Here is a 111,587-nt window from a genome sequence, read left to right as displayed (position 1 = left end):
GGCCCGGGGAGGAACACCTCCCCGGGCCCTCCGGGCTTCGCGGACGAAAGTGTCCGGCCGGTCGCGCCGCGGCGCGGTCCGGACGGGTGAGCGGCGATCCGGTCCGGCGCGTGGGGCGCCGGTCCCGGCCGCCGGATGTGATCACGTGTCAGAGCGCCCGCGGGGGCGCTCCCAGAGAGAGGGCAGTTCCATGAAGAGCAAGCTGGCCAAGGCCGCACTGACCGCCGCTGCCGCCCTGGCGCTCGCGGGTGCCGCCACCCCGGCCTTCGCCCACGTCGGTGTGGCCGGCGGCGGCGAGTTCGTCGCCTCGGCCGACCAGCCGTTCCTGGCCGGCGAGGGCTTCGGCATCGCCCACGCCGGGGACACCGCCGCCGGCGGCTTCGGCGGCGGCGCCGCGACCTCCACCGACCTGATCGGCGGCGGCGTGGGCTTCGCGCACGCCGGCGACGTGGGCATCTAGCGGGAACCCGGAAGGCCGGGCCGCTCCCGTGAGGGGAACGGCCCGGCCTTCCGTCGTGCGGTGCGTCCGCTACTTGAGCATCGCGGCGGCTTCGAGGGCCCAGTAGGTGAGGACCTGCTCGGCGCCCGCGCGGCGGATCGAGGTGAGCGTCTCCATGATCATCCGCTCCCGGTCGATCCAGCCGTTCGCGGCGGCCGCCTCGACCATCGCGTACTCGCCGGACACCTGGTACGCGGCGACCGGCACCGGGGAGGCGTCGGCGACCTGGCGCAGCACGTCCAGGTAGGCCATGGCGGGCTTGACCATCACCATGTCCGCGCCCTCGGCGAGGTCCTGCGCCAGCTCGCGCAGCGACTCCCGGGCGTTGGCCGGGTCCTGCTGGTAGGTCTTGCGGTCGCCCTTGAGCGAGGAGCCGACCGCCTCGCGGAACGGGCCGTAGAAGGCCGAGGCGTACTTGGCGGTGTAGGCGAGGATGCCCACGTCCTGGTGCCCGGCCTCGTCCAGCGCCCGCCGGATCACGGCGATCTGGCCGTCCATCATGCCGGACGGGCCGACCAGGTGGACGCCGGCGTCGGCCTGCACCCTGGCCATCTCGGCGTAGCGCTCCAGGGTGGCGTCGTTGTCGACGCTGCCGTCGGCGGCCAGCACGCCGCAGTGGCCGTGGTCGGTGTACTCGTCCAGGCAGAGGTCCGACATGACCACCAGGGAGTCGCCGACCTCGGAGACCACGTCCCGGATCGCCTGCTGGAGGATGCCGTCCGGGTTGGTGCCCTCGCTGCCGGTCGCGTCCTGCACCTCGGGGACGCCGAACAGCATCAGGCCGCCCAGGCCCGCCTCGGCCGCCTCGACCGCGGCCTTGCTCAGGGTGTCCCTGGAGTGCTGGACGACGCCGGGCATCGAGCTCACCGGGACGGGCTCGCTGACGCCCTCACGGACGAACAGCGGCAGGATCAGCTCCGCCGGGTGCAGCCGGGTCTCGGCCACCAGGCGGCGCATCGCCGGGCTCTGACGCAGCCGGCGGGGGCGTACGTACGGGAATTCAGCGGACACGGCTTCTCTCTCCGAACGGTTGTGCAGCACCGGGGGCGACGGTCGGCCGCCCCCGGCCGTGAGGGGTGTCAGCGGGCCTTGCGGCGCGAACCCGGACGACGCTCGCTGGGCCGGTAGACCGGCTCACCGGCGGCCGTCGCGGTGTCGCGGCGCTTGGCCCCGAAGTCTGCCAGCGCCTGGGCCAGCGCGGCCGCCGACGGCGCCGGGGCCATCACGTCGACCCGCAGGCCGTGCTCCTCGGCGGTCTTGGCGGTGGCCGGGCCGATGCAGGCGATGACCGTGACGTTGTGCGGCTTGCCCGCGATGCCGACCAGGTTCCTGACGGTCGAGGACGAGGTGAACAGCACCGCGTCGAAGCCGCCGCCCTTGATCGCCTCGCGGGTCTCGGCCGGCGGCGGCGAGGCGCGCACCGTCCGGTACGCCGTCACGTCGTCGACCTCCCAGCCGAGCTCGACCAGGCCGGCCACCAGGGTCTCGGTGGCGATGTCGGCGCGCGGCAGCAGCACCCGGTCGATCGGGTCGAAGACCGGGTCGTACGGCGGCCAGTCCTCCAGCAGACCGGCCGCGGACTGCTCGCCGGAGGGCACCAGGTCCGGCTTCACGCCGAAGTCCACCAGGGCCTGCGCGGTGGTCTCGCCGACCGCCGCGACCTTGATCCCGGCGAACGCCCGGGCGTCCAGGCCGTACTCCTCGAACTTCTCCCGGACGGCGCGCACCGCGTTCACCGAGGTGAACGCGATCCACTCGTACCGGCCGGTGACCAGGCCCTTGATGGCCCGCTCCATCTGCTGCGGGGTGCGCGGCGGCTCGACCGCGATGGTCGGCACCTCCTGCGGCACCGCGCCGTACGAGCGCAGCTGCTCGGACAGGCCGGTGGCCTGCTCCTTGGTGCGCGGCACGAGGACGTTCCAGCCGAACAGCGGCTTGGTCTCGAACCACGAGTGCGAGGCGCGGTGGGCGACCTGCTCGCCCACCACGGCTATCACCGAGGTGGCCGGATCGACCGGGGCGGAGACCGGCGAGGGCAGCACCCGGGCGGCCTTCAGGTCGGCCGCGATGCCGGACAGGGTCGAGGTGAAGGTCCGCTGCCGGGTGGTGGTGCCGGAGAGCGTGGCGCTCAGCGCCGAGTCCGGCTTGCGGCCGCCCGCGACCAGGGCGCCCGCGGTGGCGGGCAGCCGGCCCAGGGTGGTGCGGACCACCAGGGTGGTCTCCGCCCCGCCCAGGTCCACCGGGCTGCCGGCCAGCAGCGCCGCGCCGTCCACGAAGCGCACGTCGGTGCCGGCCCCGGCGCGCAGCGGGACGCCCGCGTACGCCGGGACGCCGACCGACTGGGCGACGCCGGGGATCACCTCGAACGGGATCCCGTCGCCGGCGCAGCTGAGCATCTCCTCGGCGGCGCAGCCGTCCAGGCCGGGGTCGCCGTCGACGGTGCGGACCACGTGCCTGCCGGAGCGGACCGCCTCGGCGACCAGCTTGGCCAGGTCGAAGTCGGTGCCCTCGGCGGCGGGGGCGTGCACCTGCACACCGGCCGGACAGTGGCTGCGCACGGCGGCGGCGGTCAGCGGGTCGGCGACCAGCACGTCGGCGGTGGACAGCACCTCGACCGCGCGCAGGGTCAGCAGCCCCGGGTCCCCGGGGCCCGCGCCCAGGAAGGTGCACCGTCCGGTGGCGGGCTGTCCCGCCGGGAACAGGGCGTCGGTGGCGGTGGTGGGGCTCATCGGGCTCGCTCCCCCATCAGGGCGGCCGCGCCCGCGGCGAGCAGCCGGTCGGCCAGCGCGCGGCCGAGGGCCACCGCCTGCCGCTCGGCGGTCTCGTCGAGGACGATCGGACCGTTGGCGGACATCTTCAGCAGCGCGGAGCCGTCGGGGTCGCCGACCACGCCGTCCAGCCGCAGTTCGTTCTCCCGGCCCCAGGTGGCCAGCGCGGCCACCGGCGCCGAGCAGCCGGCCTCCAGGGTGGCCAGCAGGGCGCGCTCGGCGGCCACGGCGACCCGGGTGGGGGCGTGGTCCAGGGCCGCGAGCACGGCGGTCAGGTCAGTGGCGGCGGAGGGGCACTCGATCGCGAGCGCGCCCTGGCCGGGGGCCGGGATCATCACCTCGGTGCCGAGGTGCTGGGATATCTCGGCGCTGCGGCCGAGCCGGTTCAGGCCGGCCGTGGCCAGCACCACCGCGTCCAGCTCGCCGCTGGTCACGAAGCCGATCCTGGTGTCCACGTTGCCGCGGATCGCGACGGTCTCCAGCTGGGCGCCGCGGGCGGTGGCCCAGGCGTTCAGCTGCGCCATCCGGCGGGGCGAGCCGGTGCCGATCCGGGCCGGGCGGCCGGCTCCGGCCAGCTTCTCCACCAGCTCGTCCAGGGTCAGGCCCTCGGCCGCGACCAGGGCGTCCCTGACGTCCTCGCGCTCCGGGACGGCGGCCAGCGCCAGGCCCTCGGGGGCGGCGGTGGGCAGGTCCTTGAGCGAGTGCACGGCGAAGTCGATCCGGCCCTCCAGCAGCGCGTCGCGCAGCGCGGAGACGAACACACCGGTGCCGCCGATCTGCGCCAGCGACTCCCGCGAGGTGTCGCCGTAGGTGGTGATCTCGACCAGCTCGACGGGGCGCCCGGTGACCCTGGTCACCTCGCGGGCCACCATGCCCGACTGCGCCATGGCGAGGGCGCTGCGCCGGGTGCCGAGCCGCAGGGCCGTGGTGGCCGCGGGCTGCTCCGTGATCGGTTGACCATTCATGAGGTGATCGTCCCGGTGGTACTCGTGGGATGGCTGACGGTTCATCTGACGCCCCCGGCCGAGGGCTGGGGCGCGCCGCCTACGGGCGTGCCCGACACGGCGTGCACGGCCGCCGGGTCGAGGTCGAACAGCTCGCGCAGCGCCTCCGCGTAGGAGGCGCCGCCGGGCTCGGCGGCCAGCTGCTTCACCCGGACGGTCGGGGCGTGCAGCAGCTTGTCGACGACACGGCGGACGGTCTGGGTGATCTCCGCGCGGGAGCGCTCGTCCAGGTCGGGCAGCCGGGAGTCCAGCCGGCCGAGCTCGGCGGCGACCACGCCGGAGGCCATCGAGCGCAGCGCGACCACGGTCGGCGCGATCCGGGCGGCCCGCTGGGCGGCGCCGAAGGCGGTCACCTCGTCGGAGACGATCCGGGTGACCTCGTCGACGTCGCCGACGCCGGGGCTGGCGGCGTGCGCGTGGGAGAGGCTCTCCAGGTCGACCAGCAGGGCGTCGGCCAGCTCGTGCACGGCGTGGTCGACGTCGCGCGGCATGGCCAGGTCGAGCAGGGCGAGCGGCTGCGCGCAGGTGCGGGCGGCGACGGCGGCGGCCACGTCCTCGGCCTTGATCACCACGCCGGACGCGCCGGTGCAGGAGATCACCAGGTCGACGTCGGCCAGCGCCTCCGGCACCTTGGCGAGGTCCAGGGTGCGGGCCACGTCCGGGCCGAGGATCTCGACCAGCCGCTCGGCGCGGGCCGGGGTCCGGTTGGCGATCAGCAGGTCGGTCACGCCGGAGCGGACCAGGGTGGCGGCGGCCAGCGAGCTCATCGATCCCGCGCCGACGACCAGCGCGCGCTTGCCGGCGATCTCGCCCGCGCCCGCCGCGACCTGCTCCAGGCCGAAGGTGACCAGCGACTGGCCGGCCTTGTCGATGCCGGTCTCGCTGTGGGCCCGCTTGCCGACCCGCAGCGCCTGCTGGAACAGCTCGTTCAGGCCGCGCCCCGCGGTGTGCTCCTCCTGGGCCTTGGCCAGGGCGTCGCGCAGCTGGCCGAGGATCTGGCCCTCGCCGACGACCATCGAGTCCAGGCCGCAGGCCACCGAGAAGAGGTGGTGGACGGCGCGGTCCTCGTAGTGGACGTACAGGTGGGAGGTCAGCTCCTCCAGGTCCACCCCGCTGTGGTGGGCCAGCAGCAGCGACAGCTCGGCGACGCCGGCGTGGAACTTGTCCACGTCGGCGTACAGCTCGATCCGGTTGCAGGTGTTCAGCAGCGCGGCCTCGGCGACGGTCGTGGTGGCGGCCGCGTCGTGCAGCAGCCGGGTCGGCACCTCACCGGTCAGCGCGGCGCGCTCCAGCACCCCGACCGGGGCCGTGCGATGGCTCAGCCCTACGACGAGAAGGCTCATGCCCGCCCCCCACAGCTCTCGGTGTTCATGCGGGCATCACCGCGGAGAGATCCCCGTCGCCGCCCGTGGCGGTCTTTCCCTTGGCCGGTTCGCCCTGGTCCTTGGCCGCCGACTCGACGGTGCCCCGGCCCTTGCCGGTGCCGCCCGCGGCGCGGCGCAGCTTGGCGGCGGCCGCCCGGACCGGACCGGGGGCGCGGTCCAGCACCGACTCGGCGCGGTCGTCCGGCTCCTCGCCGGCCTTGCGCTGCTCGTGGAAGGCGAGGATCTGCAGCTCGATGGAGAGGTCCACCTTGCGCACGTCCACGCCGTCCGGGACGGTCAGCACGGTCGGGGCGAAGTTCAGGATGCTGGTGACGCCGGCCTCCACCAGCCGGTCGCACACCTGCTGGGCGGCGCCGGGCGGGGTGGTGATCACACCGATGGAGACGTGCTGGCTCTCGACGATCGACTCCAGCTCGTCCATGTGGCGCACCGGCAGTCCGGCCGCGGTGGAACCGACCACGTTGGGGTCGGCGTCCAACAGGGCGGCGACCCGGAAACCGCGGGAGGCGAAGCCGCCGTAGTTGGCGAGCGCGTGGCCGAGGTTCCCGATGCCGACGATGACGACCGGCCAGTCCTGGGTCAGGCCGAGCTCGCGGGAGATCTGGTAGACGAGATACTCGACGTCGTAGCCGACGCCGCGGGTGCCGTAGGAGCCGAGGTAGGAGAAGTCCTTGCGCAGCTTGGCCGAGTTCACGCCGGCCGCGGCGGCCAGCTCCTCGGAGGAGACCGTCGGCACCGAGCGCTCGGAGAGCGCGGTGAGTGCCCGCAGATAGAGGGGCAGGCGGGCGACCGTCGCCTCCGGGATGCCCCGGGCACGCGAGGGTCGGCGCGCGGCGCCCTGGTCGGGCGTCTGCGAACTGCTCTGTGGTGATCGGCCGATTGCCACGGTGCTCCTGTGGGTGAAGCTGGGCTTTGGCAGCCAGGCTATGCGTTTGTGAACGTGTGCACAAAGATGGTGTCCGTTTTGTCCCCGCACAGTGATGCGCATCACGCCGTCGAACCCATAGCACCGGCCTGGGTCAGCACCACCTCCGGGGCTTGGCAGCCGGGCAGCCAGGGACCGTACGGCGCCTCCCTGCGGAGCAGCGGGACTCCGGTGCCCGCCGGGCGGGAACGGGCCCGGCCGAGCCGGGGCCAGGGCACCCCGGCGGCCTCGCGCAGCGGGCCGGTCCAGTCGTCCGGCGGGCAGGACGGGGCGTCCAGACAGTGCCGCAGCAGCTCGGCGGTCACCCGGGCGTCGCCCAGCGCGGTGTGCGCCGGGTACCAGCCGAGGCCCGCCGCCTCCGCGCAGGCCGCCAGGCCGTGACCGCGGGCCGCCGGCAGGTGGGCGCGGGCCAGCCGCATCGTGCACAGCAGCGGGACGGACGGCAGCGGGACCCCGATCCTGGCGAACTCGCGATCCAGGAACGCGTGGTCACAGCTGACGTGATGACCGACCAGCACCCGGCCCGCCAGCAGCTCCAGCAGCCGCGGGGCGATCTCGCGGAAGCGCGGGGCGCCCTCGACGTCGCGCTGGCGTATCCGGTGCACATGGGTCGGGCCGACCGGGCCCAGCGGGTCCAGCAGGGTGGCGAACTCCCCCTCGGGGCGGAGCCGCTCGTCGAGCAGCACCACCGCGACCTCGACCATCCGGTGCCGCCACGGACTGCGGCCGGTCGCCTCCACGTCCACCACCGCGAAGCCCCGGGCTCCGGGCGTCCCAGGGGTAGGGCCGGGAAGCATGGCGCACTCCTCGTGTGCTCAGCCCCCCATGGGCGCAAACGCGTTCGATCGTAAGCCGACCAACCCGTCCCGCCCCATGCCGGAACGGGGTGTCTTCGGCAACGATTCGGCGAACCGCCCCCGCCGATCGGCGGGGGGGTCGGTACACGGACGAACGCCCGCCCGGGCCCGGCCCGGCCCCCGCTCAGCCGCCGAGGGCGGTCCGCAGACGGCGCTCGTCGACCCGCCAGAAGTCGTGCTGGCGGCCGTCGATCAGGGTGACCGGGATCTGTTCCCAGTAGCGGCGGTACAGCTCCTCGTCCTGGGTGATGTCCTTCTCCTCGAAGGACGCCCCCAGCTCGCCCGCCACCCGGACGATCACCTCGCGGGCCTCGTCGCACAGGTGACAGCCGGGCTTGCCGACCAGGGTCACGGTCCGGTCCGCGGGCTTGGGGCTCTTACGTCGCAGCAGTGGGCTCACCGCCCCATTCTGCGCCACCCCGCCGCCCGCCCCCGGAGGGCCCGGCCCCTGTCCCGACCTGCGCTTCGGCTCTCGGCGGGGCCGGTGGAGCTGTTCACCTCGCGGGCACGGCTCCGTCACGGCCACCGCGCACCCGGCTGGCTATCCTCGATGACATGGCCGTGCTCAGAAGGCTCACCCAGGCAAGGCGTTCCAGCAGCGAGCGGAGCGCCCTGGCCGGCGAAGCCGCGGCCGAGGCGGCCGAGGCCGCGCTGCGCGCCGAGCCCGCGCCCGGCACCGCGGGACCGGGCTCCGCCGCGCCGGACGCGCCGGACGGGGCCAGGACGGGGAAGACCTCCAAGGCCCCGGACGGGGACCACACCCCCGACCCGGACGACCCCCGCGCCGCCGCCTTCTTCGACTGCGACAACACCATCCTGCGCGGCGCCGCGGTCTTCTACCTCGGAGTCGGCCTCTACCGCCGCGGCTTCCTCACCCGCCGCGACATCGCCCGCTTCGCCTGGCAGCAGACCTGGTTCCGGCTGCACGGCACCGAGGACCCGGACCACATCTCGGACGCCAAGCAGTCCGCCCTCGGCATCGTGGCGGGCAAGCGCACCGCCGACCTGGAGGCGATCTGCGAGGAGATCTTCGAGGACGTCGTGGCGGACAAGATCTGGCCCGGCACCCGCGCCCTGGTCCAGATGCACCTGGACGCCGGCCAGCGGGTCTGGCTGGTCACCGCCGCCCCGCTGGAGGTGGCCAGGATCATCGCCAGGCGGCTCGGCATGACCGGCGCGCTCGGCACCGTCGCCGAGGCCAGGGACGGCTGCTACACCGGCCGGCTGGTCGGCGACCTGCTGCACGGACCGGCCAAGGCCGCCGCCGTCCGCGCGCTGGCCCGGCGCGAACGCCTCGACCTCGACCGCTGCGCCGCCTACAGCGACTCGGCCAACGACATCCCGATGCTCTCGCTGGTCGGCCACCCGTACGTGGTGAACCCGGACGGCGCGCTGCGCCGCCACGCCCGGGCCCAGGGCTGGCGGGTGCGGGACTTCAGGACCGGACGCAAGGCGGCCCGGGTGGGGCTGCCGGCGGCGGCCGCGCTGGGGGTGCTGGCCGGCGCGGCGGCGGCCGGGGTGGCGCTGAACCGGCGGCGGCACCACGCCTGAGCGTCCCGCGCCGGAGCCTGCCCGCGGCCCGTGCGGAGACGTTCCGAGACGTTCGGGGCCCGTTCGGAGGCGTTCGGAGGCCGCCCCGGCGGGCTCGCCCCGGAGGGTGAGCGGGCGTCAACAAGGCCTCTGACCTGGCCCCTCGTACGGGCGAACTCCCTTTCGCCGCAGGACAGTCGGACCACCTGCACGAACCTGTCGCCGAGTGACTGGTTCTGATCGTTCGCCAGACCTGGAAAGTCGGGGGTTGCCGGGCCCCGAGGCTGGGAAACCGCCCCTCAGGCCGCCGAATTGGTCACCCAGGGCACCCGTTCGATCACGTTGAGCCGGATGAACGCCGACAGCACCGGTCAGTGTCAGCCGAATATGCACAACAAATGGATCCCAAACGACCACTTCGACCACACGGTGTAGCTGTCATTGCACAAAGCGTTATTCTCTCCTGGATGCACGTCACCACGCGTCCCGCTCGAACGGACGCTTCGGGGAGTGCTCTCCGCGCAGGCGGAGGTGATCCGTCCACAGTTCTGCCTCTGGGAGTCCCGTGTACCCACCCGTCCGGAACGACGCGCCTGCACCCTCCCGCCCGTCGTCCGTGCCCCTGCGCCCCCGCACCGGCCTCCGCGGCCGGCCCACCGCCGAGCGGCAGATCTCCACCGGCCTGGACCTGCTGCGCAGCCTGCTCCGCAGCCAGTTCGCCGACCCGCCCCGACTCGCGCTCGCCGGAGGAACGTTCGGCCACCCGCAGGGCCCCGGCACGGCACTGCGCACCACCGCAGCCGGCTCGACCGGCACCGGCTCGCGCGGCCGCTCGGGCAGCACCGGCGTCGGCCGGGGCCGCGCCAGGACCGCGCCCAGCCCCGGCTACGAGACCGAGCACAACCCGATCATGGAGCTGGTCGAGCGGGCCCAGGCCGGCGAGAGCGAGGCCTTCGGCCGGCTCTACGACCACTACGCGGACACCGTCTACCGCTACATCTACTACCGGGTCGGCAGCCGGGCCACCGCCGAGGACCTCACCAGCGAGACGTTCCTGCGCGCCCTGCGCCGGATCGGCACCTTCACCTGGCAGGGCCGGGACTTCGGCGCCTGGCTGGTCACCATCGCCCGCAACCTGGTCGCCGACCACTTCAAGTCCAGCCGCTTCCGGCTGGAGGTCACCACCGGCGAGATGCTCGACTCCAACGAGTGCGAGCGCAGCCCGGAGGAGTCGGTGCTGGAGTCGCTCTCCAACGCCGCCCTGCTGGACGCGGTGCGCCGGCTCAACCCGCAGCAGCAGGAGTGCGTCACCCTGCGCTTCCTGCAAGGGCTTTCGGTGGCCGAGACGGCCCGGATCATGGGCAAGAACGAGGGCGCCATCAAGACCCTCCAGTACCGCGCCGTACGCACCCTGGCCCGGCTGCTCCCGCCCGACGCGCGATGAGCGGGACCGTCGACGGCCCGTCCGCCATACGGCCCGGCGGGCCGTCACCGTCCACGCCGGGCCGACACGTCAGGGTGAACGGTCGGTCCGATGATCAGCCGCGCGTAACCGACCACCCGCACCGCTCGTTGGCCAGCATGCAAGCCCCCACCGGGCGTACGGTCAAGTCGAATTGCGGCCTATCACCCGATGGAGTGGCTTTGGCCAGCCAGGGCAACCGTCCGGCGGGCCGGGGTGTCGACAACGACGAAGGGAGGTGCGGCCCGTGACGGCAAACGTGCTGGAGCACCGGCGGGCGAAGGCCTTCGCCGAGGCGCTGGAGGCCCACCAGGCGGAGCAACGCGCTGCGGCCAACGCCGAATCGGACAACACCGCTGCCACCGGCACCGGTTCGGTCGCGATGGCCGGCCTGGTCGGTCTGACCGACGCGCTGGGTGGGCTGCCGGGGCCGGTGCTGGACCGGGAGGTCCGAACGGTCCAACGCGCCCAGCTGATGGCCGCGTTCGAGCAGGCCTTCGCCGGCGGGACGGGCGGGGCGGTCCCCCGCCAGCGCCGCCGGGCGATCCGGGCGGCGTCGCGCGGCCGCTGGAGCCGGCGGTTCGCGATCGGCGGGCTGGTCGCCGGGCTCGCCGTCGGCAGCCTGGCCGGCGCGGCCACGGCCAGCTCCAACGCCGTCCCCGGGGACACGCTGTACGGCCTGAAGCGCGGCCTGGAAGGGCTCAGGTTCGACCTCGCGGGCTCCGACTCCGAGCGCGGCGAACTGCTGCTCGACAGCGCGGCCACCCGGCTCGGCGAGGCCAAGACGCTGGTCGGCCGCACCGGCCCGGCCGGCGCGCTCAGCCCCGTCACCGTCGAGCAGGTCCGCCGCGCGCTGGACGACATGCACGCCGACGCCCTCAAGGGCCGCGACCTGCTGCGTTCGGTCTACCGCAGCAACGGCTCGCTCGACCCGATGCGGGCACTGGCCGGCTTCGCCCACGACGAGGACGGCCGCTGGAGCGAGTTGCAGGGCAGGCTGCCCGTCCAGCTCACCCAGCAGGCCGATCTGGTGAGCCGGCTCTTCGACGACATAAGCGAGGACGTCGCGCCCCTGCGCCTGGCCCTGCCACCCGCCACGAGCGGTGACTCGGCCGGCACCGGAGCGGGCGACGGCTCGGCCGCCCCGACCGGCGGTTCCCCGGCAGGCTCTCCGGCGGGCGGCTCCGGCAGCACCTCCGGCACCGGGCAGACCCCGGGTTCCGGCGCCTCCGGCAACCGCCCGGGCGCCACCGAGCACGCCCCGGCGGCCCCCGGCAGCGGAGCCTCCGGCACCGGCGGCAAGGGCGGCCTGCTGCCGGACACCCTGCCCAGCAGCGCCCCGGACACCGTCAACGGCCTGGTCGGCGGCCTCACCGACGGGCTCACCGGCACCAAGCCCTCGCCGAGCGCCGACGCGGCCCCGCCGCAGGTGCCGCAGCCGGCCACGCCCAGCGCGCCGAGCCCGTCCCAGCCGCAGGGCGTCGAGGTGCCCCCGCTGCTCCCGGACCTGCTGCCCGGGCTGCGCATCCTCGGCGGCTGAACGGAACGGGCCGGCCGGAACGGGCTGAACGGAACGGCCGGAGGGCCCGGCGGAGATCCACTCCGCCGGGCCCTCCGGCCGTTCGCGTACCGGGCTGCTCAGAAGAACACCGACCGCCGCTGCACCAGCAGCTGGTAGAGGGTGTGCTGGATGGTCTCGCGCACCTCGTCGGCCAGGTCGAAGACCAGCATCGGGTCGTCCGCCGCCTCCGCCGGGTACGCGTCGGTGGCGATCGGTTCGCCGAAGCGGATCGTCCACTTGGTCGGCAGCGGCAGCATCCCGAGCGGTCCCAGCCACGGGAAGGTCGGCGTGACCGGCACGTACGGCAGGCCCAGCAGCCGGGCCAGCGTCTTCACGTTGCCGATCATCGGATAGGTCTCCTCGGCCCCGACGATCGAGCAGGGCACGATCGGCACCCGCGCCCGCAGCGCCGAGGCGACGAAGCCGCCGCGGCCGAACCGCTGGAGCTTGTAGCGCTCGGAGAAGGGCTTGCCGATCCCCTTGAAGCCCTCCGGCCAGACCCCGACCACCTCGCCGCGCTCCAGCAGCGCCTGGGCGTCCTCGTTGCAGGCCAGCGTGTGACCGGCCTTGCGGGCCAGCTCGTTGATGCCGGGCAGCACGAAGACCAGGTCGGCGGCGAGCATCCGCAGGTGCCGCCGGGCCGGGTGGTGGTCGTGGATGGCCACCTGGGTCATCAGCGCGTCCAGCGGGATCGTCCCCGAGTGGTTGGCGACGATCAGCGCGCCGCCCTCCGCCGGGATGTGCTCCACGCCCTGGACGTCGATCCGGAAGTACTTCTCGGCCAGCGGGCGCAGCAGCGAGAGCAGCACCTCCTCGGTGAGCTCCCGGTCGAAGCCGAACTCGTCCACCTCGTAGTCGCCGGTCACCCGGCGGCGCAGGAAGGCCAGCCGCTCGGCGGCCCGGCCCTCCCAGCCCTTGCCGAACAGCCGGGTGGCGGCCGGGCCGAGCGGCCCGGACAGCACCCCGCCGACGGCCTCGGCGAGCCGGTCCGCCGGATTCGGCCCCTCCGGCGAGCTCCAGCTGGGCGCCGACTCGATCGGGATGACCTTGGCCTCGCCCGGCGCGTTCTCGGCTGCGGCACTCATCGCGGGTTCAGCTCCTCGGTCGGCGGTTCGGTACGGCGTCCGGCGCGGCGGCCGCTTCCGGGCCGAGCAGGGTGGTCAGCCGGTCGGTGACGGCGGCCAGCCGCTCGGGCGGCAGCAGGCCCGGGCCCCTGGCGGCGGCGAAGTCGGCGAAGGCCTCGGGGGTGCTGAAGGCCGGCCGGTAGCCGAAGGTGTCGCGCAGCCGCGCGGTGTCCACCACCCGGCCGTGGGTGAGCAGCCGCAGCTGCTCGGGCGAGACGTCCACCAGCCGGGTCTGCCTGGCCAGCACGGCCATCCAGCTGACCGCGGGCAGCAGCAGCGGCAGGGTCGGCCGGCCGAGCCGGCGGGCGCACTGGGAGAGCAGCAGGACGCCCTCCCCCGCCACGTTGAAGGTCCCGGTGTTGACGGTGCCGGGCGCGGGTTCGCCGGCGGCCCGGCAGAGCACCGCGACGGCGTCGTCCTCGTGGACGAACTGAAGCCGCGGGTCGTAGCCGAGGACGGTCGGCAGCACCGGCAGCGCGAAGTACTCGCTGAGCGGGGTGTCCGCGTCCGGGCCGACGATGTTGGCGAAGCGCAGCACCGTCACCGCGACGTCCGGGCGGCGGCGGGCGAAGCCGCGCACGTAGCCCTCGACCTCCGCCGCGTCCTTGGCGAAGCCGCCGCCGGGCGGGTCCTTGGGCTGCATCCGCTCGCTGAACACCGCCGGGTCGCGGGGCGCCGAGCCGTAGACGCCCGTGGTGGACTTCACCACCAGCCGGCGCACCCCGGGGGCCTTCTGGCAGGCGCCGAGCAGCTGCATGGTGCCGATCACGTTGGACTCCTTCACCGCGGAGCGGTTGGTGGAGCCCAGGCCGGTGGCGCTGACGCTGAGGTGCACCACGGTGTCCACCCCGTGCTCGGCGAGCACCCGGGAGAGCGCCGGGCGGCGCAGGTCGAGCTGGTGGAAGCGGTACGGGGCCGCCGGTCCCGCCGGCTCCTCGGGCGGCAGCCGGGGCGGCTGCACGTCCACGCCCACGACCAGGTCCACGCCCGGCCGGCGGCGCACCTCGGCGGCGAACCGGGCACCGAGATGGCGGGCCACGCCGGTGACGAGCACGACCACGCCCACGGTGCTGCACCCCATTCCCTCGGCCCGAGCGGCCTGCGTGCACCGTACCGCGCCGCCCCACCGGCCCGGGAGACGACACCGCCCGCCCAGGCCACGACGGGCTTGGGCGGGCGGTGGGAGCGCTGGGCGCGCCGAGCGCGGCCGGGGGCGCTTACTTCTTGTTGCGACGCTGCACGCGGGTGCGCTTCAGAAGCTTGCGGTGCTTCTTCTTGGCCATACGCTTGCGACGCTTCTTGATGACAGAGCCCACGGAACAACCCTCGCTCACTGAGACTCTCGCCCGTGTGAGACGGAGTCCATACGACTGACGTGAGGGCCTAGCCTACCTTCCGGTTGCCCGGGGCTGTAAATCGCGCCCCCGGCAACCGGGGAACACCCGGGAAATCAACGGCGAACGGGGGTGGCTCCGCAGTCGCGGAACCACCCCCGGCCGACCCGCCCCTACGCGCTTTCGAGCCGCACGTAGGACTCCTTGAGGTACTCGTGCACCGCCTGCTGGGGCACCCGGAAGGACCGTCCGACCCGGATGGCCGGCAGCTCTCCGCTGTGCACCAGGCGGTACACCGTCATCTTGGACACCCGCATGACCGCGGCGACCTCCGCCACGGTCAGGAAGACGACTTCCTGAAGGGGGCGCTCGACGGAACTCATGACCATCACCCGACCCTTACCCGTGTGCAAGGCACCGGCTTCCCCTCCGGTGACTCCACCGGCACACGTGTATCCCCAGAGTAGTTATGGGTGGTACCAGTGGGAAGAGGGGAAGGCCGGTCCTCGTACGGTGAGAGATAGGACTGTTGCAGTACGTAGCCGATCGGCGGATGGCACTGCCCGCCGTACGCACGGACCGCGCCGCCCCCGGCCGGGAGGGGCGGTATCAGGCCAGCAGCCCGTGCTGGGGGAACACCGCCCTGCGGGTGGCGAGGATGGCCTGATCGAGCCGGTCGGCCGGATCGTAGCCCGCGTCGAAGTCGCGCCAGGCGGGGCGGGCGCCGTCGGTCATCCGCAGCGGGGCGGGGCGGCGGGTGCGGCGGTAGACCTCGGCGCGCCAGGCCTCGGGGGTCTCGGTGACCGGGTCGACGGGCCTGGCGGCGGCGGTGGCGACCAGGTGGGTCCAGCAGCGCGGGACGACGTCCACCACGGCGTAGCCGCCTCCGCCGGTGGCCACCCAGCGGCCGCCGGTGTGCTGGTGGGCGAGGTCGTGCAGCGCCTCGGCGATCAGCCGCTGGGCGTCCACGGTGACGGCGAAGTGGGCGAGCGGGTCCTCCAGGTGGGTGTCGGCGCCGTGCTGGGTGACCAGGACCTGTGGCCGGAAGGCGTCGAGCAGTTCGGGCACCAGGGCGTGGAAGGCGCGCAGCCAGCCGGAGTCGCCGGTGCCCGCGGGCAGCGGCAGGTTGGCGGCGGAGCCGGGTGCGTCCTCGCCGCCGGTCTCGACCGGCCAGCCGGTCTGCGGGAAGAGCGTGGCGGGGTGCTCGTGCAGCGAGACGGTGAGCACCCGGGGGTCGTTCCAGAAGGCCGCCTGGACGCCGTCGCCGTGGTGGACGTCCACGTCGACGTAGGCGACCCGCTCGGCGCCGAGTTCCAGCAGCCGGGCGATGGCCAGCGCCGGGTCGTTGTAGACGCAGAAGCCGGAGGCCCTGCCCGGCATCGCGTGGTGCAGCCCGCCGGTGAAGTTGACGGCGTGCGGGGTCTCGCCGCGCCAGACCGCCTCGGCGGCGGCGACCGACTGGCCGGCGATCAGCGCGGAGGCCGAGTGGATCGCGGGGAAGGACCAGGTGTCGTCGGTGCCGAGTCCGTGCCGGGGGTCGGAGTGGTCGGGGTGGGCGGCGGCGTACCTGACCGCCTCGACGTACTCCCCGGTGTGCACCAGCCGGAGGGTGGACTCGCCGGCGGGCGGCGCGGAGCGGACGGTCACCCCGGGCCCGGTGTCCAGTCCGAGTGACTCGACCAGTCGCATGGTGAGGGCCAGCCGGGTCGGGTCCATCGGGTGGCCGGGCCCGAAGTCGTAGGCGGTGACGGCCTCGTCCCAGAAGAGGTGCAGGCCGCAGGGGGTGTCACGCTCGGCTTCGGGCATGGCCTCCACCGTAGCGGGTGACGGTGACCGCTCCGTTGCCAGGGCGCGCCGGGGCGGCGCGGGTGAGGCCCGGTGGACGCCAGGTGCGCATTGAAACTACGGAAGTTGTGGGGCAGCTGTGGAGGCGGGTGTTGAGGCGGTGCAGACAAAAGCCTTACGACTCCATATCCTCTCCGCCATGAAGCCATTCAGCGTGCAACGCCTTGGGGTAATTCTCGCTGCAATACTGGGTTTTGGCGTGTTCTTCGCCGCCCAGCCGGCCTCCGCCGCGGTCAGCGGCACCACCTTCGCCGTCGACAAGTCGACGGCCAAGGCGGGAGACCAGCTGACCCTGACGCTGTCCCTCACCAACGCCGAGAACAGCGCCATCTACTTCGCCTACGAGTCCGTCCAGCCGACCTGGCCGGCCAACACGCAGGCCGGAGCCTTCACGATCACCGCCTGCACCGGTGACACCTCCGACTGCGCGTTCACCGGGAACAGCGCCAACTTCCACTTCAACGCGCCGATCGCGCCGGGAGCGACCAAGAGCGTCACGCTCACCGTCAAGATCACCGACACCCCCGGGTGGGGCACCGCGCCGTACACCCTGAACTGGGCGCCGTACGTCTACTACGAGTTCGGCCAGGTGGGCGGCACCACCACGGCCAAGGACCAGAGCTGGACCTTCGGCGTGCCCCAGCTCCAGACCGTGATCAGCTGACCCCCGTCCCGTCGACCGCCCCCGCCGTCACCCGACGGCGGGGGCAAGGGCGTCACCCGACGGCGGGGGCCGGCGCCGGAACGGGTGCGGGTGCGGGGGCGAAGCGGTCGGCCAGCGGTAGGACGGCGAGCACCAGCAGCATCGGGGCGAGCAGCGCCCAGCGGTACGAGCTCGCGTCCGCGATCGCCCCGACCAGCGGCGAACCGACCAGGAAACCCACGTAGTTGAACAGGTTGAGCCGGGCCACCGCGGCGTCCGAGTCCGCCGGGAAGAGCCGGCCGCCGGCCGCGAACACCTGCGGGATGATCGCGCAGATGCCGAAGCCGAGCACGGTGAACCCGGCGATGCCCGCCCAGGCGGCGGGCGCGACCGCGGCCAGCCCGAAGCCGAGCGCGGCCAGCGCGGCACCCGCGCGGACCACCGGGACGGCGCCGAAGCGCTGCACCGCGCGGTCGCCGAGGGAACGGCCGAGCAGCATCGCGACCATGTAGCCGAGGTAGGAGAGCTTGGCGAGGTCCTCGCGGCTGCCCAGGCCGTCGGTGAGGTACTTGACGCTGTAGTTGGAGACCGAGGCGTCCGCGATGTACGCGAAGGCCATCGCCAGGCAGAGCGGCAGCAGCGGGCGCCAGGGGACGGGCCTCGCCGCGGCCTCGGCGGCCTCCCGGACGGCGTCGCCGAGTTCGGCCGGGCCGGCGGCGGGAGTCCCCGGAGCCGGAGGCCGGGGAAGGGTGCCGGCCAGCACCGCGAGCGGCGCGATCACCGCGGCGGTGGTGCCGAACAGCACCGGCAGCCCGAGGCCGTAGTGCGAGCCGAGGCCCGCCAGCGCCGCGCCGAGGATGCCGCCGAGGCTGAAGGCGGCATGGAAGCCGATCATGATCGAGCGGCCGTAGAGGTGCTGGAGCCCCACCCCGAGCATGTTCATACTGGCGTCCAGCGCGCCCACCAGCAGCCCGAACGCGCCGAGTGCCAGGGCGAGTTGCCACAGGGTGCCGCCGAGCCCGGCGGCCGCCAGGGCGAGGCAGACGGCGGGCTGGACCACCCGCAGCACGGCCCGCGCGCCGGTGCGCTTCACCAGCCGCTCGGAGGCGATCGAGCCGGCGCCGGCCAGGATCGGCACCGCGGCCAGGAAGACCGGCAGCAGGCCGTCACTCAGCCCGTACCGGTGCTGGATCTCCGGGATGCAGGTGACCAGCAGGGCGAAGGTGACGCCCTGGAGCAGGAAGCTGACGGCGAGCGCGGCCCGCCCGGCGCGCAGGCCGGGCGGTGCCGGGGACGAGAGGGACCGGACGGGCGGTGCGGCACTCAACGGACCTCCAGGCGACCTCACTACCGGCCGGTAGGCCGATGTTGGCGAGAGCGTAGGGGGTGCGCCGCGATTGCGGGAGGGGTCGCGCAGCGGTCATTTCCCGCCGGACGCCAGCTCCCTGGAGCGGTCCCTGGCCGCCTCCAGGGCGCCCAGCAGCGCGGCCCGCACCCCGTGGTTCTCCAGCTCGCGGATCGCCGCGATGGTGGTGCCGGCCGGGGAGGTGACCGCCTCGCGCAGCTTCACCGGGTGCTCGCCGGAGTCGCGCAGCATCACCGAGGCGCCGATCGCGGACTGCACGATCAGGTCGTGCGCCACCTGCCGGGGCAGGCCGAGCAGGATGCCGGCGTCGGTCATCGCCTCGACCAGGAAGTAGAAGTAGGCCGGGCCGGAGCCGGACAGCGCGGTGGCCGCGTCCTGCTGGGCCTCGGGCAGCCGCAGCGCCTTGCCGACCGAGCTGAAGATCTCCTCGGCGCGCACCAGGTGCTCCTCGCCGGCGTGCGAGCCGGCCGAGATCACGCTCATCCCCTCGTCCACCAGGACCGGGGTGTTGGGCATCACCCGGACCACCGGGGTGCCGGCCGCCAGCCGCTCCTCGAACCAGGCCGTCGGGACACCGGCCGCGGCCGAGATCACCAGCCGGTCCGGGCTGACGTGCGGGGCCAGCTCGTCCAGCAGGGTGCCCATGTCCTGCGGCTTGACCGCCAGGATCAGGGTGTCGGCGAGCTTGGCGGCCTCGGCGTTGGAGACGGTCACCACCCCGTAGCGGGCGGCGAGTTCGGCCGCGCGCTCCGGGCGGCGGGCGGTCACCAGGACGTCGGCCGGGTCCTTGCCGGCCCGCAGCAGACCGGAGAGCAGGGCCTCGCCGATCTTGCCGGTGCCCAGGAAGGCGATCTTCTGTCCGGGTGCTGCGCTGCTGCCCATGGTCCGCTCCTTGCCTCGGTACTGCGGCCATCCTCGCACCGCGCGACGGCGCCCGGAGGGACCGTCCGGTCCGTGGTCGCCCCGGGCCCGGCCGCCGTACCCCTGAGGTCGCCCAGGGTGAAATCTCGGGGGTTTCCCCTATGGCCTCCCGGCTCCGGCGGGCGCACCGTGGAGCCATGGCACACGACGAGATGTCCCGACGTGAGAACCGGCGACTCGCCGTCGCCTCGGCGACGGTGGGCCCGTGGCGGACGGCCACGGGGGTCGGCGCGGTGGTGGGGGCGACGGCCCTGGGGATCGAGGCGGTCTCCGGGGACTGGTCGCTGAGCATGCTGGCCTCACCGGCCGGCTGGGGCCTGTTCTTCTTCTTCCTGGTCGGCGCCGTCGGCGGCCGGCTGCGCGGCGACGGCACCGACCGGCGGCTGCGCCGCTGGGCGGACGAGCACCCGTGGCAGTCGGCGCTCCCGGCGGCCGGCGGACTGCTGGCGCTGAACACGCTGGCCCAGCTGTTCCTCGGCGACGAGGGCCTGTTCGGCGCCTTCTTCGTCTCACTGCTGCCGGCCGGCCTGCTGCTGGCGGTCGCCGGGGTGGTGGGATCGGTCAAGCGGGCCCGCGGCAAGGGATGAGCGCCGGCGGGGACGCGGTCGCGCGAAGACGGAACGCGGCCCGGAGCCCGGGTTCACCCCGCGGGGTGCCCTTGGCCGACGCGCTGTCACACCCCGTCGGCATACTGGCGCGATGCCGATAGCCGAAGATCCGCAGCCGCGCCCGGGCCGGGGCGACGAACCGGACGGGTCCGCCCCGTCCGGGGCGGGCGCGAAGGACCCGTTCGCCGGGCTCGTCCTGGACGAGGAGTTCGTCCGGGGTGCCGCCCACAAGGAGCAGGCCGGACGCACCCGCATGCTGGCCGCCCGGTGGAAGCACACCCCGCCGGTCGACCCGGGCGGGCGCCGCTCGGTCAACGACGGCCCGGCGAAGCCGAGGCGCTTCGGTCGCGGGCCGGGGCCACGGTCAGCCGGCCGCCAGGCCGGGCCGCGCCGCCGGGCGGCCTGGCGCACCCCGCTCTACGTCGCGCTGGCCGTCGCCGCGCTGCTCGCCGTCCTGAAGCTCACCGGCTGACCGCCGTCAGCGCTTGCGCTTGGCCCGGCCCGGCGCCTTGGTGTCGGGCCGGCGGCTGCGGCTCGCCTGGCGCTTCTCGTACTGGACGACGGCCCGCTCGTAGGCCGCCCGCCGGACCGCTTCGCCGGGGGCCTCGACCAGGCTGCGGACGAAGTAGGCGAGCAGCGAGCCGGCCCCGCCGATCAGCCAGACCGCGCCGAGCGACTTGTCCTCGGCCATCCAGCCGGTCAGCTGGTCCCTGCCCTCGGTGAGCGACTTCCAGGTGCGCCGGACCGCCATCATCGAGCAGACCGCGATGGCGGCGGTCAGCAGCCCGTTGAGGAAGGTGCCGTTGTCGGAGAGGGCGATGCCCTCGACGCCGAAGCGCAGCACCAGGATCACGGCGGCGGTCGCGGCCAGCGAGCCGACGGAGACGGCGACCCGGCGCGGCCAGTAGCCGCCGTCCCGGTTCAGCCAGCTGGTGCCGAACCAGCGGATCGGCTCCGGCTCGGGGGCGCCGTCGGGCTTGGGGGCGGGGATGGGGGGCTGATCGCTCACGTCGTCGATTATCACCCGGCCACCGCACGTGCCGGAGGAGCCGTCCCGCAGTCCGGGACGGCTCCTCCGTGGCGGTCCGGTCTCAGCCGAGCTTGCTCACGTCGCGGACGGCGCCCTTGTCGGCGGAGGTGGCCATCGCCGCGTAGGCCCGCAGGGCCTGGCTGACCTGGCGGTCGCGGCTCTTCGGCCGGTAGCCGCCCGCGGCCTCCAGGGCGCGGCGGCGCTCGGCCAGGACCTCGTCCGGGACCTCCAGGGAGATCCGGCGGCCGGGGATGTCGATGGCGATGGTGTCGCCGTCCTCGACCAGCGCGATGGTGCCGCCGGAGGCCGCCTCGGGGGACGCGTGCCCGATGGACAGGCCCGAGGTGCCGCCGGAGAAGCGGCCGTCGGTGACCAGCGCGCAGGCCTTGCCCAGGCCCCGGCCCTTGAGGAAGGACGTGGGGTAGAGCATCTCCTGCATGCCGGGGCCGCCCTTGGGGCCCTCGTAGCGGATGACGACGACGTCGCCCTCCTTGACCCGCTTGGCGAGGATCGCCTCGACCGCGTCCTCCTGGGACTCGACCACGACGGCCGGGCCGCTGAACGTCCAGATCGACTCGTCCACGCCCGCGGTCTTCACGATGCAGCCGTCCTCGGCGAGGTTGCCGTACAGCACGGCCAGGCCGCCCTCGACCGAGTAGGCGTGCTCGACGCTGCGGATGCAGCCGCCGGCCGCGTCGGTGTCCAGCGACTCCCAGCGCTCGGACTGCGAGAAGGCCTCGGCGGAGCGGACGCAGCCGGGGGCGGCGTGCCACAGCTCGACGGCCTCGGCGGAGGGCGAACCGCCGCGCACGTCCCAGGTCTTGAGCCACTCGGCGAGCGAGTCGGCGTGCACGGTGTGGACGTCCTCGTTGAGCAGCCCGCCCCGGTGCAGTTCGCCGAGGAGGGCCGGGATGCCGCCGGCCCGGTGCACGTCCTCCATGTAGTACGAGCCGTTGGGCGCGACCTTGGACAGGCAGGGCACCTTGCGGGAGATCGCGTCGATGGCCCGCTGGTCGAAGTCCAGCTCGGCCTCCTGGGCGGCGGCGAGCAGGTGCAGGATGGTGTTGGTCGAGCCGCCCATGGCGATGTCCAGGGCCATGGCGTTCTCGAAGGCGGCGCGGGTGGCGATCGCCCGGGGCAGGAGGGAGGCGTCGTCCTGGCCGTAGTGGCGGTTCGTGATCTCGACGACCGTGCGCCCGGCGTCCTCGTACAGGGCCCTGCGGGCGGTGTGGGTGGCGAGCACCGAGCCGTTGCCGGGCAGCGAGAGGCCGATCGCCTCGGTCAGGCAGTTCATCGAGTTGGCGGTGAACATGCCGGAGCACGAGCCGCAGGTGGGGCAGGCGTTCTCCTCGATGATCGCGATGTCCTCGTCGGAGACGTTCTCGTTGACCGCCTGGGAGATCGCGTCGACCAGGTCGAGCTTGCGCACGGTGCCGTCGACCAGGGTGGCCTTGCCGGCCTCCATCGGGCCGCCGGAGACGAAGACGGTCGGGATGTTCAGGCGCAGCGCGGCCATCAGCATGCCCGGGGTGATCTTGTCGCAGTTGGAGATGCAGATCAGGGCGTCGGCGCAGTGGGCGTTGACCATGTACTCGACCGAGTCGGCGATCAGGTCGCGCGAGGGCAGCGAGTAGAGCATGCCGGCGTGGCCCATCGCGATGCCGTCGTCCACCGCGATGGTGTTGAACTCGCGCGGGATGCCGCCCGCCTGCTTGATCGCCTCGGAGACGATCCGGCCGACCGGCTGGAGGTGGGTGTGGCCGGGGACGAACTCGGTGAAGGAGTTGGCGACCGCGATGATCGGCTTGCCGAAGTCCTCGCGGGCTACGCCGGCCGCCCGGAGAAGCGCCCGGGCGCCTGCCATGTTGCGACCGTGGGTGACCGTACGGGACCTCAGCTCGGGCACTGCGCTCCACTCCTTCGGGGCTGTCGCCGGCGCCCCGCTGGTGGGAGGGTTCGGGGGCCGCTGTGGGTACCGAGCCTACGCCCGCCGTCCGGACGGCGGACGGCCCGTCCGCGATGCGGGCAGGCGGCGGGCGGGCCGGCGCGGCCGGTGTCAGCCCGGCTTGACGGCCACGGTGAGGTCCAGGGCGAACGGCTCGACCACGATGCCGTCCGGGAACTCGGCGAGCATGGCCTCCCGTTCGGCGGCCAGCACCGGCGCGCGCTCCCCGGGTGCGAGCGAGGCGAGGTAGGAGCGCGAGGTCAGGTCGGTGAGCACGTGGTCGACGGGGACCCGCCGCTCCCAGCGCAGCACCGTCCGCTCGACCGCGAGGCCGGCCGGGGCGAAGTGGCCGACGTGGTGGTCGATCCCGCCGTAGCCGCGGTACCGGTCGGGGAGGGCGGCGGCCATCCGCCGGTCCCTGGCCCGGATCCACGCCACGGTCTCGTCGTACACGTTCCACCAGGCGGCCACGGCACCGCCCGGCCGCAGCACCCGGACCGCCTCGGGGACGGACTTCTCGGGGTACGTCCAGTGGAAGGCCTGGGCGTAGCTGACCAGGTCGGCGGAGCCGTCGTGGAAGGGCAGGTCGTCGCCGGTGCCCCGGACCAGCGGCAGGGCCGGCGAGGAGGCGAGGAACCGGGCGGCCATGCCGGGGCTGGGCTCGACGGCCACGACCTCCGCGCCCCGCGCGGCCAGCAGCCGGGTGGCGATGCCGGTGCCCGCGCCGACGTCCAGGACCCGGGCGCCGCGCAGGCCGCGGCCCCAGAGCCGCTCCAGCGCGTCGAACAGGCCGTCCGGGTAGCCGGGGCGGCCCCGCTCGTACTCGGCGGCGACCCCGCCGAAGCTCCGGGCGGCCTCGCGGTAGTCCCGGCCCTCCGTCATGTGCCCTCCTCCGTACGGCGGTTCGCGTCCGGCCGGCCGGACGGCTCAGCGTACGCGCGAGGGGGTGGCCAGGTGCAAGCGGGTGAAGGCGAGGGCCTCGGCCAGGTCGGCCTCGCGTTCGGCGGGGGAGGCGGAGCGGCGGGTGTTGACCTCCAGCACCACGTGGCCGTCGAAGCCGGTGCGGGCGAGGTGCTCCAGCAGCTCGGCGCAGGGCTGCTTGCCCCGGCCGGGGATCAGGTGCTCGTCCTTGCCGGAGCCGCTGCCGTCGGCCAGGTGGACGTGGGCGAGCCGGTCGCCCATCCGCTCGACCATGGCGAAGGTGTCGATCCTGGACGTGGCGGCGTGCGAGAGGTCGATGGTGAAGTGCCGGTACTCCTCGTCGGTGACGTCCCAGCCCGGGGCGTACGCGAGCATCTCGCGGTCGCGGTAGCGCCACGGGTACATGTTCTCGACGGCGAAGCGGACGTCGGTCTCGCCCGCCATCCGGCCGATGCCCTCGACGAACTCCCGGGCGTACTGGCGCTGCCAGCGGAACGGCGGGTGGACGACGACGGCGCTCGCGCCGAGCTTCTCGGCCGCGGCCCTGGCCCGGACCAGCTTGGTCCACGGGTCGGTGCTCCACACCCGCTGGGTGATCAGCAGGCAGGGGGCGTGCACGGCCAGGATGGGCAACTGGTGGGCGTCGGAGAGGCGGCGCAGGGCGTCGAGGTCCTGGCTGACCGGGTCGTTCCAGACCATCACCTCGACCCCGTCGTAGCCGAGCTTGGCGGCCAGCTCGAAGGCCACGGCGGTGCTCGCCGGGTACACCGAGGCGGTGGAGAGCGCCACCTTGGTGTCGGGGATGTGCAGGGCCGGGTGCCGGGGCAGCACCAGCCGGTCGGTGGTGCGCAGCAGCGGCGGGCGGGCGGCGTCGCGCTTGGCGGCCTTGACCGAGCGGACGGACTGGACGGCGGCCTTGGCGGCGCCGGCGGCCCGGGCGGTGCGGGTCTCCCTGGGGGCGGCGGCCTGCTTCGCGCCGGCCCGCTTTCCGGCGGTCCGCTTGCTGCCGGCCTGCTTCGCGGCGGCCGTCTTCCTCGCGGCGGTGCCCTTCTTCCTGGCGGGAGCCTCGGGGGCGGGCGGCTTCGCGGCGGCCTGCTTCGCGGTGCGCCGGGCCGCCTTGACGGCCTTCGCGGCCTGCTTGGCGGCCTGTCCGGCGGTGGCGCCCGTGACCGCCTTGCCGAGCCGGCGGCGCGGGCCGTCCGACCGCGACCGCCCGTTCCCGGGAGCGCGGTCCTCCTGCGATCCGTCCTCGCCCGCTGCTTGCACCACGGGAGACAGCGTAAGCGGAGCGCGCCGCGAACGGGGCGGGACGACCGGCGCAGTGACCATCGGCACGTTGTCCCTGAGTGGCCGGCCGGTGGCCGCCCGTGGCCGCCTCCCCCGGAGGGACGGCCGCCCGGGCCCGGACCGGCTCGCGCGGGTTCGCGCGGGCGCGGACGGCCGCGGCCGGGCTACGGCGTGAGCGCCGGCCGGCGGCGGTCGGCGGAGCTGTCCATGGCGTCCAGGCGGCGCAGGATGATCCCCTCGCGCAGCGCCCACGGACAGACGTCCAGCTCCTCCAGACCGAACAGGTCCATCGCGGCGTCGGCGACCAGCGCGCCCGCCAGCAGCTGCTTGGCCCGGCCCTCGGAGACGCCGGGGATCTGGGCGCGCTCGGCGACCGTCATCGCGGACAGCCGGGGCAGCCAGGCGGCCAGCCCGCTGCGGGTGAGCCGGCGGTCGGCGTACGGGCCGGCGTCGGCGGGGGCCGCGCCGGTCATCCGGGCCAGCTGCTTGAAGGTCTTGGAGGTGGCGACCGCGTGCCGCGGCGGTCCGAGCCTGGTGATCTCGGCGACCACGGTGGCGAGCTCGGCCCTGATGTGGCGTCTCAGCTCGCGCAGCCCGTCCGGGTCGGCGACATCCCCGGGCAGCCAGCGGGCGGTCAGCCGGCCGGCGCCCAGCGGCAGCGAGGCGGCGACGTCCGGCTGCTCGTCCAGGCCGCAGGCGATCTCCAGCGAGCCGCCGCCGATGTCCAGGTTGAGCAGCCGGCCCGAGGACCAGCCGAACCAGCGGCGGACCGCCAGGAAGGTGAGCCGGGCCTCGTCCTGCCCGGAGAGCACGCGCAGCTCGACGCCGGTCTCGGCGGCCACCCGGCGCAGCACCTCCTCGCCGTTGGCGGCCTCGCGCACGGCGGAGGTGGCGAACGGGAGGATGTCGACGACGCCCTTGTCCTCGGCGACCCGCAGCGAGGAGGCGATGTGGCCGATCAGCCGCTCGACGCCGGCCTCGCTTATCGCACCGTCGGCGTCCAGCAGCTCGGCCAGGCGCAGCTCCGCCTTGTGCGAGTACGCGGGGAGCGGCGCGGCGCCCGGATGGGCGTCGACCACGAGGAAGTGGACCGTGTTGGAACCTACGTCGAGCACACCGAGTCGCATAAATCTCCACGCTACGCGATGCGGGCCCTGGCGAGAGGGGGTGCGGCGGTATTCGCGCTGGTCCCGGACCGGGCGGCGGGCCCGGTGGTGATCCGTTGTCGCGGGCCGGGCACGGCCGCACCGCACCGGCCGTCCGCGCCCGCACCGGCCGTCAGTGCCCGCGCGGCCCGCCCCCGCGCTCCGTGGGGCAGTTGGCGTCCACCCAGCGGCGGGCCGGGGCCGGGGTGTCGGTGATCAGGCCGTCGGCGTCCCTGGCCGCCATCAGCTGCCAGGACTCCTCGCTGTCCAGCGTCCAGACGTACACCTCGTGCCCGGCACGGCGCTCGGCGGCGATCCGGGCGGAGCTGGCCAGGCCGCTCTCCAGGGCGATGCCGCGCAGCGGCAGGTCGCCGGCGTCCTCGGCGATCGCGCCGCTCTCGATCAGCACCATCGGCAGGGCGGGCGCGACCGCGTGGGCCTGGCGCAGGTGGTCGGCGGAGAAGGAGTAGAGGACGACGCGGGCCCTGCTGCCGGCGGCCATCCCGGCGATCCTGGCGACGTCCTCCGGGCGCTGCCACTTGATCTCCATCAGCAGCGTGGCGTTGCTGTCGGCCAGGCGCTTGAGCAGCTGGTCCAGGGTGGCGACCGGCTGGGCGGGGCCGGGGCCGATGGTCACCCGCAGCGCGGCGATCTGGGCGGCGGTCAGGTCGGCGATGGCGCCCTTGCCGTTGGTGGTGCGGTCCACGGTGGAGTCGTGCATCAGCACCGGGACGCCGTCCCTGGTGGTCTGCACGTCGGTCTCCAGCCAGTCGGCGCCCTGGTCGAGGGCGGTGTCGAAGGAGGCCATGGTGTTCTCCGGCGCCTTGCGCGGAGACCCCCGGTGGCCGATCACCACCGGGGACTCGCAGACCGGCGGCGCGGTGGCCGGGCGGGCCCGCAGCACGGGGCCGCCGGAGGCGCACCCGGCGGCCAGGACCGCGAGGGCGGCGAGGACGGCCGTACGGGCGGCGCGGGGCGGGGCGGTCACGGCTCGATGCTCCAGGTCCTGCTTCGGGCGCTGCTGCGGGTGCTGCTGCGGATGGTGGTCGGCTGCGGTGGTGCGGTGTCCCGGGTACCGACAGCGCGGGGGCGGTGTGCGGTTCCCCGGCCGCCCGACCGACGTGCTGTCACAACAGGCCGTCCCAGAGCTGCTCCACGATGACGGCCCACCAGTTCTCCGGGTCGGCGAAGACCGTACCGTCCGCCTCCGCCAGGGCGCGCTGCAGGGCGTCCACCGCCTCGCCGGCGGCCACCGGGTCGAGCCCGCGCAGGGCGGGCCACCAGCCGGCGAACACCTCCAGGCAGCGGACGAAGGCGCGCGGGCCCGCGTTGCAGTGGCGGGCGGTCGCGTAGTCCGGGTCCACCGCCAGGACGGCGCCGTCGGCCGGGTCGAGGGCCAGCAGCGCCCAGCCGTCCGTCCCCAGCAGCACCGGTCCGGCGAGCGCCAGGCGCTCCCGCCCGGCCGCCCGGGTGCCACGGCCGAGTCCGGCCAGGTGGGCGGCGAGCGGCGGCAGCACGGTGCCCTGGCGGACGCCGTCGGCGATCGCCCCGGCGCCCGGGTGGTGCAGCGCGAAGAAGCCCGGTACGGCCACCGGCAGGCCCACCGCCAGCAGCAGCGCGGCCGCGTCCCCGGGCAGCTCGGCGCGGACGACGTCCGCCGGGTCGAAGCGCCGCACGCCCGCCGGGCCGAACCGCTCCGCGAGCCGGGCGGCGAGCGCGGCGTCGGGCTCGTCGGGGTCGGCGCGCACCGCCCGGGGGAAGGGCACCCGGTTGCGGGCCGGACCGTCCGACGGCGCGGGCAGCGCCCGTACGGCGGCGGCTCGGTGGTCGAAGCGCGGGCCGTACGGGAGGTCGAAGTCGATCCGGACGTGCGGCAGTTCGGCGGCCAGCGCGTACGACCAGTAGCCGCCGGGCAGGGCGCCGGGCCGCAGGTCGGTCCGGACGGCCAGCACGTCCTCGGCCGTGACGCCCTGTTCGCGCAGCCACCACCAGCCGCGCAGCGCCGGGTGCGGCAGGCCCGCCGCCGAGCGCAGCGCCAGCGACCGCTCCTCGCCCGCGGCGTCCCGGTAGGTCAGCTCGGCCCTGGTGCCCCGGCCGGTCGCCGGCGGGCGGGTCGGGTCGTAGGCACCGGCGCCGACGAAGTCCCGGTACAGCCCGACCACTTCGTCCACCGGCACCGAGGGCCACACCGTGAACCGTCCGCTCTCCCGGTCCACCACGGCGCAGGCCGCCCCCACCTCCTCGGGCGCCCGCCGCTCCCCCGTCCGCGGGTCCACCGGCACCCGGGCGGGCTCGGCCCACACCACCCAGCCGAGCTCGAACTCGTGGGTGCACACCCGCCGCACCGGGCCGGCGCCCTGCGGCAGGTCCCCGTTGATCCACCGGTGCCCCGCCTCCACCGCCTGTGCCCGCGAAACCACCGGCCCCACCCCCGTCCCGTCCGCTCCCCGACCCGCGACCCTACGCCCCCCGCGCGCCGGGAGTCGGCCGGGCCGACTTCCGGTGGGGGCACGGAAGGTTTCACTCCGAAGAGCTGAGTTCGGCCATTTCCCTCTTCAAGCCTCGACAGGCGGGCATAGCCTCGGGAGCAACAGCGCAGTTGCAGCGAGAGCTTGACCGCCCTGCGACCAGGGCAGGAGGGGGTGCGGAGCCGTGAGCACGCCGAAGCAGTACCCGATGGCTTGGAAGTACGGCGGCGATCAGGTCAAGCGTTTTCGCCAGCGGACGGGCGTGACACGGGAACAGTTGGCCCAGGCGTCCCACTACGACATCGAGAGCGTGCGGTCGATGGAGGCGGGTCGGCGGCGGCCGACATTCCAACTACTCCAAGCCGCAGATGAGTTGTGTGACGCGAACGGGATGCTGGTCGCGGCAGCCGCATTCATGGTGCCGGAGAGGTTCGCCCCCTTCTCACACGACCTCATGCAGTACGAGCCCGAGGCCATTGTCTTGAGCTCGTACCAAAATCAGCTCATCCCCGGTCTGCTCCAGACCGAGCCCACTGTCCGCTCGCTGCTGAGCGTGCACTGGCCACCGATGGACGACGAAACCCTGGAGGCGCGGCTCCTTGCCCGGTTGGCTCGCCAGGAGATCCTCGGCAACCAGACCAAGTCGTTCAACTTCCTCATCGACGAGTTCGCCCTCCTGCGCCGGATCGGCACCACCGCAGGGCACAAGGAGCAGCTGGAGCGTCTCCTTGAGGTCGGCAAGCCCCGGCACATCGACATCCAGGTCGTGCCCGGCACCACACTTCACCCCGGAGTCAACGGCGCATTCGTCCTGCTGGAGACTCCCGAGCACGAGCGCCTCGCCTACGAGGAAGGCCAGGCCATCGGCTTCCTCTACTCCGACCCGGAGAAGGTCAATGGACTGTGGCAGCGCCATGCGACGATTCAGCGGCAGGCTCTCAGCCCTGAGGAGTCAGCCCGTTTCATCAACAAGTTGGCGGAGGAGCTATGAGCACCAGCCCGACCTGGGTGAAGTCCAGCTACAGCGGAACTGCGGGCGGCGACTGCGTCGAAGTCGCTGTCGCCTGGGTGAAGTCCAGCCACAGCGGGACCGAGGGCGGCGACTGCGTCGAGGTCGCCGCCTGCCCTTCCACCATTCACGTCCGCGACTCCAAGGACAAGGCCGGCCCGACCCTCGCCTTCTCCCCCGAGGCCTGGTCCGCTTTCGTCTCGTTCGCGCCCGAAGCTCAAGCCGCGCGGGCCGAGTGACCCTCAAGGGAACGGTGAGGTAAAACCACCTACCTAACCGGCCCTGCTAGCAGCAGATATGACTTATCGTCACGACTTTTCCACAGGCAGTTCGGCCATGTAGCGTGCGCAGCAACGAAACAACCCCCGACCGGTGTTACCAGCACCGAACGGGGGTCTGACCGACACGATCGACCGACTCTAAGGAATCGATCCTGTGGCTACCCACGACAATACCGCCATGGCCGCCCCCGGGTACGGCAAGCAGTCCGCCCCGGAGCAACTCCCCCGCTCCGCGACCGACTTCGCCCACCTCCCGGCCCGCGAGGCCTACCTCGCCTCGCTCATCGACCACCTCCCCGACGGCGCCGCCATGGACGTCAAGACCCTCGCCGTCCTCCAGCCCCACTACGGGCAGATGGCCTGCCGCACCGCCCTCACCAGGCTCTCCACCGCAGGCCACCTGCGCCGCGTCCGCGAGCGGCTCTCCGCCAAGGACTGCCGCTGGGTGTTCCACACCTACTTCTCCCGCACGCCCCGCTCCGACGCCTGGTGGAACCACTTCCTCGCCACCGACGGCACCGGCGGCACGGGTGACGCGTCAACGCCCGCCGATCCCGATCCCCCGGACGAGCGAACGCCCGTCCGCAACCACACACCGCTCCCCTCGGCCGCCTACGCCGCCCTCGCCGGCCTCGGCCTCGCCGACCCCCGCCTCGCCCTCTCCGCCGCCGACTGCACCGCCCTCGAACCCCTCGCCGCCGAATGGTTCGCCCGGGGCACCACGCCCGCCCTCTTCACCATCGCCCTCACCAACGGCCTCCCGCCCGACATCCACAGCCCGGCCGCCTTCACCCGCCGCCGCCTGATCGACAAACTCCCCCCGGAACGCCCCCGCCCACCACAGACGACCCGCATCCCCGAATGCACCACCTGCCGCACCCCCTGCCGCCCCCACGCCCTCCTCGGCGGCCTCTGCCGCACCTGCCACGGCACCCCGGCACCCCCACCACCCCGCCCCGGCGCACTCCCCCCGGCCGCCGTCCACCGCCACGCCGCCCGAATCCGCGACACCCTCCGAAGTCACGGCACCCCAGCCCTGCCCACCCGTTGACACGCCCACCGGCGTCCCCCTCGGCCGGCACCGGAAGTCGGCCCGTCCGACTTCTCACGCAGAGGCGTACGGGCCATGCGGCCGGGACGAGGGCGCGGTTCGGCCCTGAAGGCCGCAGACGACACGACGGAAGAAGAGCCAGCGGCCTGCACACGAGAAGTCGACCTGGCCGACTTCTGGCGCGCGGGGGATCACGCGGCGGGGGCGAGGGCGAGGGGCCGCCCCTCCGGGGTGAGGGCGATGGCCCAGAGACCGTGGGTGGCCAGGTGGAGCGGGACCGGCGCCCGGCGGGCGAGCTGGTGGTCGAGGTAGGTGACGACGTCCCGGTGGTTCACCGCGTTCCAGGCGTGCGGGCGGCCGTAGGCGTCGAGGGTGAGGAGCACGGCCTGGGAGCCGTGGCCGGCCCGGCGGAGGCCGTCGGCGAGGCGCTCGAACGCCCGGTCGCCGTCACCCATGTCCCTGAAGGGGGCGCCGAGTTCGCGTTCGGCGCGGTCCCGGCCGCCACGCTCCCCGGCGTCGCCCTCGGTGGGGACGCGGGGGGCCGCACAGGTCGGGCGGCCGGTGTAGCACTCGACCGCCGAAAGGGCGATCTCCAGGCTGTTGTTCGCCCGGCCCGGTTCGCGGTAGCCGCCGTCGTTGACCGCCTCCGCCCAGCCGCCGGCGGCCGGGTCGGGGTGACGGGCGGGCAGGCCGTCTCCGCCCCCTGGCACGCGGCGTTCGAGTTCGGCCTGGTGCTCCGGGTCGACCGGCGCGAGCCCGCCCGGCAGGCCGTACGGACGGCTGTCGGCGATACTGCGCGGCCGGACCGCCGGATCGTCCGACGGGGCTCCGCGCCGTGCGCGCAGGGCGAGCTGGAGGGCCATCGCATGGGCGGTCGCGACCGGGACCGCACCCCAGGCGGGGGTCGGGTCGGCGGTGCCCGCCGCGCTCTCCCGCCGCCTGCCGTCCAGCGGGTGCGGTTCGGGCCGGCCGATCATCGGGGTGGTGCCGACGACCGGCGGTACGGCCGGGGGCGGCGGCACGGCGTGGACGGGCGGCGGCCCGACGACCGGGTGCGGCACGGTGCCGGCCGGGGGCCTGGCCACCGCACCGGGCTGCGCCCCGCCGACGGCCGGCCCCGCCCCGACGCCGCTGCCGAACGGTGCCGCCACGTTCACCGGCCCGCCGGCGGCGCCCGCCAGCGGCCCTGGCCCGACGGTGCCGACCGAACCGGCCGGCTGGTACCCGCCGTACACCGGGGTCCCGAACTGTCCGGGCACCCCGACCGGCCGGACCGCCGGCGGAGCCTCCGGCGCCGGGCCGTGCGCGGGGCCACCGGGGGACGGCGCGGTGACGGGCGCGACCGGCGCGCTCACCGAGTCCGTCCGCACCGTCACCGGGCCGCCGCCACCGCCGCCGCTGCCACTACTGCCACTACTGCCGCTGCCACCGCTGCCACCGCTGCCACCGCTGTGCGAAACCGCCGCGGGCGCCTGGAGCGGGTAGTCCCCGTCCGACCGGCCCGCCGGCCCCCCGCCCTGGCGGACCGGCGCGGCGACGGACCGCGCCTGCGCCCCGGTGTCCCGCTCCGGCAGGGCCCAGTCCCCGCCACCGCCACCGCCCGTCGCCCGGTGCTGCCCCGGCGAGCCCCCGGTGACGTACCCGGCCACGGACGCCGCCGCACCCGTCGGCGCGCCCGCCACACCCGCCGGGTCCGGCCCGCCGAGCACCGTCCCCGGGTCCGCCACCGTGACCGAGGCCACCGTCACGACGCCCGGTGTCTTCGGTTCCCCCGGCCCGTCGGGCGTCCCCGCCCCCGCGCCCGGCCTGTCGGCACCCGAAGCACCCGGAACGCCCGGAGCACCCGGAGCACCCGGCCCGTCCGTGCCCGGCGTCAGCCCGGCGAGCGGCACCCCGTGGACCGCCTTCCCGTCCTCGTCGGTGAGCACCGGCCGCCCGTGCTCGTCCAGCCGGACCGCCAGGTCCGCCACCCCGACCACCGGCCTGCCGTCCGGCCCCGGGACGACCAGCAGCCCGGAGGCGTCGGCCACCGGCGTGCCGTCGGCGCGGAGGATGACCGGCTGCCCGTCCGGGCCGAGGACCGGCGTGCCGTGCCCATCCACCTTGACCGTCAGCCCGGGGACGCCGACCAGCGGCCTGCCGTCCTTCCCGGCGAGCAGGACCAGCCCGGAGCCGTCCGCGCCGAGCACGCCCGGTTCGCCGAGGGCGGCGGGCAGCCCGGCGGCGAGCGGGTCGAACGCGCCGGTGCGGTACGAGGCGGCGGTGATCCCCGTCCCCTGCGCGGTGCCGAGCCTCAGCAGCGCGACGGCGGCCGGCTCCTTGAGCACCCCGGCCAGCGCGTCCTTCATGGCACGGCCGAGTTCGGCGAGCAGCCCGCCGATCTTCAGCCCGGCGGCCTCGACGGCGACGGCCGCCAGGCCCGCCGCGACCTGTTCGGTGGCGGTGCTCCGCACCTTGGCGGCGAGGTCTCCGACGGACTTCTCCAGCCCGCCGGTCACCCCGCTCCGCGCCGGTCCCCCGGCGGCCGCCGTGGCGACCCGGCCGGCCTCCACCCGGGCCCTGGCCGCCTGCTCCTCGGCCTGCCCGAGGTCGGCGGCGAGCTGGTTCAGGGTCGCGATGATCTCGGCCTTGCAGGTGTCCACGGCCCGCGCGGCCGTGTCGAAGGCCCCGGCGACCAGTCCGACCGCGCTGTGCGCGTCGTCCAGGTGGCCCCTGCCGCTGCCGCTGAAGGTCTGCCAGTACGCGCCGAAGGACTCGACGGCGTGGCCGGAGTTGTCGGCGGTGACCCGCCGGACGGACTCGCCGCAGCGGCGGGTGAGCCGGTCGGCCTCCCGGCCGAACTCGCGCCAGACCCCGGCCGCCTTGCGCAGGCCCTCCTCGTCGGCCTGCGGCCACTGCCGGCCGGTCCTGACCAGCACCGGGACCAGTTCCTCCGGCAGTTTCCTGGACACGCGCTTCCCCCTCCGAGCCGGGTCCGTCAGACCGACATGTCCTGGGGGACGACGGGAGCCGCCCCCGGGGTTGCCCCCGGCACCCCTGCCGAGCCCGGCACGCCCGGCACGCCCGGCACGCCCGGCGCCCCTGCCGCCTCCGGCACCGCCGTCGCCCCGAACCCGCTCGCCGCCGAGCTGTCCGCGTCCGCCGTCCGCGCGGCCATCGTGTGCAGCCCGGCCCCGACCCCGGTCACCCGTCCGGCCACCCCCCTCAGCCCGCCGACGAGTTCTCCGAGCGCCGGACCGTACACGGCCGCGAAGCCGCTGCCCGGCCGGTCCGTCCCCCAGGGGGCGCCGAGGGCGGCGAGGCCCTGCTCCAGGGCGGCGACGGCCTTCGTCAGCTCGCCGCCGATCCGCTCGAACTCCCGCCCCTCACCGTGCAGTTCCCACGGCCTGAGGGCGAACTCCCCGCCCGCGCGGCCGGACTTCCCGGTGTTGCCGCCTGCCATCCCCGTACCTCCCCGTCGCGGGCCTCGTAGCGGACCGGCCGCCATCCTAGGCGCGCCGCCGGGGCCGCCCGCAGGGCCCGCCGGACCTCTTCACCCCGCCTTCACCGCGGCCGCCCCCGCCCCCGCGGACCCCGCCACCGGCCCCGCCACCGGTCCCGCCACCGCGTCTGTGCCCCCGAACGTTCTACCCTTGCCGAGTGGCACCAGCAGACACGTCCAAGAAGAAGGCCAAGGCGAAGCCCAAGGCCGCCCCCGCCCCCGTCGACCTCGCGATGCCGACCCTGCGCCGCGAGATCCCGCGCGACGAGGTCCCGCTCGACTTCCCCCGCGCCTGGGTCGAGTTCGCCGACCCCTCCGACGAGGAGCAGGTCTTCCGCTGCGACCTCACCTGGCTGACCTCCCGCTGGTCCTGCGTCTTCGGCCAGGGCTGCCACGGCATCCGCGAGGGCCGCGGCGAGTCGGACGGCTGCTGCACGCTGGGCGCGCACTACTCGGACGAGGACGACGAGAAGCGCGTCCGGTCGCACGCGGACCGGCTGACCCCCGAGCTCTGGGAGAACTTCGCCGAGGGCACCGACGCCGAGGGCCGGATCGTCGCCGACGGCGGCATCACCATGCTGGACGAGGACGGCGACCGGCAGACCCGCCGGGTCGGCGGCGCCTGCGTCTTCGTGAACAGCCCGGGCTTCGCGGGCGGCGCCGGCTGCGCGCTGCACGCGCTCGCGCTCAAGGAGGGCCGCGAGCCGCTGGAGACCAAGCCGGACGTCTGCTGGCAGCTGCCGATCCGCCGCACCTACGACTGGATCGACCGCCCCGACGACACCCGCTACCTCCAGGTCTCGATCGGCGAGTACGACCGCCGCGGCTGGGGCCCGGGCGGCCACGACCTGCACTGGTGGTGCACCGGCGCCCCGGCGGCCCACCAGGGCGCGGAGCCGGTGTACGTCGGCTACCGCCCCGAACTCACCGAGCTGATGGGCAGGGCGGGATACGACGTGCTGGCCCGCCTGTGCGAGGAGCGGATCGCCACCAAGGGCGACCGCAAGGTCGCCCCGCACCCGGCCGACCCGGGCAAGAAGGCCAGGAAGGCCTGACCGGCCCTACTTGTCGATGTCGCCGACGACGAAGAACATCGACCCGAGGATCGCCACCATGTCCGCGACCAGCGTCCCGGGCAGCAGTTCGGTGAGCACCTGGACGTTGTTGAAGGACGCCGAGCGCAGCTTGAGCCGCCAGGGCGTCTTGTCGCCGCGCGAGACCAGGTAGTAGCCGTTGATCCCGAGCGGGTTCTCGGTCCACGCGTAGGTGCTGCCCTCGGGTGCCTTGAGCACCTTGGGCAGCCGCTGGTTGACCGGCCCCGGCGGCAGCGCGGCGAGCTTGTCGAGGCAGGCGTCGGCCAGGTCGAGCGAGTTGAGGGTCTGCTCCAGCAGGCACTCGAAGCGGGCCAGGCAGTCGCCCTCCTCGCGGGTGACCACGGTGAGCACCTGCCGCAGTTCCTCGGAGCCGTACGCGAGGTACGGCTCGTCGCGGCGCAGGTCGAGGTCGAGGCCGCTGGCCCTGGCGATCGGGCCGCTGACGCCGTACGCCTGGGCCTGCGCCCCGGTGAGGACGCCGACGCCCGCGGTGCGGGCGCGGAAGATCTCGTTGCCGAGGACGAGGTCCTCGAAGACCGGCAGCTGCGAGCGCACGGTGGCGACGGCGGTGCGGACCCGGCCGAGCCAGCCGGCCGGCAGGTCCTCCTTGAGGCCGCCGACCCGGTTGAACATGTAGTGCATCCGGCCGCCGGAGGCCTCCTCCAGCACGTGCTGGAGGTCCTCGCGGCCGTTGAAGGCGTGGAAGACCGGGGTGATCCCGCCCAGCTCCAGCGGGTACGAGCCGAGGAACATCAGGTGGTTGAGCACCCGGTTGAGCTCGGCGAGCAGGGTGCGGACCCACACGGCCCGCTCCGGGACCTCCATGCCGAGCATCCGCTCGACGGCCATCACGACGCCGAGCTCGTTGGAGAAGGCGGAGAGCCAGTCGTGCCGGTTGGCCAGCATGATGATCTGCCGGTAGTCGCGAGCCTCGAACAGTTTCTCGGCGCCCCGGTGCATGTAGCCGATCACCGGCTCCGCGCTCACGACGCGCTCGCCGTCGAGCAGCATCCGCAGCCGCAGCACGCCGTGGGTGGCCGGGTGCTGCGGGCCGATGTTGAGCACCATGTCGGTGCTGCCCGCCTCGCCGGTGAAGTTCTCGGCTCCCGCCCCGATGCCGACCGTGGTCTCCCTCATGCCCCCAGAGTCTGCCATCCCGGCAGCGCCTCCAGGCCCGGCGGTACCGGCATGCGGACGGCCTGCACCAGCCAGCCGAAGGCGCCCAGCCCGCCCGGGTCGGTCAGCTCGGCCCCCTCCCCCGCCCCGTTCAGCGCCCGCAGGTAACCGGCCGGGTCGCTGGTGGCGAGCGCGAGCGCCGGGCGCTCACCGCTCACGCCGAGCGCGCGCAGGGCCTCCCGCTGCGTCGTCCACAGGCTGTGGAAACCGGGCACGGCGACGGAGTCCAGCGCCACGTGCGCGGTGACGTCGCAGGAGCCGTCCGGCACCGGGGCCACCTCCCGGCCGTCCCGGAAGCCCGCGTACGTGCCGAACGGCGGCCGCCGCCCCGCGGTGTGCCCGTAGTCGACGGCGACGGCCAGCCCGCGCTCCAGCCCGGCCACGGCCCGCGCCCAGGCGGCGTCCCTGGGGCCGCCGAACTCCACCACGTCACCGGGCTCCCGGGCCGGCCACCAGCGCCCGGCCCAGGCCGCGTCGGCCGCCGAGACCGGCTCGCCGAGCCGCTGCCCGCCGGTCCCGGTGTCCACCTCGACGTAGCGCAGCACCCCGTCCCCGTCCACCTCGCCGGCGTCCAGCGGGACGTTGTCCAGCCACTCGTTGGCGAACAGCAGCCCGGTCACGCCGCGCGGCGGCTCGTCCGTCCACAGGGCTGTGGACGGCAGCCCGGCCGGGCGCGGCGCGATCTCCACGCCGTACGGGCGCAGCCGCGCCAGCACCTCGCCGGGCAGTTCCGCCAGCACGCCGGTCAGCAGTTCCCCCCGCCCGGCCCCGACGTCGACCAGGGCCAGCTCCTCCGGGCGGCCGAGTTCCGCGTCAACCTCCAGCAGCAGGCGGGCCACCGCACGGGCGAACTTCGGCGAGGCGTGCACCGAGGTGCGGAAGTGCCCGGCCGGGCCCTCCGGCCTGCGGTAGAAGCCCCGCCCCGGTTCGTACAGGGCCCGGTCCATGGCGAGCGCCCACCGCATCCAAGTCATGGGGCGGGACGCTACCCGGCGCCGGCGGGCCCTCCCAATCGGACCAGGTGCTTCTCCGACCTACGGAGTAGAGCGGATCGCCCTACCGGCGGACCTGGGCATGCGGAGCGACTGCCTACGCTGGACACGTGCATCGACTCAACGCCTGGCTCCGCCGTCACCCCATGGTGGTCGACGCCGCCTGGGCGGCCGTCGTGCTGCTCTTCGGCCTGCTCCCGAGCGACGGCTACGCCGACGACGGCTGGCGCTTCGACGTCTCGATCCTGATCGCGGTGCTGCTGCCGCTGCTGATGGTGTTCCGCCGCCGCAACCCCGACGTCACGGTGGCCGCCGCCACCGCCGTGGGCGTCGCCCAGGTGCTCGCCGACATCGTCCCGGGCGCCTCCGCGGTCGCCTACCTGGTCTTCGCCTACACCGGCGCCGCCTTCGGCCGGAAGTGGACCTCCCGGCTGGCCCTGGCCGCCGGCCTGGCCTCCGGGCCGCTGGTCTTCTGGCAGCTGAGGCTGGTGAAGACGGCCTTCGACCAGGGCGGCGACGTCCACACCCGCCCGTACAGCTTCGGCGAGGCGGCACTGCTCACGCTGCTGATGAGCACGCCGTTCATCCTCTGCTGGGCCTGGGGCCGGCTGACCAGGGTGCGCCGCGCCTACCTGACCGAGCTGGAGGACCGCGCCGCCCGGCTGGAGCGCGAGCGGGACGCCCAGTCCAAGGTCGCGGTCGCCGCCGAGCGGGCCAGGATCGCCCGCGAGCTGCACGACGTGGTCGCGCACAACGTCTCGGTGATGATCGTCCAGGCCGACGGCGCCGCGTACGTCCTGGACAACTCCCCGCAGCAGGCGAAGGAGGCGCTCGGCACCATCGCCTCCACCGGCCGCCAGGCGCTGGTCGAGATGCGCCGGCTGCTGGGCGTGCTGCGCACCTCCGACACCAAGGCCGAGGAGTACGTGCCGCAGCCGGGCGTCGAGGAGCTGCCGGAGCTGCTGGAGCAGGTCCGCACGGCCGGGCTCGACGTGGACTACGCCACCTCGGGGCACCCGCGCGAGCTGCCGCGGGGCGTCGAGCTGACCGTCTACCGGATCGTCCAGGAGGCGCTGACCAACGTCCGCAAGCACGGCGGCCCCGACGTGCACGCCCGGGTCGCCGTCGACTTCGGCGAGCGCGAGCTGGCCGTCCTGGTGGAGGACGACGGCCGCGGCAGCACCGACGAACAGCTGGCCGGCGGCGGCACGGACGGCCTCGGCCACGGCCTGATCGGCATGCGCGAACGGGTCGGCATGGTCAGCGGCAGCCTCGACGTGGGCCCCCGCCCCGGCGGCGGCTTCCGGATCCGCGCCGTCCTGCCGCTCAAGGCGGCCCACTAGCCCCGTCCGCCGTCCCCCCTTCCAAGGAGTCCCACCTTGACCATCCGCGTGATGCTCGTCGACGACCAGGAACTGCTCCGCACCGGTTTCCGGATGATCCTCCAGTCACAGGGCGACATCGAGATCACCGCCGAGGCGGGCGACGGCGCCCAGGCCCTGGAGCGGCTGCGGCACACCGAGGTCGACGTGATCCTGATGGACGTCCGGATGCCGCGGCTGGACGGCGTGCAGGCGACCCGCAGGATCTGCCTCGCCGAGGACGGCAGCCCGCTGCCGGACGCCCCGCACGTGCTCATCCTCACCACCTTCGACCTGGACGAGTACGCCTTCGCCGCGCTCAAGGCCGGCGCCAGCGGCTTCCTGCTCAAGGACGTCCCGCCGACCGAGCTGGTGGCCGCGATCCGCGCGGTGCACGGCGGGGACGCGGTGGTCGCCCCGACCACCACCCGCCGGATGATCGACCGCTTCGCCGAGGTGCTGCCCACCCCGCACAACGCGCCGGGCTCGGACACCCTCGGCCCGCTGACCGAGCGCGAGCGGGAGGTGTTCCTGCTGGTCGCCCAGGGGCTGTCGAACGGCGAGATCGCGGCCCGGCTGGTGCTCTCCGAGGCCACCGTGAAGACCCACGTCGGCCGGATCCTGGCCAAGCTGAGCCTGCGCGACCGGGTCCAGGCCGTGGTCCTGGCGTACGAGGCCGGGCTGATCCGGGCCGGGGCCTCCGACTGAGCCGCCTCGGCGACCGGGCGTCCCCGTAGACTGGGGCGGTACGTCCGGTACCCGCCGAGTGGACCGGAACGGTCATTCAGGACAAGGCAGGACAAGGGTGGACGTGAATCCGTCCGACTTCGGCGAGTTCGCCCCGCTCACCGACGGCCTCGGCGACCAGGCTTTCGGCGATCCCGGTGATCCCGGCAACCGCCCGGCCCGGCTGGCCGTCGGCGTGGTCGGCACCGGGCGGGTCGGCCCCGCGCTGGGCGCCGCGCTCCAGCTCGCCGGGCACACCGTGGTCGCCGCCTCCGGGGTGTCCGCCACCTCCCGCCGCCGCGCCGACGCGCTGCTGCCCGGCGTGCGGATCGTCACCCCGCCGCAGGTGCTGGCCGCCGCCGACCTGGTGCTGCTGACCGTCCCCGACGACGCGCTGGCCGACCTGGTGGCCGGGCTGGCCGCCACCGGCGCGGTCCGCCCGGGCCAGCTGGTCGTACACACCTCCGGCGCGCACGGCGTCGCCGTCCTGGAGCCCGCCACCAGGGCCGGGGCGCTGCCGCTGGCCCTGCACCCGGCGATGACCTTCACCGGCACCTCCGTCGACCTGGACAGGCTGGCCGGCTGCCCGTTCGGCGTGACCGCCCCCGAGGAGCTGCGGCCGGTCGCCGAGGCGCTGGTGGTGGAGATGGGCGGCGAGCCCGAGTGGGTGCCCGAGGAGGTCCGCCCGCTCTACCACACCGCCCTCGCGCACGGCGCGAACCACCTGGTCACCCTGGTCGCGCAGGCGATGGACCTGCTGCGCACGGCCGGCGTCGCCGAGCCCGGCCGGATGCTCGGCCCGCTGCTGGGCGCCGCCCTGGACAACAGCCTGCGCTCCGGTGACGCGGCCCTCACCGGCCCGGTCGCCCGGGGCGACGCGGGCACCGTACGGCGCCACCTGGCGCAGCTCAGTACGGTGTCCCCGGACATCCCGGCGGCCTACCGGGCGATGGCCCGCGCGACCGCGCAGCGGGCGCTCGCCAACGGGACGATCGACGAAACGTCGGCGGCGGGACTGCTGGACGTACTGAACGAGGAGAAGCACTGATGGCACGCGGCAAGCAGCCGAGCAAGGCCCAGCGGGCGCCGAAGGTCCACCGGGCCGTCGTCACCCGCACCGTGGACGACTTCGAGGCCGCGTTCTGGCCGGACGAGCAGCCGGTGGACAACGCCGTCGTGATGACCATGGGCGCCCTGCACGAGGGCCACGCCGCGCTGATCCGCGCCGCCCGCAAGCAGGTCGGCCGGGACGGCCGGGTCGCGGTGACGGTCTTCGTCAACCCGCTCCAGTTCGGCGCCGGCGAGGACCTGGAGCGCTACCCGCGCACCCTCGACGCCGACGTGAAGCTGGCCGAGGAGAACGGCGCCGACGTGGTCTTCGCGCCGTCCGTCGACGAGGTCTACCCGAACGGCGAGCCGCAGGTGCGCATGGTGGCCGGCCCGATGGGCGAGCGCTTCGAGGGCGCCACCAGGCCCGGCCACTTCGACGGCGTGCTGACCGTGGTCGCCAAGCTGCTGCACATCACCGACCCGGACTTCGCCTTCTTCGGCGAGAAGGACGCCCAGCAGCTGGCGATCATCCGGCGGATGGTCGCCGACCTGGACTTCGACGTCGAGATCGTCGGCGTGCCGACCCTCCGCGAGGAGGACGGCCTGGCACTGTCCTCGCGCAACGACTACCTCTCGGCGGAGGAGCGCGCCCACGCGCTCGCCCTGTCCAAGGCCCTGTTCGCCGGCCGCGACGCCGCCGCGCAGGGCCCGAAGGCCGTCCGCGAGGCCGCCTCGGCCGTCCTGGACGGCGCCGAGGGCGTCACCCTGGACTACCTCGCCCTGATCGACCCGCACTCCTTCACGGAGGCGGCGGACGACTTCCAGGGCGAGGCGGTGCTGGCCGTCGCCGCGAAGGTGGGCACGACCCGCCTGATCGACAACGTCCACCTCATCGTCCGGTAGCGAACACCGGGCAGCACGACCCCCCGTCTTTCCGGCATGCACTCACAGGAGGCGTGACCCGCAATGCTCCGCACCATGCTCAAGTCCAAGATCCACCGGGCCACCGTGACCCAGGCCGACCTGCACTACGTCGGCTCCGTCACGGTGGACGAGGACCTCCTCGACGCGGCCGACCTGCTCCCCGGCGAGCTGGTCCACATCGTCGACATCGACAACGGCGCCCGGCTGGAGACCTACACCATCGCCGGCCCGCGCGGCTCCGGCGTGATCGGCATCAACGGCGCCGCCGCCCGTCTGGTCCATCCCGGCGACCTCGTCATACTCATCGCCTACGGGCAGATGGACACGGCCGAGGCCAAGGGCTACGAGCCGAAGATCGTCTTCGTGGACGGGCGGAACCGGATCACCGGACTGGGCGGGGACCCGGCGGAGGCCCAGGAGGGCACCGGACTGCTCCGGGGGGACAGGGCGTACGGTGACGGCAACGACGCGGCCGACGCCGCCTCGCGCTGAAGGAGCCACCCACCCATGACCACGCACCGCCTCACCGCCCCGGCCCCCGGCTGGACCGCGACCACCGACGTGGTCGTGGTCGGCTCCGGCGTCGCCGGCCTCACCGTCGCGCTCAACGTCCGCAAGGCCGGCCTGCGGGCCATGGTGGTCACCAAGGCGATGCTGGACGACGGCTCCACCCGCTGGGCCCAGGGCGGCATCGCCGCCGCCCTGGGCGAGGGGGACACCCCCGGGCAGCACCTGGACGACACCCTGGTGGCCGGCGCCGGGCTCTGCGACGAGGAGGCCGTGCGCACCCTGGTCACCGAGGGCCCGGACGCCGTCCGCCGGCTGATCGCGGTCGGTGCCGCCTTCGACCGCGGCACCGACGGCGAGATCCTGCTGACCCGCGAGGGCGGCCACCACCGCCGCCGGATCGCGCACGCCGGCGGGGACGCCACCGGCGCCGAGATATCGCGCGCCCTGGTCGACGCCGTCCGCGCCGACCAGGACATCGAGCTGATCGAGCACGCGCTCGTCCTCGACCTGCTCACCGACGCCGAGGGGCACGCGGCCGGGCTCACCCTGCACGTGATGGGCGAGGGCGCGCGCGACGGCGTCGGCGCCGTCCGGGCCCGCGCGGTGGTGCTCGCCACCGGCGGCATGGGCCAGGTCTTCTCGGCCACCACCAACCCGGCGGTCTCCACCGGTGACGGCGTGGCGCTCGCGCTGCGGGCCGGCGCCGCCGTCACCGACCTGGAGTTCGTCCAGTTCCACCCGACCGTGCTCTGGCTCGGCCCCGAGGCCGAGGGCCAGCAGCCGCTGGTCTCCGAGGCCGTGCGCGGCGAGGGCGCCCACCTGGTGGACGCGGACGGCGTCCGGTTCATGCTCGGGCAGCACGAGCTGGCCGAGCTGGCCCCGCGCGACATCGTCGCCAAGGCGATCACCCGGCGCATGCTGGAGCAGGGCGCCGAGCACATGTACCTGGACGGACGGCACTTCGGCGCCGAGATGTGGGAGCAGCGCTTCCCGACCATCCTCGCCTCCTGCCGCTCCCACGGCATCGACCCGGTCACCGAGCCGATCCCGGTCGCCCCGGCCGCGCACTACGCCTCCGGCGGCGTGCGCACCGACCCGCACGGCCGCACCAGCGTCCCCGGCCTGTACGCCTGCGGCGAGGTCGCCTGCACCGGGGTGCACGGCGCCAACCGGCTGGCCTCCAACTCGCTGCTGGAGGGCCTGGTCTTCGCCGAGCGGATCGCCGCCGACCTGGCCGGGCGGCACCTGGCCGGCGACCTGCCCGAACGCACCGTGGACGTCGAGGCCGCCAGGGCCGCGCACGCCGTCCCGCTGCCGCCGTCCGAGGCGCGCGCCGAGATCCAGCGGCTGATGTCGCGCGGCGCCGGCGTGCTGCGCTCGGCCGCCTCGATGGCCGGCGCCGCGGCCGGGCTCGGCCTGATCGCCGAGCAGACGTACGCGCACCTCGCCGAGGACAAGCCGGCCGACCCCCGGGTGGAGACCTGGGAGGCCGCCAACCTGCTGCTGGTCTCCACCGCCCTGGTCGCGGCCGCCGCGCAGCGCGCGGAGACCCGCGGCTGCCACTGGCGCGAGGACTTCCCCGAGCGCGACGACGCCGCCTGGCGGCGTCACCTGATCACCACCCTCGCCGCCGCCGGCGGCCCGGTCAGCACCCCTGAGGAGCAGTAGAACCATGACCCACTCCCACGAGGAACTCCCGATGGCCGGCGGCTGCGGCGACGGCTGCGCCTGCGGGGACGGCGAGGGCTACGAGACCGGCCTGGACCCCCAGCTGGCCGAGCTGCTGGAGCGGGCCGGGCTGGACCCGGTCGAGGTCGAGGACATCGCCACCCTGGCGCTGGCCGAGGACCTGGCCGGCGGCGAGGACGTCACCTCGGTGGCGACCGTGCCCGCCGAGGCCGTCGCGACCGCCGACTTCACCGCCCGCCAGGCCGGCGTGGTGGCCGGCCTGCGGGTCGCCGAGGCGGTCGTCTCGCTGGTCTGCGAGGAGGAGTTCGAGGTCGAGCGGCACGTCGAGGACGGCGACCGGGTGGCGGCCGGCCAGGTGCTGCTCTCGGTCCGCTCCCGCACCCGCGACCTGCTGACCGCCGAGCGCAGCGCGCTCAACCTGCTCTGCCACCTGTCCGGCATCGCCACCGCGACCCGCGCCTGGGCGGACGCCCTGGAGGGCACCGGCGCGGTGGTCAGGGACACCCGCAAGACCACCCCCGGCCTGCGCGCGCTGGAGAAGTTCGCGGTGCGCTGCGGCGGCGGCGCCAACCACCGGATGGCGCTCTCGGACGCCGCGCTGGTGAAGGACAACCACGTGGTCGCGGCCGGCGGCGTGGCCGAGGCCTTCCGGGCCGTCCGGGCCGCGTACCCGGAGCTGCCGGTCGAGGTCGAGGTGGACGCCCTGGAGCAGATCCCGCCGGTGCTGGAGGCCGGGGCGGACCTGATCCTGCTGGACAACTTCACCGTCGGACAGCTGAAGGAGGCCGTCACGCTGGTGGCCGGCCGGGCGAAGCTGGAGGCCTCCGGCGGACTGACCCTGGCCGACGCGCGCGAGGTCGCCCAGACTGGTGTCGACTACCTGGCCGTGGGCGCGCTCACCCACTCCTCGCCGGTGCTGGACATCGGCCTGGACCTGCGCGCCTGACCGTCAGGTCGAGCACAGCCCCGTCCCGACTCGCAGAAAGCGTCCCCGTGCTCCTCACCATCGACGTCGGCAACACCCAGACCACACTCGGCCTGTTCGACGGCGAGGACGTGGTGGAACACTGGCGGATCTCCACCGATCCGCGCCGCACGGCCGATGAACTGGCGGTGCTGCTGCAAGGGCTGATGGGCAACCACACCGCGGTCCGCGAGGCCGTGGTGGAGGGCCTGGCGATCTGCTCCTCCGTCCCCGCCGTGCTCCACGAGCTCCGCGAGGTGACCCGCCGCTACTACGGCGACGTCCCCGCGGTGATCGTGGAGCCCGGCGTGAAGACCGGGGTGCACGTCCTGATGGACAACCCCAAGGAGGTCGGCGCGGACCGGATCGTCAACGCGCTGGCCGCCAACCACCTGTACGGCGGCCCGTGCATCGTGGTCGACTTCGGCACCGCGACCACCTTCGACGCGGTCAACGCCCGTGGCGACTACGTCGGCGGCGCGATCGCGCCGGGCATCGAGATCTCGGTCGAGGCGCTCGGCGTCCGCGGCGCCCAGCTGCGCAAGATCGAGCTGGCCCGCCCGCGCAACGTGATCGGCAAGAACACCGTCGAGGGCATGCAGTCGGGCATCCTCTACGGCTTCGCCGGCCAGGTCGACGGCCTGGTCGAGCGGATGGCCAGGGAGCTGGCCAAGGACCCGGACGACGTCCAGGTGATCGCCACCGGCGGGCTGGCCCCGCTCGTCCTCGGCGAGGCCACCACCATCGACGAGCACGAGCCCTGGCTGACCCTGATCGGCCTGCGCCTGGTGTACGAGCGCAACCGTCCCACCGCCTGAGCCCCTCGGTCGCGGGGCTGCCGAGCGGCGCTCAGCTGCCGGGCTTCGGGAAGGCCGGCAGGGTCTGCGGGCCGGTTTGCGGGCCGGTCCTCACCCCATCCCAGGGATACAAGGTGACTCCCGGGGCCGGAGTGATCGGGAGGGTCCCCGGTGCGGGGGGCGTGGGCGTGGGCGCCGGACCGGTGGGCTTCCCCGCCCGCGGGTCCGGCAGCGCGGCCACCACCTGCTGCCAGCGCGGGGCCTTCACCACCGCGGCGAGCTGGTCCGGTGTCAGCGGCGGGTCGGTGCGGGTGATCGGCGCGCCCTGCTCCAGCGGCTTGCGGTTCCACTCCTGGATCGACACCTGGTAGCCGCTCCCGGACAGCTTGGCGGACCACATCTTGGAGCCGGCCGGCTCGCCGTCGCGCGTCCCGGCCTGGTAGACGCGCAGGTGCTCGCCGCCCGGGAGGTCCGACTCGGTGCAGGTGTCGCCCGGGGTCGTCGTGGCCGGGCAGCCGGTGTCGCCGACGCGGCCCATGATCCAGAACAGGTACTGGACCGCGCCGTTCCCGTCGTCCAGGACCAGCCGCAGCTGCGGGGTGTCGCTCTCGGTCCCTCGGGCCTCCCCCACCGTCACCGCCCCCTGCGGCAGCAGTTCGGTGAGCATCTGCTGGAACTCCGGTCCCGAGACCGGGGCGGCGGGCGTGCCCGACACCCCGCCCGACGCCGGGCCGGCCACCGCCGGGGCGACCTGCCCGGGCAGCAGGCCGCCGAGCGCGGCTCCGCCCACCCCGACCAGGGCCAGGGCGGCGGCGCCCGCCGCGGTGCCGACCCGCCGCCTGCGGCGCAGCCGGCGCCCGTGCGACCAGCCGGTGTCGACCAGCCGGCCGGCCTCGGTCTCGAAGGCCCCGCCGGCCGCGCCGATGGCCTCGGCGAAGGCCCGCTCGAACCGCTCGTCGGGCCCGTCGTGTTCTGCGGACATGCTGAACCAACCTCTCTACCTGGTGAGTTGACGTGATCAGTGGGGGTCGTGAGAGCCGGCTCAGCGTTCCGCCGGCATGTCGAGGCTGTCGCCGAGCACGGTGCGGATCCGGCCGAGCGCCCGGAAGGACTGGGTGCGGACGGCGCCCGGGGTGCTCTGCAGGATCGCGGCGGTCTCCTCGACGCTGCGGTCCTCCCAGTAGCGCAGCACCAGCACCGCCCGGTCCCGCGGCGTGAGCCGGCCGAGCGCGTCCACCAGGGTCAGCCGCAGCTCCGGGTCGCCCTGCGGGGCCGCGCCGTCCGGCACCGCGTCGACCGGCCGCTCGCCGCTGGAGCGGCGGCCGCGGTGCGAGAGGAAGGCCCGCACCAGCACGGTGTGGGCGTACCCGGCCGGATTGTCGATCCGCCGCTTGGCCCCGAACCACGAGGTGCGGTGCCACTGGACGTAGATCCGCCCGAGCGCCTCCTGCACCAGGTCCTCGGCGAGGTGGGTGTCCCCGCCGGTGAGCAGGCAGGCCGACCGGTAGAGCGGTCTGGCGCGGCCGGCCGCGAAGGCCTGGAAGTCCTCGTCCCGGCCCCGGCCGCGGGCCGCCTTTTCCTGATCGTCCGGTCGCATCCTGCCCGGCCCCTCCCTCGTTCGTCCCTGACACCTGGATGACCAGGCGGGCCCCGGGCGGCGTTACAGATGGCGGCGAAACGCTTTTTCACCGGGCCGGACGCCGGTGGTTCGGCGCGAGGTTACCGACAAATCGGATATTCCTCACGTAGTGTCAACCCATGCCTACGCCACACGGATCGCGCGGCGGCATGGCCTTCAGCGCCGACGAAGTCCGCGTGCTGCGCCGAGCCCTCGCCCAAGCCCTGCACCCCGCCGTCCCCGTCCACCTCCAGGGGCCCGACCGGCCGGCGTTCGCCGGGCCGGGCGCCGAACTCTGGGCCGAGGACGTCCAGGACGCCCTGCGCCTGACCGAGGCGATCGACGAGGCCGTCCAGGAGGGCGGCCGGCTGCGCGCCTTCCTGCTCGCCGACCTGGGACGCTACCGCTCCGCCCTGCCCGGCAGCGCCCCCGGCTACCTGGAGCGACTGGAGGAGGCGGTGACCGACGGGTACCTGCCAGGGCCGCAGGACCTCACCGCACTGCGCGGGCTGACCCGCCAGCCCTGCGGCCAGGGCGAACGGGCCCGCCGCTCCCGGCTGGCCGGGCGCTGCCACGCGCTGGCCGAGGCCGCCGTCCGCGAACGGCTCGCCCTCACCACGGGACAGCCACGCCACCTGGTGGCCGTACCGAGCCCCGCCGCACCGCCGCACAGTCACCCCACCCCTGTAGGAGGACGGATCACCATGAGCAGCACCGACTCCCGCCCGGAGCAGCCCGCCGCCGCGAAGACCCCGCCCCACCCGCACCGGATGCCCACCCCGGCCGAGCTGTTCGGCCGCCGCCCCAAGCCTCCGTCCCACCCCGCCCCGCCGGCCGACGAGGCCCCCGAGGAGATCGAGCTCGCCACCGGCACCGGCTGACCACGCCCGAGCCCGCCGTGAGGGGAGGCCGCCCGGCCGGGCGGCCTCCCCTCACGGCAATCGCCTCACGGCAATCCCGTCGCGGAGCACCACGTGTGGCTGGCTACCCTTGTGGGGTGAGCGATCAGAGCCTTGTTCCCGCGACCGACGACCTTCCCGAGCAGATGCGCGTCCGGCGCGAGAAGCTGGACCGGCTCCGGGCAGCCGGTGTCGACCCGTACCCGGTCGGATTCCCCCGCACCACCACCATCGCCGACCTGCGTGCCAAGCACCCCGACCTGGAACCGGACGTCGCGACCGGTGAGCGGGCCGGCGTCACCGGCCGCGTGATCCTGTCCCGCACCGGCGGCAAGCTCTGCTTCGCCACCCTGCGCGACGGGACCGGCGACCTCCAGGTGATGTTCTCCCTGGACAAGCTGGGCGCCGAGCGGCTGGCGGCCTGGAAGGCCGACATCGACCTCGGCGACCAGGTCGGCGTCGAGGGCGAGGTGATCACCTCCAAGCGCGGCGAGCTGTCCGTGATGGTGGACCGCTGGGAACTCACCGCCAAGTGCCTGCGCCCGCTGCCGGACAAGCACAAGGGCCTGACCGACCCGGAGGCCCGGGTCCGCCAGCGCTACGTGGACCTGATCGTCAACCCCGAGGCCCGCGAGATCCTGCACCTGCGCAGCAAGGTCGTCCGCTCGATCCGTCGCACCTACGAGGACCGCGGCTACATCGAGGTCGAGACCCCGATGCTCCAGCCGGTGCACGGCGGTGCCAACGCGCGTCCGTTCAAGACCCACATCAACGCGTACGACATCGACCTGTTCATGCGCATCGCCCCCGAGCTGTACCTCAAGCGGCTGGTGGTCGGCGGCGCCGAGAAGGTCTTCGAGATCAACCGCAACTTCCGCAACGAGGGCGCGGACTCCACCCACAACCCGGAGTTCACCTCGCTGGAGTCGTACGAGGCGTACGGCGACTACGACACCCAGGCCGAGCTGATCCGCGAGACGATCGTCAACGCGGCCAGGGACGCGCTGGGCACCACGGTGATCAGGGGCGTGGACGCGCACGGCGTCGAGCACGAGATCGACCTGGCCGAGCCGTGGGAGGAGGTCGCCGTCTACCCGGGCATCTCGGCCCGCCTCGGCGTCGAGGTCACCCCGGAGACCGGCGTCGAGGAGCTGCGCAAGCTGGCCACCGAGCACGGCATCCCCTTCGAGAAGGACTGGGGCCACGGTCAGATCGTGCTGGAGATGGTCGAGCGCCTGCTGGAGGAGAACGCCGTCCGGCCGACCTTCATCAAGGACTACCCGACCGAGGTCTCCCCGCTGACCCGCCAGCACCGCTCGCAGCCCGGCGTGGCCGAGAAGTGGGACCTGGTGATCTTCGGGACGGAGATCGGCACCGCCTACTCCGAGCTGGTCGACCCGGTCGAGCAGCGCGCCCGCCTCACCGCCCAGTCGCTGCTCGCGGCCGGCGGCGACGTCGAGGCGATGCAGGTGGACGAGGACTTCCTGCGCGCCCTGGAGTACGCGATGCCGCCGACCGGTGGCCTCGGCCTCGGCGTGGACCGCCTGATCATGCTGCTGACCGGCAAGAACATCCGGGAGACGGTGCTCTTCCCGCTGGTGAAGCCGGAGCCCAAGGCTGCCGCCGCGACGGCGGAGAAGACCGAGGAGGAGTGACCTGATGGACTACGTCAGCGCGATCGTGCCGCCGCTGGTCATGGCGATCGGCTTCGGATTCCTGGTGCGGGCCATCGTCCGCAGCCAGGGCGGGGCCCAGCGGGCCAAGGAAGACGTCGACTGATCCCCCGGGGCCCCCGAGGCCCGCGAGGAGCGACGGGCGGCACCCGAGACCGACGCCGCCGGACGACCCGGACGACCCCCGCGCCGCCATTCCCGATTCCCGGGGGTGGCGGCGCGCCGGTTTGGCGCACTTCACAAGATTTGCCCCATTCACTCCCTATCCTGGCCGCACTATGGTCCGGCAACTCGGCGAACTTGAGAACGCCATCATGACCCGGGTGTGGCAGTGGAACCGGCCGGTGACGGTTCGCGAGGTTCTCCTGGATCTGCGGTCGGAACGCGAAATCGCGTACACCACGGTGATGACCGTCCTGGACAAGCTCCACAGAAAGGGCTGGCTGCGCCGCGAGCGGGCCGGCCGGGCCTATCGATATGAACCGGTCTCCTCGCGTGAGGCGTACACGGCGGCTCTGATGAACGACGCCTGGGCCACCAGTGACAATCCGGCGGCGGCCCTGGTGCACTTCTTCGGCCTGATGTCCCCCGAGCAACGCGAAGCGCTCCGGGACGCGTTGCGGGTGGCCGCACTGTTCCCGTCCGATCCGCCCGGCGCGGATTCCGCGGCCGGCGGACCGGATACCGATGGGACGGAACCGGGACCGGCGCGATAACGTCCCCGACATGGAGGTCACCATCCGCCGGGCGCGGACCACGGACGTGCGGGCAGTACGCGGGCTCATCGACGCCTACTCCCGCGACGGCATTCTGCTGGACAAGCCCACAGTCACACTGTTCGAATCCGTCCAGGAGTTCTGGGTCGCGGAACGCGACGACAACGGTGCCGTGGTGGCCTGCGGCGCACTGCACGTGATGTGGGAGGACCTCGCCGAGGTCCGCACGCTCGCGGTGGATCCGGTCGTCCGCGGCCACGGGATCGGGCACCTGCTGCTGGAGAAGCTGGTGCAGACCGCGCGCTGGCTGGGCGTCCGTCGGATTTTCTGCTTGACGTTCGAGGTCCCCTTCTTCGCGAAACACGGTTTCGTCGAGATCGGAGAGCTCCAGGAAACCGATGATGGTACGACAGACCCGGCGGCGATCGCTACGGATGTCTATGAAGAACTCCTCCGCTCGTACGATGAAGGCGTCGCCGAGTTCCTCGACCTGGAGCGGGTGAAGCCCAACACACTGGGCAACTCTCGCATGCTGCTGCACCTCTGAGCCGCTCCACCGGGGGTCAAGGGTTTGTGTTTTCCGGTGAAAGGCGCTTTCCTTTCCTCAGGCAATGGGTCGTTTAGCGGAAAGGGAAGCCCGTGGCACAGAGGGTGCAGGTCATTCTTGAAGACGATCTCGACGGCGGTTCGGCGGACGAGACGGTGACGTTCGCGCTCGACGGCGTTGCCTACGAGATCGATCTGAAGAGCGCCAACGCGGACAAGCTCCGCGGTCTGCTGGCGCCGTACTTGGAGAAGGGCCGCAAGCAGAGCGGCCGGCTCGCCGGCACCCGCCGTCCGGGCCGCGGCGGCGCGGCGCGTCCGTCCGGCGGTGCGCCGGACACCGCCAAGATCCGCGCGTGGGCCAAGGAGCAGGGCCTCGACGTCAACGACCGCGGCCGGGTTCCGAGCAACGTGCGCGAAGCCTACGAGAAGGCCAACGCGTCCTGATCCCGGCGCCGCAGGCCCGCCGGAGCGGGTGCGGGGCCCCGGCGGGCGGACACGGCGCCGACAGTCTCACGCACGGGGCGCGGAGGAGTCTCCTCCGCGCCCCGCGGCACGTGCCGGGACGGCGCCGGCGCCCCGGCCCCGGACAGCTGCCGGGCACGGGCCCGGGCGGCGGCTCGGGCGGTTGCCCCGGCGGCGGCTCGGGCGGCGGAACAATCACCGGCTGTGCAACGCTGTAGGAGCGAAGCGGCAACGCGGACACCATCGGGACGGCGCACCGGCCCGGGCCCTCCGCCCGAACCGCCGTCACCGCGGCCGGACTTCTCGCCAGGCGAACACCGCCACCGCGGAAACTGCGCGAGAACCGCCCGGATACCGGGTATGAATGCAGGTGGACGGGTTCTTCGGCCCGTCCAGGGGCAGTATGCGCGACCGGCCGGCGAGGTTGCGTCCGCGCCCCGGCGGCACGTGTTCGCCGATGGCGTAGCGGAATCCGGTGCATCCGGCCCACCTGTGGGAACACCGATTCCCAGCATCAGGTTGGGATTGGTGTCGGATGGTCGCGCAGCATCTCGCTCCTCTACCGGGGAGTGAATCCGTGGGCCGCGCCGCTGAGCGGGACTAGCATGCGGAAGGACAGGGCGGGGACGGACCCCGAACTGCCCGACCGCTCTGAGGAGCGATAAACGATGTTCGAGAGGTTCACCGACCGCGCGCGGCGGGTTGTCGTCCTGGCTCAGGAAGAAGCCCGGATGCTCAACCACAACTACATCGGCACCGAGCACATCCTCCTGGGTCTGATCCACGAGGGCGAGGGCGTCGCCGCCAAGGCCCTGGAGAGCCTCGGGATTTCTCTTGAGGCCGTTCGCCAGCAGGTCGAGGAGATCATCGGCCAGGGCCAGCAGGCCCCGTCCGGTCACATTCCCTTCACCCCCCGGGCGAAGAAGGTGCTGGAGCTGTCGCTCCGCGAGGCCCTTCAGCTCGGCCACAACTACATCGGCACCGAGCACATCCTGCTCGGCCTGATCCGCGAGGGCGAGGGCGTCGCCGCCCAGGTCCTGGTGAAGCTGGGCGCCGACCTCAACCGGGTGCGCCAGCAGGTCATCCAGCTGCTCTCCGGCTACCAGACCGGCGGCGGCAAGGAGTCGGCCACGGCCGGCGGGCCCGCCGAGGGCACCCCGTCGACCTCGCTGGTCCTGGACCAGTTCGGCCGCAACCTCACCCAGGCCGCCCGCGAGGCCAAGCTCGACCCGGTCATCGGGCGCGAGAAGGAGATCGAGCGGGTCATGCAGGTGCTGTCCCGCCGCACCAAGAACAACCCCGTGCTGATCGGTGAGCCCGGCGTCGGCAAGACCGCCGTGGTCGAGGGCCTGGCCCAGGCGATCGTCAAGGGCGAGGTCCCGGAGACGCTCAAGGACAAGCAGCTCTACACGCTGGACCTGGGCGCGCTGGTGGCCGGCTCGCGCTACCGCGGTGACTTCGAGGAGCGCCTGAAGAAGGTCCTCAAGGAGATCCGCACCCGCGGCGACATCATCCTGTTCATCGACGAGCTGCACACCCTGGTCGGTGCGGGTGCCGCCGAGGGCGCCATCGACGCCGCCAGCATCCTCAAGCCGATGCTGGCCCGCGGCGAGCTCCAGACCATCGGTGCCACCACCCTGGACGAGTACCGCAAGCACCTGGAGAAGGACGCCGCGCTGGAGCGCCGCTTCCAGCCGATCCAGGTCGCCGAGCCCTCGCTGCCGCACACCATCGAGATCCTCAAGGGTCTGCGCGACCGCTACGAGGCCCACCACCGGGTCTCCATCACGGACGCCGCCCTGGTCGCCGCCGCCACCCTGGCCGACCGGTACATCTCGGACCGCTTCCTGCCGGACAAGGCGATCGACCTGATCGACGAGGCCGGCTCCCGGATGCGCATCCGCCGGATGACCGCGCCGCCGGACCTGCGCGAGTTCGACGAGAAGATCGCCGACGTGCGCCGCGAGAAGGAGAGCGCGATCGACGCGCAGGACTTCGAGAAGGCCGCGTCCCTGCGCGACGACGAGAAGCAGCTCCTTCAGGCCAAGGCCAAGCGCGAGAAGGAGTGGAAGGCCGGCGACATGGACGTCGTCGCGGAGGTCAACGAGGAGCTCATCGCCGAGGTCCTGGCCACCGCCACCGGCATCCCGGTCTTCAAGCTGACCGAGGAGGAGACGTCCCGCCTGCTGCGCATGGAGGACGAGCTGCACAAGCGCGTCATCGGCCAGAAGGACGCCATCAAGGCGCTCTCCCAGGCCATCCGGCGCACCCGTGCGGGCCTCAAGGACCCGAAGCGTCCCGGCGGTTCGTTCATCTTCGCCGGCCCGTCCGGCGTCGGTAAGACCGAGCTGTCCAAGACGCTGGCGGAGTTCCTCTTCGGCGACGAGGACGCGCTGATCGCGCTCGACATGTCCGAGTTCTCCGAGAAGCACACCGTCTCCCGGCTGTTCGGCTCCCCGCCCGGCTACGTGGGCTACGAGGAGGGCGGCCAGCTGACCGAGAAGGTCCGCCGCAAGCCGTTCTCCGTCGTCCTCTTCGACGAGGTCGAGAAGGCCCACCCGGACATCTTCAACTCGCTGCTCCAGATCCTGGAGGACGGTCGCCTGACCGACTCCCAGGGCCGCGTGGTGGACTTCAAGAACACCGTCATCATCATGACGACCAACCTCGGCACCCGGGACATCTCCAAGGGCTTCAACCTCGGCTTCGCGGCCACGGGTGACACCCAGAGCGGGTACGAGCGGATGAAGGCGAAGGTCGGCGAGGAGCTCAAGCAGCACTTCCGCCCCGAGTTCCTGAACCGCGTCGACGACATCGTGGTGTTCCACCAGCTGTCCGAGGAAGACATCATCAAGATCGTCGACCTCATGATCGACAAGGTGGACGAGCGGCTCAAGGACAAGGACATGGGCCTGGAGCTCAGCGTCGAGGCCAAGAAGCTGCTGGCCAAGCGCGGCTACGACCCGCTCCTGGGTGCCCGTCCGCTGCGCCGCACCATCCAGCGCGAGATCGAGGACCACCTCTCCGAGAAGATCCTCTTCGGTGAGCTGCGGGCCGGCCACATCGTCGTCGTCGACGTCGAGGGCGAGGGCAAGGAAGCCAAGTTCACCTTCCGCGGCGAGGAGAAGTCGGCAGTCGCCGACACCCCGGCCGCGGTCGCCTCGTCCGGTCCCGACCTGACGAAGTAGCCCAACTTTTAACAGACAACTTCACAGCCACCGAGCCCCCGGCACCCGTGCCGGGGGCTCGGTGCGTTCCGCTCCCGCCGCGTCCGGCGCGGGCCCGCACCGGGCGTGTGGCCTCCGTGCTGGCTGGTGCGGGTGCGCTCGGTTTCTCAGCAAGCTTTAACGAACATACTGTTGACAGACAGTCAGATGATGGGGAGTCGCGGAGGATAGCGCCGTGACCATGTCACGGTCAAGGTCTATCTTTTTTATGCACGCTTGTATCAAATGACGTCCACCTGTCTTTCATTTTGGTTTGCCGGGCTTTGGCCAAGAGCTAGCCCCGGTCGGGGAGGACGTCACAACGTTGAAGAACATCAGGAGATCCGCTGCGGCTGCCACGGCCACAGCGGTCATAGTCACGCTTGGCGCGGGCCTGTTCCCTGGCACCGCCGTCGCCTCCGGCTCGGCCCCGGTCCCGCGGGACCCGGCCGACGCCGTCCAGAGCACCGAGCACAACATCCCGGGCCCGCTGACGGCGAAGGTGGAGGCGGAGCAGAAGGCCGCCACCGAGAAGCTGCTCAACGGCACCGCCCAGGTCGAGAAGCACAACGGCAGCACCAGTGTGAAGCTCGGCAAGGACAAGTACGTCGAGCTCGCCCGCGAGCGCACGGACAAGATCTTCACCATCCTGGTCGACTTCGGTGACCAGGTGGACAACACCACCACGACGCCGGACGGCAAGGTCAAGTACGGCGGTGAGGCCGGCCCGAAGCACAACGAGATCGAGAAGCCGGACGCGGCCACCAACAACTCGACCGCGTGGCAGGCCGACTACAACCAGAAGCACTTCCAGGACCTGTACTTCGCCAAGGACAAGCCCTCGCTGAAGACCTACTACGAGCAGCAGTCCTCGGGCCGCTACTCGGTCGACGGCGTGGTCTCGGACTGGGTGCGGGTGCCGTGGAACGAGGCCCGCTACGGCTCCGACTACTGCGGCTCCAACGTCTGCGCCAGCGCCCAGGACCTGATCCGCGACGCCGTGGACATCTGGTACAAGGACCAGCTGGCCAAGGGTCAGACCGACGCGCAGGTCAAGGCGACCCTGGCCCAGTACGACCAGTGGGACCGCTACGGCTCGCACCACGACGGCAACTTCAACCAGCCCGACGGGTACCTGGACCACTTCCAGATCGTGCACGCCGGCGAGGACAAGTCGGCCGGCGGCGGCAAGCAGGGCAAGAAGGCCCTGTGGGCGCACCGCTCGTACGTCTACGGCAACCTCCAGGGCTCGGCCGGTCCCGAGGGCAACAAGCTCGGCGGCGTCCAGGTCGGCAACAGCGGCATCTGGGTCGGCGACTACACGATGCAGCCGGAGAACGGCGGCCTCGGCGTCTTCGCCCACGAGTACGGCCACGACCTCGGTCTGCCGGACCTCTACGACACCACCGGCCGGGGCATCGACAACTCGGTCGGCTTCTGGTCCCTGATGTCCTCCGGCTCCTGGCTCGGCGAGGGCAAGGGCGCCATCGGCGACATGCCGAACGACCTCGACGCCTGGAGCAAGTACAAGCTCGGCTGGCTGAAGGCCGACCGCGCCAAGTCCGGCACCGAGTCGACCCACCACATCGGCCCGGCGGAGTACAACAGCGACCTGCCGCAGGGTCTGATCGTCGACCTGCCCGCGAAGAAGATCACCACCGAGATCAACAAGCCGTTCGGCGGCGCCGGTGAGTGGTGGAGCGGCAGCGCCGACGACCTGAACGTCACGCTCACCCGCGACATCGACCTGACCGGCAAGACCAAGGCCAGCATCAACGCCAAGGCCTGGTACGAGCTGGAGCAGGACTTCGACTACGCGTTCGGCGAGGTCTCGACCGACGGCGGCACGAACTGGACCGTCATCGACGGCACCTGGAACGGCACCGCGCTGCCCCGCGAGAACGACCGTCCGGCCCTCAGCGGCCAGGTGGCCGCCTGGGGCGACCTGTCCTTCAACCTGGACGCCTACGCGGGCAAGCAGGTCAAGTTCCGCTACCACAACACCACCGACGGCGGCCTGCACTACCGCGGCCTGACGCTGGACAACATCGCGGTCGTCGCCGACGGCGCCACCGTGTTCAGCGACGACGTCGAGAACGGTGACAACGGCTGGGCGGCCAACGGCTTCTCCCGCTTCGGCGGCTCGTACACCAAGGACTACGCGCAGCACTACATCGCGGAGAACCGGCAGTACGTGTCCTACGACAAGACCCTGAAGACCGGCCCGTACAACTTCGGCTTCGCCGACCGCCCGAACTGGGTGGAGTACTACCCGTACCAGCCCGGCCTGCTGATCTGGCTGTGGGACGAGTCGCAGACCGACAACAACGTGAGCTCGCACCCGGGCCAGGGCCTGATCCTGCCGGTCGACTCGCACCCGACCCCGCTGAAGTGGACCGACGGCACCCTGATGCGTCCGCGCATGCAGGGCTTCGACTCCACCTTCGGCTCCCGCCGCGTCTCCGCGCTGTCCCTGCACAAGGCCGGCGTCGAGACCGTCATCCCGAAGACCAAGGGCGTCGACGAGTTCAACGACCTGAAGTCGTGGTGGAACAAGGACAACCCGTACAGCGGCGTCGAGGTCCCGAAGACCGGGACCAGCATCGAGGTCGAGAACGAGTCCTCGAACTACCTGGAGACCTGGATCCGGGTCCGCCCGGTCGACAACTGATCGTCGCTCCACTGACGATCGGCCTGTGACCAGGCAACTCTGACAACTCCACGTCCGGCCCGTCCCCGCACCGCGCGGGGGCGGGCCGGACGCATTTCCGGCCGCCGTGCCGGAGCGCCCTCAGGACCGGACGGGGGCAGCCGGTCCGGGAAGGCGGCGGCCGCCACCTCGACGTCGGCCCCGGTCCGGCCGAGGGCCGGCATCGGGGTCCTCGCCCCTGTCGCCGAACACGGGCCGATGGTCCCGCGGCGGGCCCGGCCGGTCGGCGGGGCGGACGGAAAGCGGTCCGAGCCCGCCGAACCCCGGCCGCGCGTGGCACTGGTCACAGGCCGACGGCCCGGTACGAGCGACGGTAGTAGCCGGACCGGCCGGAGCCGCCGGACGCTTCGGGGCGGTCGTGGGCGACCGGATCCCATGATCGTTACTCCGTCGGTCTGAATCTCCGGCGCCACGCTGACTACACGCCGTAGTACGTCACACCGTTTGGGAGTCCGCTCGGTGACCGTTACACCTGAGTGGTCCCCCGCTCAGCACGCGCCCGAACGGGCTCCTCGTGCTGCCCTCGTACGATCCGTGAGGTACGGCAAGCGATGTCCACCATCCCGCCCGTGGGGCCGGCCCTGCGCCGGCTCGCCGCCGGTACGGCCGCCCGGGCCGCAGCCTGGCAGCCCCGGCTCGGCCACGCCGTCCGCACCCATGCCGCGCCGCTGCGCAGGCTCGGATCACCCCGGCACGCCACGCTGCCCGGCAGCAGGCAGCGGGCCGAGCACGACCACGCGCTGGTCTCGGCCGGATCGGCCGCGGTGCTGCTCGCCGGTGTGCTGCTGGTCGCCGTGCCGGGCACCGCCTCGGCGCAGACCGTGCTGCCCACCACCCCGGGCAGCTCCGCCTTCACCGTGCCGCGGGCCGAGCTGCCGAGCGCGGGGCTGGTCCAGGTGGCCGGCCCCAGCCCGTACAAGCTGCCCGACGACGGCGACTCGGCCCAGCAGTTCGTGGCGGTGGCGGCCAACCTGCTGCCGTTCGAACCGCCCGCGCCCGAACCCGCAGCGGAACCGGCTCCCGAGCCCGCCGCCGAACCGGCGCCCGAACCCGAGCCCGCTCCGGCCCCGGCTCCCGGCTGGTCGGCCCCGGTGCCGGACGCGCCCACCAGCAATCCGTACGGGAAGCCCAACCGCAGCTACGCGGCCGGGTACCACACCGGGGTGGACTTCGCGGTCTCCCCTGGCACCCCGCTGCTGGCGGTCGGCGACGCGACCGTGGTGTCGGCCGGCTGGGACGGCGCGTACGGCAAGGAGGTCGTGCTGCGGCTGGCGGACGGGTACTTCGCGCAGTACGCCCACATGTCCTCGGTCTCCGTCTCGGCGGGCCAGCGGGTGTCGGCGGGCGAGCGGGTCGGGATGTCCGGGAACACCGGCAACTCGACCGGCCCGCACCTGCACTTCGAGATCCGCACCAGCAACCGCTACGGCGCGGTGGTGAACCCGATCGCGTACCTCGCGGGGCACGGCGTCACGAACTTCTGAGCCGGCCGGCGCCCGCTCGGGCGGCGCCGGGGGCTCCTCGGGCGGCGCCGGGGGCAGCGCCGGCGCCCGCTCAGGCGGCGCCGGGGTGGCTGATCCGGCCGCCGATCTCGAGCGCGACCTCCCTGGCCACCTCGATCGCGTGGTGCAGGGTGGGCGCCGGCTCCAGCGGCTCCCCCCACACGTTCTCGGTGACGGGAGCGCAGTCCGCGCTGTCCTGCTTGAGCAGGAACAGCGCCGAGTGGACGGCGAACAGCGCCATCGCGGCCCGAAGCCGGTCCTGGAAGTCCGCGTTCGGCCCGCACACCAGCTGCATCATGGTGATCATGCGGTCCTTGAAGGCCTGCCCGGCCGGGGACTCGCGCAGCGCGGGCTGGTTCTCGTGGAAGAAGCGCAGCAGCGGGGCACGTTCGGCCATGCCGTCCGCGAAGCGGCGGATCAGCTCGTCGCGCATCTTGGGGCTCCAGGCCTGCTGCCGGCCCCACGCGATGGTCTCGTCGATCGGCGCGGCCATCCGCTCGACGATGCCCAGGACGATGTCGTCCTTCGTCTTGAAGTGGTAGTAGAGCGCGGCCTTCGTGACGCCCAGGCGGTCGGCGATCTCGCGCAGTGAGGTCTGCTCGTAGCCCTGCTCGGAGAAGAGCTCCAGTGACACCTCGACGATGCGAGCCCGGGTGTCGCTGCGGGGGCTGTGCGGAGTGGCCATGGCCTGCCTCATGACTGCGTCGGTGACTGCTGCGGACCCCGGGGTGGTGTCCGCCCCGGACTCATTCTCCCTGCCCAGGGGCTCGGTCGGGAAACTGGCTTGACGACCGGCTAGTGAACAACCTACCGTGCCGACGATCGATAAACTAGCCGGGCGACAAGTAAGTGAGCCGCCGCGCGGCGCGACGCTCCGTCCGCAACACCTCCGGGAGACCCCCCTCATGTCACAGTCCAAGACCGCCGGTCCGGTGCCGGAGGACAAGACGGCCGAGGAGGAGCAACCGCGGTCACCGCGCGAGATCCGCCTCGTGATGGTCGGCCTGGTCGTCACCATGCTGCTGGCCATGCTCGACAACCTGATCGTCGGCACCGCGATGCCGACCATCGTCGGCGACCTCGGCGGTGCCGAGCACCTGTCCTGGGTGGTCACCTCGTACACCCTGGCCACCGCCGCCTCCACCCCGATCTGGGGCAAGCTCGGCGACATGTACGGCCGCAAGGGCACCTTCCTCACCTCGATCGTGATCTTCCTGGTGGGTTCGGCGCTGTCCGGCCTGTCGCAGAACATGAACGAGCTGATCGGCTTCCGCGCCGTACAGGGCCTGGGCGCCGGCGGTCTGATGGTCGGCGTCATGTCGATCATGGGCGCGCTCGTCCCGCCGCGCGACCGCGGCAAGTACCAGGGCATGTTCGCCGCGGTGATGGCCCTCGCCACCATCGGCGGCCCGCTCGTCGGCGGCTTCATCACCGACCACCTGAGCTGGCACTGGACCTTCTACATCAACCTGCCGCTCGGCGTGGTCGCGCTCGCCGTGGTCGTCGTCACGCTGAAGCTGCCGAAGGTCCGCAGCACCGCCAAGATCGACTACCTGGGCGCCGTCCTGCTCACCACGGGCATCACCTCGCTGGTGCTGATCACCACCTGGGGCGGCCAGCAGTACGCCTGGGGCTCCAAGGAGATCCTCGGCCTGGCCGCGCTCGCCGCCGCCTCGCTGATCGCCTTCTGCTACGTGGAGCAGCGGGTCGAGGAGCCGATGCTCCCGCTGGGCCTGTTCCGGAACCTGAACTTCACCCTGGTCTCGATCATCGGCTTCATCGTCGGCTTCGTGATGTTCGGCTCGACCGTCTTCCTGCCGCTGTACCAGCAGATCGTCCAGGGCGCCTCGGCCACCAACTCCGGCCTGCTGCTGATGCCGATGATGTTCGGCATGCTGGTGATCTCGCTGGTGGTCGGCCAGGCCGTCACCAAGACCGGCAAGTACCGGATCTACCCGATCATCGGCACCATCGTGATGACCGTCGGCCTGTTCCTGCTCTCCACCATGGGCACCGGGACCAGCGGCTTCACCTCGGCCTGCTGGATGGTCGTGCTGGGCGCCGGCATGGGCTTCCTGATGCAGATCACCATGCTCGTCGCGCAGAACAGCGTCGAGCTCAAGGACATGGGCGTGGCCAGCTCCACCGCCACCCTGTTCCGCACCATCGGCGGGTCCTTCGGTGTCGCGCTGTTCGGCGCGCTGTTCAACAACCGGGTGACCGACACCATGAAGGAGCGGCTCGGCGAGCAGGCCGTCGCCGGCGGCGGCGTGCAGGACCCGGGCCAGATGAGCCCGGTCGAGCTGCGCAAGCTGGATCCGGCCATCCAGGACGCCTACCACCACGCGGTGTCCAACGGCATGCACACCGTCTTCCTGTGGGGCGTCGGCGTGGCCGTGATCGGGATCGCCGCGGCGGTGTTCCTGCGCGAGGTGCCGCTGCGGGGGACCGGCAAGGACGAGAAGCCGGCCGAGTCCTCGCTGGAGGCGGCGGCCGTCTGACGGTCCCGCTCCGCACGGTGCCCCCGGGAGGTCCTCCTCCCGGGGGCACCGTCGTTCCCGGGGGCGCCGTCGTTCCCGGGGGCGCCGTCGGGCTGCGCTGAGGGCAGGTCGCTGCCGCGGGGCCGGCTACTGGGGCAGCCGGTAGACGCCCTGCTCGACCGGCTCGACCAGACCGTCCGCCACCAGCCCGTCCAGCGCCCTGGCCCGCTGCACCGCGTCCGGCCAGACCGCGTCCAGCCGGGCCTGCGGCACCGTCCCGTGCGCCTCGCGCAGCACCGCGAGCAGCTTGCCGCGCACCTGGCGGTCCGTCCCCTCGTAGGTCTGTCCGCGCCGGGCCGGGCCCTCGTACGGCGGACGGCCGGCCCGCTGCCAGGCGCAGCCGGTGAACAGCGGGCAGTCCCCGCACTCCGGGCCGCGCGCGGTGCAGACCAGTGCGCCCAGCTCCATCACGCCGACCGCCCAGGTGGCGGCCGTCTCGGCGTCGTCGGGCAGCAGCGCGGTGGCGGTGCGGCGCTCGGCGGCGGTGGTGGCCTGGGCCGGGTACTCGACGCCGGTCACCGCGCGGGCGAAGACCCGGCGGACGTTGGTGTCCAGCACCACGTGCCGCCGGCGGAAGGCGAAGGAGGCCACGGCGGCGGCGGTGTACTCCCCCACCCCGGGCAGCGAGAGCAGGGTGGCGTGGTCGTCCGGGACTTCGCCGTCGTGTTCCTCGGTGATCGCCACCGCGGCCGCGTGCAAGCGCAGCGCCCGGCGCGGGTAGCCCAGCCGGCCCCACATCCGGACCGCCTCGCCGGGCGCGTCGGCGGCGAGGTCGGCCGGGGTCGGCCAGCGGGTGAGCCAGGCCTCCCAGGCGGGCAGCACCCGCTTGACCGGGGTCTGCTGGAGCATGAACTCGCTCACCACGACCGCCCAGGGCGTCGCGTCCGGGGCCCGCCAGGGCAGGTCGCGCTTGCTCGCCTCGTACCAGTCCAGGACGGTCGAGTGGAACAGCGGCAGGGGCATCGGCAGCCGGTCGGCGTCGGCGGCGGCGGTGGTGATGGCAGTCATGGCCCTTCGATCCTCCCATGCCCGCCGTCCTGGCCGAAGTGGATCAGATCGCTCCGGATTCTCCGGGCGACTCCGGAAATCGTCCGATTGGGGCTCGCTCGAACGGGTCAAATGGCGGATCATGTGAAGGAAGGGGTGACTGTGCGGTGTTGATGAGTCAATCGCCACACACAGTCTCGTAGAGTTTGGTCGTGCCTTCTCTGCGTCAACCCGTCGGACCACTGCCGGCCTCGATCTACTGGCGTCGGCGCATCGTCGTGCTCGTCGCCGGGGCGGCGGTGGTCGCCCTGATCGCCTGGCTGATGATCGATCAGGGCGGGGGCGGTGACGGCGGCTCACAGAGCAAGGCCGCCCAGGCCGTTCCGTCCCAGAGCCAGAGCCAGACCCCGGCCCAGGCCATCACGCCGGGTGCCTCCCCGAGCGGCCCGGCGGCGCGTCCGGGTGCCGGTACCGGCACCGGGGGCGGCCCGGTGGCGGGTGGCGGCGGCACCGAGGTCAACCTCAGCGGCGGCACCGGCACCGGCGGAGCCAACCCGGCCCCCGGGGGCGGCGCCGCGCCGGCGACCGGCGGCGGCACCGGTGGCGGTGCGGGCGGCTCGGGCGGCGGCGTGCCGGTGGTGAACACCACCGAGATCATGGCGCTGCCGGTCTGCGCCTCCTCGCAGGTGGCGCTGGAGCTGGCCGGCACCCAGAACTCGTACCAGCCCAAGGACAAGCCGCGGCTGGCCCTGACGGTCAAGAACTCCTCCGGCACCAACTGCCGGGTGGACCTGGGCCGCACCGCCTCCGTGATCACGGTGAGCGGCAGCAGCAACGACCGGGTCTGGTCCTCCGGCGACTGCCCGGCCGACAAGGGCAGCATCTGGGTGCAGCTCGGCGCCAACGGCAGCCAGACCGAGACCTTCACCTGGGACCGCAGCCGCAGCAAGCCGCAGTGCGCGACCGCTGACCAGACGCCGCCGGCGAGCGGCACCTACGTGGTGCTCGCGGAGCTCACCGGGCTCTCCGGGGACAAGGTCTCGGCGCGCGCCTCGATCCGGCTGGACAGCTGAGAACCGGTCACCTTCCTTCGGAGCCCCCGGCCGCCACGGCCGGGGGCTCCTCCTCGTACGGGCGCGGACGGGCGCGGACGAGGCGGCGACGGGGCGTGGCCGAGGGGCGGCCGGGGCTCGGCGCGGACGTGTGACAGCCCCCGGGGAAACGTTTCCTCGGGGGCCGTCACAGCCGTTCGGGCGACCGTCGCCGCCGCGCGTCCGGTCAGACGTAGCGCTCCAGGATGGACGACTCGGCGAGGCGGGACAGGCCCTCGCGGACCGAGCGGGCACGGGTCTCGCCGACGCCCTCGACCGTCTGGAGGTCGTCGATGCTGGCCGCGAGCAGCTTCTGGAGGCCGCCGAAGTGCTCGACCAGGCGCTCTATCACCGTGTTGGGCAGGCGCGGGATCTTCGCCAGCAGGCGGTAGCCGCGCGGCGAGACGGCGGAGTCCAGCGACTCCGGCGAACCCGAGTAGCCGAGCGCCTTGGCGACCGTCTGGAGGTCCAGTAGCTCGGCGTGGGTGAGCGCCTCCAGGTCGGCCAGCACCTCGGTGACCGTCCGGCCCTTCTTGGCGGCCCGCTCGGGGAAGTAGTCCCGGGCGACCAGCTCGCGCTCCGGCTCCACGCCCGCGATCAGCTCGTCCAGCTGGAGCGAGAGCAGCCGGCCGTCGATGCCGAGCTCCAGCACGTAGCCGGCGATCTCGGTGGCGATCAGCCGGACCATCTCCAGGCGCTGGGCCACGGCGGTGACGTCCCGGACCGTCACCAGGTCCTCGATCTCCAGCGCGGAGAGCGTGCCGGCCACCTCGTCCAGGCGCAGCTTGTAGCGCTCCAGGGTGGCCAGCGCCTGGTTGGCGCGGGACAGCACGGTGGTGGAGTCCTCCAGCACCCGGCGGGTGCCGTTGACGTACATCGCGATCAGCCGCATCGAGTGCGAGACCGCGACCACCGGGTAGCCGGTCTGCCGGTTGACCCGCTCGGCGGTGCGGTGGCGGGTGCCGGTCTCGTCGGTGGGGATGGTCGAGTCCGGCATCAGGTGCACGCCGGCCCGGACGATCTTGGTGATGTCCTTGTCGAGCACCACCGCGCCGTCGAGCTTGCACAGCTCGCGCAGCCGGGTGGCGCTGAACTCGACGTCCAGGACGAAGCCGCCGGTGCACAGGGTCTCGACGGTCTTGTCGAAGCCCAGCACGATCAGACCGCCGGTGTTGGCCCGCAGGACCCGCTCCAGGCCGTCACGAAGCGCGGTGCCGGGCGCGATGGCGGTGAGGGAGGCCCGCAGCAGGGCCTCCTCGCGGGAGGCCTTGTCCGCCCCCCGGTCGCTGGCTGCCACGTGACTCCTCCGGTCGACCCCGTGCCGCGCCTCGCGCCGTGCGCCGGTCCGCGGTCTGTTGCTCTGTCGCTCAGTACCGCTCGGTACTGCCTTCTGGCCAATGAGACTGGGGAAAGTCTAACTGTGTGTGGCTTCGGCAGGGCTTGGGTCAGCGCAGTTCGTCGGAGTCGAGCGGCTCCCAGCCCTCCATCAGCTCCTCGGGGTGCGCCGCCGGGCGGTCCGCGCCCCGGGCGGAGCGGGGGGCCGGCGGCGCCGACGGTGCCTCACCGCGGGCCTCGGGGCGCGGCTTGGCGGCGGAGCGGCGGCGGCCCGGGATGGCCCGCAGCGCCTCGCCGATGTCGGCCACCTCGACCACCTTCATGCCCGGCGGCACCTTGCCCGGGTCCGGCGGGACCAGGGCGTGGGTGAAGCCCAGCCGGTGCGCCTCGGCGAGCCGGCGCTGCACACCCGTCACCCGCCGCACCTCGCCCGCCAGACCGACCTCGCCGATCGCCACCAGGTTGCTGGGCAGTGGGGTGTCGGTGGAGGAGCTGGCCACCGCGAGCGCCACCGCGAGGTCCGCGGAGGGCTCGGACAGCTTCACCCCGCCGACCGTCGCGGTGTAGATGTCCTGCTTGCCGAGCTTCACCCCGCCGTGCCGCTCGACCACCGCCAGGATCATCGCGATCCGGGGGGACTCCAGCCCCGAGGTGGTGCGGCGCGGGGAGGGGATCTGCGAATCCACCATCAGCGCCTGCACCTCGGCCACCAGCGGGCGCTTGCCCTCCAGGGTGACGGTGAGGCAGGTGCCGGGGACGGGCTTGTCACGCCTGGTCAGGAACAGGCCGGACGGGTCGGCCAGACCGACGATGCCCTCGTCGTGCAGCTCGAAGCAGCCCACCTCGTCGGTGGCGCCGTAGCGGTTCTTGACCCCGCGGATGAGGCGCAGCCTGGCGTGCCGGTCGCCCTCGAAGCTGAGCACCACGTCCACCAGGTGCTCCAGCAGGCGCGGGCCGGCGATCTGGCCGTCCTTGGTGACGTGGCCGACCAGCAGGGTGGCCATGCCGCGCTCCTTGGACGCCCGGATCAGCGCGCCCGCCACCTCGCGGACCTGGGCCGGGCCGCCGGGGGCGCCGTCCAGCTCGGCCGAGGCGATGGTCTGCACCGAGTCCAGGATCAGCAGGCCGGGGTTGACCGCCTCGATGTGCCCGAGCACCGCGCCGAGGTCGGACTCGGCGGCGAGGTAGAGGTGTTCGGAGAGGGCGTTGATCCGGTCCGCGCGCAGCCGGACCTGGCCGGCCGACTCCTCGCCGGTGACGTAGAGCGTGCGGTGCTGCGCGGTGGCCGCCTTGGCCGCGACGTCCAGCAGCAGGGTGGACTTGCCGACGCCGGGCTCGCCGGCCAGCAGCACCACCGCGCCGGGCACCAGGCCGCCGCCGAGCACCCTGTCCAGCTCCGGCACGCCCGTCGAGCGGGCCGTCGCGACCTGGCCGTCCACCTGGGCGATCGGGCGGGCGGGCGCGCTGACCGGGCCGGCGGCCGTGGTGCGGATCGGCACCGCGCCGTACTCCTCGACCGTGCCCCAGGCGTTGCACTCCGGGCAGCGGCCGACCCACTTGGGCAGCTGGTTGCCGCACTCGGTACAGCGGTACGCCGGGCGCGGCTTGGCGGTGGTCTTGGAACGCGGAGGCATGCGGCCCACCGTAGCGCCTGGGTGTGACAGCGGCGGTCCGCCGCCGGGCACGCCGCGCATCCACACAGATGGGCGATGTTGTTACCCGAAAGAAGTACATACGCGCTGAATGGTCGGGGTCAGCCGTCCGCGGTCTCTACCGTCGGACGGGTGACGAGGAGAACTGTTGGACCGGACGGGCCGGGCGGGGCGGACGGACCGGCCGGGGCGCGGGCCGCGGCCGTGCTCGCGGCGTACGACCGACAGGTGGACGGCCTGTTCACCTACTGCCTCTCGGTGCTGTGCGAGCACGACGCGGCCGCCGACGCCCTGCGCGAGGTCCGCGAGCTGGCGCGGCGGCACGCCGACCGGCTGGCCGAGCCCGGGCTGCTGCGGGCCTGGCTGTTCTCGCTGGCCAGGTACGCCTGCCTGCGGCGGCTCGCGGACGGGGGCCCGGGCGTGACCGGGGCCGGGCAGGCGGCCGGCCCGGAACCGGGCGAGGCCGAGGCGGCCCGGCGGCGGCGCGAGCTGTCCTCGCTCGCCTGGCCGGAGGCGGCCGGGACCGACCCGGAGCAGCGCGAGGCCCTGGAGCTGTCCGCCCGGCACCGGCTGACCCCGCTGGAGGTGGCGGCGGTGCTGGGCCTGCCGTTCGACCGGACCCGCGAGCTGCTGGCCGGGGCCGAGGCCGAGGTGGCCAGGACCAGGGCGGCGCTGCTGGTGCTCGGCGTGGGCAGTTGCCCGGAACTGGACCGGCTCGGCGGGGCCGGGGCGGAGTCCTGGCGGGACTGGGTGCTCGGCCCGGCGCTGCGGCGGGAGCTGGTGCAGCACGTGGTGGACTGCCCGAGCTGCCGGGGGACGGCGGAGCGGGTGGCCGCGAGCGAGGCGGCGGAGCGGGCCGCGGGGCTGTCGGGGCTGGCGGTGCCGGCTGCTCCGGCGGGCGTGGGGGCGGGGGCGGGGGCGGCCGACGGTACGGCGGGCTCGGCGGCGGGTGCTCCGGTGGCGGGTGCTCGGGTGGCGGCTTCTCGGACGTCGGTTTCTCGGACGTCGGTTTCTCGGGCGGCGGCTTCTCGGGCGGCGGCTTCTCGGGCGGCGGCTTCTCGGGTGGCCGAGCCGGGGTTGCGGTTCGACCAGGGCGGCTTCCCCCGGCACCGGGCGCCGGACGCGGGGCGCGGGCTGGCGGTGCGCCGGCGGGTGGTGACCACCGGGGTGCTCGCGGCCGTACTGGCGGCGCCGGTGATCGCGCTCTGGGCCGGGCACCGGGGCGGTGGCGGGTCAGGGTCGGCGGCCTCGGTGTCGGCGGTGCGGGTGGACGAGGCCGGACGGCCGGCCGGGCAGCGGCCGAGGCCCCCGGTGGGCGGCCCGGTGGGGCCGGGTTCGACCGGCATGCCGGGGATGGAGCTGGCGGGGGCCGGGACCGGCCGGGGCATGGGTGGTTCCGGTAGCGGCGGTGCAGAAACGTTGCATCCCGGGTTTCCGCGACTGACCTTCGAGGGCGCGCTGGTACCCGTCCCGGCGCACGGCGCGGCCCCGCTCGGCAGCCCCGCCCTGGTCGCCGCGCCCGCCCCCGTGGTCGACCAGACCTCCACACCGGGCCCGGGCGAACCCGCCCCGGCCGGACTGCTCACCGTCGAGGCCCGCGAGTACGGCAACCGGACCGTCCTCACCCTCACCGACTCCGGCGGCACGGAGATCCGCTGGCGCGCGGTGACGGACGCCGGCTGGCTCCGGCTCAGCCGCGACGCCGGCACCCTGGCGCCAGGCCAGCGGATCACCGTCATCGTCACGGTGGACGAAGACCAGGCGCCGACGACGCACTGGACGGCCCGGATCGCGCTGCCGCCCTCGCAGGCGGTGGTCACCCTGGAGGGCGGGCCGCACAACCGCGGCGGGTCCGCCTCCTCCCCGGCCGACCCCTCGCCGGCCTCGACGGCCTCGCCGGCCTCGACGCCGGTGCCGACGGGGTCCGCCACCGCGTCACCGCACCCGACGGCCACCGCGGCGCCCTCCCCGTCGGACACGCCCACGTCGCCGGCCTCGCCGTCCGGCTCGCCGCCGGGCTCCCCCTCCCCCTCGGGCACGGCCACGGCGACGCCGGGTCCGGACGCCTCGCCGCAGCCGACGAGCCCGGCGACGGCGTCCTCACCGGGTCGGTAGCAGTCCGCGCAACGCTGCCGCCCGGCTGGCACCTCAGGCCTGTTGGGAGCAGGACAGGGCGCGTGAGAAGTCGACCCGGCCGACTTCTCACGCACGACGGCAGTAAGACCGTCACGTCCGACGGATCGGCGGGGCCCGGTGGCCGCCCACCGACACGAAGGACTCGGAACAGCAGCAGCCGGCACAACACCGCCTCAAGCCTGCTCGGAACAGGACAGCACGCACGAGAAGTCGACCCGGCCGACTTCTCACGCACGACGGCAGTAAGGCCGTCACGTCCGATGGATCGGCGGGACCCGGTAGCTGCCCTCCAGGACGGAGGGCTTGGGCCGGTAGATGCGGAGGATGGGGCGGAACTCGCCGGGTGGGGTGGGGAGCCAGTTGGCGGCGGCGGCCGGGTCCTCGGGCCGGTCGTGCTGGAGGGTCAGGGTGAGGGAGCCGTCGTCGCCGCGGACCAGCCCGGGGGTGCGGTCGCCGATCGAGTAGCGGTCGATCGGGTTCTCCACCAGGTAGTAGTCCGGGACGGAGTACATCGTGACGGACCAGAACGCCTCTGCCGGGGGCGGCTGGTCGAAGCGCAGGGTGTAGCTGTTGGCGCCGGTGAGGGGGCGGCCGTCGGAGTCGTCGTAGGTCATCGCGTACGAGGCCTCGTACGCGTGGTTGCCCCAGAGGCCGGCCCGGGCGGCGGCGGCCCGGCTGAGGTAGGCGGCGCGGCGGTCGGGGATGCGCCACTCGGGGTCGTCCAGGGTGCCGGGGCCCAGGTGGTCGGTGTTGTAGTCGAAGAGGTGGAGCGCGCCGCGCCACTCGCCGGGCGGGTGGTCCTCCGGCGGGCGGGTGGCGTCCTCGACCCGTTCCCGGCCGGCGGCCAGGCCCTTGGCGAGTGCCAGCGTCCATTCGGGGGCGGCCGCCCGGTACGGCGAGGCGCCGTCGTCCAGCAGGCCGAGCGGGGCGAAGCGGCGCTGGTACTCGATGTCCGCCGTGGCGGGCGGGAAGGCCTGCATCCAGACCCGCAGGCGCTCGAAGAAGGCCAGCCGCTCGGGCACGTCCCCGTCCGGCTCGGGCAGTCCGGCGACCAGGCCCCCGGGCTCCAGCGGCGCCAGTTCCAGGGCGGTCCGCAGGGCCCTGACCCGGGGCAGGTCGTCCGGGCCGGCGCAGGCGAAGCGGCCGACGACGGTGCCGACGGTGGTCGGCAGCTCGATCACCCGGTCCCGGTCGGCCGGGGTGCCGTGCCAGCCCGGCGGGACGATCAGCCAGGTCTGCGCACCGGTGCCGGTGGCGCGGCTGCCGAGGTAGGCGACGTTGTCCGTCCAGGCGTCGATGAACTGCACCACGTAGTAGGCGCCGGCGGTGTCGGGGACGCTCAGCACCTGCGGGCCTTCGGAGAGGTCCAGCTGGGCGATCGAGTAGATCGTGTCGTTGTTGACCGAGACGAAGTCGTCGGCCGGGCCGGCCAGCCGGGTGGCGTGGCTGAAGTGGTTGAACGGCGCCGCCGGCAGGGTGCCCATGCCGCCCCTGGTGAAGCGCTCGACCATGGTGAGGCCGGCGACCAGCGGGTAGCCGTACACGTACGCGTCGGCGGCCAGGGCCTCCAGCTCGGGCTGGTTCATCGGGGGTCCTTCGGACGGGGGAAGGGGCGGTCGGGGCGGGTCCGGTCAGCGCGGGCCGAGCGGCGGGAGCGGCCGGCGGCCGTCCGGGGCGGTGCCGGCCGGGGCGGTGTCGGCCCCGGCCTCCGCGGCGGGCAGCCCGTGGAGGTCGAGCGCGGCGCCGGCGGCCTGGCGCAGGAAGTCCGCACCGATCTGCTCCCGGGTGCCGGACAGCCCGGTGCGTCCGCGCAGTTCCGCGGTGGCGCGCTCCAGCCGGGCCCGGCCGTCGGCGAGGCCGCGTCCGATCTCGGCGCGCACCTCCAGGGGGAGGGCGGCGGGCTCGAACTCGCCACGGCCGTCGACGCCGAGGTCGGTGAGGCGGCCGCGCAGTCCGGTTTCGGCGGACGGCAGCGGGACGGGGCCGTCCAGCGGGAAGAAGCCGAGCAGGAAGTCGAGGAAGGAGAGGAACTCGACGGTGTCCGTCACCTCCTCGCGCCAGACCGGCCAGACCGGCTCCGGGGCGGGTGCCGGCGCGGGTGTCCCGGCGTACTCGTGCAGCGGGCGCAGTCGGTACCGCTCCTGGAGGGCGGCGGTCCCGGCGGGGGTGGTCCCGGTGAGGCGGGTGCGGCCCAGGATGCCGACCAGCCGGGTGGCGGTGCGGATCACGCCGCTGATGCCGGGCGGGGGCTCGCCGTGCCAGTCGGGGCCGGCCATCAGGTGGTCGCCGGACCCCGGGCCGGTGGTCCCGGTGCCGATGAACCCGGCGTACACGGTGTCGAGTTCGTGCACCAGGAGGACGTGGTGACGGTCCCCGGCGGGCACCGAGACCACCCAGGGCTCGGTGCGCAGGTCCAGCCAGGCGCGGGAGTCCAGGGTGTCCCCGGGCTCGTCACCGCCTGGCGCGCCACCCTTGCCGCTGCCGGGCGCGGACGGCCGCGGCTGGTGGCGGAAGACGCCGAAGCCGCCGACGTACCCCGGGTCCGCGTCGTCCAGGGCCTGGGCGTACAGGGCGCGGTAGTTCCGCAGCAGCGGGTAGCCGCGGATCCAGGCCTCGGCCGCGGTGGCGCGGACGGTGGTCGGGTCCACGAGTGCCGGATTGACCATGCTGTCGCTCTCCCACCGCGGGCCGCTCGGATCGACGTGTCGCTCGGATCGGTACACCTGGGATGCTAGGCGGGGCCGGGTGGGGCGGCACGTCGGACCGGCGGCCGTACGGCGTCTGGTCGTCCGCCCTCTGCTGAGCGCGAAGCTGGACGTACGGGCGGGGCGGCGGCGGGAGACTCGGCGGTATGAAGATCCTCCTGCTTGGGGGCTCGTCCTTCCTCGGACGGGCCTACGCTGCCGAGGCCCTCGCCCGGGGCCATCGGGTGACCACCTTCAACCGCGGCCACAGCGCCGCCGACCTGCCCGGCGTCGAGGCCGTCCGGGGCGACCGCGACCGGGCCGGGGACCTCGCCCGGCTGGTCGACGGCCGCAGCTGGGACGCCGTCGTCGACACCTCGGCCCAGCAGCCCGCCCAGGCCGCGCTCAGCGCACGGCTGCTGGGCGGGCGGGCCGGCCACTACACCTTCGTCTCCTCCGTGCACGCCTTCGCCGACTGGCCCGCCCGGGTGATCGACGAGGACTCCGTACGACACCCCTGTCCCGCCGACACCCCGCCCGGCCAGCCGGCCGCTACCGCCCTGAAGGCCGGCTGCGAGCGCGCCGTGCTGGCGGGGTTCGGCGCCGAGCGCACGCTGGTGCTGAACAGCGGGCTGCTCGCCGGGCCGTACGAGTACGGCGGCCGGCTGCCCTGGTGGCTGGAGCGGATGGCGCGCGGCGGGCGGGTGCTCGCCCCGGGAGATCCGCAGCGGACCATGCAGGTGATCGACGTCCGGGACTTCGCCGGCTTCGGACTGGACCTGCTGACGGCCGGGACGACGGGGCGGTTCGTCACCACGGCGCCGCCCGGGCGGCTGCGCTTCGGTGAGTGGCTGGAGACCTGCCGGCAGGTGGCGGGCGCCGCGGACACCGAACTGGTCCCGGTCCCGGACGGGCCGCTGCTCGCCGAGGGTCCTGACCAGGTCGCCCCGTGGACCGAACTGCCCTTCTGGGCACCGGATCTGCCCGAGATGGCGGGCACCTGGCTGGCCGACACCAGCCGGGCCGAGGCGGCCGGGCTGCGCTGCCGGCCGTTCGCCGAGACGGCGCGGGACACCTGGGAGTGGCTGCGGACGCGGGGGCCGGCCGGGGACACCGACGCCGAGGGGCGCAAGGGACGGCCGGAGGCCCCGGTACGGCAGGGCATCGAACCCGCCAAGGAGCGGCGGCTGTTGGCCGCGTTCGGCTGAGGGCGGGGCCGGCTCGGGCGCCGGGAGCGGGAGGCCGGGCCGGCCTCCCGCTCCCGGGGACACCCACCGGCGCACCACCGGGGACGTTCGACACGGGCGGCCCGCTCAGTGGGTACGGCGGGTGACCAGCTCGGCGAGCGCCAGCAGTTCGTCGGCCGCGGCCGGCTCCGGTACCGCGACGGCCAGCTGCGCCATCGCCGTGGCCATCCGCTCGCAGGACTCGCCCTGCGCCCAGCCGCGCCCGCCGGCCGCCTCGACGGCCGCCGCGCACTGCGCCAACTCCTCCGGGCTCAGCGGGCGTTCCAGCACGTACAGCTCGGCCAGCCGCGAGCCCTCGGCGGTGCCGGAGCCCAGTGCCGCGACCACCGGCAGCGACTTCTTCCGGGCGACCAGGTCCGCGCCGACCGGCTTGCCGGTCACCGCCGGGTCCCCCCAGATCCCGATCAGGTCGTCGATCAGCTGGAACGCCAGGCCGATCTCCCGGCCGAAGCCGTCCAGCGCCTGCGCCGCCTCCTCGGACGCACCCCCGTACAGGGCGCCCATCGCACAGGCGGCGCCGAGCAGGGCGCCGGTCTTGGCCTCCGCCATCGCCAGGCACTCGGGCAGCGAGACGTCGTTGCGCTGCTCGAAGGCGCAGTCGATCTGCTGGCCCTCGCAGAGCTCGACCACGCAGTCGGCGAGCCGGCGGATCGAGCCGTGGGCGGCCGGGAGGGTGTCCTCGGCGAGCAGGCGCAGCGCGAGGGAGTGCATGGCGTCCCCGGCCAGGATGGCCTCGGTGGTGCCGAACACCCGCCAGGCGGTGGGCCGGTGGCGCCGGGTCTCGTCCCGGTCGATGACGTCGTCGTGGAGCAGGGTGAAGTTGTGCACCAGCTCCACGGCGGCGGCCGCGGCGACGGCCTCGTCGGGTTTGCCGCCCAGGGCCTGGGTGGCGGCGAGGACCATGGCCGGCCGGATCGCCTTGCCGGCGGGGGCCTCGGCGGGGGTGCCGTCCGCCTCCCACCAGCCGAAGTGGTAGCCGGACACCTTGCGCATGGTGCCGGGCAGCGAGTCGACGGCGGCCCGCAGGACCGGGTCGACGAGGGCTCGGGTCCTGGCGAGGATGTCCGCCGCCTCGTGCCCCTCTTTGTGGTCCCGCTCCAGCGTGGGACTCGTCATTGGGTGTTTCCCCCTGTCGGGCGCCTGTCGTGGGACGGCCCGCCGTCGGCGGGCCGGGGTTGCGCTGCGGGGCCGGCCGCGGGCGCACGCCGCCCGGGCCGCGCCTCGGGCCGTGTCCGTACGGGCGGGCGCTGCGCCGCGGGCTCTGCGCGTACGGGCTCTGCGCGTACGGGCTCTGCGCGTACGGGCGGGCGTGCCCGGACGCGCCGGGGCGCGCCGGGGCGCGCCGGGGCGCGCCGGGGCGCGCCGGGGCGCGCCGTCCGCCCGGGGCCCGTCGGGCTGCCCAGGGCGGACGCATCGCTCCGCGTCCGGCCCCGCCGACCGTCAGTACTGCGCGATGTCCACGTTCTCCAGGACGCCGACCGCGTCCGGCACCAGGATCGCGGCGGAGTAGTAGGCGCTCACCAGGTAGGAAATGATGGCCTTGTCGTCGATTCCCATGAACCGCACCGAAAGGCTCGGCTGGTATTCGTCCGGGATTCCGGTCTGGTGCAGGCCGATGACACCCTGGTTGTCCTCGCCCGTGCGCAGCGCGATGATCGAGCTGGTGCTCCCGACGATCGGGATCTTGTTGCACGGGAAGACCGGCACCCCGCGCCAGGACGTGATCTGCCTGCCCTCGACCTCGACCGTGCCCGGGTTGAGGCCGCGCTTGTTGAGCTCCCGGCCGAAGGCGGCGATGGCCCTCGGGTGGGCCAGGAACATCTTGGTGCCGCGGCGGCGGCTGAGCAGCTCGTCCATGTCGTCCGGGGTGGGCGGACCGGAGTGGGTCTGGAAGCGCTGGTCGTACGCGGCGTTCTCCAGCAGGCCGAACTCGGGGTTGTTGACGAGCTCGTGCTCCTGGCGCTCGCGCAGCGCCTCGATGGTCAGCCGGAGCTGGTGCTCGGTCTGGTTCATCGGCTGGTTGTAGAGGTCGGCGACCCGGGAGTGCACCTTGAGGATCGTCTGCGCGACGCTCAGCTCGTACTCGCGCGGCTTCAGCTCGTAGTCCACGAAGGCGCCGGGCAGCTCGTACTCGCCCAGGTGGCCGGCGGAGAGGTCGATCGCGGCCTCGCCGTGCTTGTTCTGCGCCTGCTGGAAGCCGTTCAGGTACTCGATGACCTGGAGCTGGAGCGCCTCGGAGCGGTCGTGCAGCTCCTGGAAAGCGGGCCAGGTCAGCGACAGGACGGTGCCGGCGGTCGCGGCGCGGACGGTGTACGGCCAGTCGCCGCCGTCCTGCCGGACCGCCTCGTCGCCGAGGTGGTCGCCGTCGGCGAGGGTGCCGACCACCGTCTCCTCGCCGTACTTGCCGGTGCCCAGCCGGTCGAGCTTGCCGTGCGCGATCAGGAAGACCTCGGTGATCGGCGACCCGGCCTGGACCAGGACGTCGCCCGGGTTGAAGTCCCGCTGCACGAAGCGCGAGGCCAACTCCTCCAGCACGGCCTCGTCCTGGAAGCCGCGCAGCACCGGCACCTCGGCCAGCGTCGGCGGGACGATCCGCACCTCGGCACCGGTCTTGACGAAACTCACCCGGCCCCGGCCGACCGCGTAGCGCAGGCGCCGGTTCACCCGGTAGGTACCGGCGGACACCTGCACCCAGGGCAGCTTCCTGAGCAGCCAGCGCGGGCTGATGCCCTGCATCTGCGGTGCGGACTTCGTGGTCGTCGCGAGGTTCCGCGCGCCCGCCGTGCTCAGACTCTGCTGCTGCCGGATCTCCGACTGCGCACCTGGCGCAGGAACACCGGCATTGGTTTCGGTCGACATGAGGGGGCCCTTCGCATATCCCGATGAAGTGTCGCCTTGCACATGCGTGTTGCAGCTTCATGGTGGGCCCATTCGCGGGTGACCCGCAATCACTCGTTCGAGTGGTTCGGAATGGTCGAACAAATAGTACGAATAGATCACCCGATCGAAATCGTTCGACTATCTATTCGAACATATCGGCGTGCCGCGCCCCATCCTCCCCCATCGACGCCCCGCCCAGCGCCACCTCCCGGCCCGAGCCGCACGTGGCGCCCTGCCGTCCGGCCCGTTCGAACGGGCCGCTAGGGTGCCCTGACGCTTCGTCAATTCACCGCCCGGGAGGGCCGCATGAGTGCACCCGTACGTGTCTGGCTCAACCGCACCTACGCCGAGAACGTCTTCTTCGTCGAACAACTGCGCGCCGCCCCGCGCCCGGTGGTGGTCCACGCGACCCACGGCGATCCGGACTCCCCCGTGCTCGCCGCCGCCGACCACGGCACCGCGGAGCCGGCCGACCTGCCCGCGGACCGCTACGTCGGCTACGCGCTGGACTACTGCGCCCGGCACTCCATAGACGTCTTCGTCCCCCAGCTGCACCAGCTCGCCATCGCCCTGGCCCGGCCGGAGTTCGAGGCGATCGGCACCGCGCTGCTCTGCCCGCCCGCCACCGCGGTGGCGGCCTTCACCAGCAAGGCGGACGGCTACGCGGCGATCGCCGGCGCCGGACTGCCCACCCCGCCCTGGTGGCGGGTGCGCACCCCCGGCGAGCTGTGGGACGCCGTCGGGCGGATCGAGGGCGGCGGGCACACCGCCTGCCTCAAGCCCGTCGCGGGCGCCGGCGGTACCGGCTTCCGGGTGCTCACCCGGAAGCCGTACGGCGCACACCGGCTGGCCGGCTGGGACCACCGGGTGCAGGTCGACCAGGTGGCCGCGGCGCTGGACGAAGGCGGCCCGGACGGCGAGCCGGTGGACCTGCTGGTGATGCCGTACCTGGACGGGCCCGAGGTCTCGGTGGACTGCCTGGCCGACCGGGACGGCACCCCGCTCACCGCGGTCGGCCGCACCAAGGACGGCCGCCGCCGGGGCTTCACCACCGAGGAGTGCTACCTGGAGCCGGTCCGGCGGCTGGTCCGGTCGACCGGGATGGCGTACCTGTCCAACGTGCAGTTCCGCCGCTTCGACGGCCGGCCGGTGGTCATCGACGTCAACACCCGCCCCGCCGCCGGACTCCACCAGCTGCGGCTGTGCGGCCTCAACCTGCCCTGGGACGCCGTCCGGCTGGCACTCGGCGAACGGCCGACGGGCGCGGGGGCGGCGCCGGACGTGCGCGGCATCGAGTACACGCTGGTGTCCGGCATCCAGCCGGTGCTGCCGCGCCGGGCACCGGGGCGGGTGTCGCTGGTCCGGGCGCTGCACCGGTGAGCGGCCCCGGGGCCGGGACCGGGACGGCTCACCTCCCGGCGGACACCCACGGCCTCGCGGACACCCGCCGCCCCGTCGCGCGGCGGCGGGCCGTTCCCGTCAGAGCGGGCCGTCCCAGTCGAGGGTCGGCTCCAGCACGCCCTCCAGGGTGAGCAGCCAGCGCTTCACCTCGATCCCGACCCGGCCGCCGCCGAAGCCGCCGATCCCGTCCGCCGCCACCACCCGGTGGCAGGGCACCAGCAGTGGAACGGGGTTGGCGGCCATCATCTGCCCGACCGTGCGGGCGGCCAGCCCGGGCTCCGTGATGTCCTCGAACACCCCACTGCGGGCGGCCAGTTCGCCGTAGGTGATGGTCCGGCCGTACGGCACCTCGCGCCAGAGCGTCTCCAGCACGGCGCGGTGCGGTCCCGAGCTCAGGCTCCAGTCGATCGGCAGGCCCAACTCGCGGGTGCGGCCCGCCAGGTAGGCGCCGATCCGCTCGGTGACCGCCCTGATCTTCGGCTCGTCGGTGCACGGCGGGGTCCCGCCCTCGCGCCGGACGTAACCGGCCGAGGCGACGCCGAGCGGGGTCACCGCGACCTCCATCGGGCCGCTGGGCAGCGGCGTCGGCACGGTCAGCCAGGACATCGACCAGGACTGCGGCACGCTCGGACCCCCACCCTCCGCCGGACCGGACGCCGGCCACGCCGGCACCCGGAGGACGTCCCCGCCCCGCGCGCCATCGTACGGCGGGCGGCCGGTGGCACGGGCGGCTCCGGCGCGATCGTCCGGCGGGGGGCCGGCGGCACGCGGGGCTCCGGTCAGAGCTGTCCCTTCAGCCCGCGGGCGAGCGACGCGCACCAGTGCACCAGCTCACCGCGGTCCGGGGCGCGGCCCTCGCAGAGCACGGCCAGCTGTGCGTCGTTGATCCGGTTCGGCCCCGGGATCTCCAACAGGTACGCCAGTTCCGCCAGCACGGTGGCGAGCCGCTCCGCGTCCGCGTGGTCCAGGGCGACCGCGGACTCGTGATGGCTGATGGTGAGCGAACCGGGCATGATCGGCCTCCTCCGTCTCCCCCGCCCTCCACGGTACGACCGGGTCGGCCGCCCCGCCCGCCGCGGAGACGCGCGTGCGCGGGTGGGGCAGCCTTTCGCGCTCCGGGGCCGGCCGGGCGCGGTGCGCGGGGGCCGGGGGTGCGCCCCGAAGCCGTCCGAGGGTTCGGTCAGCTGTCCGGGCCCTCTTCCCAGCGGCGGTTCCGTACCGCCGGTGCGGCCAACACTACGGCCCCGGCGGCCAGTTGCCAGACCGACCCGAGCAGCAGCACGCGGCCTGCACCCAGCCGGCCGGCCAGCGGACCGGCCGCCGCCAGCCCGAGCGGGCCGAGCGCGAAGGCACCCAGCGTGCCGAAGGCCGTCATCCGGCCCAGCAGTTCCACCGGCACCCACTTCTGCGTGGTGGTGCTGTAGAGCGTCCCGCAGACCGCCGATCCGGCCCCGGCCACCAGCGCGGCGACGGCCACCCAGGGCAGTGCCGCCCCGGCCGCGAGCGCCCCGGAGGGCAGCGCCCAGCCCAGCGCGGCCGCGGACGCCACCGCGAGCGGACGGCCGGGCGCCCGGCCGAGCATCAGCAGGCCGCCCAGCACCGCGCCGGCCCCGTACACACCCATCACCAGGCCCCAGGCACGGGCGCCGCCGAGGTCCCGCTGGGCGATGAGCGGGCCGAGCACCAGGAAGGGGGCCCAGACCAGCAGGTTGAACAGGCCCATCTGCGCGGTGGTGATCCACAGCCACGGGCGGGAGACGAACTCCGACCAGCCGGCCCGCACGTCCCGGATCATCGACACCTCACCGGCCGCCGCCCGTACCGGCAGTCGCAGCCCGGCCAGGGCGAAGGCGCCGACGCCGTACGTCACCGCGTCGGCCAGCAGCACCGTCGCCGGGCCCCAGGCGGCGGTCACCAGTCCGGCGGCGGCGGGGCCGACCACGGTGGACGCCGAGCGGGCCAGCCCCAGCAGGGTGTTGGCGTCCGCCATCAGCTCCTTGCGGCGCACCAGGCCGGGCACGACCGCGCCGAAGGCCGGCATGAACAGCCCCTCGCCGACTCCCCAGACCGCCACCAGCGCGACCATCGCCCAGACCGGCGCGCGGCCGGTGGCCAGCAGCACGGCGAACAGTGCCTGGACCACGCCGCGCAGCAGGTCCGAGCCCAGCATCACCCGGCGGCTGCCGAGCCGGTCGGCGATCACCCCGCCGGCCAGCAGCACCAACACCACGGGGAGGATCCGGGCCGCCATCACCCACCCCAGGCCGGTGCCGCCGCCCCCGCCGTCGAGCACCGCGAAGGCGACCGCGACCGGCGCCATCGAGGAACCGACGAGGGAGGTGGTGTACCCGACGAAGAACCACGTGAACTCGCGCTCGCCGAACACGGCGAGACGGTCTCCCAGGCGCCTTCGGGAGGCCGGGATCCGTTCTGTCCGCACTGCCATGGGCAGCAGTCTGCGAGCACCCGCACGTGCGAATCAAGGGTTTCCGGAGGGAATCTTGAGTCTTTTGGCATCAACTTTGGCGATGCGCTTGAATGCCGCAGTAAATGACCCACGAAATCCACTCCCACCTGCCATTTACTGCGCCTTTCGAATATCCTGACACGGCATTGGAGTCGATGGTTTACTGCGGAAGAGGGCGATCGTGACAGAGCTGCCCCCGGTCGAGTACAGCCTCGCCGTCGAGCGCTACCTGGCCGACTCCGGGCTCACCGAAGGCTCCCGGCGGATCTACCGGATCGCACTGAGCACCTGGGCCTGGGCACTCGCCGACCGGCCCGCCCCCACCGGCCCCGAACGGCGGCGCGCCCGGCCGCCCGTCCTGCCGCTCGCCCTGCTCGACCACCCGGACGCCGCCGCCCGGCTCCGCACCGCCCTCACCCGGCGCGGCGCGGACGCCGACCCGCGCACCCTCAACCGGGAACTCTCCACCCTGCGCGCGGCGGCGGCCTGGTGGCGCGCCCAGGGCTGGATCGACGGCGACCCGACCACCGGGCTGCGCCCCCTTCCACTGCCCGAACCGGCCGAGGCCGCCGCCCCATTGGCCGAGGACGGGCTACACGCCCTGTTCGCCCTGCGCGCACCACTGCGTGAGCAGACCCTGTGGCACCTGCTGCACGAGTCCGGCGCCGCGATCGAAGCCGCCCTCGCCCTGGACGCCGACCACCTCGATCTCCCCCGCCGCCGCACCCGCCCCGGCCACACCCCCCTGCACTGGCGGTCCGGTACCGCCCGCCTGCTCCCCCTCCTCATCGCCGGCCGCGCGAGTGGCCCGCTCTTCCTCACCGACCGCCGCGCCCCCGCCGGTACCCCCGCCGCCGACCGCTGCCCGCACACCGGTCGCGCCCGGCTCTCCTACCGCCGCGCCGCCGAACTCTTCACCGCCCACACCCGGGAGCTCGGGGAGGGATGGACGCTGCGGCGGCTACGACCGGGGCGGTAGCAACAAAGCGGCGGCCCCGGCCTGGAGCCGGAACCGCCGCGTCAACGCTCGTGGGAGTCAGCCGAGTTCTGCCGCGAAGCCGACGAACGCGGACCACTCGCTCGGGGAGAACCGGAACTGCGGGCCCTCCTTGTCCTTCGAGTCCCGCACGTGCACCGAGCCGGGGCCGTGGGCCACCTCGACGCAGTCAGGCCCCTCGTTCGTGCTGTAGCTGCTCTTGAACCACTCCAGCCCCGCAGGGCGGTCGACAGAAGGCTTGATCGTCATGTCTCTCCCAGAAGCTTCTCGATGAACGCCATCGACTCCCGAGGCGTGAGCGCCTGCGCTCGGATGATCCCATACCTGATCTCAAGCGGGTGAACTTCTTTCCGCTCCGCGATCACGCGGCCGACCTGCTGCACTTCCACGTGCGCCACCGTTACGCAGCCGATGGACAGCCGTGACACGACCGGCCGAGGACCGCGACACGGCCCTCCTACCGTCATCCACGACGCCCCGGCCGCACCGGCCGGAGAGCGTCCGCGACGAGGACGTACGCGTCCGGCGCCGACGACGTACGTCCCCCGACGCCACCACGCCCGGCCCCGCGAAGGGCACCGCGGACCGTACCGCGACCCGCACCGCGGGCCGGCGTCCACCACGTACCGACCGATGCAGATGGAGACACCCCGTATGAGCAGGAGCCGTACCCACTACTCGCCCACCCGCCGCGTCCTGGCCGCCTGCGCCCTGACCGGCGCCGCGCTGCTGGCCACCGTCACCGGCGGGCAGGCCTGGGCCGACGGCGTGCCGAAGCCGGCCGCCCCGAGCGTCGCCGCCCCCGACGCCCCGCGCGCCGAGGCGCCGAGGACCGCCACGCCCACCCCGGCCGCCCCTTCGGCCGGGGCCACGGCGACCGCCACCCCCACCCCCCAGGCCCCGTCGGCCCCGAAGGTCGACACCCCGCCGGCCCCCAACGGCCAGCCGCAGGTCCGTGAGGTGCCCAAGGGCGCCGCGCAGGCCGGTGACGGCTCCGGCGCCTCCGACGGTTCCGGCCTGATGCTCGCCGGCGGCGGAGCCGTCGCGGCCGTCGGCGCCGCGGCCCTGGGCTTCGCCGTCCTGCGCCGCCGCTCCGGTGCGCGCGGCTGACACCGGTCCCGAGTCCGCCGGGCACCCCGGCGCCGCTTCCCCGAACCCGGCCAGTCGGGGAAGCGGCGCCGGGGCCGTCCCGGTGGCGGGGACCGACAGCCACCGACGCCCCCGGGGGCACGGGCGGGGGCGCCGACGCGCCGCCCGGCCGGGCCCCGGCCCGCTGCGCCGCACCGCCTTCGGCACCGCGGGCCTGCTCTGCCTGGTGCTCGGCACCTCGCTCGCGCTGTCCGGCCGGGAGACCCCGGTGGTGCGGGTCGAGACCTCCGGGCACGGCTCCGACGCCCCCGCCGCCGGTCCGGCCGCGACGGGCACGACGGGCACGGGCACAGGCACGGGCACGACGGCGCCCACCGCCCCGAAGCCGTACCCGGCCTCGCCGCCGACCCGGCTGCTGGTCCCCTCCGTCGGGGTGGACGCACCGGTGAGCGCACTCGGCCTGAACCCCGACGGCACGGTCGAGGTGCCGCCGGCCGACCGGGGCGACGAGGTCGGCTGGTACCGCAACGGCCCCACCCCCGGCGAGACCGGCCCCGCCGTACTCATCGGGCACTACGACACCCTGCACGGCCCCGCCGTCTTCAAACAGCTGCCGAAACTGCGGCCCGGCGAACTGATCCGGATCCGGCGCGCGGACGGCAGCACCGTGGACTTCAAGGTCCGTACGCTGCTCCAGGCCGACAAGGGCCGCTTCCCGACCGAGGAGGTGTACGGCGACACGCCCGCGCCCGCGCTCCGGCTGATCACCTGCGGCGGGCGGATCGGCTCGGACGGCCACTGGACGGACAACATCATCGTGCTGGCGGACCCGGCCTGACGGCCGGTGCGGCCCGCGGTTCCGTACGGGACGCCCCGCCGGGAGTTCCGTACGGAACCGCGGGCCGCACACCGTGCGACCTACCACCAGGGCGGCAACGGGGGCGACCGACACATCGCCGCATCGCCCCGCAGACCAGGAGGACGAGCACCGACCGTGGCAGCAACAGCACCACCACCCCGCCGCCGACGGCCGGGCGCCGTCCCGGTGCTCGCCCTGGCCGGACTGATCGTCCTCGCCGGCCTCGCCGCCCTCGCCATCGGCCCGTCCACGCCCGGCGGCCTGCGCGACCAGGGCCCGGCCCAGGCCGTCACACCGCCGCCGGAACGCCGCCTGCTCTGGTCCCAGCTGCCCGCCTCCCCGGCGCCCACCACGCCCGAGGCGGGCAGCGCCACCCAGGAGCCGCCGAAGCCGGTCCCCGACCTGACCGTCCCCGGGCGCGACATCACCGCGGTCGACGTCCACGCCGTCCTCGCCAAGGACCCCGCGGTCGGCCCCGAGGAGCGCCAGGCGCTCGGCTCCTGCACGGGGTGCGAGGTCCGCACCCCCGAGTTCCGCGACCTCACCGGGGACGGACAGCCCGAGCTGATCACCGCCGTCACCACTCCCGGGCGGACCGTGCTGCACGTCTACGCCCTCGCCGAGGACCGCCTGCTGCCCCTCCTCCAGGTACAGGTCCAGCCGGCGTTCAGCGCCGCGACCATCGGCTCCGAGCTGTGGCTGTACGAGCTGACCAGCGCCTACGTGCGGACCACCAGTCACTACGTGTGGGACGGGAGCAGGCTCCTCCTGAAGGACCGCAAGGACGAGGGCGCCGCCCTGCCCCCGCCCACCGGCGGCGAGTCCGGCCGGCCGGCCACCACCACGGCCGAGCCCGAGCCGCCGCGCCCCGGCGCGGACGTGCCCAAGGCGCTCGTCCCCACCGCCGTCCCCACCCCGCGCACCGCCCGGCCCTCCGCCGGGCCGCCTGCCGGGCCGCCTGCCGGGCCGTCCGTCCCCGCCGTGCAACCGGAAGCGAAGCGATGACCCCCGCAGCCACCCCCGCCCACCCGCACATCCTCCTGGTCGAGGACGACGAGGTGATCCGCGAGGCCACCCGGATGGCCCTGGAGCGCTACGGCTTCCCGGTCACCACGGCCGCCGACGGCCTGGAGGGGCTGGAGGCCTTCCAGGCCGTCCGGCCCGACCTGCTCCTGCTGGACGTCATGCTGCCGCTGCTCGACGGGGTCGGCCTCTGCCGCCGGATCCGGGAGGAGAGCCAGCTGCCGATCCTGATGATGTCCGCCAGGACCGACCCGGTGGACGTGGTCTCCGGGCTGGAGGCCGGGGCGGACGACTACGTGGTCAAGCCCTTCGAGAGCGCCGTCCTGGTCGCCCGGATCCGTACGGTGCTTCGCCGCGTCCGGGTCGTCCCCCCGCCGCCGGAGGCACCCCCGGCCCCTTCCGTCCCCCCTGCGCCCCTTGCCGTTTCCGCCTCTCCTGCTCCTCCCGCTCCGTCCACCGCCGTGCGCGACTTCGACGGCCTCCGGGTGGACACCGACAGCATGGAGGTCAGGGTGGACGGCCGCCTCGCCCCGCTCACCCCCACCGAGTTGCGGCTGCTGCTGGAGTTCACCGCCGCGCCCGGCATCGTGCTGGAGCGCTCCACCCTGCTGGAACGCGTCTGGGACTACGAGTGGGGCGCCGACACCCGGGTCGTCGACGTCCACGTGCAGCGGCTGCGCGCCAAGATCGGCTCCGGCCGGATCGAGACCGTCCGCGGCTTCGGCTACAAGCTGCGGCGCCCGGCATGACCCTGCGCCGCCAGATCGCCACCGCCGTCGCCGCCATCGCCGTCCTGGTCGCGGTGGCCGTCGGTCTGCTGGTCCACCAGGCGATGATCCGTCAGCACGTCGACCAGGCCCGCTCGGCCACCCTGTCCGCCCTCGAATCCGCGCTGATCGACTACGGCGCTGGCGGCAAGCCGGCCGACCGGGGCGCCGCCCTGGACGACCCGGCCCTGCCCGACCGGCTGCGCGCCCTCGCCGACGGCAGCCGGCGCGGCACACTGCTCGCGGGCACCGGGAAGGACGAGTCGATGTGGGCGGCGGGCCCGGTGCAGGGCGGGGTGCTGTCCGTCCGGGTGGGCTTCGCCCAGGACCGGCAGGCCATCGCCGACCTGGACCGGATCATCCTGCTCACCGTCGTCGCCTCGGTCTTCACCACCGTGCTGGCCGGCGTGCTCGTCGCCGACCGGATCAGCCGCCGGCTGCGCACCGCGGCCACCGCCGCCCGGGGCATCGCCGCCGGCGGGACGGACACCAGGATCGGCGAACTCGTCGACGGCAAGGACGAGGTGGCCGACCTCGCCGCCGCCGTCGACCTGATGTCCCGCACCCTGCACCGCCGGCTGGAGGACGAACAGCGCTTCACCGCGGACGTCGCCCACGAACTGCGCACCCCGCTCACCGGCCTGGTCACCGCCGCCGAACTGCTGCCGCCGGGACGGCCCACCCAGCTCGTGCAGAACCGGGTCCAGGCGCTGCGCGGGCTGGTCGAGGACCTGCTGGAGGTCTCCCGTCTGGACGCGGACGCCGAGGCCCCCGACCTCTCCGCCGTACCGCTGGAACGCGCCGTGCGCCGTACCGTCACCCTCACCGGACTGGACGTCACCGTCGAGGTCGCCGCCGGGGTCGCCGACCGGCAGGTGCGCACCGACCTGCGCCGGCTGGACCGCATCCTCGGCAACCTGATCCTCAACGCCCACCGCCACGGCGCCGGGCCGGTCCACCTGCGCGTCGACGGCCTGCGGATCACCGTCCGCGACCACGGCCCCGGCTACCCCGAGGACCTCCTCAGCCACGGCCCGCAGCGCTTCCGCACCAACGCCCCCGAACGCGGCCGCGGGCACGGCCTCGGCCTCACCATCGCCACCGGCCACACCCGCGTCATCGGCGCAACCCTCACCTTCGCCAACCACCCCGCGGGCGGCGCCCTGGCCACCCTCGTCCTGCCCCCGGACTGAACGCCCGGACGCGGCCGCCGGACCCGGGCGACGCAGCCCGCCGGGCCGCCCGGCCCCGGCGCCCCACCCCCACCAACGCCGAAGGACCGGCCCGACACCCGTCGACCCGGCCCTTCCGCACGCTGGAGCCCCCTGTCGGGTTCGAACCGACGACCCCCGCTTTACAAGAGCGGTGCTCTGGCCAGCTGAGCTAAGGAGGCACGGTGGCCGTCCGCGATGGATCACGGCGGCACCGGGGGGCAGTCTACCGGGCCGGGGTGGCGCGATGGTGGGATATCCAGGGGTTGGTGGGATGGGTGGGCGTGATGGAACCGATGCCGAAATCGGGTCGGGCGGGGGCTGACAAGCGGCGGAAGCGCAGGTAGCGTCGCCGGGAGCCGGTTCGCGCAGTGGTTCAGACCACTGGTGGACCCGGCGGCCCCGAACAGACCCCCTTTACTCGGATCGTCCGGCACGTTCCTGCCGGTGAAGGAGAACGAGAACCATGGCTTCTGTCACGTACGACAAGGCGACCCGCGTCTACCCCGGGGCGGACAAGCCCTCGGTGGACGCGCTGGACCTGGAGATCGCGGACGGCGAGTTCCTCGTGCTCGTCGGCCCCTCCGGCTGCGGCAAGTCGACCAGCCTGCGCATGCTGGCCGGCCTGGAGGACGTCAACGCCGGTGCGATCCGGATCGGCGACCGCGACGTCACCCACCTGCCGCCGAAGGACCGGGACATCGCCATGGTGTTCCAGAACTACGCGCTGTACCCGCACATGTCCGTCGCCGACAACATGGGCTTCGCGCTCAAGATCGCCGGCGTGAACAAGGCGGAGATCCGCACCAAGGTCGAGGAGGCGGCGAAGATCCTCGACCTCACCGAGTACCTGGACCGCAAGCCGAAGGCGCTCTCCGGCGGTCAGCGCCAGCGCGTCGCGATGGGCCGCGCGATCGTCCGTCAGCCACAGGTCTTCCTGATGGACGAGCCGCTGTCGAACCTGGACGCCAAGCTCCGCGTCTCGACCCGTACCCAGATCGCCGGCCTCCAGCGCCGCCTGGGCATCACCACGGTGTACGTCACCCACGACCAGACCGAGGCGCTCACCATGGGCGACCGGGTCGCGGTGCTCAAGGACGGTCTGCTCCAGCAGGTCGACACCCCGCGCAACATGTACGACAAGCCCGCCAACCTGTTCGTGGCCGGCTTCATCGGCTCGCCGGCCATGAACCTGGTCGAGGTGCCGCTGGTGGACGGCGGTGTGAAGTTCGGCGGCTCGGTCGTCAACATCTCCCGCGAGGACCTGTCCGGCGCCGGCACCGACAAGTCGGTGACCGTCGGCGTCCGTCCCGAGCACTTCGAGATCGTCCCGGCGGGCGGCATCGAGGGCGTCGCGGTGACGGTCAACGTGGTCGAGGAGCTCGGCTCGGACGGCTTCGTCTACGGGACCACCCAGATCGGCGGCAAGGACCAGGACCTGGTCGTCCGGGTGCCCGGCCGCCAGATCCCGGCCCGCGGCGAGACCGTCCACGTCGTGCCGATCGCCCACGAGACCCACGTGTTCTCCACCAGCTCCGGCCTGCGCCTGAGCAGCTGACAGCACGCCGGCCCGGCCGCCGGCGAAGCGTCACGGAGCCCGTCGGACCCACGGTCCGGCGGGCTCCGTCGTACCCCCGCGTCAACACGGCACGGGGACGAACCAGGACACCCTGTCACTCGATGGTGTAACGGAGGGCGATTCGACCGGCACCCACCGCTACTCTCCTGAGGGTGAAGCAGCTTGTGCGCCGTATCGGCCAGACCTTCGCCCTGACCCTGCCGGTCGTCCTGGTGACCACCGGCACCCTCGCCGTGACCCGGGTCCCCTGGGCCCCGCCGACCGGGCTCGACCAGCAGGTCGTGGCGGCGTCCAGCGGCGACGGCGCCGGGATCGGGCGCTCCGACAACGCGGCCGGAGCGGCGGCGAAGGCCTTGGAGGGGCTCGCCCCGCAGGAGTCGCTGCGGGTGGCTCTGCTCGACGAGCTGCGCGCGAAGAGCCCCTCCGCCGCGCTGGACCTGTTGGAGCGCTCGATGCGCGAGCAGCCCTCGCTGACGCCCTACTGCACCTCGCTGGCAGGCGACTTGGGCAAGGCGGCGGTGCGCAAGTACCAGGGCGACGTCCAGCGGGCCCGTTCCTTCGCCCGCCCGGTCTGCGACGGCTCGTTCGCGGCCGGCGTCGTCGGCTGAGGCAGCCGAGGCCGGCCCGGGTCGCCCTGGGCGACGGTGCCCGGGGCGACGGACGCCCCCGTCCGCCGCCCTATTGTTCAGGCATGAGCGCTGACTCCGGCCCCGTCGCCGACCTCCCGTCCGCACCCCGCCCGCAGCCCCGGTCGACCACGACGCCCGTCACCCAGGCCGTGATCCTGGCCGGCGGCCAGGGGTCCCGGCTGCGCCCCTACACGGACGACCGCCCGAAGCCGCTGGTCGAGATCCCCGGGACGGGCACGCCGATCCTCGGCCACCAGCTGGCCTGGCTCGCCGAGGAGGGCGTCACCGACGTCGTGGTCTCCTGCGGGCACCTCGCCGACGTGCTGGAGGAGTGGCTGGACCGGGCGGACCTGCCGCTGCGGGTGCGCACGGTGGTCGAGGCGGAGCCGCTCGGGCGCGGCGGCGGCCTCAAGTACGCGGCCAAGGCGCTGCCCCGCCCGGACGAGCCCTGGTACGCCACCAACGGCGACATCTGGACCCGCTTCAGCCTGCGCGACATGGCCGCCTTCCACCACGAGCGGGACGCCGTCGCGACGCTCGCCCTGGCCCGTCCGCGGATCCCGTGGGGCGCGGTGGAGACCGACCAGTTCGGCAACGTGCTGGACTTCATCGAGGCCCCGCCGTCGCCGTTCCTGATCAACGCCGGCCTGTACGTGTTCAGCCCGGAGTTCGCCGAGCTGCTGCCGGACGTGGGCGACCACGAGCGCACCACCTTCCCCCAGCTCGCCCGCAGCAAGCGGCTGGCGGGCTACCAGCTGCCCCAGGGCGTGTACTGGCGGGCCATCGACACCGCCAAGGACCTCACCGAGGCGGCCAAGGAGCTCGCCTCCGGTGCCGGCCGGGCACACGGCTGACAGCCCCACCCCGGGCAGCCCGGGCACCCCGCTGACGCCCCCCGGCCACAGCACCGCGCCCGGACAGGCCGGTCGGCCGGGTGCTCCCCCACGGAGCACCCGGCCGACGCGCGCGTCCGGGGCCTCAGGTCGCGGTCGGCGCCCCCGGGTGGGAGGCCCGGCCGCCGGACAGGTCCGCCAGCGGCGCGCTGCCCAGCACCCCGCCGAGCAGCCCGCCGGTACTCGGGCTGGGCTTGGACGCCGGGCCCGAGCCGCCGCTGCCCGGGGTGCTGCGCGCGGCGGGCGTGGTGCTGCCCGAGCCGCCGGACGGGGCCGCGGCCGGGGAGGAGCCCGACCCGGTCTCCGCCCGGCCCGGGTGCGCCTTGCCGCTCGGCGTCGGAGTGGCCGGCTTGGCGGACGGTGTGGTGGACGGAGTGGTGGCGCTCGGCGCCGGGGTGGTCGGCCTGGCGGACGGCGGGGCGGACGGCGGGGCGGACGGGGGCGAGGTGGACGTGCCCTTGCCGCCGGGGGTGCCGGACGGGCTGCCGGACGGCCAGACCGGGGTGCCGTAGTCGGTGGCCGGACGGTCCGGCTCCTGGTGCGCCCTGGCGCCGGTGCGGACGGCGGCGCCGAGCATCGAGCCGAGCAGCAGGGTCAGGCCGACCACCACCGTGGTGACCACGGCGCCCCGGCGCAGCACCCGGCGGCGCAGCGCCCCGGGCGCGTCCGCGCCGAACCGGCGCCAGGCCTCCAGGTTGAGCCGCCCGTCCAGCGAGGCGAACGGCGCCCCGGCGATCAGCAGCGGGCTCCACGCCGCGAGGAAGATCAGGTCCGGGGTGTCGTAGACCGGGACGGCCCGCCAGCTGACGGTGAACAGCAGCACGGCGGAGAGCGCCATCGCCGCACCGGCGGCGAGCCGCTGCCAGAGGCCGAGGATGGTCAGCACGCCGACCACGATCTCGACGAACGCCACCATCAGCCCGGCGCCCACCGGGTGCGCCATGGCGAAGGCCAGCAGCGGCTCGGCGACCTTCCACGGGTGCAGCGAGGAGAGCCAGCGCATCATCGAGCCGCGCTCGCCGCCGTCGAAGTACACCGGGTCGCACAGCTTGCTGAACCCGGCGTAGACCGAGAGCGAGCCGAGGACGGCGCGCAGCGGCAGCAGCACCAGGCCGAGGTCGACCCGGCGGCCCGGGTACCAGGGCTGCCGGCCCTCGGCGTCGGCGGCGGAGACCTCGGGCAGTTGGCCGCTCGGGGTCCAGCCGTGCGGCTCGCCGACCGGCCCGACGCCCGCGTCGACGGCGGTGCCGGCGCCCTCGCGGGGCTGGCGCGGGACGGCCCGGGCGCCCGCGAGGGACGGGAGCACCTGGGTGTCGGCATCGACCAGGCGGACGCCACCGGCCGGGCCGCCGCCCGGGCGCACGGCCTCCAGCAGCCGGGTGGCCGCGAGGTCTCCGGGGGGCGCCTGCCCGGTCCAGGTGACGGTGGTGACCCGGCCCTTGCGGCGCGTCGCGCCGCCGGCCCCGACCCCGGCCAGCACCGGGACGGCGGAGGCGGGCACGACGACCTGCGGGGTGACCAGCGGACGGCGGATCAGGCCCTGGTTGGCGTACGGGTCGCCGAACGCGGCACCGGTGGACAGCAGTCCGGCCGGGGCCTCGATCAGCGGCGGCACCGGGGCGCCGAGCCGGAGCCGGAAACTCGCCTGGGTGCTGCTGATCCGCCCCGGGTCCGACTCCACCTTGACGGTGTTGAGGCCGGGGCCCGCGTCTATCCCGGTGCTGCCGTCGCCGAACAGGGGGCGCCGAGGTGTTCTGGTGTCCACGCCCGTCTAACCGGGTGACGGGCGCTTAGGACACTCTCCCGGGTGGATGTCCGGCGCACACTTGAAGTGATCATGAAAAAAGCGATCGGGCCCGGTCGGGCCCGATCGCCTTCCACTCGGATTGCGGAGAATTAGGAAGATCGCCTGCGCTCGGCGACCCGGCCGTACTCAGCCTTCGAGCCTTCCACGACCCGGCCGTACTCAGCCTTCGAACCCTCCGGGCGCCCGGCCGTGCTCGGCTTCCGAGCCCTGCCGGGCACCCCGTCGTACTCAGCGCTTGGCGCGCAGCCTGGCGGCCTCGTACAGCACGATGCCCGCCGCGACACCGGCGTTCAGCGACTCGGTCAGGCCGGACATCGGGATCCGGACCCGCATGTCACAGGTCTCGGAGACCAGCCGCGACAGGCCCTTGCCCTCGCTGCCGGCGACGATCACCACCGGACCGGTCAGCAGCTCCAGGTCGCCGATCTCGGCCTCGCCGTCGGCGGCCAGGCCGACCACCATCAGGCCGGCCTTCTGGTAGGCCTCCAGGGCGCGGGTCAGGTTGGTGGCCCGGGCGACGGACAGCCGGGCCGCGGCACCGGAGGAGGTCTTCCAGGCACCCGCGGTCATGCCGGCCGCACGGCGCTCGGGGATGACCACGCCGTGCGCGCCGAAGGCGGCGGCCGAGCGGACCACGGCGCCCAGGTTGCGCGAGTCGGTCACCCCGTCCAGCGCGATGATCAGCGCGTCCTGGCCGGAGTCGGCGGCCTCCGCCAGCAGGTCCTCGGGGTGCGCGTACTCGTACGGCGGCACCTGGAGCACCAGGCCCTGGTGGTTGAGCCCGCCGGTCATCTGGTCCAGCTGCGGGCGCGGGGCCTCCATCAGCGGGATGCCGCGGTCGTTGGCGGCCTGGAAGGCCTCGCGGACCCGGTCGTCGGTGTCGATGAACTGCTGGACGTACAGCGTGTTGGCGGGCACGTCGCCCTTCAGGGCCTCGACCACCGAGTTGCGGCCGAAGACCAGCTCGGCGCTGCCCGCGCCCCCGCGGCCACCGCGACCGCCGGCCCCGGACCGGCGCATGCCGGCCCGGGCCTTGGCGTCCCGCTCGCGCTTGATCGCGGCGTTGGCGGCCCGCTGCTTCGGGTGGCCCTTGCGCTCCTCGCCGGGCGGGGTCGGGCCCTTGCCCTGGAGCGCCTTCCGGCTGTGCCCGCCGGTACCGACAGCCGCACCCTTCTTCGATCCGGGGTTTCGACGGTTCCTGCGCTGGCTGTTGCCGGCCATGGCTGTACTTCCTGTCTGTCCGGCATGCCCCGGCCACCCCGGTCTGTCCGGTGGCGGCCGACGGCATGCGCTACGTCATGAGGGAGGGCCGCACCGGTCCGGTACGGCCCACCCATCACCCCGATCGTCGGATGGGGTTACTGGCTGTTGATCGTCCAGCGCGGGCCGGACGGGGTGTCCTCGATCGCCAGCCCGGCCAGGCCGAGCTGGTCGCGGATGGCATCCGCGGTGGCGAAGTCCTTGCGCGCGCGCGCCGCCTGCCGCTGGTCCAGGACCAGGCGGACCAGCGAGTCGACGACGCCGTGGAGGTCCTCGCCACGCTCCGTCCCGGCCCAGTGCGGGTCGAGCGGGTCGAGGCCCAGTACTCCGAGCATCGCACGGACCTCGGCGAGTCGCGCCACCACGCTCTCCTTGTCGTCCGCGTTCAGGGCGCTGTTGCCCTGGCGGACGGCGGTGTGCACGACGGCCAGCGCCTGCGGGACGCCGAAGTCGTCGTCCATCGCCTCGGCGAAGGCCGGCGGCACCTCGGGCGCCGCGTCGACCGTGCCGCAGCGCTCGACGGCGCGCTGGATGAAGCCCTCGATCCGGCCGAAGCCGGCCTCGGCCTCGCGCAGCGACTCCTCGCTGTACTCGATCATCGAGCGGTAGTGCGGACCCGCCAGGTAGTAGCGGAGCACGATCGGCCGCCATGCCCTGACCATCTCGGAGACCAGCACCGAGTTGCCCAGCGACTTGCTCATCTTCTCGCCGGCCATGGTGACCCAGGCGTTGTGCACCCAGAAGCCGGCGAAGTCGTCGCCGTAGGCCTTGGACTGGGCGATCTCGTTCTCGTGGTGCGGGAAGATCAGGTCCAGCCCGCCGCCGTGGATGTCGAAGGCCGCGCCGAGGTACTTGTGGGCCATCGCCGAGCACTCCAGGTGCCAGCCGGGACGGCCGCGGCCCCACGGGGTCTCCCAGCTGGGCTCGCCCGGCTTGGCGGCCTTCCACATCGCGAAGTCGCGCTGGTCCCGCTTGCCGGTCTCGCCCTCGCCCTCGGGCTGGCGCAGGTCGTCCAGCTTCTGGTTGGAGAGCGCCAGGTAGTCGGGGTACGAGCGGACGTCGAAGTAGACGTTGCCGTCGGCCGCGTAGGCGTGGCCCTTGGAGATGAGCGTCTGCATCATCGCGATCATCTCGGGGATGTGCCCGGTGGCCCGCGGCTCGACGGTGGGCCGCAGGCAGCCGAGCGCGTCGTAGCCGTCGTTGAAGGCGCGCTCGTTCTCGTAGGCGATCTGCCACCACGGCGTGCCGAGCTCGCGCTCCTTGATGATGATCTTGTCGTCGATGTCGGTGACGTTCCGGGCGAAGGTCACCTGGTAGCCGCGGTAGGCGAACCACCGCTGCATGAGGTCGAAGTTCAGGTACGACCGGATGTGCCCGATGTGTGGCGCCGACTGGACGGTAGCGCCGCACAGGTAGATCGAGACACAACCCGGTACAAGCGGGACGAAGTCGCGTACCTGGCGGGTGCTGGTGTCGTACAGACGAATGCTCACAGCGTCAAGCGTAGTGGGCACAGGGGGGTGCCCCGCCACATTCCCCGGGACAACAGGGGCGCGGCCCCGGGGAACGGCGGGTGACGGGAGGGGGTCAGATGTTGCCGACCACCTTGCGCGGGGAGATCCGGACGACCACCCGGACGTCCTCCGGGCCGTCGAAGCCGTAGTCCTTGCCCATGTACTTGTGGGACAGCTCGTCGATCAGCTCCCGCCCGCCCTCGGTGGTCAGCGTGGCCTCACCCCGCGCCTCGAAGTACTCGTACGGGTTGTCCTTCGAGTTGATGACGAGCGACACCCGAGGGTCCCTGACCAGGTTGAGGTGCTTGCGGCGGCCCTCGACGGTGGAGAACAGGATGTCGTCGCCGTCCCGCTTGACCCAGACCACCGAAGCCTGCGGGCTCCCGTCGGGCTGGATCGTGGAGACCACGGCGAAGCTCGTGCTGTCGAGCAGTTCCTTGACCTTGTCGGCGAGTCCGACACCCATCGGAAACCTCTTCTCGTCGGCGGTGCGGCCCGAGCGGAAGCCCCGTACGGGCCCGAGCCGAACACTAGCGACTCGGACCCCCGGAACACCCGGTGAACACCCGTCAGCGGCGGATTGTTCCCGCCCGCTCACCGCGACCGGCTCAACGCCGCTCGTACACCAGGGCGGTGGCGATCGCGGCCAGGCCCTCGGCCCGGCCGGTCAGGCCCAGCCCGTCGGTGGTGGTGCCGGAGACGGACACCGGGGCGCCGGCCGCCTCCGACAGCGCGGCCTGGGCCTCGGCCCGCCGCTTGCCGATCTTCGGCCGCACGCCGATCACCTGGATCGCGACGTTGCCGATCTCGAAGCCCGCCTCGCGGACCAGCCGCGCCGCCTCGCCGAGCAGCTTCACCCCGGACGCACCGGCCCACTCCGGGCGGTCGGTGCCGAAGTGGGCGCCCAGGTCGCCGATCCCGGCGGCCGAGAACAGCGCGTCGCAGGCGGCGTGCGCGGCGACGTCGGCGTCCGAGTGCCCGGAGAGGCCGTCCCCGGCGTCCGGCCACTCCAGCCCGGCCACCCAGAGCGGGCGGCCGGCCTCGAAGGCGTGCACGTCGGTGCCGATCCCGACCCGGGGGACGGGCGGAGTCTGCGTCTCAGTAGGCATCGGCGGCCCTCCGGCGGGCGAGTACGGCCTCGGCGAGCACGAGGTCCAGTGGACGGGTGACCTTGAACGCCTCCTCGTGGCCTGGCACCACGACGACCCGGCCGCCGTAGCGCTCCACCAGGCCGGCGTCGTCGGTGACCGGCGGGGCGTCGGCGGTGCCCGCGCTCTCCTCGGCCAGCGCCTTGGCGTGCACCCCGACCAGGGTGGCGCGGTCGAAGCCCTGCGGGGTCTGCACGGCGCGCAGGGTGGCGCGCTCGGGCGTGTCGAGCACCGGCTCGGGGCGGCCCGGGTTGGGCTCGACCCGCTTCACGGTGTCGGCCAGCGGCACGGCGGGCACAACGGCCTGCGCCCCGGCCCGGACGGCGGCCGCGACGGCGTCCACCACCTCGACCGGGACCAGCGGGCGGGCCGCGTCGTGCACCAGCACGATCCCGACCTCCTCCGGGATCACGGCCAGGCCCAGCCGGACCGACTCCTGGCGGGTCGCCCCGCCGGCCACCACCCGGACGTCCTTGCCGTCCAGCCCGTGGCTGTCCAGCAGGGCGACCACCTCGGCCACCCCGTCGGCGGGTGCGGCGACCACGACCAGGCCGACCGCCCGGCTGCGGGCCAGGGCCCGGACGGCGTGCACCAGGAGCGGCACACCGCCCAGTTCCCGCAGGGCCTTCGGGGCCCCCGGCCCCAGCCGCTCACCCCGGCCGGCGGCGGGCACCACTGCTGCTGCGACTGCTGCTGACGCGTTCAGGTTTCACTCCTTCGGCGAAGTGGGTATGGCCATGGCGTGCCCGGCGGGCGCACCGGACCCCTTCCGAAGAACCACGGTCCACCGCCCGCCGCACGGTTCCGCGGGCTCCGCGCAAGCGGGTGCGGAAACGGTCTTGCAGGCCTGGACCGAGTCGGGCGGGTGGTGTGCTCCGGACACGCCTCAGCGCCCGGAGTGCCAGTGCACCACTCCCGGACGGTCGGTCCGGGGAGCGGCGCGTCGGCACCGGGCGCTGTGAACGTCGGGCGGCAGCCCGACCGCACTGCGGTGGCGCGCGCTACGAGGCGAGGACCTCGTCGAGCAGCGTCTCCGCCTTGTCCTCGTTGGTGTTCTCCGCCAGCGCGAGCTCGCTGACGAGGATCTGGCGCGCCTTCGCGAGCATCCGCTTCTCGCCGGCCGAGAGGCCGCGCTCGCGCTCGCGGCGCCACAGGTCGCGGACGACCTCGGCGACCTTGATGACGTCGCCCGAGGCGAGCTTCTCCAGGTTCGCCTTGTAGCGACGGGACCAGTTGGTCGGCTCTTCCGTGTACGGTGCGCGCAGCACCTCGAAGACCCGGTCCAGACCCTCCTGGCCGACCACATCGCGCACGCCGACGAACTCCGCGTTCTCGGCGGGCACGCGGAGCGTCAGGTCTCCCTGCTGCACCTTGAGCACCAGGTAGGTCTTGTCCACACCTTTGATCTGGCGAGTTTCGATGGCCTCGATCAGCGCGGCCCCGTGATGGGGGTAGACCACCGTGTCGCCAACCTTGAACGTCATGTGACAGGACCCCTTCCGTGGCTTTCCAGAATAACACGCTTCTCGGCGCACCCGAAGGGCGTTTTCGCAGGTCAGGGCCGGTCTCGGGGCTTGACAAGGACCCCCATGACGTGCTGCGACCGATGTTCGAGAGGAGCTTCCCGCAGGTCGGAGGCGGTTCCGGGGTTCGACGAAACCCTTGCGCAACACCCCCGCAACCATGGTTGGATCTTGAGCTTTCACCCCTTTTCAGGTCGCGGCCGAATCGTTATTCGATCTTGGTCGAACCTTGTCCGTCGAGTGACCCGGACATGCCGAACACGCCGCCGCCCGTACCGCCGGACGGCCCCCGGCGGCCCCCGGGAGTGCGACACGGGGACCACCCCGTGAGGAGCGCATAAGTGAGGTCGATAATCTGAGACCTGACCTACCGACACGTGACCTAGGAGAAGCCGCCGCCGTGAGCCGCACTCTTCGACGCGGCAGCATCGCCGCCATCGCCGCCATCGCCATCGCCTCGCTGTCGTCCTGCGCCGCCGGCAACACGCCGGACACCCTGCAGATCAAGCCCGACAACGCGGCGGCGACCCTCGGAGCGAACCTCCGGCTGAACAACATCGTGGTCGTCACCGGGGTGGGCACCGCGGGTGACTACACCGGTGCCGCCAACGTGGTCGTCAACATCGCGAACACCGCGACCACCCCGGCCGAGCTCCAGTCCGTCACCGTCGGCGGTGCCGCTGCCACCTTCGCGGACGCCGCCGGCGCCCCGCTGTCCACCATCGTCGTCCCGGCCGGCGGCTCCGTGGCCATCGGCGGCCAGGGCAACCCGTCCGCCTCCGTCACCTCGGCGAAGGTCCACGTCGGCGGCTTCGCCCCGACCGCGTTCGCCTTCAAGGACGGCCAGAAGGTCGAGGCGGAGGCCGCCGTGAACCCGGACGCGGGCGAGCACGGCCTCGGTCTGTACAAGGGCTTCGGGCCGACCCCCGCGCCGACCGCCACCCCCGCCAAGGCCACCACCCCCGCGACCGCCCCGACCACCGGTGCCGCCGTCCCCGGCGCTCCGGCCACCGGCGTCCCGGCCGGCACCACCACCACGCCGGCCGTCCCGGCCGCGCACTGACGACCCACCCCGCCCCCGGCGGGCCCGCACGGGCCCGCCGGAGCGACGCGAAGGCCCCCGCCGGCAGCCGGCGGGGGCCTTCCGCGTGATCGGGACGGTTTACGGCTCGAACTTGTAGCCCAGGCCGCGGACGGTGACCAGGTAGCGCGGCGCGCCCGGGTCCGGCTCGATCTTGGCCCGCAGGCGCTTCACGTGGACGTCCAGGGTCTTGGTGTCGCCGACGTAGTCCGCGCCCCACACCCGGTCGATCAGCTGCATCCGGGTGAGCACCCGGCCCGCGTTGCGCAGCAGCATCTCCAGCAGGTCGAACTCCTTGAGCGGCAGGTCGACCTTGGCGCCGTCCACGGTCACCACGTGGCGGTCCACGTCCATCCGGACCGGGCCCGCCTCCAGGGCGCCCGGGCCGCTGCCGTTGTCGCCCGCGCCGCCGTCCTCGCCGCGGCGGCGCAGCACCGCGCGGATCCGGGCGACCAGCTCACGGGTGGAGTACGGCTTGGTGACGTAGTCGTCAGCGCCTATCTCCAGACCGACGACCTTGTCGATCTCGCTGTCCTTCGCGGTCACCATGATCACCGGGACGTTGGAGCGCACCCGGAGCTGGCGGCAGACCTCGGTGCCGGGCAGGCCCGGCAGCATCAGGTCGAGCAGGACGAGGTCGGCGCCGTTGCGTTCGAACTGCTCCAGGGCGTCGGGGCCGGTGGCGGCGACCGCCACCTCGAAGCCCTCCTTGCGGAGCATGTACGAGAGGGCGTCGCTGAACGACTCCTCGTCCTCGACCACCAGTACTCGGGTCACGATCAGGCCTCCGGGGCAAGCTGAGGGGTTGTGTCTGACAGGTGTTGTTCCCGTTCCCCGGCGGGGAACGGACGGGCCGTGCGGTCCGTGGTGAGGGTTCGGGGTGCGGCGGCGGGTCGTCCGGCGGAGTCGCCGTCCGGCTCGTGGTCAGGCACGTGGTCCGGCTCGTCGTCGAACGCGTCGTCGGGATCGCCGTCCACGGGTGCCTGCCCGGCGGGCAGGCGGATGGTGAAGGTCGACCCCTGGCCCTCGACGCTCCACACCGAGACGGTGCCGCCGTGCGAGGCCGCGACGTGCTTGACGATGGACAGGCCCAGGCCGGTGCCGCCGGTCGCCCGGGAGCGGGCGGGGTCGACGCGGTAGAACCGCTCGAAGACCCGCTCGCGGTCCTTCTCGGAGATACCGATGCCCTGGTCGGTGACCGAGATCTCGATGAGCTCGCCGTCCGCCTCCCCGAGCGCCGCGGCGCTGGAGATCCGGCGGGTGGCGATGGCCACCCGGGTGCGGGGCGGGCTGTAGTTGACGGCGTTCTCGACCAGGTTGCCGAGTGCCGCGGCCAGCTGGCCGCGGTTGCCGTGCAGGTAGAGGCCGGCGATGCCGCCCGCCGCGATCAGGATCTGCTTGGCGGCGGCCTGCTGGCGGCAGCGGTCGATCGCCTCGGCGATCAGCTCGTCCACCGCCACCGGCTCCGGGTCGACCATCAGCCGGTCGTCCTGGACCCTGGAGAGGTCGATGATCTCCTGGACCAGGCTGGCCAGCCGGGTCGCCTCGACCTGCATCCGGCCGGCGAAGCGCTGCACCGCCTCCGGGTCGTCGGACGCGTCGGCGACCGCCTCGGAGAGCAGCGACAGCGCGCCGACCGGGGTCTTGAGCTCGTGGCTCACGTTGGCCACGAAGTCCCGGCGGACGGCCTCCACCCGGCGTCGCTCGGTCTGGTCCTCGACCAGCACCAGCACCAGCCGGGAGCCCAGCGGGGCCACCCGGACGGAGACCGCGAGCGGCTCCGCCGCGCGGGCCGCGCCCGGCCTGGGCACCTCCAGCTCGACCTGGCGGATCTCGCCGTCCCTGCGGGTGGCGCGCGCCAGGGCGAGCATCTGGTCCACGGCGACGGCGCCACCGCGCACCAGGCCCATCGCGTACGCCGCCGAGCTGGCCTTGACCACCTCGTCGCCCTCGCCCAGCACGATCGCGCAGGAGCGGAGCACGGAGAGCACGGTGTCGACCCCGGGCGGCAGCGGCGGCTCGGGGTGGCCGGTGCCCAGGGACTGGTACCGGCCGGGGTTTCTGCCGCCGGTTCCGCTGTACCTGCCCCGGGCCTGTTCGCGCTCGCTCCAACGGAAGGCGATGGAGGCGGTGAGGCCGACGCCGAGCCCGGCTATGGCGCAGGCAGCGGCGGCGGCCACGTTCACGTCCATGTGGCCAGCGTAAGCGTACGGCCAGGGCAGTCCCCATGCACTGGGTCAAGGCATCGACCGCACGTTGCCGAGAATTCACCTTCACGTTGTGACCGATTCACCGTAGCGGCCGTACACCGTCGCCCTGGCGGCGGAAAGTTGGCCAGGCAGCCCGTGTGGGAGAGATCGGTGTGCCGAACGGCGGTCACCGGCTCGGGTGTGCGCGTACGATGCGCGCCACCAGCAGCGGTCACCCGGACGCCGGAACGATGGTCGGACGGGCTGACCGGTCGGCACCGCCACCGACACAGCTACTGAGGAGAGAACATGCGCGACGCGTACCACGAGGAACTCGATGCGATCGGCGACAGCCTGGTCGAGATGGCCCGGCTGGTCGGCTCTGCACTGGGCCGCGCCACCACCGCCCTCCTCGACGCGGACCTGGCGCTGGCGGAGAGCGTGATCGCCGCCGACGCCAAGATCAACGAGCTGCACCACGAGCTGGAGAACCGGGCCATCGACCTGCTGGCCCGCCAGCAGCCGGTCGCCACCGACCTGCGCATCGTCGTCACCTCGCTGCGAATGAGCGCCGACCTGGAGCGCTGTGGCGACCTCGCCCGGCACGTCGCCAAGGTCGCGCGGATGCGCTACCCCGACACCGCGGTGCCGGGCGACCTGCACTCCACCGTCCTGGAGATGGGCCAGCTCGCCCAGCGCCTGGTGGCCAAGGCCGGCCTGGTCATCGCCACCAAGGACGTCGACAAGGCGCTGGAGATGGAGCAGGACGACGACGCGATCGACACCCTGCACCGCGAGCTGCTGTCGCACCTGATCGACGAGCGCTGGCACCACGGCATCGAGACCGCCGTCGACCTCACCCTGGTCGGCCGCTACTACGAGCGCTTCGCGGACCACGCGGTGTCGGTCGCCAAGCGCGTGGTGTACCTGGTGACGGGCGAGCACGTGGCCGAGTTCGTGGCCGCCACCGAGGCCGCCGAGGCGGCGCCGGTCGACTGACCGCCGGGGCCGGACCGGTGCCGGCGGGCTCGCCGGTCCCGCCGGGGCCGGTCCCGGCTCACCCCGGGGGGGTGAGTAAACCCGCGACGGGGGTGGTGTGGGCGCACGGGCTACCGTGCGCCCCACCACTGCGCGCCCGTTGACGCTCCGTCCGTTCGGCGGTTTCACTCGACAGTGGGGGCACAGGACTGTGCCCGTCACTAGGAGGGAAGCTCGATGAAGGCCAACTCGACCCGACCGGCGACCGCCCACGAAACCGTCGAGCCACTCGCCCCGAAGCTGCTTCCCGTCCTCGCGGCCGGCTGCGGTTGCGGCCCCGGCTGCGGCTGCGGCTGCCAGTCAGGCGCGCCCTGCCAGTGCGGCGGCGCGGACGGCGGCTGCTGCGGCGGCCACTGAGCGGCCCGCCGCCCGAGGAGTCCCCGAGGTGCACGGCCCGCCGACGGCCGTGCACCTCGTGCGTTCCCGCGCGTGTTCCTGCGTGCGTTCCCGGGTGCGTTTCTGCGTGCGTTCCCGCGTGCGTCAGAACCGGACGTCGGAGCAGGAGTAGAAGGCGTTCGCGGTGTCGGAGATGTTCCAGACCGACACGATCACGTGGTGGCCGGTGCGCCCGCCGGGGACGGTCGCGGTGTGGCTGAGCGAGGCGGGCACCTGCTGCCCCCCGTACGGGACGGTCAGGAAGGGCGTCAGCTCCAGGTCGGACCGGGTGACCGGCCGGCTCGCGTCGTAGCCCGGCTTGGTCAGGTAGTACCGGAAGTCGGCGGTCGCGTGCCGGGCGGTGAACCGCCAGGTGAAGGTCAGCTGCTGGCCCGCCGACACCTGCGTGGTCGGCCAGGCGCCACCGTGCGGGTCGTCCAGTTCGGCGAAGCGCGCGTTGCCGCCGGCACAGATGGTGCCGTCCGAGGGGCCCAGGGCCGGGAAACCCTTCGAGCCCTCGACGCTCTGCGGTTCCCACTGGATGTCGCCGCAGTCCCAGGCGACGCCGTGGGTGTGTACGTCGCAGAGTGCGGCCCGGCTGGGCGGAGTCGTGATGTAGCCGTGGGAGGCGGCCGGGAAGGCCAGGGTCAGCGGGATCGCCAGGGCGGCGACGACCGCCCCGACGACGTGGCGTGTGCGCATGGTGCTCCTCCGTGGGGGTGGATGGAGTGTGCGCCGGGGCGCAGACGCGCGCGCGTGGGGGTGCGGCGGCCCGGACGGGGAGTTCCTGGCATGCCTGCGCCAGTCCGGTGCCCTCACGGTAGGAGCCGCCGATTGAGCCGTCAATGGTCTGAACCATTTTCCCGCCTACCCAACTCCAGTGCCGAGCAAGCGGGTTGACTCCGAACCGACCGAAAACGAACGAAGGCCCCGCCACCCGGTCAGGCCGGATGGCGGGACCTCGTCGGCAAGTGGCTTACTTCTTGCCCTGGTTCTTGACCGCCTCGATGGCCGACGCGGCGGCGTCCGGGTCGAGGTAGCGGCCGCCCTGGGCGACGGGCTTGAAGTCGGCGTCCAGCTCGTAGACCAGCGGGATGCCGGTCGGGATGTTCAGGCCGGCGATGGCCTCGTCGGAGACGCCGTCGAGGTGCTTGACCAGCGCGCGCAGGCTGTTGCCGTGGGCGGTGACCAGGACGGTCCGGCCGGCGGCCAGGTCCGGGACGATGGCGTCGTACCAGTACGGGAGCATCCGCTCGACGACGTCCTTCAGGCACTCGGTGCGCGGACGCAGCTCGCTCGGGATCTCGGCGTAACGGGCGTCACCGGCCTGCGAGTACTCGGCGTCGTCGGCCAGCACCGGCGGCGGGGTGTCGTACGAGCGGCGCCACAGCTGGAACTGCTCCTCGCCGAACTCGGCCAGGGTCTGGGCCTTGTCCTTGCCCTGGAGCGCGCCGTAGTGGCGCTCGTTCAGCCGCCAGCTGCGGTTGACCGGGATCCAGTGCCGGTCGGCCTTGTCCAGGGCGATCTGGGAGGTGCGGATGGCGCGGCGCAGAAGCGAGGTGTGCACCACGTCGGGGAGCAGACCCTCGGCGGCCAGGAGCTCGCCACCGCGGGCGGCCTCCTTCTCGCCCTTCTCGTTGAGGTCGACATCGACCCAACCGGTGAACAGGTTCTTCTGGTTCCACTGGCTCTCGCCGTGGCGGAGCAGGATGAGTCGGTACGTCGTGTCAGCCATGGCCCCCAGCTTAGTGGGGGCCGGAAAACCCCTGGTGGGGACCTTCGGCCGATGTGTAATGTGTGCTCCGCGCATCTGACACTTACCTGCGTTGGCTGACCGGGCCTGCCGCACCGCTCAGCGGACGCCTACCTCCGGGAGCCCCCACATGCTCGTCGCCCTGGCCTCCAACCCCCGGCTCCGAAGACTCGTCCAGGAGACGGTGGGCGGGCTGCCGCGGGAGTTCTGGTGGCTCTGGGTCAGCACCCTGGTGAACAAGCTCGGCGCATTCGTCGTCACTTTCCTGGCGTTGTACCTGACCGTCGACCGGGGGTACTCGGCCTCCTACGCGGGCCTGGTGGCCTCCCTGTTCGGCCTCGGCTCGGCCGTCGCGGCGATCGGCGCGGGCGTGCTGGCCGACCGGATCGGCCGCCGTCCCACGCTGGTCGCCGCCCAGCTCGGCACCGCGCTGTCCACCGCCGTGCTGGGCTTCGCGGACGGCCAGGTGGCGATCGCCGTGGTGGTCTTCTTCGTGGGCCTGTGCAGCAACGCGACCCGGCCGCCCACCTCGGCGATCATCGCCGACCTGGTGCCCGCCGAGGACCGGGTCCGCGCGTACTCGCTGAACTACTGGGCGATCAACATCGGCTTCGGCCTCTCGGCCGCCGCGGCCGGTCTGATCGCCACCCACGGCTACCTGACGCTCTTCCTGCTGGACGCGTTCTCCACCCTGGTCTGCGCGGTGGTGATCTTCGTCCGGATCCCGGAGACCAGGCCCCAGTTCCCGCCCGGCGACCCGGCCGGCTCCGCCGAACCGCCGGTCAGCCTGCTCTCGGTGTTCCGGGACGCCCCGTTCATGGCGCTGGTCGGGCTGACCCTGCTGCTCGCGCTGGTCTTCCAGCAGGGCAGCACCACGCTGGCCGTGGACATGGGCGCCTCCGGGATCACCTCCACCCAGTACGGCCTGGTCATCGGCCTGAACGGGCTGCTGATCGTGGTCCTCCAGATCCCGCTCACCCGGTGGATGGAGGGCCGCTCGCGCACCGGGCTGCTGGTCGCCAGCTGTCTGCTCACCGGCTGGGGCTTCGGACTGGCCGCGCTGGCCGGGTCCTCGGCCTGGCTGTTCGCGCTCTCGGTGGCGGTCTGGACGGTCGGCGAGATCCTGAACACGCCGGTGATGATGGGCATGGTCGCCGAGCTGGCGCCGACCCACGGGCGCGGCCGCTACCAGGGCGTGCACAGCCTCTCCTGGTCGCTCGCCTCGTTCCTCGGCCCGGCCGGCGGCGGGCTGCTGCTCCAGCACGCCGGGCCCGTGGTGCTCTGGACGGTCTGCGGGGCGGTCGGAACGGTCACCGCGCTCGGGTACGTCACGCTGGCCCGCCGCACCGGTGCGGTGGGGCGGCGCGAGGCCGTGGTGACGGAGGTCCTCGCGCCCGCGGCGCAGACCCCGGCGGCCACGGCGATCCCCGCCACCGCGGCGGAGCCGGCCGGGCGGCAAGCGGGGCAGCCGACCGGGAAGGCTCCGGCGGACGCCTGAACGGGCGGCGCGGATCAGCCCGCTTCCGGGGCCTCCGCCGACGGGGCCCCGGGCGCGGCCAGGTGGGCGAAGGCGGCCAGGTTGCGGGTGGACTCCCCGCGCTTGGTCCGCCACTCCCACTCGCGCCGGATCGCCGAGGCGAAGCCCAGCTCCAGCAAGGTGTCGAACGGCTCGTCCGCGTTCTCCAGCACCGTCCCGAGCAGCCGGTCCACCACCTGCGGGGTGAGCGCCTCCAGCGGCAGCCGGCCGGCCAGGTAGACGTCGCCGAGCGCGTCGATCGCGTACCCGACGCCGTACAGCCTGGTGTTGCGTTCCAGCAGCCAGCGGTAGACGGCCTCGTGGTTCTCGTCCGGACGGCGGATCACGAAGGCGTTCACCGACAGGGTGTGGTCGCCGACCCGCAGCGCGCAGGCGGTGCTCAGCTTCCGGGTGCCGGGGAGGGCCGCCACCAGCGTGTACGGGTCGGTGGCGGCCGGCTCCCAGGCCGCCCCGGCGTCGTCCAGGGCGGCGCGCAGGAGGGTCAGGGCCTCGTCCTTGGTGCGGATTGCCATGGGGGTGACGTTACTCGTCGGTACCCGGAAGGCGCAGCCTTTGACCGCCCGGCGCAGTCACCGACCGCCCGGCGCGACCCCTGATCCCCCCGGCGCGGCCTCAGGCCAGCAGGCGCCGGGCCGCCGCGAGCCGTCCGGCCGGGCGGGCCATGCTGCCCGCGTACACCTCGGCGGTGGTCGCCGCGGCGGCGTCCCAGCCGAAGCCCGCCGCGTGCCGGGCCGCCGCCTCGCCGCGCCTGGCCACCAGCTCCCGGTCGATGACGTACGGCTCCAGCGCGAGCGCCCACTCCAGCGGTTCGTGGCCGTTCACCAGGCTGCCGGTCTCGCCGTCCCGCACCGCGACCGGCAGGCCGCCGACCGCGGCCGCCACCACCGGGGTGCCGCAGGCCTGCGCCTCCAGCGCGACCAGCCCGAAGGACTCGCTGTACGAGGGCATCACCAGCGCCGTCGCCGCCCGGTACCAGTCCGCGAGCTGCGGCTGGCCGACCGGCGGGTGGAACCGCACCACGTCGGAGATGCCCAGCTGGGCGGCGAGCTTGTGCAGGCTCTCCGGCCGCGCCAGCCCGGTGCCGGACGGCCCGCCGACCACCGGCACCACCAGGCGCTCGCGCAGCTCGGGGCGGCGGCCCAGCAGCGCGGCGACCGCCCGCAGCAGCACGTCCGGGGCCTTCAGCGGCTGGATCCGGCCGGCGAACAGCAGCACCGCGGCCTCCTGCGGCAGGCCCAGCCGGGCCCGCGCGGCGGCGGACGCCCCGGGACTGCCGGGGCGGAAGACGTCGAGGTTGACCCCGGGGTGGACGACGGCCAGCTGGTCCGGCCTGGCGGCGTAGTGCAGCGCCAGTTCGGCGGCCTCCTCCGTGGTGTTGGCGATCAGCCGGTCGGCCGCCTCCACCACCTGGGTCTCGCCGATCACCCGGGCCGCGGGCTCGGGCGTGTCGTCCTCGGCCAGCGCGGCGTTCTTGACCTTCGCCATGGTGTGCATGGTGTGCACCAGCGGCACCCCCCAGCGCTGTGCGGCCAGCCAGCCGACCTGCCCGGAGAGCCAGTAGTGCGAGTGCACCAGGTCGTAGTGGCCGGGCCGGTGGCCGGCCTCCGTCCGCAGCACCCCGTGGGTGAAGGCGCACAGCTGGGCCGGCAGGTCCTCCTTGACCAGGCCCTCGTACGGCCCGGCGGTGACGTGGCGGACCAGCACGCCCGGGGCCAGCTCGACGGTCGGCGCGTCGTCGGAGCAGATCGAGCGGGTGAACACCTCGACCTCGATGTTCAGCTCGGCCAGGCGCTTGGCCAGCTCGACGATGTAGACGTTCATCCCGCCGGCGTCCCCGGTGCCCGGCTGGTGCAGCGGCGAGGTGTGGACGCTCAGCATCGCTATCCGGCGGGGGCGGCGGCGGCCGGGGACGAGCGACTGGAGCCTGCCGCGCGCGGGGGCGGCGGGCTGGGCACGGCGTACCGAACGGACGGGGTGCTGGATCACCTGGCTGAAGCCTCCTCTGTGCGGCCCGTCTAGGCGGTCCGCGCCGGGCCGCCCGTTGTCCGGTGTGCGCTGCCCCGTCCGGGCACACATCACCAACAGGGTGCCAACCACGGGGACCGGGTCCGGCATTCCCGCCCCGGCCCACCGGCCGGAACGGCCGGCATCGTCCCAGGTCAGCACGGTGCGGTCGGCGGCCCGACTACCCTTCTGGGCATGGCTGCCTCCTTCGACCCCGCGACCGCCGCGCCTGCCGCGCCCGCCCGCGGACGGACCGGGCGCCCGGTGGGGACGGTCACCCGGGGCACCACCAACACCAACCGGCTGCGCCGGATGGACCGCTGGATCGCCCACGCCCTCGGCCGCTCGCTGCGCGCCGCCGAGCGCCCGCCGGTCGCGGTGGACCTCGGCTACGGCGCCGCGCCGTGGACGGCCGTCGAGCTGGCCGGGCGGCTGCGCACGGTGCGCCCTGACGTCCGGGTGGTCGGGATCGAGATCGAGCCCGAGCGGGTCGCCGCCGCGCTGCCGTACGCCGAGCCGCCGCTGCTCACCTTCCGGCGCGGCGGCTTCGAGGTGCCGCTGGACGGCGGCGCGCCGGCCCAGCTGATCCGGGCGGCCAACGTGCTGCGGCAGTACGACGAGTCGGCGGTGGCCGGGGTGTGGGAGCGGCTGTGCGCCCGGCTCGCCCCGGACGGGCTGCTGGTGGAGGGCACCTGCGACGAGATCGGGCGGCGGCACGTCTGGGTCGCGCTCGGCCCCGAGGGGCCGCGGACGGTGACCTTCGCGGCCCGGCTGGGCGGCCTGGGCCGGCCCTCCGACCTGGCCGAGCGGCTGCCGAAGGCGCTGATCCACCACAACGTGCCGGGTCGTCCCGTGCACGCCTTCCTGGCCGACTTCGACCGGGCCTGGGCGGCGGCCGCGCCGTACGGGGCGTTCGGGGCGCGGCAGCGCTGGGTGGCGGCCTGCACGGCGCTGGCGGGCAGCTGGCCGCTGGTGGACGCGCGCGGCCGGTGGCGGCAGGGCGAGGTCACGGTGCCCTGGTCGGCGCTCTCCCCGTAGGCGCTCCCCGCAGGCGCCGTACGGGGCGTCGGCCGCGGTGCCGACGGTCACGGGCGGTGCGCCCGGTTACGCGCGGTTACGGGCGGTGCGCGGGGAGCTGGTGAGCGACCCGATACCTTCACTCGAACGAGTTATCGAATATCTCTGGCGTGTTGACGCCTCGACACGCCACCATGGACCCCGGCCGAGCGACGCACCACACGCCGCCCGGCGCGTGCCGTGCCCAGTCCCTCGTCAGCCCTCCCGCCCGGGCAGTTCCCGGCGGACCCGTTCGAACACCTCGTACATCTCCGACCCGAACAGCACGAACCGCACCTCCGCCAGCCCCGCGCCCGCCTCCGCCTCACCGCCGTCCAGCACCTCCGCGACGGTGCCCAGCGCGATCCGGGCCGCGTCCGCCGGCGGCCAGCCGTAGATCCCGGCCGACACGGCGGGGAAGGCCACCGTGCGCGCGCCGAGCCCCGCCGCGGTGCGCAGCGACTCGCGATAGCAGGAGGCCAGCAGCTCCGCCCGCTCCCCGTACTCCTCCGCCCGGTACACCGGCCCGACGGTGTGCACCACCCACCGGGCGGGCAGCCGTCCGGCCGTCGTCGCCACCGCGCGCCCGGTGGGCAGCCCCTTGCCCCAGTGCGAGGCGCGCAGCCGGCGGCACTCCTCCAGGATCTGCGGCCCGCCCCTGCGGTGGATCGCGCCGTCCACCCCGCCACCGCCCAGCAGGGACGAGTTGGCGGCGTTCACCACCACGTCCACCGCCTGCTCCGTGATGTCACCCTCCAGCAGGATGATCCGCTCCACCGCCACCACTGCCCTTCCCCGGTCCGCCCGGCAGCCGCCGGGACGGGAAACCGGGCCGTCGTCCGAGTCCAGTCACCACACCGCCACCGGCGTGGCAAGAGCCACAACGGCGCCGGTCGGCCAGAGAAATCCCCGAAGACCACGTTATGGTCGCGAGAAGTTCCCCGACGCGGGGTGCCAGGCGGGCACTGCGGACGGACGCCGACCGTTACGCAGTCGGGGAAAGGGAGGAACCACCGATGCCCGCAACGGGAGACGGGCGGGCACCTGCTGCCGCGGACCTGCCGGGCGCCCATGACGGCGCCCCCGTCGGTCGTGCCCGCAACCGCGCCACGACCGGTCCGGGCCTGGCGGCTCCCCCGATACCCCACCCCCGCGCGCGGGCCGTGCACGCCTCCCACCCGTCCCGCCTCTCCGATCCCGGCGGCCCCGCGGCGGCGGAGGGTCCCGCCGACGACGCACCCCTGCGGCTGCTGGTCATCGAGGACGACGCCTCCGACGCCCAGCTGATCAAGGCGGCGGTGGCCGACAGCGGCACCTCGATCGAGATCCACTGGGCCCGCGGCCTCGACCAGGCCACCGAACTGCTCGCCCCGCCCGCGCCCTGGGCCCGGCGCGGGCGCTCCCGCACTCCCGAGTTCGGCTGCGTGCTGCTCGACCTCGCCGCGCCCGCCGACCTGCCGCACCCGTCCGACGCCTCCGACGGACTGGAGGGCCTGCACGAACTGCTCCGCCGGGCCCCGCACACCCCGGTCGTGGTGCTCACCGACGCCGCCGGGGCCGAACTCGGAGCGGCCGCCGTCGCGGCCGGCGCCCAGGACTTCCTGCTCAAGCACGAGACGGACGGCCCGCTGCTCGCCCGCGCCCTGCGCTACGCCGTCGAGCGCAAGCGCGCCGACGAGTCCCAGCGCCGTCTGGTCGAGGCCGAGTTGCGCGGCCAGGAGAACGCCCGCCTCCAGCGCCACCTGCTGCCCACCCCGCTGCTCGACGGCGCCGGGCTCTCCTTCACCCGGCGCTACCGCCCCGGTCGCCGCCGCGCACTGCTCGGCGGCGACTTCTACGACGCCGTGCGCACCGACGACGGCGCCGTCCACGTCGTGATCGGCGACGTCTGCGGCCACGGCCCCGACGAGGCCGCGCTCGGCGTCGCGCTCCGGATAGCGTGGCGCACCCTGGTCTTCGCCGGCCTCACCGGCGAGGCCCTGCTCACCACCCTCCAGCACGTGCTGGAGCACGAGCGGCGCAGCGACGAGATCTTCGCGACGCTCTGCATGCTCGTCATCGAGCCCGGCGGCACCGGCAACGGCCTCGACTCGCTCGGTGCCGGCGAACGGGCCAGGCTCTACCTCGCCGGGCACCCGGCGCCGCTGCTGCTCGGCCGCGACCACGAGCCGGTCACCCTGCCCGCCGACCTCGCCGGGCCCGCGCTCGGCCTGCTGCCGTGCCACGACGGGCAGGCCGCCTGGCCCGCCCACGAGATCGAACTCCGGGCCGGCTGGCGACTGTTGCTCTACACCGACGGGCTGATCGAGGGCCGGGTCGGGGCCGGGTCGCGCCGGCTGGGCCAGGACGGGCTCGCCGGCCTGGTCGGCGACCACCAGGCCGCCGGGCTGACCAGGGGGCGGCTGGTCGACAGCGCCATCGCCGAGGTCGAGGAGCTGAACGGCGGCGCGCTGACCGACGACGTCGCGGTGCTGCTGCTGGAGCGCAACCCGGTCCAGCTGATCCTCGGCTGACGGCCCTCAGCGCACGGACGAAGGCCCGGGCGGGGGCTCCCAGGTTTCAGAGCCCCCGCCCGGGCCTTCGCTTCGTCGTCGTCCGGCCTACCAGGGGCCGTACGGGCCGGTGTTGCTGCGGCCACCACGGCCGCCACCGCCTCCGGTCAGCGCCCGGATCGCCGGGCGGACGTCCACCACGTAGACGATCGAGGCGACCAGGCCGGCCAGGGTGCCGATGCCGGTGAAGAAGTTCACCCCGAACAGGAAGTCCCAGCCGAAGGAGACCGCCAGGATCGCCACCCAGAAGCCCTTGGTCTTCTTGTCGGCCGCCCGGTAGGCGTCCTCCCTGCGGGTGACCGCGTCGACCAGGGCGAACAACTTGTAGGCGAGCATGGCGACGATCGCCCACCAGATCGGATTCAGGTAGGAAAAGGCCAGAATCTGCAACATTCCGACCATTCGCGATCTCCTCTGTTCTCGGCTCCGATGCTGCGACCACCGCCCATCCTGGCACGGCGACCGTCCGCAACGGGGTCAACGTCCCGCGGTCACCCGATGTGCCCTTCGGCACCCGGGCTCACTCCGCGGCGGTGTCCTCGGCGGCCGCGAGGTCGGCGGCGGTGTCGGCGGCGGCGCCCTTGCGGGCCCGGGCGGGCTTCTTCGGGGCGGGCCCGGCAGCCTCCTCCGCCACCGGCCCGGTCCCGGCCGGCTCGACGGACAGCACGGGCTGCCCCGGCTCCTCGGCCGGCGTGCCCGGGAGGGCCTTGTCCACCACGACCTTGCCGCGCTCGGCCAGCTCGTCGTACGTCTCCTTGGCCTTCACCGCGAGCTCGACCGCGCGGGCCACCTGCTGAAGGGCGAAGCCCTGGGCCCGCTCCTGGATGGCCTTGAGGTCGGTCGGCAGCGTGGTGACGGTCTCGGCGACCCTGGCCTGCGCCCCGGTCAGCAGCGACTGCGCCTCCTGGAGCCTGGCGGTGGCCTTCTCCTGGGTGCCCTTGCGGTCGGCCGCCAGCGCCTCGACCCGGCCCGGCACCTCGCGCAGCTTCTCGTACGCGAGGTCCCCGGCACCGGCCAGGGCGTACAGCGGGGTCGGGTCGCCGAGGGTCTTCTTGATCTCGTCGGTGATGGGCATGGTTACCGGTCCTCCCGGTGGGTGTTCTGGGGGGCTGAGCCGTCGGCCGTCGCACCGGTGGCCGAAGCGGCGTTCTCCTTGAGGAAGGCGTCGTAGACCGCGAGCAGCGCCTGCTTCTGCTGCTCGTTGATCATCGGATCGGCCAGGATCGAGGCCCGCAACTCCAGGCCCTCGCCCCGCCGCTCCTCCAGGATCCCGGCCTGGACGTACAGCGTCTCCGCCGAGATCCGCAGCGCCTTGGCGATCTGCTGGAGGATCTCCGCGCTCGGCTTGCGCAGCCCCCGCTCGATCTGGCTGAGGTACGGGTTGGACACGCCGGCGGCCTCCGCCAGCTGCCGCAGCGAGTACTGGGCGGTGCGGCGCTGCTCGCGGATGTACTCGCCGAGCGAGCCGACGTTCAGTGAGGCCATGGGGACAGCCTGCAACACCCTGCTTGCACATGCAAGCAGGATGCTAGCGGCAGCAAACGCGCCAGGCCGAACGGGTCAGGGCGGGCCGGGCGGACCAGGGCGGTCAGGCCAGGTGGGTGAGGAGGAGTTCGGTGAGCCGTTCGGGGGTGCGCAGCGGGAGGTAGTGGTCGGCATCCGGGACGAGGTGGCCGCGGGCACCGGGGATGCCGGCGGCGAGCCGCTCCGCGATCGCCGCGATCTCCGGGCGGTCCCGGTCGCCGTGGACGACCAGGGTCGGCGCGGTGACCGTGCCGAGGACGGACTCCGCCGCCCTGGCCGGGGCGCCCGCGAGGTGGTGCTCGCTGACGATGCGGCGGGCCGCGTTCTCCTCGACCATCGCCGCGATCAGTTCGCCGCCCGGCGCGGTACGGCCCATCGCGGCCCAGACCGAGAGCTCCAGCTCGGCCAGGGCCGCCGCGTCGCCCCGCCGCCTGGCCTCGGCGTAGGCGGTGGCCTCCGGGGACGGCGGCCAGTCGTGGCCGCTGACCGAGGCGCCGACCAGGCCGAGCGCGGCGACCCGCCCCGGGTGGGCGATGGCGAAGTCCAGCGCGGTCTCGCCGCCCATGCTCAGGCCGACCAGTGCGGCGCCGCGCAGACCGAAGTGGTCCAGCACGGCGCCCAGGTCCTCGACGTCGTCGAAGGCCCGCTCCGGCGCGCCGGACCGGCCGAGGCCGCGGGCGTCGTAGCGGATCAC

102 protein-coding genes, 1 tRNA gene and 2 pseudogenes (1 of these 105 only partly in view) are annotated in these 111,587 nt (G+C 73.9%); 46 read left to right on the top strand and 59 right to left on the bottom strand.

Translation table 11 applies throughout. The features are described from left to right. The first annotated feature begins 190 nt into the window (after positions 1-190). The gene (locus ACZ7C5_RS10350) at positions 191-460 is read left to right on the top strand and encodes a hypothetical protein (RefSeq protein ID WP_401080109.1); all 270 of its coding nucleotides are present in this window, start codon (positions 191-193) and stop codon (positions 458-460) included. 69 nt (positions 461-529) lie between these two features. On the opposite strand, the gene hemB is transcribed toward ACZ7C5_RS10350, so the two are convergent. From hemB to ACZ7C5_RS10315, 7 genes are all read right to left on the bottom strand, one after another. After that, positions 530-1,510 (bottom strand): porphobilinogen synthase, encoded by a 981-nt coding sequence (gene hemB / locus ACZ7C5_RS10345; RefSeq protein ID WP_470322410.1) that lies wholly within the window; start codon positions 1,508-1,510, stop codon positions 530-532. Between the two features lie 68 nt (positions 1,511-1,578). After that, the gene (locus ACZ7C5_RS10340; RefSeq protein ID WP_401080113.1) at positions 1,579-3,228 is read right to left on the bottom strand and encodes a bifunctional uroporphyrinogen-III C-methyltransferase/uroporphyrinogen-III synthase; all 1,650 of its coding nucleotides are present in this window, start codon (positions 3,226-3,228) and stop codon (positions 1,579-1,581) included. Next, complete coding sequence (gene hemC / locus ACZ7C5_RS10335; protein WP_401080115.1) at positions 3,225-4,232, bottom strand: hydroxymethylbilane synthase; 1,008 nt, start codon at positions 4,230-4,232, stop codon at positions 3,225-3,227. Before hemC ends, ACZ7C5_RS10340 begins: the two co-directional genes overlap by 4 nt. 41 nt (positions 4,233-4,273) lie before the next feature. Further along, complete coding sequence (locus tag ACZ7C5_RS10330) at positions 4,274-5,614, bottom strand: glutamyl-tRNA reductase (protein ID WP_401080117.1); 1,341 nt, start codon at positions 5,612-5,614, stop codon at positions 4,274-4,276. 25 nt (positions 5,615-5,639) lie between these two features. After that, complete coding sequence (locus tag ACZ7C5_RS10325) at positions 5,640-6,536, bottom strand: redox-sensing transcriptional repressor Rex (RefSeq protein WP_401081313.1); 897 nt, start codon at positions 6,534-6,536, stop codon at positions 5,640-5,642. Between the two features lie 107 nt (positions 6,537-6,643). Then, positions 6,644-7,378 carry a 3'-5' exonuclease gene (locus ACZ7C5_RS10320; protein ID WP_401080119.1) on the bottom strand — a complete coding sequence of 245 codons (735 nt, stop codon included), beginning with the start codon at positions 7,376-7,378 and terminating at the stop codon, positions 6,644-6,646. A 184-nt stretch (positions 7,379-7,562) separates the two neighbouring features. Continuing rightward, positions 7,563-7,838: a glutaredoxin family protein gene (locus ACZ7C5_RS10315; RefSeq protein WP_401080121.1), complete on the bottom strand. Its 276-nt coding sequence runs from the start codon at positions 7,836-7,838 to the stop codon at positions 7,563-7,565. Between the two features lie 155 nt (positions 7,839-7,993). On the opposite strand from ACZ7C5_RS10315, the gene ACZ7C5_RS10310 reads away from it, so the two are divergent. The 3 genes from ACZ7C5_RS10310 (at position 7,994) to ACZ7C5_RS10300 (ending at position 11,970) form a co-directional block, all read left to right on the top strand. Beyond that, positions 7,994-8,989 carry an HAD family hydrolase gene (locus tag ACZ7C5_RS10310; RefSeq protein ID WP_401080123.1) on the top strand — a complete coding sequence of 332 codons (996 nt, stop codon included), beginning with the start codon at positions 7,994-7,996 and terminating at the stop codon, positions 8,987-8,989. Positions 8,990-9,590: 601 nt separating this feature from the next. Further along, the gene (locus tag ACZ7C5_RS10305) at positions 9,591-10,412 is read left to right on the top strand and encodes an ECF subfamily RNA polymerase sigma factor, BldN family (protein ID WP_401081316.1); all 822 of its coding nucleotides are present in this window, start codon (positions 9,591-9,593) and stop codon (positions 10,410-10,412) included. A 265-nt stretch (positions 10,413-10,677) separates the two neighbouring features. After that, positions 10,678-11,970 carry a DUF5667 domain-containing protein gene (locus ACZ7C5_RS10300; protein WP_470322409.1) on the top strand — a complete coding sequence of 431 codons (1,293 nt, stop codon included), beginning with the start codon at positions 10,678-10,680 and terminating at the stop codon, positions 11,968-11,970. A 98-nt stretch (positions 11,971-12,068) separates the two neighbouring features. On the opposite strand, the gene ACZ7C5_RS10295 is transcribed toward ACZ7C5_RS10300, so the two are convergent. From ACZ7C5_RS10295 to ACZ7C5_RS10275, 5 genes are all read right to left on the bottom strand, one after another. Further along, entirely contained in the window at positions 12,069-13,076 is a 1,008-nt protein-coding gene (locus ACZ7C5_RS10295) for a lysophospholipid acyltransferase family protein (protein ID WP_188296326.1), read from the bottom strand. A gap of 7 nt (positions 13,077-13,083) precedes the next feature. Further along, the gene (locus tag ACZ7C5_RS10290; RefSeq protein WP_401080128.1) at positions 13,084-14,181 is read right to left on the bottom strand and encodes an NAD-dependent epimerase/dehydratase family protein; all 1,098 of its coding nucleotides are present in this window, start codon (positions 14,179-14,181) and stop codon (positions 13,084-13,086) included. A gap of 151 nt (positions 14,182-14,332) precedes the next feature. Continuing rightward, on the bottom strand, positions 14,333-14,431 hold the full coding sequence (locus ACZ7C5_RS10285; RefSeq protein ID WP_003948845.1) for a 30S ribosomal protein bS22: 99 nt from the start codon (positions 14,429-14,431) through the stop codon (positions 14,333-14,335). Between the two features lie 191 nt (positions 14,432-14,622). Further along, the gene (locus ACZ7C5_RS10280) at positions 14,623-14,832 is read right to left on the bottom strand and encodes a helix-turn-helix domain-containing protein (RefSeq protein WP_045699258.1); all 210 of its coding nucleotides are present in this window, start codon (positions 14,830-14,832) and stop codon (positions 14,623-14,625) included. Between the two features lie 226 nt (positions 14,833-15,058). Further along, positions 15,059-16,255, bottom strand: coding sequence for an acetoin utilization protein AcuC (locus tag ACZ7C5_RS10275; RefSeq protein ID WP_401080130.1), 1,197 nt, complete (start codon positions 16,253-16,255; stop codon positions 15,059-15,061). A 238-nt stretch (positions 16,256-16,493) separates the two neighbouring features. Here ACZ7C5_RS10275 and ACZ7C5_RS10270 point away from each other — a divergent pair, with 238 nt between their 5' ends. Continuing rightward, the gene (locus ACZ7C5_RS10270; protein ID WP_470322408.1) at positions 16,494-16,958 is read left to right on the top strand and encodes a hypothetical protein; all 465 of its coding nucleotides are present in this window, start codon (positions 16,494-16,496) and stop codon (positions 16,956-16,958) included. Positions 16,959-17,010: 52 nt separating this feature from the next. On the opposite strand, the gene ACZ7C5_RS10265 is transcribed toward ACZ7C5_RS10270, so the two are convergent. Both ACZ7C5_RS10265 and proC read right to left on the bottom strand, forming a co-directional pair. Continuing rightward, entirely contained in the window at positions 17,011-18,264 is a 1,254-nt protein-coding gene (locus ACZ7C5_RS10265; protein WP_401080134.1) for an MFS transporter, read from the bottom strand. A 93-nt stretch (positions 18,265-18,357) separates the two neighbouring features. Then, positions 18,358-19,185, bottom strand: coding sequence for a pyrroline-5-carboxylate reductase (gene proC / locus ACZ7C5_RS10260; RefSeq protein WP_188296330.1), 828 nt, complete (start codon positions 19,183-19,185; stop codon positions 18,358-18,360). Positions 19,186-19,361: 176 nt separating this feature from the next. Here proC and ACZ7C5_RS10255 point away from each other — a divergent pair, with 176 nt between their 5' ends. Together ACZ7C5_RS10255 and ACZ7C5_RS10250 are read left to right on the top strand one after the other, a co-directional pair. Continuing rightward, the gene (locus ACZ7C5_RS10255; protein ID WP_401080137.1) at positions 19,362-19,811 is read left to right on the top strand and encodes a hypothetical protein; all 450 of its coding nucleotides are present in this window, start codon (positions 19,362-19,364) and stop codon (positions 19,809-19,811) included. Positions 19,812-19,923: 112 nt separating this feature from the next. Further along, positions 19,924-20,304 (top strand): SCO2583/SCO2584 N-terminal domain-containing protein, encoded by a 381-nt coding sequence (locus tag ACZ7C5_RS10250; RefSeq protein ID WP_401080139.1) that lies wholly within the window; start codon positions 19,924-19,926, stop codon positions 20,302-20,304. Positions 20,305-20,310: 6 nt separating this feature from the next. Here ACZ7C5_RS10250 and ACZ7C5_RS10245 read toward each other — a convergent pair whose 3' ends face one another. From ACZ7C5_RS10245 to ACZ7C5_RS10215, 7 genes are all read right to left on the bottom strand, one after another. Continuing rightward, positions 20,311-20,841: a hypothetical protein gene (locus ACZ7C5_RS10245; RefSeq protein WP_401080141.1), complete on the bottom strand. Its 531-nt coding sequence runs from the start codon at positions 20,839-20,841 to the stop codon at positions 20,311-20,313. Between the two features lie 82 nt (positions 20,842-20,923). Next, positions 20,924-22,768, bottom strand: coding sequence for a dihydroxy-acid dehydratase (gene ilvD, locus ACZ7C5_RS10240; protein ID WP_401080143.1), 1,845 nt, complete (start codon positions 22,766-22,768; stop codon positions 20,924-20,926). A 150-nt stretch (positions 22,769-22,918) separates the two neighbouring features. Beyond that, positions 22,919-23,689: a class I SAM-dependent methyltransferase gene (locus tag ACZ7C5_RS10235; RefSeq protein WP_401080145.1), complete on the bottom strand. Its 771-nt coding sequence runs from the start codon at positions 23,687-23,689 to the stop codon at positions 22,919-22,921. A 45-nt stretch (positions 23,690-23,734) separates the two neighbouring features. Further along, the gene (locus tag ACZ7C5_RS10230; RefSeq protein WP_470322468.1) at positions 23,735-24,538 is read right to left on the bottom strand and encodes a sugar phosphate isomerase/epimerase family protein; all 804 of its coding nucleotides are present in this window, start codon (positions 24,536-24,538) and stop codon (positions 23,735-23,737) included. A 641-nt stretch (positions 24,539-25,179) separates the two neighbouring features. Next, on the bottom strand, positions 25,180-26,142 hold the full coding sequence (locus tag ACZ7C5_RS10225) for a Ppx/GppA family phosphatase (protein WP_401080147.1): 963 nt from the start codon (positions 26,140-26,142) through the stop codon (positions 25,180-25,182). Positions 26,143-26,293: 151 nt separating this feature from the next. Next, a complete protein-coding gene (locus tag ACZ7C5_RS10220; RefSeq protein WP_470322407.1) occupies positions 26,294-27,148 on the bottom strand; it encodes a glycerophosphodiester phosphodiesterase in 855 nt (284 codons plus the stop codon). Positions 27,149-27,287: 139 nt separating this feature from the next. Next, a complete protein-coding gene (locus ACZ7C5_RS10215; RefSeq protein ID WP_470322406.1) occupies positions 27,288-28,580 on the bottom strand; it encodes an SUKH-4 family immunity protein in 1,293 nt (430 codons plus the stop codon). A 232-nt stretch (positions 28,581-28,812) separates the two neighbouring features. Between ACZ7C5_RS10215 and ACZ7C5_RS10210 the strand changes: the two genes are divergently transcribed. The 3 genes from ACZ7C5_RS10210 to ACZ7C5_RS10200 all read left to right on the top strand — a co-directional run bounded on the left by ACZ7C5_RS10210 (position 28,813) and on the right by ACZ7C5_RS10200 (position 30,969). After that, entirely contained in the window at positions 28,813-29,619 is an 807-nt protein-coding gene (locus ACZ7C5_RS10210; RefSeq protein WP_401080153.1) for a helix-turn-helix domain-containing protein, read from the top strand. Then, positions 29,616-29,876 carry a DUF397 domain-containing protein gene (locus tag ACZ7C5_RS10205; RefSeq protein WP_401080156.1) on the top strand — a complete coding sequence of 87 codons (261 nt, stop codon included), beginning with the start codon at positions 29,616-29,618 and terminating at the stop codon, positions 29,874-29,876. The genes ACZ7C5_RS10210 and ACZ7C5_RS10205 overlap by 4 nt, the downstream gene beginning before the upstream one ends. A gap of 220 nt (positions 29,877-30,096) precedes the next feature. Continuing rightward, entirely contained in the window at positions 30,097-30,969 is an 873-nt protein-coding gene (locus ACZ7C5_RS10200) for a hypothetical protein (RefSeq protein WP_470322405.1), read from the top strand. Positions 30,970-31,160: 191 nt separating this feature from the next. Here ACZ7C5_RS10200 and ACZ7C5_RS10195 read toward each other — a convergent pair whose 3' ends face one another. Next, positions 31,161-33,920: a toxin glutamine deamidase domain-containing protein gene (locus tag ACZ7C5_RS10195; RefSeq protein WP_470322404.1), complete on the bottom strand. Its 2,760-nt coding sequence runs from the start codon at positions 33,918-33,920 to the stop codon at positions 31,161-31,163. A 26-nt stretch (positions 33,921-33,946) separates the two neighbouring features. Then, complete coding sequence (locus ACZ7C5_RS10190; RefSeq protein ID WP_470322403.1) at positions 33,947-34,411, bottom strand: hypothetical protein; 465 nt, start codon at positions 34,409-34,411, stop codon at positions 33,947-33,949. Between the two features lie 197 nt (positions 34,412-34,608). On the opposite strand from ACZ7C5_RS10190, the gene ACZ7C5_RS10185 reads away from it, so the two are divergent. After that, positions 34,609-35,505: a DUF3109 family protein gene (locus ACZ7C5_RS10185; protein WP_401080164.1), complete on the top strand. Its 897-nt coding sequence runs from the start codon at positions 34,609-34,611 to the stop codon at positions 35,503-35,505. A gap of 6 nt (positions 35,506-35,511) precedes the next feature. On the opposite strand, the gene ACZ7C5_RS10180 is transcribed toward ACZ7C5_RS10185, so the two are convergent. Further along, on the bottom strand, positions 35,512-36,681 hold the full coding sequence (locus ACZ7C5_RS10180) for an NADH-quinone oxidoreductase subunit D (RefSeq protein WP_401080166.1): 1,170 nt from the start codon (positions 36,679-36,681) through the stop codon (positions 35,512-35,514). Then, positions 36,678-37,694: an SAM-dependent methyltransferase gene (locus tag ACZ7C5_RS10175; protein ID WP_470322402.1), complete on the bottom strand. Its 1,017-nt coding sequence runs from the start codon at positions 37,692-37,694 to the stop codon at positions 36,678-36,680. The genes ACZ7C5_RS10180 and ACZ7C5_RS10175 overlap by 4 nt, the downstream gene beginning before the upstream one ends. Positions 37,695-37,822: 128 nt before the next feature. On the opposite strand from ACZ7C5_RS10175, the gene ACZ7C5_RS10170 reads away from it, so the two are divergent. From ACZ7C5_RS10170 to ACZ7C5_RS10135, 8 genes are all read left to right on the top strand, one after another. Next, on the top strand, positions 37,823-39,055 hold the full coding sequence (locus ACZ7C5_RS10170) for a sensor histidine kinase (RefSeq protein ID WP_470322401.1): 1,233 nt from the start codon (positions 37,823-37,825) through the stop codon (positions 39,053-39,055). A gap of 36 nt (positions 39,056-39,091) precedes the next feature. Next, a complete protein-coding gene (locus ACZ7C5_RS10165; RefSeq protein ID WP_401080170.1) occupies positions 39,092-39,781 on the top strand; it encodes a response regulator transcription factor in 690 nt (229 codons plus the stop codon). A 103-nt stretch (positions 39,782-39,884) separates the two neighbouring features. Further along, positions 39,885-40,847, top strand: a complete 963-nt coding sequence (locus ACZ7C5_RS10160; protein WP_470322400.1) for a Rossmann-like and DUF2520 domain-containing protein — start codon at positions 39,885-39,887, stop codon at positions 40,845-40,847. After that, a complete protein-coding gene (panC, locus tag ACZ7C5_RS10155; RefSeq protein ID WP_401080174.1) occupies positions 40,847-41,752 on the top strand; it encodes a pantoate--beta-alanine ligase in 906 nt (301 codons plus the stop codon). Before ACZ7C5_RS10160 ends, panC begins: the two co-directional genes overlap by 1 nt. 63 nt (positions 41,753-41,815) lie before the next feature. After that, the gene (gene panD / locus ACZ7C5_RS10150; protein ID WP_401080176.1) at positions 41,816-42,265 is read left to right on the top strand and encodes an aspartate 1-decarboxylase; all 450 of its coding nucleotides are present in this window, start codon (positions 41,816-41,818) and stop codon (positions 42,263-42,265) included. 15 nt (positions 42,266-42,280) lie between these two features. Further along, the gene (locus tag ACZ7C5_RS10145) at positions 42,281-43,951 is read left to right on the top strand and encodes an L-aspartate oxidase (protein WP_470322399.1); all 1,671 of its coding nucleotides are present in this window, start codon (positions 42,281-42,283) and stop codon (positions 43,949-43,951) included. Between the two features lie 4 nt (positions 43,952-43,955). Continuing rightward, positions 43,956-44,918 carry a carboxylating nicotinate-nucleotide diphosphorylase gene (gene nadC / locus ACZ7C5_RS10140; protein WP_188296987.1) on the top strand — a complete coding sequence of 321 codons (963 nt, stop codon included), beginning with the start codon at positions 43,956-43,958 and terminating at the stop codon, positions 44,916-44,918. 47 nt (positions 44,919-44,965) lie between these two features. After that, positions 44,966-45,754: a type III pantothenate kinase gene (locus ACZ7C5_RS10135; RefSeq protein WP_188296988.1), complete on the top strand. Its 789-nt coding sequence runs from the start codon at positions 44,966-44,968 to the stop codon at positions 45,752-45,754. A gap of 31 nt (positions 45,755-45,785) precedes the next feature. Here ACZ7C5_RS10135 and ACZ7C5_RS10130 read toward each other — a convergent pair whose 3' ends face one another. Next, complete coding sequence (locus ACZ7C5_RS10130; RefSeq protein WP_401080183.1) at positions 45,786-46,715, bottom strand: hypothetical protein; 930 nt, start codon at positions 46,713-46,715, stop codon at positions 45,786-45,788. Positions 46,716-46,775: 60 nt separating this feature from the next. Then, entirely contained in the window at positions 46,776-47,330 is a 555-nt protein-coding gene (locus tag ACZ7C5_RS10125; protein ID WP_401080185.1) for a SigE family RNA polymerase sigma factor, read from the bottom strand. A gap of 161 nt (positions 47,331-47,491) precedes the next feature. Between ACZ7C5_RS10125 and ACZ7C5_RS10120 the strand changes: the two genes are divergently transcribed. The 8 genes and pseudogenes from ACZ7C5_RS10120 to ACZ7C5_RS10085 all read left to right on the top strand — a co-directional run bounded on the left by ACZ7C5_RS10120 (position 47,492) and on the right by ACZ7C5_RS10085 (position 59,047). Further along, on the top strand, positions 47,492-48,232 hold the full coding sequence (locus ACZ7C5_RS10120) for a hypothetical protein (protein ID WP_188297598.1): 741 nt from the start codon (positions 47,492-47,494) through the stop codon (positions 48,230-48,232). Between the two features lie 152 nt (positions 48,233-48,384). Continuing rightward, positions 48,385-49,905: pseudogene (gene lysX / locus ACZ7C5_RS10115) on the top strand (bifunctional lysylphosphatidylglycerol synthetase/lysine--tRNA ligase LysX); the annotation flags it as partial. Positions 49,906-50,201: 296 nt separating this feature from the next. Continuing rightward, entirely contained in the window at positions 50,202-50,639 is a 438-nt protein-coding gene (locus ACZ7C5_RS10110; protein WP_188297600.1) for a BlaI/MecI/CopY family transcriptional regulator, read from the top strand. A 10-nt stretch (positions 50,640-50,649) separates the two neighbouring features. After that, positions 50,650-51,186 (top strand): amino-acid N-acetyltransferase, encoded by a 537-nt coding sequence (locus tag ACZ7C5_RS10105; protein ID WP_401080188.1) that lies wholly within the window; start codon positions 50,650-50,652, stop codon positions 51,184-51,186. A gap of 92 nt (positions 51,187-51,278) precedes the next feature. Next, entirely contained in the window at positions 51,279-51,629 is a 351-nt protein-coding gene (locus ACZ7C5_RS10100) for a histone-like nucleoid-structuring protein Lsr2 (protein WP_401080190.1), read from the top strand. 686 nt (positions 51,630-52,315) lie between these two features. Then, on the top strand, positions 52,316-54,835 hold the full coding sequence (locus tag ACZ7C5_RS10095; RefSeq protein ID WP_188297603.1) for an ATP-dependent Clp protease ATP-binding subunit: 2,520 nt from the start codon (positions 52,316-52,318) through the stop codon (positions 54,833-54,835). 343 nt (positions 54,836-55,178) lie between these two features. Continuing rightward, a complete protein-coding gene (locus ACZ7C5_RS10090; RefSeq protein ID WP_401080192.1) occupies positions 55,179-57,524 on the top strand; it encodes an immune inhibitor A domain-containing protein in 2,346 nt (781 codons plus the stop codon). Positions 57,525-58,114: 590 nt separating this feature from the next. Further along, positions 58,115-59,047: a M23 family metallopeptidase gene (locus ACZ7C5_RS10085; protein WP_401080194.1), complete on the top strand. Its 933-nt coding sequence runs from the start codon at positions 58,115-58,117 to the stop codon at positions 59,045-59,047. Between the two features lie 70 nt (positions 59,048-59,117). On the opposite strand, the gene ACZ7C5_RS10080 is transcribed toward ACZ7C5_RS10085, so the two are convergent. Beyond that, positions 59,118-59,750: a TetR/AcrR family transcriptional regulator gene (locus tag ACZ7C5_RS10080; RefSeq protein WP_401080196.1), complete on the bottom strand. Its 633-nt coding sequence runs from the start codon at positions 59,748-59,750 to the stop codon at positions 59,118-59,120. Between the two features lie 220 nt (positions 59,751-59,970). Here ACZ7C5_RS10080 and ACZ7C5_RS10075 point away from each other — a divergent pair, with 220 nt between their 5' ends. Continuing rightward, positions 59,971-61,566, top strand: a complete 1,596-nt coding sequence (locus ACZ7C5_RS10075) for an MDR family MFS transporter (RefSeq protein ID WP_401080198.1) — start codon at positions 59,971-59,973, stop codon at positions 61,564-61,566. A gap of 126 nt (positions 61,567-61,692) precedes the next feature. On the opposite strand, the gene ACZ7C5_RS10070 is transcribed toward ACZ7C5_RS10075, so the two are convergent. Further along, a complete protein-coding gene (locus ACZ7C5_RS10070) occupies positions 61,693-62,568 on the bottom strand; it encodes an HhH-GPD family protein (protein WP_401081323.1) in 876 nt (291 codons plus the stop codon). Between the two features lie 236 nt (positions 62,569-62,804). On the opposite strand from ACZ7C5_RS10070, the gene ACZ7C5_RS10065 reads away from it, so the two are divergent. Further along, the gene (locus ACZ7C5_RS10065; RefSeq protein ID WP_401080200.1) at positions 62,805-63,665 is read left to right on the top strand and encodes a hypothetical protein; all 861 of its coding nucleotides are present in this window, start codon (positions 62,805-62,807) and stop codon (positions 63,663-63,665) included. A 205-nt stretch (positions 63,666-63,870) separates the two neighbouring features. Here the strand turns inward: ACZ7C5_RS10065 and disA are convergent, their stop codons facing one another. Together disA and radA are read right to left on the bottom strand one after the other, a co-directional pair. Further along, a complete protein-coding gene (gene disA / locus ACZ7C5_RS10060) occupies positions 63,871-64,929 on the bottom strand; it encodes a DNA integrity scanning diadenylate cyclase DisA (RefSeq protein ID WP_401081326.1) in 1,059 nt (352 codons plus the stop codon). A 199-nt stretch (positions 64,930-65,128) separates the two neighbouring features. Further along, entirely contained in the window at positions 65,129-66,652 is a 1,524-nt protein-coding gene (gene radA / locus ACZ7C5_RS10055) for a DNA repair protein RadA (RefSeq protein ID WP_401080202.1), read from the bottom strand. Positions 66,653-66,802: 150 nt separating this feature from the next. Between radA and ACZ7C5_RS10050 the strand changes: the two genes are divergently transcribed. Next, a complete protein-coding gene (locus tag ACZ7C5_RS10050) occupies positions 66,803-68,785 on the top strand; it encodes a BACON domain-containing protein (protein ID WP_470322398.1) in 1,983 nt (660 codons plus the stop codon). A 272-nt stretch (positions 68,786-69,057) separates the two neighbouring features. Here ACZ7C5_RS10050 and ACZ7C5_RS10045 read toward each other — a convergent pair whose 3' ends face one another. Both ACZ7C5_RS10045 and ACZ7C5_RS10040 read right to left on the bottom strand, forming a co-directional pair. After that, positions 69,058-70,392 (bottom strand): DUF1254 domain-containing protein, encoded by a 1,335-nt coding sequence (locus ACZ7C5_RS10045; RefSeq protein ID WP_401080206.1) that lies wholly within the window; start codon positions 70,390-70,392, stop codon positions 69,058-69,060. Between the two features lie 45 nt (positions 70,393-70,437). Beyond that, a complete protein-coding gene (locus tag ACZ7C5_RS10040; RefSeq protein WP_470322397.1) occupies positions 70,438-71,472 on the bottom strand; it encodes a DUF1254 domain-containing protein in 1,035 nt (344 codons plus the stop codon). Between the two features lie 185 nt (positions 71,473-71,657). Between ACZ7C5_RS10040 and ACZ7C5_RS10035 the strand changes: the two genes are divergently transcribed. After that, positions 71,658-72,698 carry an NAD-dependent epimerase/dehydratase family protein gene (locus ACZ7C5_RS10035; RefSeq protein WP_470322396.1) on the top strand — a complete coding sequence of 347 codons (1,041 nt, stop codon included), beginning with the start codon at positions 71,658-71,660 and terminating at the stop codon, positions 72,696-72,698. A gap of 105 nt (positions 72,699-72,803) precedes the next feature. Here the strand turns inward: ACZ7C5_RS10035 and ACZ7C5_RS10030 are convergent, their stop codons facing one another. Together ACZ7C5_RS10030 and ACZ7C5_RS10025 are read right to left on the bottom strand one after the other, a co-directional pair. Next, on the bottom strand, positions 72,804-73,853 hold the full coding sequence (locus tag ACZ7C5_RS10030) for a family 2 encapsulin nanocompartment cargo protein polyprenyl transferase (protein WP_401080212.1): 1,050 nt from the start codon (positions 73,851-73,853) through the stop codon (positions 72,804-72,806). Positions 73,854-74,177: 324 nt separating this feature from the next. Next, positions 74,178-75,596 carry a family 2B encapsulin nanocompartment shell protein gene (locus ACZ7C5_RS10025; protein WP_401080214.1) on the bottom strand — a complete coding sequence of 473 codons (1,419 nt, stop codon included), beginning with the start codon at positions 75,594-75,596 and terminating at the stop codon, positions 74,178-74,180. 327 nt (positions 75,597-75,923) lie between these two features. Here ACZ7C5_RS10025 and ACZ7C5_RS10020 point away from each other — a divergent pair, with 327 nt between their 5' ends. Beyond that, on the top strand, positions 75,924-76,997 hold the full coding sequence (locus tag ACZ7C5_RS10020; protein ID WP_401080216.1) for an ATP-grasp domain-containing protein: 1,074 nt from the start codon (positions 75,924-75,926) through the stop codon (positions 76,995-76,997). Between the two features lie 99 nt (positions 76,998-77,096). On the opposite strand, the gene ACZ7C5_RS10015 is transcribed toward ACZ7C5_RS10020, so the two are convergent. From ACZ7C5_RS10015 to ACZ7C5_RS10005, 3 genes are all read right to left on the bottom strand, one after another. Continuing rightward, positions 77,097-77,642: a methylated-DNA--[protein]-cysteine S-methyltransferase gene (locus ACZ7C5_RS10015; RefSeq protein ID WP_401080218.1), complete on the bottom strand. Its 546-nt coding sequence runs from the start codon at positions 77,640-77,642 to the stop codon at positions 77,097-77,099. A 155-nt stretch (positions 77,643-77,797) separates the two neighbouring features. Continuing rightward, positions 77,798-78,031 (bottom strand): hypothetical protein, encoded by a 234-nt coding sequence (locus ACZ7C5_RS10010; RefSeq protein ID WP_188296214.1) that lies wholly within the window; start codon positions 78,029-78,031, stop codon positions 77,798-77,800. Between the two features lie 167 nt (positions 78,032-78,198). Continuing rightward, positions 78,199-79,464, bottom strand: coding sequence for an MFS transporter (locus ACZ7C5_RS10005; RefSeq protein WP_470322395.1), 1,266 nt, complete (start codon positions 79,462-79,464; stop codon positions 78,199-78,201). A gap of 202 nt (positions 79,465-79,666) precedes the next feature. Here ACZ7C5_RS10005 and ACZ7C5_RS10000 point away from each other — a divergent pair, with 202 nt between their 5' ends. Beyond that, positions 79,667-80,464 carry a hypothetical protein gene (locus ACZ7C5_RS10000; RefSeq protein WP_401080223.1) on the top strand — a complete coding sequence of 266 codons (798 nt, stop codon included), beginning with the start codon at positions 79,667-79,669 and terminating at the stop codon, positions 80,462-80,464. Between the two features lie 57 nt (positions 80,465-80,521). On the opposite strand, the gene ACZ7C5_RS09995 is transcribed toward ACZ7C5_RS10000, so the two are convergent. Both ACZ7C5_RS09995 and ACZ7C5_RS09990 read right to left on the bottom strand, forming a co-directional pair. Beyond that, a complete protein-coding gene (locus tag ACZ7C5_RS09995) occupies positions 80,522-80,731 on the bottom strand; it encodes a DUF397 domain-containing protein (RefSeq protein WP_401080225.1) in 210 nt (69 codons plus the stop codon). Next, positions 80,728-80,883 (bottom strand): annotated as a pseudogene (locus tag ACZ7C5_RS09990) (transcriptional regulator); the annotation flags it as partial. The gene ACZ7C5_RS09995 and the pseudogene ACZ7C5_RS09990, both read right to left, overlap by 4 nt. Positions 80,884-81,136: 253 nt before the next feature. Between ACZ7C5_RS09990 and ACZ7C5_RS09985 the strand changes: the two are divergent. The 5 genes from ACZ7C5_RS09985 to ACZ7C5_RS09965 all read left to right on the top strand — a co-directional run bounded on the left by ACZ7C5_RS09985 (position 81,137) and on the right by ACZ7C5_RS09965 (position 85,413). Continuing rightward, a complete protein-coding gene (locus tag ACZ7C5_RS09985; RefSeq protein WP_401080227.1) occupies positions 81,137-81,592 on the top strand; it encodes a hypothetical protein in 456 nt (151 codons plus the stop codon). 82 nt (positions 81,593-81,674) lie between these two features. Further along, the gene (locus ACZ7C5_RS09980; RefSeq protein ID WP_470322394.1) at positions 81,675-82,409 is read left to right on the top strand and encodes a class F sortase; all 735 of its coding nucleotides are present in this window, start codon (positions 81,675-81,677) and stop codon (positions 82,407-82,409) included. Between the two features lie 156 nt (positions 82,410-82,565). Beyond that, the gene (locus ACZ7C5_RS09975) at positions 82,566-83,435 is read left to right on the top strand and encodes a hypothetical protein (RefSeq protein ID WP_470322393.1); all 870 of its coding nucleotides are present in this window, start codon (positions 82,566-82,568) and stop codon (positions 83,433-83,435) included. Then, complete coding sequence (cseB, locus tag ACZ7C5_RS09970; RefSeq protein WP_401080233.1) at positions 83,432-84,202, top strand: two-component system response regulator CseB; 771 nt, start codon at positions 83,432-83,434, stop codon at positions 84,200-84,202. Before ACZ7C5_RS09975 ends, cseB begins: the two co-directional genes overlap by 4 nt. Beyond that, complete coding sequence (locus ACZ7C5_RS09965) at positions 84,199-85,413, top strand: sensor histidine kinase (protein WP_401080235.1); 1,215 nt, start codon at positions 84,199-84,201, stop codon at positions 85,411-85,413. Before cseB ends, ACZ7C5_RS09965 begins: the two co-directional genes overlap by 4 nt. 123 nt (positions 85,414-85,536) lie before the next feature. Here ACZ7C5_RS09965 and ACZ7C5_RS09960 read toward each other — a convergent pair. Then, positions 85,537-85,613, bottom strand: a tRNA-Thr gene (locus ACZ7C5_RS09960). A 284-nt stretch (positions 85,614-85,897) separates the two neighbouring features. Between ACZ7C5_RS09960 and ACZ7C5_RS09955 the strand changes: the two genes are divergently transcribed. The 3 genes from ACZ7C5_RS09955 (at position 85,898) to ACZ7C5_RS09945 (ending at position 88,493) form a co-directional block, all read left to right on the top strand. Next, positions 85,898-86,989: an ABC transporter ATP-binding protein gene (locus ACZ7C5_RS09955; protein ID WP_401080237.1), complete on the top strand. Its 1,092-nt coding sequence runs from the start codon at positions 85,898-85,900 to the stop codon at positions 86,987-86,989. A 173-nt stretch (positions 86,990-87,162) separates the two neighbouring features. Then, positions 87,163-87,618, top strand: coding sequence for a hypothetical protein (locus tag ACZ7C5_RS09950; protein ID WP_401080239.1), 456 nt, complete (start codon positions 87,163-87,165; stop codon positions 87,616-87,618). An 83-nt stretch (positions 87,619-87,701) separates the two neighbouring features. After that, positions 87,702-88,493: a nucleotidyltransferase family protein gene (locus ACZ7C5_RS09945; RefSeq protein WP_470322392.1), complete on the top strand. Its 792-nt coding sequence runs from the start codon at positions 87,702-87,704 to the stop codon at positions 88,491-88,493. A gap of 124 nt (positions 88,494-88,617) precedes the next feature. On the opposite strand, the gene ACZ7C5_RS09940 is transcribed toward ACZ7C5_RS09945, so the two are convergent. From ACZ7C5_RS09940 to ACZ7C5_RS09910, 7 genes are all read right to left on the bottom strand, one after another. Continuing rightward, positions 88,618-90,297: a DoxX family membrane protein gene (locus ACZ7C5_RS09940; RefSeq protein ID WP_470322391.1), complete on the bottom strand. Its 1,680-nt coding sequence runs from the start codon at positions 90,295-90,297 to the stop codon at positions 88,618-88,620. A 270-nt stretch (positions 90,298-90,567) separates the two neighbouring features. After that, positions 90,568-91,560: a 23S rRNA (guanosine(2251)-2'-O)-methyltransferase RlmB gene (gene rlmB / locus ACZ7C5_RS09935; protein WP_401080245.1), complete on the bottom strand. Its 993-nt coding sequence runs from the start codon at positions 91,558-91,560 to the stop codon at positions 90,568-90,570. Between the two features lie 137 nt (positions 91,561-91,697). Continuing rightward, positions 91,698-93,092 (bottom strand): cysteine--tRNA ligase, encoded by a 1,395-nt coding sequence (cysS, locus tag ACZ7C5_RS09930; RefSeq protein WP_470322390.1) that lies wholly within the window; start codon positions 93,090-93,092, stop codon positions 91,698-91,700. A 94-nt stretch (positions 93,093-93,186) separates the two neighbouring features. After that, positions 93,187-93,579 (bottom strand): PPOX class F420-dependent oxidoreductase, encoded by a 393-nt coding sequence (locus tag ACZ7C5_RS09925; RefSeq protein WP_188296599.1) that lies wholly within the window; start codon positions 93,577-93,579, stop codon positions 93,187-93,189. A gap of 142 nt (positions 93,580-93,721) precedes the next feature. Continuing rightward, complete coding sequence (gene ispF / locus ACZ7C5_RS09920) at positions 93,722-94,222, bottom strand: 2-C-methyl-D-erythritol 2,4-cyclodiphosphate synthase (protein WP_470322389.1); 501 nt, start codon at positions 94,220-94,222, stop codon at positions 93,722-93,724. Then, a complete protein-coding gene (gene ispD / locus ACZ7C5_RS09915) occupies positions 94,212-94,967 on the bottom strand; it encodes a 2-C-methyl-D-erythritol 4-phosphate cytidylyltransferase (protein ID WP_401081329.1) in 756 nt (251 codons plus the stop codon). Before ispD ends, ispF begins: the two co-directional genes overlap by 11 nt. Positions 94,968-95,262: 295 nt before the next feature. Further along, complete coding sequence (locus ACZ7C5_RS09910) at positions 95,263-95,745, bottom strand: CarD family transcriptional regulator (RefSeq protein ID WP_014136563.1); 483 nt, start codon at positions 95,743-95,745, stop codon at positions 95,263-95,265. 439 nt (positions 95,746-96,184) lie between these two features. On the opposite strand from ACZ7C5_RS09910, the gene ACZ7C5_RS09905 reads away from it, so the two are divergent. After that, positions 96,185-96,847, top strand: coding sequence for a DUF461 domain-containing protein (locus ACZ7C5_RS09905; protein WP_401080252.1), 663 nt, complete (start codon positions 96,185-96,187; stop codon positions 96,845-96,847). Positions 96,848-96,946: 99 nt separating this feature from the next. Here the strand turns inward: ACZ7C5_RS09905 and phoP are convergent, their stop codons facing one another. Further along, the gene (phoP, locus tag ACZ7C5_RS09900; RefSeq protein ID WP_188296603.1) at positions 96,947-97,642 is read right to left on the bottom strand and encodes a two-component system response regulator PhoP; all 696 of its coding nucleotides are present in this window, start codon (positions 97,640-97,642) and stop codon (positions 96,947-96,949) included. A gap of 2 nt (positions 97,643-97,644) precedes the next feature. Continuing rightward, positions 97,645-99,057, bottom strand: a complete 1,413-nt coding sequence (locus tag ACZ7C5_RS09895; RefSeq protein ID WP_401080254.1) for a sensor histidine kinase — start codon at positions 99,055-99,057, stop codon at positions 97,645-97,647. 306 nt (positions 99,058-99,363) lie between these two features. Here ACZ7C5_RS09895 and phoU point away from each other — a divergent pair, with 306 nt between their 5' ends. Continuing rightward, on the top strand, positions 99,364-100,053 hold the full coding sequence (gene phoU / locus ACZ7C5_RS09890; protein WP_188296604.1) for a phosphate signaling complex protein PhoU: 690 nt from the start codon (positions 99,364-99,366) through the stop codon (positions 100,051-100,053). Positions 100,054-100,572: 519 nt separating this feature from the next. Here the strand turns inward: phoU and ACZ7C5_RS09885 are convergent. Further along, positions 100,573-101,169, bottom strand: a complete 597-nt coding sequence (locus ACZ7C5_RS09885; RefSeq protein ID WP_470322388.1) for a lytic polysaccharide monooxygenase auxiliary activity family 9 protein — start codon at positions 101,167-101,169, stop codon at positions 100,573-100,575. A gap of 274 nt (positions 101,170-101,443) precedes the next feature. Continuing rightward, positions 101,444-102,202, bottom strand: a complete 759-nt coding sequence (locus ACZ7C5_RS09880; RefSeq protein ID WP_401080263.1) for a phosphoglyceromutase — start codon at positions 102,200-102,202, stop codon at positions 101,444-101,446. A 148-nt stretch (positions 102,203-102,350) separates the two neighbouring features. Here ACZ7C5_RS09880 and ACZ7C5_RS09875 point away from each other — a divergent pair, with 148 nt between their 5' ends. Next, positions 102,351-103,718 carry an MDR family MFS transporter gene (locus ACZ7C5_RS09875; RefSeq protein ID WP_401080265.1) on the top strand — a complete coding sequence of 456 codons (1,368 nt, stop codon included), beginning with the start codon at positions 102,351-102,353 and terminating at the stop codon, positions 103,716-103,718. 14 nt (positions 103,719-103,732) lie between these two features. On the opposite strand, the gene ACZ7C5_RS09870 is transcribed toward ACZ7C5_RS09875, so the two are convergent. Continuing rightward, the gene (locus ACZ7C5_RS09870; protein WP_401080267.1) at positions 103,733-104,269 is read right to left on the bottom strand and encodes a type III secretion system chaperone family protein; all 537 of its coding nucleotides are present in this window, start codon (positions 104,267-104,269) and stop codon (positions 103,733-103,735) included. A gap of 100 nt (positions 104,270-104,369) precedes the next feature. Continuing rightward, a complete protein-coding gene (mshA, locus tag ACZ7C5_RS09865) occupies positions 104,370-105,740 on the bottom strand; it encodes a D-inositol-3-phosphate glycosyltransferase (RefSeq protein WP_470322467.1) in 1,371 nt (456 codons plus the stop codon). Positions 105,741-105,956: 216 nt separating this feature from the next. Here mshA and ACZ7C5_RS09860 point away from each other — a divergent pair, with 216 nt between their 5' ends. Beyond that, positions 105,957-106,799, top strand: a complete 843-nt coding sequence (locus ACZ7C5_RS09860) for a methyltransferase domain-containing protein (RefSeq protein WP_470322387.1) — start codon at positions 105,957-105,959, stop codon at positions 106,797-106,799. A 234-nt stretch (positions 106,800-107,033) separates the two neighbouring features. Here the strand turns inward: ACZ7C5_RS09860 and ACZ7C5_RS09855 are convergent, their stop codons facing one another. Continuing rightward, on the bottom strand, positions 107,034-107,594 hold the full coding sequence (locus ACZ7C5_RS09855; protein WP_401080271.1) for an O-acetyl-ADP-ribose deacetylase: 561 nt from the start codon (positions 107,592-107,594) through the stop codon (positions 107,034-107,036). A 239-nt stretch (positions 107,595-107,833) separates the two neighbouring features. On the opposite strand from ACZ7C5_RS09855, the gene ACZ7C5_RS09850 reads away from it, so the two are divergent. Beyond that, complete coding sequence (locus ACZ7C5_RS09850; RefSeq protein WP_470322386.1) at positions 107,834-109,330, top strand: PP2C family protein-serine/threonine phosphatase; 1,497 nt, start codon at positions 107,834-107,836, stop codon at positions 109,328-109,330. 87 nt (positions 109,331-109,417) lie between these two features. Here the strand turns inward: ACZ7C5_RS09850 and ACZ7C5_RS09845 are convergent, their stop codons facing one another. The 4 genes from ACZ7C5_RS09845 to ACZ7C5_RS09830 form a co-directional block, all read right to left on the bottom strand. Next, positions 109,418-109,705 (bottom strand): DUF2516 family protein, encoded by a 288-nt coding sequence (locus tag ACZ7C5_RS09845; RefSeq protein ID WP_401081336.1) that lies wholly within the window; start codon positions 109,703-109,705, stop codon positions 109,418-109,420. A gap of 184 nt (positions 109,706-109,889) precedes the next feature. Then, the gene (locus ACZ7C5_RS09840) at positions 109,890-110,444 is read right to left on the bottom strand and encodes a hypothetical protein (RefSeq protein ID WP_470322385.1); all 555 of its coding nucleotides are present in this window, start codon (positions 110,442-110,444) and stop codon (positions 109,890-109,892) included. Between the two features lie 2 nt (positions 110,445-110,446). Further along, positions 110,447-110,854, bottom strand: coding sequence for a helix-turn-helix domain-containing protein (locus ACZ7C5_RS09835; protein ID WP_401080277.1), 408 nt, complete (start codon positions 110,852-110,854; stop codon positions 110,447-110,449). A 103-nt stretch (positions 110,855-110,957) separates the two neighbouring features. Then, positions 110,958-111,587 carry the 3' portion of an alpha/beta fold hydrolase gene (locus ACZ7C5_RS09830; RefSeq protein ID WP_470322384.1) on the bottom strand. Its footprint extends 174 nt past the window's final position, so the window shows 630 of its 804 coding nt (coding positions 175-804); its start codon lies off the right edge, out of view; its stop codon occupies positions 110,958-110,960.

This window comes from Kitasatospora sp. NPDC036993 (assembly GCF_055607525.1).
Note: the sequence above shows the minus strand (reverse complement) of the source record. Positions and strands in the feature narration are given on the sequence as shown.

What these genes read in the sequence shown, in the direction of transcription:
- ACZ7C5_RS10020 (WP_401080216.1), top strand. Translation starts at nt 75,924, where the DNA reads ATGAGTGCACCCGTACGTGTCTGGCTCAACCGCACCTACGCCGAGAAC.
- ACZ7C5_RS10235 (WP_401080145.1), bottom strand. Translation starts at nt 23,689, where the DNA reads ATGACGGAGGGCCGGGACTACCGCGAGGCCGCCCGGAGCTTCGGCGGG.
- ACZ7C5_RS10180 (WP_401080166.1), bottom strand. Translation starts at nt 36,681, where the DNA reads ATGAGGGAGACCACGGTCGGCATCGGGGCGGGAGCCGAGAACTTCACC.
- ACZ7C5_RS09985 (WP_401080227.1), top strand. Translation starts at nt 81,137, where the DNA reads ATGAGCAGGAGCCGTACCCACTACTCGCCCACCCGCCGCGTCCTGGCC.
- ACZ7C5_RS10250 (WP_401080139.1), top strand. Translation starts at nt 19,924, where the DNA reads ATGCCGATAGCCGAAGATCCGCAGCCGCGCCCGGGCCGGGGCGACGAA.
- ACZ7C5_RS10005 (WP_470322395.1), bottom strand. Translation starts at nt 79,464, where the DNA reads ATGGCAGTGCGGACAGAACGGATCCCGGCCTCCCGAAGGCGCCTGGGA.
- ACZ7C5_RS09965 (WP_401080235.1), top strand. Translation starts at nt 84,199, where the DNA reads ATGACCCTGCGCCGCCAGATCGCCACCGCCGTCGCCGCCATCGCCGTC.
- ACZ7C5_RS10330 (WP_401080117.1), bottom strand. Translation starts at nt 5,614, where the DNA reads ATGAGCCTTCTCGTCGTAGGGCTGAGCCATCGCACGGCCCCGGTCGGG.
- ACZ7C5_RS10340 (WP_401080113.1), bottom strand. Translation starts at nt 3,228, where the DNA reads ATGAGCCCCACCACCGCCACCGACGCCCTGTTCCCGGCGGGACAGCCC.
- ACZ7C5_RS09955 (WP_401080237.1), top strand. Translation starts at nt 85,898, where the DNA reads ATGGCTTCTGTCACGTACGACAAGGCGACCCGCGTCTACCCCGGGGCG.
- nadC (WP_188296987.1), top strand. Translation starts at nt 43,956, where the DNA reads ATGACCCACTCCCACGAGGAACTCCCGATGGCCGGCGGCTGCGGCGAC.
- ACZ7C5_RS10350 (WP_401080109.1), top strand. Translation starts at nt 191, where the DNA reads ATGAAGAGCAAGCTGGCCAAGGCCGCACTGACCGCCGCTGCCGCCCTG.
- ACZ7C5_RS10070 (WP_401081323.1), bottom strand. Translation starts at nt 62,568, where the DNA reads ATGCCCCTGCCGCTGTTCCACTCGACCGTCCTGGACTGGTACGAGGCG.
- ACZ7C5_RS10255 (WP_401080137.1), top strand. Translation starts at nt 19,362, where the DNA reads ATGGCACACGACGAGATGTCCCGACGTGAGAACCGGCGACTCGCCGTC.
- phoU (WP_188296604.1), top strand. Translation starts at nt 99,364, where the DNA reads ATGCGCGACGCGTACCACGAGGAACTCGATGCGATCGGCGACAGCCTG.
- ACZ7C5_RS10295 (WP_188296326.1), bottom strand. Translation starts at nt 13,076, where the DNA reads ATGAGTGCCGCAGCCGAGAACGCGCCGGGCGAGGCCAAGGTCATCCCG.
- ACZ7C5_RS10225 (WP_401080147.1), bottom strand. Translation starts at nt 26,142, where the DNA reads ATGCGACTCGGTGTGCTCGACGTAGGTTCCAACACGGTCCACTTCCTC.
- ACZ7C5_RS09840 (WP_470322385.1), bottom strand. Translation starts at nt 110,444, where the DNA reads ATGCCCATCACCGACGAGATCAAGAAGACCCTCGGCGACCCGACCCCG.
- ACZ7C5_RS10040 (WP_470322397.1), bottom strand. Translation starts at nt 71,472, where the DNA reads ATGGTCAATCCGGCACTCGTGGACCCGACCACCGTCCGCGCCACCGCG.
- ACZ7C5_RS10110 (WP_188297600.1), top strand. Translation starts at nt 50,202, where the DNA reads ATGGTCCGGCAACTCGGCGAACTTGAGAACGCCATCATGACCCGGGTG.
- cseB (WP_401080233.1), top strand. Translation starts at nt 83,432, where the DNA reads ATGACCCCCGCAGCCACCCCCGCCCACCCGCACATCCTCCTGGTCGAG.
- ACZ7C5_RS10130 (WP_401080183.1), bottom strand. Translation starts at nt 46,715, where the DNA reads ATGTCCGCAGAACACGACGGGCCCGACGAGCGGTTCGAGCGGGCCTTC.
- ACZ7C5_RS09875 (WP_401080265.1), top strand. Translation starts at nt 102,351, where the DNA reads ATGCTCGTCGCCCTGGCCTCCAACCCCCGGCTCCGAAGACTCGTCCAG.
- ACZ7C5_RS09845 (WP_401081336.1), bottom strand. Translation starts at nt 109,705, where the DNA reads ATGCTCGCCTACAAGTTGTTCGCCCTGGTCGACGCGGTCACCCGCAGG.
- ACZ7C5_RS10125 (WP_401080185.1), bottom strand. Translation starts at nt 47,330, where the DNA reads ATGCGACCGGACGATCAGGAAAAGGCGGCCCGCGGCCGGGGCCGGGAC.
- panD (WP_401080176.1), top strand. Translation starts at nt 41,816, where the DNA reads ATGCTCCGCACCATGCTCAAGTCCAAGATCCACCGGGCCACCGTGACC.
- ACZ7C5_RS10175 (WP_470322402.1), bottom strand. Translation starts at nt 37,694, where the DNA reads ATGACTTGGATGCGGTGGGCGCTCGCCATGGACCGGGCCCTGTACGAA.
- ispF (WP_470322389.1), bottom strand. Translation starts at nt 94,222, where the DNA reads ATGCCTACTGAGACGCAGACTCCGCCCGTCCCCCGGGTCGGGATCGGC.
- ACZ7C5_RS10280 (WP_045699258.1), bottom strand. Translation starts at nt 14,832, where the DNA reads ATGAGTTCCGTCGAGCGCCCCCTTCAGGAAGTCGTCTTCCTGACCGTG.
- ACZ7C5_RS10205 (WP_401080156.1), top strand. Translation starts at nt 29,616, where the DNA reads ATGAGCACCAGCCCGACCTGGGTGAAGTCCAGCTACAGCGGAACTGCG.
- ACZ7C5_RS10095 (WP_188297603.1), top strand. Translation starts at nt 52,316, where the DNA reads ATGTTCGAGAGGTTCACCGACCGCGCGCGGCGGGTTGTCGTCCTGGCT.
- ACZ7C5_RS09850 (WP_470322386.1), top strand. Translation starts at nt 107,834, where the DNA reads ATGCCCGCAACGGGAGACGGGCGGGCACCTGCTGCCGCGGACCTGCCG.
- ACZ7C5_RS09880 (WP_401080263.1), bottom strand. Translation starts at nt 102,202, where the DNA reads ATGGCTGACACGACGTACCGACTCATCCTGCTCCGCCACGGCGAGAGC.
- proC (WP_188296330.1), bottom strand. Translation starts at nt 19,185, where the DNA reads ATGGGCAGCAGCGCAGCACCCGGACAGAAGATCGCCTTCCTGGGCACC.
- ACZ7C5_RS10120 (WP_188297598.1), top strand. Translation starts at nt 47,492, where the DNA reads ATGCCTACGCCACACGGATCGCGCGGCGGCATGGCCTTCAGCGCCGAC.
- ACZ7C5_RS10275 (WP_401080130.1), bottom strand. Translation starts at nt 16,255, where the DNA reads ATGCCCGAAGCCGAGCGTGACACCCCCTGCGGCCTGCACCTCTTCTGG.
- ACZ7C5_RS09925 (WP_188296599.1), bottom strand. Translation starts at nt 93,579, where the DNA reads ATGGGTGTCGGACTCGCCGACAAGGTCAAGGAACTGCTCGACAGCACG.
- ACZ7C5_RS09885 (WP_470322388.1), bottom strand. Translation starts at nt 101,169, where the DNA reads ATGCGCACACGCCACGTCGTCGGGGCGGTCGTCGCCGCCCTGGCGATC.
- ACZ7C5_RS10035 (WP_470322396.1), top strand. Translation starts at nt 71,658, where the DNA reads ATGAAGATCCTCCTGCTTGGGGGCTCGTCCTTCCTCGGACGGGCCTAC.
- ACZ7C5_RS09895 (WP_401080254.1), bottom strand. Translation starts at nt 99,057, where the DNA reads ATGGACGTGAACGTGGCCGCCGCCGCTGCCTGCGCCATAGCCGGGCTC.
- ACZ7C5_RS09910 (WP_014136563.1), bottom strand. Translation starts at nt 95,745, where the DNA reads ATGACGTTCAAGGTTGGCGACACGGTGGTCTACCCCCATCACGGGGCC.
- ACZ7C5_RS10190 (WP_470322403.1), bottom strand. Translation starts at nt 34,411, where the DNA reads ATGGCAGGCGGCAACACCGGGAAGTCCGGCCGCGCGGGCGGGGAGTTC.
- panC (WP_401080174.1), top strand. Translation starts at nt 40,847, where the DNA reads ATGGCACGCGGCAAGCAGCCGAGCAAGGCCCAGCGGGCGCCGAAGGTC.
- ACZ7C5_RS10145 (WP_470322399.1), top strand. Translation starts at nt 42,281, where the DNA reads ATGACCACGCACCGCCTCACCGCCCCGGCCCCCGGCTGGACCGCGACC.
- ACZ7C5_RS09870 (WP_401080267.1), bottom strand. Translation starts at nt 104,269, where the DNA reads ATGGCAATCCGCACCAAGGACGAGGCCCTGACCCTCCTGCGCGCCGCC.
- ACZ7C5_RS10030 (WP_401080212.1), bottom strand. Translation starts at nt 73,853, where the DNA reads ATGACGAGTCCCACGCTGGAGCGGGACCACAAAGAGGGGCACGAGGCG.
- ACZ7C5_RS10085 (WP_401080194.1), top strand. Translation starts at nt 58,115, where the DNA reads ATGTCCACCATCCCGCCCGTGGGGCCGGCCCTGCGCCGGCTCGCCGCC.
- ACZ7C5_RS10200 (WP_470322405.1), top strand. Translation starts at nt 30,097, where the DNA reads ATGGCCGCCCCCGGGTACGGCAAGCAGTCCGCCCCGGAGCAACTCCCC.
- ACZ7C5_RS10310 (WP_401080123.1), top strand. Translation starts at nt 7,994, where the DNA reads ATGGCCGTGCTCAGAAGGCTCACCCAGGCAAGGCGTTCCAGCAGCGAG.
- ACZ7C5_RS09860 (WP_470322387.1), top strand. Translation starts at nt 105,957, where the DNA reads ATGGCTGCCTCCTTCGACCCCGCGACCGCCGCGCCTGCCGCGCCCGCC.
- ACZ7C5_RS10045 (WP_401080206.1), bottom strand. Translation starts at nt 70,392, where the DNA reads ATGAACCAGCCCGAGCTGGAGGCCCTGGCCGCCGACGCGTACGTGTAC.
- ACZ7C5_RS10320 (WP_401080119.1), bottom strand. Translation starts at nt 7,378, where the DNA reads ATGCTTCCCGGCCCTACCCCTGGGACGCCCGGAGCCCGGGGCTTCGCG.
- ACZ7C5_RS10010 (WP_188296214.1), bottom strand. Translation starts at nt 78,031, where the DNA reads ATGCCCGGTTCGCTCACCATCAGCCATCACGAGTCCGCGGTCGCCCTG.
- ACZ7C5_RS09995 (WP_401080225.1), bottom strand. Translation starts at nt 80,731, where the DNA reads ATGACGATCAAGCCTTCTGTCGACCGCCCTGCGGGGCTGGAGTGGTTC.
- rlmB (WP_401080245.1), bottom strand. Translation starts at nt 91,560, where the DNA reads ATGGCCGGCAACAGCCAGCGCAGGAACCGTCGAAACCCCGGATCGAAG.
- ACZ7C5_RS10105 (WP_401080188.1), top strand. Translation starts at nt 50,650, where the DNA reads ATGGAGGTCACCATCCGCCGGGCGCGGACCACGGACGTGCGGGCAGTA.
- radA (WP_401080202.1), bottom strand. Translation starts at nt 66,652, where the DNA reads ATGCCTCCGCGTTCCAAGACCACCGCCAAGCCGCGCCCGGCGTACCGC.
- ACZ7C5_RS10080 (WP_401080196.1), bottom strand. Translation starts at nt 59,750, where the DNA reads ATGGCCACTCCGCACAGCCCCCGCAGCGACACCCGGGCTCGCATCGTC.
- ACZ7C5_RS10025 (WP_401080214.1), bottom strand. Translation starts at nt 75,596, where the DNA reads ATGTCGACCGAAACCAATGCCGGTGTTCCTGCGCCAGGTGCGCAGTCG.
- ACZ7C5_RS09945 (WP_470322392.1), top strand. Translation starts at nt 87,702, where the DNA reads ATGAGCGCTGACTCCGGCCCCGTCGCCGACCTCCCGTCCGCACCCCGC.
- hemC (WP_401080115.1), bottom strand. Translation starts at nt 4,232, where the DNA reads ATGAATGGTCAACCGATCACGGAGCAGCCCGCGGCCACCACGGCCCTG.
- ACZ7C5_RS10075 (WP_401080198.1), top strand. Translation starts at nt 59,971, where the DNA reads ATGTCACAGTCCAAGACCGCCGGTCCGGTGCCGGAGGACAAGACGGCC.
- ACZ7C5_RS09835 (WP_401080277.1), bottom strand. Translation starts at nt 110,854, where the DNA reads ATGGCCTCACTGAACGTCGGCTCGCTCGGCGAGTACATCCGCGAGCAG.